Genomic DNA, 109,968 nt, shown 5'->3' with positions numbered 1-109,968 from the left:
GCGATGCCGAGCATCCGGAGCAGCCGGAGCGCGCCGTGGACCCGGTCGGCCGCCGGGACGCCGTGCATCTTCATGCCGAACTCGACGTTGCCGCGGACTGTCATGTTGTCGAACAGCGCGTACGACTGGAAGACGAGCCCGACGGTTCGGCGCTCGGGCGGGACGTGCGTGACGTCCTCGCCGTCGAACCTGACGACGCCGCCCGTCGGGGTTTCGAAGCCGGCGAGCAGCCGGAGCGTCGTCGTCTTCCCGCAGCCGGACGGGCCGACGACGCCGAGCGTCTCGCCGTCGCGGATAGTGAGCGAGACGTCGTCTACGGCGGTCGTGTCGGCGAAGCGTTTCGTGACGGAGTCGAGCGTGATTTCGGACATGGGATCAGGTTCGGGTGGTTCGGTCCCAGCCGCCGACGGCCTGCAGCAGCAGCGTGACGGCGCCGACGAGCAGGAAGAACACGGAGACGGCGGCGGCGGTCGTCAGGAACGAGCTGTTCGAGATGTGCGCTTTCAGAAACAGCGCGAGCGGCGGCGTGCCGCGCGAGAACACGATGTACGAGAAGTTGAACTCGGCGGCGGCGAGCGTCCAGCAGATGATGGAGCCGGAGACGATGCCGGTGCGGGCGTTCGGGACGATGACGGTGAGGAACGTCCGCGGCCACGACGCGCCGAGCGACCGGGCGCTCTCCTCCAGTTGCCGGAGCGGCATCGACTCGAAACTGGACTGGACGGCCATCACCATGTACGGCGCTTTCAGCAGCGAGTAGCCGACGACGAGCCCGAGCACGGACCCGGATATTTCGGGGTACGCGCGGAGGAACGCGACGCCGAGGATGATGCCGGGCGCGAGCGGCAGCACGGCGAAGGCGTTCACCCACTCGCGGCCCGCGAAGTCGTACCGCGAGACGGCGTACGCGACGGGGACGCCGACGACGAGGTTGATGAGGACGCCGCCGAGCGCCAGCCCGACCGAGAACAGCAGCGGGTTCTCCCACGGCGGCCACTGCGTCACGCCGAGCGAGCGCTCCGCGGCGCCGGTGACGCCGTCGCTCAGCCCGAGCACCGACGCCCAGTGCGTCGTCGTGACGAACCCGGACGGGAGCGCGCCGGTCCACGACCGGGCGAACGAACTCACGAACGTCGCCAGGACGGGCGCCGCGAGGAAGACGAGCGTCGCGACCAGCACGGCGACGACGAACGACCGGCCGAACCGCGCCGACAGCGACGCGGCGCCGAACCCCGACGGAGATCCCGGGTTCCGCGTCGTCGCGGCCGCGGTGCCGCCGGCGTCGGCGTCGGCGTCGGCGGAGGCTGCCGCGTCCCCCGCGTCGTCCGCGATTGCGGCGTCCGCGGCGTCGGTCGTCACATCCCCACCTCCGCGTCGGTGTACCGGAGGCCGAGGACGGTGAATCCGAGGACGAACGCGAACCAGACGGTCGCCATCGCGGAGGCGACGCGGATGTTGAAGCCGTTCGCGAGTTCGCGGTTGATCTGGAGCGTCCACACCGGCGGCTGAATCGCCGTCAGAATCAGGACGGTGCCGAAGATGGCGAACGCCGTCCGCAGCGACAGGATGCCGGCGCCGACGACGCCCGACCGGATCTGCGGGAACGTCACGTACCGGAACGTCCGCCACGGCGACGCGCCGAGCGCCCGCGCGGCCTCCTCGGCGTCGGTGTTCACTTCGGCGTACGTGCCGCGCAACAGCAGCAGCGCCCGCGGCACCATCGTGTACAGGTAGCCGAAGAACAGCCCGACCACGGACGTCGCGACGGCGAGCGACGTCGGCGGCCGCCCGGAGAGGAACGCGAGCAGGTTCGTGACGAGCCCGGCGTTCCCGGCGAGCACGATAATCATGAACGCGGCGACGATGCCGGGGAGGCTGTTCGGGAACGACAGCACCGTGAGGACCGCGCCCTTCGCCGGCAGGTCGTACTTCTCGAGCGCGTGCGCCACCGGCACCGCGACGGCGAGCGCGCCGAGCGTCGTCGCGACCGCGAACCACACCGTGTTCACCGCGACCGCGCGGTAGTAGCCGTCGGTGAACAGCGTCCGGTACGCCTCGACGGAGACGCCGGGGAACGACGGCTGAAGCCGCCGGGCGCTGGTGGCGACGACGTCGACGACGTTCACCGTGGTCGTGAACTGCTGGGTGGACAGGCTGATTTTCAGCATCTCCCACAGCGGGTAGAAGCCGGCCACGGCCGCCAGCGACGCGAACGGCAGACACAGCAGCACGAGCCGCCGACGCGCCCGGTCTCGCTCGGTGACCGGCACGACGACGCCGCGGAGCGCCGCGAGCGCCCGCGCCGCTCGGCCGGGGGAGGCGCGGCCCGTCGAGAGCCCGGTGTGCTCGCCGCCCGACTCCGTGTCGGTCGCCATCGCCTACAGGTTCGCCTCGCGGTTGATCTGCTGGATGATGCCCTCCTGCTTGTTCACGAGTTCGGCGTAGTCGACCTGGAACTCGGTGGCGGCGTAGACGTCCTGGGACGGGAACTGCTCGGGCATTTCGAGTTCCGGCGCACGGATGGGCCGGACGAACGCGTCGAGGAACTTCCGCTGGCCTTCGAGCGACAGGACGTAGTCCATGAACAGTTTGCAGGCGCCGGGGTTCGGTGCGCCCTTCAGCATCCCGAAGCCGTACGGCTGATTGAACGCGCCCTTGTTGCCGTTCTTCCCCTTGAGCAGCGCGACGCCGACGTTCTCCTTCGGGATGTCCGGGTTGTTGTACTTGAGGTTCAGCCCGGAGTAGTCGTACCGGATGAACGTCGAGTACTCGCCTTTCGTGAACTGCGCGAGGAAGTTGTCGGTGAACTCGGCGCCGCCGGACTTGAGCTGCTTGTAGTAGTCGATGACCGGCTGGAGGTCGTCGAGGCTGCCGCCGCGGGCGTTGTTCACCGACAGCGCGGAGGCGAGGCCGACGGCCGCGGTCGGCGTCTGCAGCGCGAGGTCTTTCGTGATGTCCGGGTTCAGGAGGTCCTCCCACGTCTCCGGGGCGTCGAGGCCGCGCTCCTCGTAGATGTCCTTCCGGTAGGTGACCGCCGTCGTCATGCGGCGCGTCGCCGTCATGTGGCCGTTGTCGGTTTTCAGTTTGGACGGCACCTTGTCCCAGTTCGCCGGCTTGTACGCCTGCGTCAGCCCGTCGTTCATCGCGAGGATGCCGTAGGTGTAGCCGCCGTTGTACGCCGAGTGCGTCGGGTTGTTGGCGTGCGCCCGGAGGTCTTTCAGCGCCTCGCCGGACGACCGGTCGTCGTCGTTGAGCGCGACGCCGTACTGCTGTTCGAACGCCTTCATGATGGCCGGCCAGTTCGACCAGCCCGACTGGACGGCGTAGACGTACAGCGTGTCGGGGAAGTTCGCGGCGTTCACCGTCGTCCGGTAGTCGCCGTAGCCGACCTGGTACGTCTCGCCGCCGCTGCCGCTGGTCCCGCCGCTGCCGCTGGTTTCGCTGCTTCCGCTGGTACCGTTGCTTCCGCCGGAAGCCGCGTTCTGGCTGTTGGAGGAGCCGTCGGTACAGCCGGCGAGTCCGCTCGCCAGCGCGAGCCCGGAGGAGGCGAGGACTGCGCGTCGCGTCCGCTTGTCGTCGTGCATGACGTCCGGTGGTCGACGAGACACCCGAATAAACGTCGCTAAGAGGGGTATGCGCCGCTATGTAGCGCCCGGGAGCGATGCCGAGCAGTCGGCAGTCGCCGGTCGGCAGTCAGCGGTCAGTGGTCAGTTCTCAGCCTGCGACGCCGCGCCGGCGGACCGCGCCGCCGACGACGGCGCCGACGGACGCGAGCAGGAGCGACCCGGCGACGTACAGCGCGACGTACGGCCACAGCGGCGCGTCGAGCGGTCGCGTCGTCCGCGTCAGGTCGAACAGCACCCACGCGACGAAGCCGACGGGCGGGCCGGCGGCCGCCGGAATCCAGGTCGAAACCGGGGCGCCGCCGGCGGTCGCGGCCGCGGCGTACACCGGCGGGAGCAGCGCGCCGACCCACAGCGTCGCCGCCGGAACCGGGGAGGCGACGCCGGCGTCGGAAGCCGCGAAGCCGGCGACGGTGCAGGCCGCCGCGACGACGCCGACCGCGACCGAACCGCGAACCGTTCCGGCGGAGCGGGACCAGTTGGGGGACACGGCCGCACAGACGGACGCGCGGTACATAACCGTCCGTGCCGCATCGCGGTCCGGGTGGTCGCCGTGACGGCGAGTATCACCCGAGAACCACGACATTAAACCGAGTCCCGACGGAATCTCCGTGTATGACTACCTACGAGCACCTGAAGGGGTTCCGTGACTTCTACGCGCCGGAGATGGCGGCGCGGCGGGAGGTCATCGACACCGTGGAGGGCGTCGCGGAGCGGTACGGCTTCCGCGAAATCGGGACGCCGCGGCTCGAGCGCGCCGCGATGTGGACGGACAAGAGCGGCGACGAAATCGTCGACGAACTGTACGCGTTCGAGGACCACGGCGGCCGGCACGTCACCTTGACGCCGGAGCTGACGCCGACGGTCGCGCGGATGTACGCCGCGAAGTCCCAGGAGCTCAGCAAGCCCGTGAAGTGGGTGTCGACGCGGCCGTTCTGGCGGTACGAGGCGGTCCAGCAGGGCCGGTTCCGCGAGTTCTACCAGACGAACGTCGACATCTTCGGGTCGTCGGACCCGTCGGCCGACGCCGAGGTGCTGGCGGTCGCCGCCGACGCGCTGACGGCGCTGGGGCTGGACGCCGACGACTTCGAGTTCCGGGTGAGCCACCGCGACATCCTCGGGAGCCTCCTGCGGTCGTTCGACGCCGACGTCGACGTCGAGGACGCCATCCGCGCCGTCGACAAGTCCGAGAAGGTGAGCGAGAACGAGTACCTCGACCTGCTGGCGGACGCCGGCCTCGGCTACGACGAGGCGCGTGAGTTCGACGACCTGCTCGGCGTCACCGACCCGGCGAACCTCGACGAACTCACCGAGTTCGCGGACTCCGCGGCGCTCGACGACGCCGTCGAGAACCTCCGCGCCGTCCTCGCGGCCGCCGACGACTTCGGCGTCGGCGAGCACTGCGACCTGTCGCTGCGCACCGCCCGCGGCCTCGACTACTACACCGGCACCGTCTTCGAGTGCTTCGACTCGAAGGGCCGCGTCTCCCGCTCCGTCTTCGGCGGCGGCCGCTACGACGACCTCATCGAGCAGTTCGGCGGGCAGCCGACGCCGGCCGTCGGGGTCGCGCCGGGCCACTCGACGCTCCACCTGCTGCTCGAGGAGGCCGGCGTCTACCCGGACGAGGAGCTGGCGACGGACTACTACGTCCTCCAGGTAGGCGACACCCGCGGCGTCGCCGCCCGCGTCGCCCGCGACCTGCGCGCGAAGGGCCACGTCGTCGAGACCGACGTCTCCGACCGGAGCTTCGGCGCGCAGATGGGGTACGCCGACTCCATCAACGCCGAGACGGTCGTCATCGTCGGCGAGCAGGACCTCGCGAACGACGAGGTGACGCTGAAGGACATGGCGTCGGGCGACCAGACCACGGCGCCGGTCGACGACTTCCCGGGGGACCGCGACCGGCCGACGTACGGCGACTACGCCTGAGCGTGCCCCGCGCCGCCCCGCGTCGCCCGACGCTGCCCCGCGCCGCCCCGCGCCGCCCGGACGGATGATGCGCGCCTACCGCGTCGCCTACGACGGCCGTCCGTACTTCGGGTTTCAGCGCCAGCCAGACGTCCCGACCGTCGAGGACACGCTGTTCGACGCGCTCGCCGACCTCGGCGTGCACGACCCGGACGACCCGAAGCCGGTGGGCTACGCCGCCGCGGGCCGCACCGACGCCAGCGTCTCGGCCGTCGCGCAGACCGTCGCGTTCGACGCGCCGAAGTGGCTGACGCCGCGCGCCGTCTGCTCTGAACTCCCCGGCGACGTCCGGGTGTGGGCGGCCGCCGACGTCCCCGACGACTTCCACGCCACCCACGACGCCGCGCGCCGCGTCTACCGCTACCACCTCCACGCGCCGGACGCGTCGCTCGACCGCGCCCGCGACGCCGCCGTGGCGCTCTCCGGCGAACACGACTTCCGCAACCTCACCACCGACGACACCGGCACCGTCCGCGACGTCTCCGTCGAGGTCTACCGCGACCGCAGCAGCGACAGCGACCGCAGCAGCGACCGCGGTGGCAACACCGACAGCGACAGCGGCGGCGACGACGAGTTTCTGGTTCTCCGTGTCGCCGCCGGCGGCTTCCCGCGGGAGTTCGTCCGCCGACTCGCCTCCGTCGTCCGCGGCGTCGCCGTCGGCGACACCGACCGCGGCCGCGTCGACGAGGTGCTCGGCGCGGAGCGGCTCGCCGGGCCGGCGGGGATCGCCGCCGCGCCGCCCGAACCGCTGGTGCTCGTCGGCGTCGACTACCCCGGCGTCGCGTTCGCGGCCGACCCGCCCGCAGTCGAAACTATCCGGGACGTGTTCGGCGAGCGCCGCGTCGACGGGCTCGTCCGCGCCCGCGTCGCCCGCGACGTCCTCGACGGCGTTTCGGCGCCGGAAACCGAGCGAGGCTGAACGGACCTCGGGAGTCGTGAGAGCAACGGAGGAGCCGCGCGAACCACGGACGAGTCACGGAGGAGCCGTGCGACGCCGACGGAGCCCGGCGGACGCCCCGGAATCCGCCTGGCTTACCGGCGCTGCGGCCGACAGTCCGGGCCGTGATTCGACGCGAGGTGTGCTGGGACGCCGCCGTCCGCGCCGCGTTCGGCGCGTTCACGGTCGTCGTCGCCGAGGCGGTCGGCGACTGGCTCGCCGGCGCGCCGCTGGTCGGTCCGCTGGTCGACCTCGCAGCCGTCGGCGCCGCGCTCGTCTACGGCGCCTTCCACGTCGCCCGCGGCGTCTGGCTCGTCGTCGAAGCCGCTGTCCGCGAGGTCGAAGAGGGCGAACCGGAGGACCCGTTGGTGTAGCGGTGGCGCGCCGCGTCGACGCCGGTCAGTCCCAGTCGTCGGGCCACAGCCCGGCTGCGCGCATCCCCGGTTCGAAGTCGGCGTCCCGGAACGCCTCCTCCAGGTCGTACGCGTCGAGCGCCGGCACCTCGGTGTCGTCACGGCCGAGTTCGCGGACGAGTAGCGCGGCGAGCGCGCCGTGTTCGCGGACGTTCCGGTCGTCGACCTTGTCGCGGGTGTCGGCGTGGGTGTGCCCCCAGCCCCGGCCGCGTTCGCCGCTGTCAGAGTGCAGTTGCAGCGCCGGGACGCCGCGCCGGACGAACGGCCACTGGTCCGAAAACGGGTGCGGCTCCTCGCGCACCGACACCGGGTGGCGGGTGCCGTCGGCGACGCGGCGCGCCACGTCCGCCGTCGCCTCGGAGGTGTGCGTCATCGCGACCAGGTCGCGGAACCGGCCGGCGCCGTCGATGTTGACGACGGCTTTCACGCCGTCGAGGTCGGTCTCCGCGGCGAGGTGTTCGGCGCCGAGCAGGCCGGTCTCCTCGCAGCCGACAGCGGCGAACCGGACCGCGGTGTCGAGGTCGACGGCGGCGAGAATCCGGGCCGCCGTGACGAGCGTCGCGATGCCGCAGCCGTTGTCGAGTGCGCCCTCCGCGATGTCGTGGGCGTCGTAGTGCGCCGTCACCAGCACCGCCTCGTCGGTGTCGGGGCCGGTCCGGCCGAGGACGTTCTGGCTCTCGCCGTCGACGGTCTCCGCGTCGACCGACAGCGCCAGTTCGCCGTCGCCGGCGTACTCGGTGAGCCACGCCCCGGTCTCCTTGCTCACCCCGACCGCCGGAATCGCGGCCTCCTCGCCGAACGTCAGCGACCCGGTCGGCGGCAGTTGCCCGGCGACGTGGTTGACGAACACGAACGCCTCCGCGCCCGCGTCGGCCGCGTAGCCGAACTTCTCCATCCGGTGGATGAACCGGCTCCCCTTCGGCGTCGTCGTCGACGCCACCGCGATTTTCCCGTCGACGTCCGCCTCGTCGATCTCGTCGGGGGTGCCGTAGCCGACGTCGACGAACTCGGCTTCCACCTCGCCGGGCGGGCAGTACGGCAGCGCGATGGCCTCGAACGACCGGCGCTCCGGCGTCACCAGTTCGAGGTCCGTGGCGCCGCGCCGCCACTCACGCATCCCGAACGGCTGGTCGCGCACCCGGTCGAGCCCGGCGTCGCGGAAGGCGTCGGCGACCAGCGCCGCTGCGCGCCGCTCCCCGTCGCTGCCGCCCATCCGGCCGCCGATGGCCGTCAACTCGGTGAGGAACTCCCACGGCCGGTCGTCGACCCACGTCCGGCCAACCGCCTCCGCCATGTCGGCGTCGTCCATGGACGGACTGAGCGCAGCCACGGCAAAAAGCCGTGGGACGAGCGGACGACGCAGCGAGGCCTGGCGGCGGCAGCGGTCGGCGAAACCGGGGCTAGATGGCGAGCATCGTGACGCCGGCGACGGCGAGCGCGGCGGCGGCGAGCCGGATTCCGAGGTGCTTCTCGCCGAGGACGACGCCGCCGAGGATGACCGCGACGACGGCCTGCGTGTTCACGATGGGCGAGGCGATGCTGGCCGGGACGGCGGCGAACGCGACCGCGGTGAGGTGCTCCGCGGCGGCGACGACGAGGCCGGCGGCCGCGAACGTCCGGTACTCCAGGGGTCCGTCCGGCCACGACCGGACGGCGAGCGGCAGCAGCACCAGCGGGACGCCGACGAGCGACGTGAGCACGAGCGCCTGCGGCGGCAGGCCGACGTCGGAGACGACGGCGCGCTTGGCGACGTCACCGACCGCGTACGCCATCGCCGACAGCAGCGCGAGCCGCGCCGGCGTCGACGTGGCGGCGCGGCGGAGCGGCGCGGCGAGGTCGCCGCCGCGGTAGTTCGCGACGTAGACGGCGGCGGTGACGACGACGACGCCGGCGACCGCGAGCGGCGGAATCGTCTCGTCGAGCAGCACCACCTCCAGCGGCAGCACGAACACCGGGACGACCTTGTTTATCGGGGCGACGTAGGAGACGTCGCCGCCGTCGAGCGCCTCGATGAACAGGACGTAGCCGGCGGCGACACCTCCGACGACGGCGGCGAGCGCGGCGGCGCCGCTCCAGCCGATTTGGGCGGGCGATGGGAGCGCGGCGACGTCGACGGTGGCCGCGGCGACCGGCGCGTACCACGCCAGCGCCGCGACGTCGACGAGGACGACGAGCACCGACGCCGGGTAGGCGGAGAAACTGTACTTCAGCGAGAAGAGGTAGCCGCCCCACAGCACCGCGGCGGCGACCGCGGCGGCGAGGCCGAAATCGAGCGGCAGAGTCACGTCCGCTGCTGCGTCGGGGGCGGTGGAAAACAACCCGGTTTCGGGTTCAGTCGCGGCGGCCGCGGACGTACGTCTGCTCGTGGTTCGGGAAGACGTCGTCGACGGCGCCGGGGCCGTACTCGTCGGCGAGCAGCGCCCTGAGTTCGCCCTCGTAGTCCGCCTTCGGCACCTGCTCGCTCGGCCCGACATCGACGTCGAAACTGGCGTCGACGAGGCGGTCGACGGCGTCGCGGCCGAAGCCGGCGAGCGGCGACAGGTAGTCGACGCCGTGGCGGTCCTCGAGCGACTGCGCGAACGCGCGGGACACCGTCGGGACGCGGTCGTCGCGGCGGGTGCCGTCGGCGACCGCGTCGACGTCGGTTCCGGCGACGGATTCGAGGGCGTGTTCGTGCACCTGCTGGATGCCGTTGCGGGGGTAGCCGTCCTCGTACATCGTCTCGACGGCGTCGGCGGCGACCGCCGGGTCGAGTTCGTGGACCGCGAACGGGAATCCGAGCGACTCGGCGGCGCGGCGGGCGTGCTCGTGGTCGTCGGTGACGCCGAACTGCGCAGTGACGAGCGTCACGTCGTAGAACCGTTCGAGGACGAGCGCGGCGAGCGAGGAGTCTTTCCCCCCGCTGTACAGCAGCGCGAGCTCCATTCAGCGCCGGCGGATGTCGAAGCTCTTCTGGTCGGGCTGCAGCTCGCGGAGCAGGGACTTCATCTGGTCCTCGTCGATGCGGTCGTTGATGCGGCCGCTGCGGGCGAGCGCGACGACCTGCTGTTTCACCTTCTTCGCGAACTCGGGCTTGCTCATCTCGACGGCGTTCAGCCGCTGGCGGGCGCCGTCGGTGAGGTGCTGTTTCAGCATCGCCTCCTGCTGCTGTTCGGCCTGCTGCTGGGCGGCCTGCTGAGCCTCCTCGTCGCCGCCCTGCTCCGCGCGGTCCTGCAGCTGCTCCATCTTCTTCTGCCGAAGCTCCTCCAGTCGCTCGTCGTCCGGGTTTTCGCTCATGGAGGGTCGTAACTGGTGGGGCGGCAAAACCGTTGCGGGGACGGCGAGGTGCGAGCGAAGCGAGCACCTCGACCAACCGCGGCGAGCTTGCGGGCGAGCCGCGGACCTGCTGTCCCCCGAGCGAAGCGAGCACCTCGACCACCCGCGGCGAGCTTGCGGGCGAGCCGCGGACCCGCTGTCCCCCGAGCGAAGCGAGCACCTCGACCACCCGCGGCGAGCTTGCGGGCGAGCCGCGGACCCGCTGTCACCGAACGTAGCGAGCACCTCGACCACCCGCGGGCTCGGTGCCGAGGGCTACGCGGGAGGAGCGGTGACTGAAACGGAATCAGCGGCTACCGGGTCGGAGAAATCGGGGTCCGGCGGCGGAGTTACGCGTAGCGTTCGAGTTCCGGGCGGTCGAGGTCTTCGAGGACGTCGCCGGCCGTGTCGTCGAGGAACGCGCGGCCGTCGGCGGTGATGCGGCGGCCCTCGCCCTTCGCGGTCTCGACGAGGCCTTCCTCTTCGAGCTGCTGGAGCGCGACGCGGATGATTTTCCGGGAGCCGCCGCGGTGGTCCGGCGGCGAGACGACGTAGCGGTTGGAGCCGTGTTTGGCGCCGCCGTAGCTGGTGGCGAGCCGCTCGATGCCGATGGGGCCGTTGTCGGCGACCTTCCGGAGCACGGACGCTGCGCGGACGTACCAGAAGTCCTCCTGCTGGGGCGGGAGTTCGCGGTCCGTTCCGGTCTTCGTGAACTGCACCCAGTCCGGTTCGTCGATTCGGTCCTCGAGCCGGGCGGCGACCTCCTCGATGAGGTCCTCCGCCGGGACGTCGTAGAGGGTGACCATACCGACGGATTCTACGCCGCGCTGTTTAAAGCCGTCGTATCACGGTCGTACGGCGGTACGGGACCGCCTCACGCACGTCGGCGGCGGAGCGGTTCGCGGTCAGCCGAGTCGGTCCGCGCCGACGACGCTGACGACGACGCCACCGATGGCGACCGGGACCCAGTAGACCGCGCCGCGGTAGATGACGACCGCGGCGAGCGCGGTGCTGGTCGTGATGCCGATGCCGGGGAGCGCGGCGAGCACCGCGACGAGGACGGCTTCGATGCCGCCCGCGCCGCCCGGGAGCGGCGTCACGCCGGCGATAGCGCCCATCGGGACGACGAACAGCAGGACGTGCATCGGGACGGTGACGCCGATGGCCTGGAAGGCGAGCCACAGCCCGACCATCTGGAACCCCCAGCCGACCGTGGAGGCGGCGAGCGACAGCGCGAGGCCCCTCCGGTTCGTGGCGACGCGTTCGATGGCGCCGAAGAAGTGGCCGATGCGGGACTCGATGGCCGCCTCGTCCGGCGCGGAGACGCCGGGGACGAAGTCGGCGATGCGGGAGACGGCCGGCGTGAACGTCGAGACGGCTTTGTGTTCGAGCCGGTAGCGGTACTGCCAGCCGAGGTAGACGAGCCCCGGGACGACGACCGCGAGCGCGACGACGACGCCGGTGGCGAACCGGAGCCGCTGGCCGAACGTCGTTTCGGTGGCGAAGTAGGCGGCGCCGATGAGCGCGAGCGTCACCGACGGCACGAAGTTCAGCGTGTCGACGGAGGCGATGGCGGCGAGGCCGCGTTCGTACTCCGTGTCGGCGGTGCGGGAGATGAGCAGCGCCGCGACCGGTTCGCCGCCGGCCTGCCCGAACGGCGTGATGTTGTTCGAGAACATCGCGCCGCAGAACACGAAGAACGACTTGACGACGGACAGCTTCACGCCGAGCACCGACAGCACGGTGCGGAGCGCGACCCCCCACGCGACGAGCCAGCACACCGTGACGGCGACGACGAGCAGCACCGTGTCGGTGTCGGCCCGCGCGAGCTCGGCGACGAGCGTGTCGACGCCACCACTGAGGTACAGCAGCGCGGCGAGGACAGCGAACGCGCCGAGGAACCCGACCGCGGTGGCGCGAAGCTGGTCCGTATCCATGCGTCCGGCCTGGGGTGGCCGAGGTATCAAGCCGTCGAAAGCGGTGGCCGCGGCCCGACGAGTCGGTGGCTCGACTGCCGTCGGTGCGCCGGACTCGGCCGTGGGTGGTCGAAGGGAAACGGGTTTCCCGGTGCCGGCGCGACTCGGAGGCGATGGACGAACGCGAGGCGCTGCGGCTGCTCGGCGGGTCGGTGCCGGCCGCCGGAGACGACTGCGCCGTCGTCGGCGACCGGGTGTTGACGACCGACATGCTCCACGAGTCGACGGACTTCCCGGCGGGCGTCACGCGCTACACGGCCGGGTGGCGGAGCGTCGCCGCGTCGCTGTCGGACGTCGCGGCGATGGGCGCCGACGCCGAAGCGGCCGTCGCCGTCTACGCCGCGCCGACGTTCGAGGAGTCGGAGCTGACGGCGTTCGTTCGCGGCGCGACGGACGTCTGCGCGGCGGTCGACGCCGAGTACGTCGGCGGGGACCTGGACGAGGCCGCGGAGTTCACCGCGGCGACGACGGCGCTCGGCGAAGCCGAGTCGCCGGTACGGCGCTCCGGCGCCGAACCGGGAGACGCCGTCTGCGTCACCGGGTCGTTCGGGCGGTCTGCGGCCGCGCTCCGCCGGTTCGCCGCCGGCGACGTCGACCGCGGCAACGACCTGTTTCGGTTCACGCCGCGCGTCGCGGCCGGCGTCGCGCTCCGTCAGTACGCGTCCGCGATGATGGATTCGAGCGACGGGCTGGCCCGGTCGCTCCACCAGCTCGCCGAGGCGAGCGACTGCGGGTTCGCCGTCGAGGAGGCCGCCGTTCCCGTCGACCCCGCGGTCGACGAGGCGCTCGAAGCGACCGGCGCAGGCACAGACGACGGCAACGACGGCGGCAACGACGGCGGCGCGGGAGACGCGACGGCGCGGCGGGAGGCGGCGCTGTTCTTCGGCGAGGACTTCGAACTCGTGTTCACGGTTCCGGCGGACGACGTCGACGCGGCGGTGGCGGCGTCGCCGACGCAGGTGACCCGGCTCGGAACCGTGACGGAGGCGGAGCGCGGCGTCCGAATGGACGGCGACCCGCTCCCCGACCGCGGATACGGCCACGGGTCGTAACAGCGGCGAATCCGGCTCAGACCACGACGACTTCGATGGGGACCAGCAGGAAGCAGAGCAGGCCGAGCGCGAACGTGAGGACGCCGAGCGCCTTCCGCTTCGGGCCGAGCGCCGAGTCGTCGATGGGGTTGGCGGGGCCGCGGTAGGCGATGAACGCTGAGAACAGCCCCCAGAACGCCCAGAGGCCGACGGAGTCGTTCAGCGACAGTCCGCGGCCGAAGTGGAGGTAGGCGGCGATGCCGAACAGCGCGAGCGGGACGAGCGAAGCCACCGTCTCCTGGCGTTCGCCGACCATCGCGCGGACGATGTGTCCGCCGTCGAGCTGGCCGACCGGGAGGAGGTTCAGCACGGTGAAGAACATCCCGACCCACGCGCCCATGATGACCGGGTGGACGGTGAGCCCGGGCTGTTCGTAGCTGGTCTGCCGGCCGAGCGCGTCCGCGATGAGGTCGAGCAGCGGCGGGTCGTGGAACTGGATGACCTGCGCGCCCTCCGAGAGGAGTTCCGCCGGCACCGGGAACGGGCCGAGCGACAGCCCGACGACGGTGACGACGACGGTGGCGGCGAGCCCGGCGAGGGGGCCGGCGACGCCGATGTCGAACAGCGCCTCGCGGTCCGGCATCTGGCCGCGCATCCGGATGATGGCGCCCATCGTCCCGAACGGGAGGACGAACGGGATGACGTACGGCAGCGACACGTCGACGCCGTGGTACCGGCCCACGACGTAGTGGCCGAGTTCGTGCGTCAGCAGGACGCCGAGCACGGCGGCCGTGAACGGCCACGCCTCCAGCGCCAGCAGCGGATTGTCGAGGATGGCGCCGAACGGGATGTAGTACCAGGAGGTCGCGCCGACGAGCAGCGTCGACAGCAGCGTCGCACACAGCAGCGCGACGTTCGTCCACGGGACGCCGTCGACGCCGGTGGAGTACGGGCGGGCGACGACGACGTCGAGGCCGCGGTCGGTGCGGGCGACCTGCACCTCGTACCCCTGTTCGCGGAACGCCGGCCAGACGCGACGGGTCAGCTCCTCCTCGTCGACGTCGCTGACGCCGTAGTACAGCACCCGGTCGCCGTCGGTTCTGACGTCGGAGACGTGGAAGACTGCGTCGAGCTGCGGCGGGCGGGGAACCTGCTGAGAGTCCGCGTCGCTCATCGGCGGTGTTTCTCGTCGCACCGGGATAAGTCCTGCTCGCGAGCCGACCCACCGCGGGCGCGACGCGGCCCGTGACTCCGGGGCGACAGCCATCCTCCGGCGCCGGCCATCCGAGGAGGTTTCAGTCGGCGCGCCGGCTGTCCGGGTATGGAGAAGGTGAATCTGGCGTCCGCGTTCGCGTCGTTCGACGAGCACTGGTCGCCGCGGCTCGCCGCCGAGCCGAACGGGCAGGCCGTGAAGCTCGCGAAGGCCGACGGCGAGTTCGTCTGGCACCACCACGAGGACGCGGACGAGCTGTTCCTGGTGGTTTCGGGCCGCCTCCGCATCGAGTTCCGCGACGACCCCCCGGTCGTGCTCGAGGAGGGCGAACTGATCGTGGTGCCGCGCGGCGTCGAACACCGGCCCGTCGCGGAGACGGAGACCGAGATGCTGCTGTTCGAGCCGAGCGACACCCGGAACACCGGGAACGTCGAGTCGGCGGAGACGCAGACCGACCTGGAACGGGTGGAGTAAGCGGCTGCGTTCGGAGCGGAGAAAACCGCGGAGAAAGCGGGGCGGAGCGGGGACCGCCGCGAGAAGCGGGGCGGGTCGCGTGAGCGTCGGTGTCGTCGTGCCGGGTGTGCCAGTCGTCGGGGCCGTGCTGCCCGTCGCGGAGCGGTCAGTCAGGCCGAGTTCGGTTCGACGCGCCACGTGGTCGCGCTCGTGTACGACCACTTCTCGATGGTGAGGTCCGTCGCGGAGTCTTTGAGCTTCACCATGAGGGCGCCGATCTCCTTCGGGGAGAGGTCGACCTCCTCGGCGATGAACTTGCTCTTGAAGTACAGCTCGCCGTCCTGCGCCTTCTCGCGCAGGAACGCGGTGAGCCGTTCTTCCTTGGAGGGGCTATCTGCGTCGGTGGAGGGGTTTGCGGTTGCGCTCATCCTGAGTCACCTCGATTGCTCCTATGCAGCCAGGGGATGTTATAAAGGAGAGTCCGTTGGCGGTAATTCGGCCCCGTTCACGGCGACACGACCGTGAAATGACGAAAACCAAACCGTTCACGACCGTTCGAGAACCCGCGAGACATTTTACAACCGATTCTGAGGCTCTTTCGTCGTTTCACGCTCAGGTGGACGCGAAGCTGCATCGAGAGATTATTTCTCCAGAGTACACGCGAATGAATTTCGTCAGACGGCCGGTTTCGGGGTCACGCGCGGTCGTGAACCCAGAACTCCTCGGACTCCGTGGTCTCCTTCTTGAAGATGGGGACTTCGTCCTTCAGGCGGTCGATGCCGTCCTCCACGGCGCGGAACGCCTCCCGGCGGTGTCCGGCGAGCACGACGACGAACACGATGTCTTCGCCGTCCTCGATGACGCCGACGCGGTGGTGGAGTCGGACGTCGAGGACGCCGTCGCGGTCCGCGAGTTCGCGTTCGATGCGGCCGAGCCTGTCGGCGGCGACGCCCTCGTACTTCTCGAACGCGAGGTGGGTCGTCCGGTCGTCGTCCGGGGCATCTTTCGCGCGGACGCGGCCGGTGAACGTCGCGATGGCGCCGGCGCGGTCCGCCTGCTCGCTGCGCTTGACGCGCGCCACCAGTTCCTCGAGCGTCACGTACGGTTCCACGTCGTCGATTTCGGCGGCGAGCGCGGCCGGGTCGAGGTCGGCCGCGTCGTCGACGCGGCGGACGACGTCGCCGGGGACCTCCGCGTCGCCGACGACGACCGTCGGCAGCCGAAGCCGGGAGAAGCCGCTGACGAGACAGTAGTCGTGTGCGGGCGCGAGGCGGTCGAGCGCGTCCGTGAACGAGCCGTCGACGCCCGAGGCGACCCAGTCGCCGTCCGGCGCGAGGTCGACCGCGGCGTCGACGCCGCCCGGAGCCGCCGCCTGCGGGCGTTCAGTGTCGGGGTCGTCTCCGACGGCGTCGGCCGTCTCGGTGCGGCGAACCGTCGCGACGCGCCCGTCAAGTCGCTCGGCGACCGCGTCGGCGACGCCGTCGGCGCCCGACCCGACGATGCTCAGCGTCTGCATGGGCGGAACGCGGTCGGCGAGCGGCTTAGACCTTCGGCACCGGAGCCGCGACGCCGGCCGCGATGAGGCGTTGACGCCGGCCGCGACGCAGACAGCGACGGGCCGACGCACCGAGAGGGCCGACGCGACCGCGTCGGTCCCGGTTCGGGAGCCTTAAGAGCGAATCGCGGCAAGCCGAACGTAATGAGAGTCGTCCTTTCGCTCGGCGGAAGCGTGCTCGCGCCCGAACTCGACCCGGAGCGGGTGTCGGGCCACGCCGCCGTCATCGAGCGACTGGTGGAGGAAGGGTGTGAACTCGGCGCCGTCGTCGGCGGTGGCGGCGTCGCCCGCGACTACATCGGTGCGGCGCGCGAACTCGGCGCCAACGAGGTCCAGCTCGACCAGATCGGGATCGACGTGACGCGCATCAACGCCCGGCTGCTCATCGCGGCGCTCGGCGCGACCGTCGACCCGACGCCGGCGCACGACTACGACGAGGCCGGCGACGCCATCCGCCGCGGCGACGTCTCCGTGATGGGCGGCGTGATGCCGGGGCAGACCACCGACGCCGTCGCCGCCGCGCTCGCGGAGTACATCGACGCCGACCTGCTGGTGTACGCGACCAGCGCGAACGGCATCTACGACGCGGACCCGAACGAGGACGAAGAGGCGGTCCAGTTCGGCGAACTGACGCCGGCCGAACTCGTCGAGGTCATCGCGCCGATGAGCCGCGACGCGGGCGCGTCCGCCCCGGTCGACCTGCTCGCCGCGAAGCTCATCGAGCGGTCCGGGATGCGGACCATCGTCCTCGACGGAACGAACCCCGAAGTGATCGAGGGAGCCGTGCTGCGCGGCGAACACACCGGAACCAACATCGTTCCGAGCGGCGGCGGCGAGCCGACGTACTGGGCGCAGCAATGAGCGCGGACTCCGACGCCGACGACGCTGGCGACGACGTTCGCGCCGGCGCCGACGCGGAGCCGGCCGAGGTCGACCCGCACGCGGTCGGCCGCGGAGGCGGGGGCGGCGACGGCGAGGGCGACTACCGCGCCTTCTGGGCCGACGCGGTCGCCGACGAAATCGAGGCGCGGGACCCCGACGAACCGGTCGTCATCAAGGGCGGCGTCTCGCCGTCCGGCATCGCGCACATCGGGAACTTCAACGAGATCATCCGCGGCTACTTCGTCGCGGCGGTGCTGCGCGAACGCGGCTGGACGGTTCGGCAGGTGTTCACCAGCGACGACAAGGACGCGCTGCGGAGGCTCCCGCGGAAGCTCGCGGACACCGACGGCGACGTCGTCGACCTCGGCGACGTGAACGCCGGCGCGCTCGGGAAGAACCTCGGGAAGCCGTACACCGACATCCCCGACCCGTTCGACGACGGCCACGAGTCGTACGCCGCGCACTTCGCGGCGCTGCTGGAGGCCGACGCCGAGGCGCTCGACATCCCCGTCGAGATGGTGTCGAACACCGACCTGTACGCCGACGGCGACTTCGACGACGTCGTCGAGCGCGTCCTGCGGAACGCGGACGCCGCCCGCGAGACGCTCGCGAAGTACCAGGACAAAGTCGACGAGGACTACGTGCCGTTCATGGCGCAGTGCAGCGAGTGCGGCGTGCTGACCCAGGACGTCCGCGGCGTCGACGTCGACGCCGGCACGGTCGACTACCGCTGCTCCGGCATCGACGCCGGCGGCCGCCACATCGAGGGCTGCGGCCACGAGGGCACCGCGACGTTCCGGGAGGGGAAGCTGCCGTGGCGGTTCGAGTGGCCCGGCCAGTGGGAGGTGCTCGACGTCGACTTCGAGCCGTTCGGGAAGGACCACGCCGAGGGGTCGTGGCCGAGCGGCGTCGACATCGCGCGGACCGTGCTCGGGAACGAGCCGCCGGTGCCGATGGTGTACGAGTGGTTCACGCTGAACGGCGAGCCGCTGTCCTCCTCGGAGGGCCACGTCGTCACCGTCCAGGAGGTGCTCGACCTCATCGAGCCGGAGGTGCTCCGGTACTTCTTCGCGCGGAACCCGAAGAAGGCGAAGGACTTCAACGTCGAGCGGCTCGACCTGCTGGTCGACGAGTTCGACCGGTTCGAGGAGGTGTACTTCGGCGAGACCGCCGACGAGGAGCTGAAGCCGCTCGCCGACCGGGCGTACCCGTTCGTCGTCGACGAGCCGCGGGGGGACCGCGTCAGGCTCCCGTACACGTTCGCGGCGGTGCTCGGCATGGTCGACGACCGGGACTTCCGCGTGAAGCTGGCGACCGACGAGGGCCACTTCGACGAGGACACGCCGGAGTGGGCCATCGAGGACGCGCTCGAACGCGTCGAGCGGGCGCGGCGCTGGGCGGAGCGCTGCGACAACGAGTACAACTACCGGCTGCAGACCGACCTGCCGGAGCACGACTTCGACGACGACGTCGAAGCCGCCCTCGACGACCTCGCCGCGTTCGTGGCGGACGGCCACACCGGCGAGGAGATTCAGGGCGAAATCTACGAGACGGCGCGGCGACACGACGTCGAAGTCAGCGACTTCTTCGAGGCTGGCTACCGGCTGTTCTTCGACGAGACGCAGGGGCCGCGGCTCGGCGAGTTCCTCGGCGAACTCGAACGGGAGTTCGTCGTGACGCGGCTCCGCCGGGACGGGTAGGCCGTCGGCGCCCGGGCCGGCGACGGCGACTCACCGAGCCCCGCTCCGCCGAGCCGCCGATTCTCCCGAAAGTGCGGCTACCGAAACCCTTACCCTCCGAACTCGGGAAGTGACTGCTAATGCGGAAGAGCGGCCCGCCGCGTGGCCTCATCGCGTACATCGTGCTCGAACTCCTCGAGGAGAAGCCGCGGTACGGCTACGAGATTCTCAAGGAGATTACGGACATCAGCGGCGGCCACTGGGAGCCGTCGTACGGCTCCGTCTACCCGATTCTGTACAAGTTCGAAGAGGAGGGGTGGGCCGAGCGAATCGAACGCGAGGACGAACCGGACCGGAAGTACTTCGCGCTCACCGACGCCGGCCACGACCACCTCGCGGAGAAGCGCGCCGAGGCGGGCGGGAAGGCCCGCGAGTTCGCCGACGTCATCCTCGGCTTCTACCACCTGTACGTCGCGTTCGCGACCGACGACCGGTTCCAGACCGACCCGTCCGACGAGGACTGGCAGTTCGACGACACCTACTCGGCGTGGATCGCAGAGCAGGTCATCCGGCACCACGAGCGCGACTTCGGCGAGTTCGAGCGCATCCCGGACACGCCCGAGGAGTTCTACGAGCGCCACGGCGCCCCCGAAGCCGCCGACGGCGACGACGAGGACGAGGCGGCGACCGACGACGACGCGGACAGCGGAGCGGACGCCGGCGACGTCGACGACCAGCCGTCCGAGGTCGAAGCGAACGGCTCCGCCACCGACGACTGAACCGCCGGCCGCGACGACGCAGATTTCTCACCCGCCGCAGCGCCACTTCTCCCGCGGCGACGCTCGACGACCGCCAGCGACGCGACCGAACGGCCGACTGCGACGACCGCTCGACGGCGCCCCGGTGAGCGGTTCGCGTTCTGGTCGCGTCGCTGCCGCGGTCGTCGTCGTTGTTGTTGCGGTCACAGTCATAGTCGGCGTCGCTGCCGTGGTCGTCGTCGCTGTCACTGTCGGAGGTCGCTCCTGAAGTCGGTGAGAACGGCCGAGGGGCGGCGAATCGGGTCGCGGGTCAGCCGGCGAGGAACTGCGGCGCGAACACGATGACGAGCAGCGCGGCGAGCATCACGAGGCCGACGGAGGTGGTGATGGCGCTGACGAGTCGGTGCCGGTCGTCGACGGGGAGCCGCGACACCAGTCCCTCGGCGGCCATCCGGAGGATGCGGCCGCCGTCGAGCGGGTAGCCGGGGATGCAGTTGAAGACGGCGAGCTGGATGTTGATCCAGGCCGTCCAGAACAGGACGTTCGCGAGGACGAACACGGTCGGTTCGCCGAGCGCGGCGAGCGGGCCGCTGACGTCGTAGAAGTTCGCGAACGGGCCGTAGAAGCCGGCGAAGTTGTACGGGAGGAGGCCGGTGGCGCCCGCGAGCGGGAGCAGCAGCGCGATGAACGCGAGCGTCAGCATCGAGTTCCCGAACACGGTGAGGCCGCTCGGGATGTCGCCGGAGCCGAGCAGCGAGAGGTAGAGGTCGGTCGGGTACGGCTGGATGCCGAAGGACTCGACGGTGAGCCCGGAGACGCCGGGGGCAACGCGGACGCCGAGCAGGACGTCGTTCTCGGCGGCGGTCCCCGTGTCCGGCTGGAGCGTCACGTCGTACTCGCGGAACTCGCCGTCGACGTACAGCCGGACGGAGACGGTGTCGCCGGGGCTGTACCGGTCGAGCGCGCCGGTGAGGTCGGTCGCGTCGACGACGCGGTCGCCGCCGATTCGAGTGACGACGCCGGAGGCGTTCGCGAGCGCGCCGCCGCTGGCTTCCGCGAGCGAGCCGCCCTGCTGAATCGTCGTGACGTACGCGCCGAGCGCGACGGTCCGGGGGCCTTCGCTGGTGGAGAGCCGCGCGAGTTCGTGTGACTCGGCGGCGTCGCGGAACGCGGACATGGTCCGGACCGACGTGCCGTTGACCGCGGAGATGCGAATCGGGTCCTCGGACGGGTCGACCGAGAGGTTTGCCGGGTTCCCCCGGACGGAGCCGACGACGACCACGGACCGGTGGACCGTCGTGGTGCGCTCGCCGTCGACCTCGACGGTGACGTTCGGCGGTGCGGCGGCGAGCGCGGCATCGAGTTCGGTGGTGTTCGACACCGGGGTGCCGCCGACTTCGGTGATGCGGTCGCCGCCGGAGATGCCGGCCTGCGCCGCGGGCGCACCGGGGTAGGCGCCGCCGACGGCGACGCCCGGCGCGGCGACGACGGAGCCGATGACGGGGCCGAACAGCAGCGCGAACGCGACGGCGGTGACGACGATGTTGTTGGTGACGCCGGCGGCGAACATCCGGGTGCGGGCGCCGCGGGAGGCGCCGCGCTGGCTCTCCTCGTCCGGTTCGACGAACGCGCCGACCGGGATGAGCGCGAACAGGACGACGCCGAGCGAGTCGATGTCGATGTTCTCGACGCGGCACAGCAGGCCGTGGCCGCCCTCGTGGACGACCAGCGCGACGAGCAGGCCGAGCAGAATCTCCGGGGCGACCGCCCACGGTAGGAAGTCGTTGACGCCGGGGATGATGAGGAAGTTCGACGGCTTGTTCGCCTGCGTCTGAACCGGATGCCGTAGCGTCGTCGCGGCGGCGTTCAGCAGGAACGCGAACATGCCGACCATCACGACGACGGCGATGCCGACGCCGACGTTGCTCCACGCGCGCCAGAACCGCTTCGGCCGGGAGAGCCGGTCGAGCAGCCGCCGGCCGTACGTCGTGTGAATCGTCGTCAGCGGGCCCTGAACGTTGACCGCGTTCGGCAGATACCCCTTCGACTGGAGGGCAGTCGCGGCCAGCGTGTACGCGAGCACCCCCGCGAGAATCCACAGGAGCGTATTCATTGCTCGGACGAAAACGGCGCGCGGGCAAAGACGTTCGGGTACGCGGATTCGCCGTCGTCGTCGAGGCGGGGCGGGGCGAGGCCGAGCGGCGCCCGGCGAGACGGCGAGTCGGCGGCGTCGCCCCGGAGCGAACAGCCGGAACCCCTCCATTTCAACTAGAAACCCGGTGCAGCGGTCGACGTCCGGAGCGCCGGCGTCCACTTTCACCGCCCGCTCGGCCGAGTCACCTGGAGTCGAAGCGGACGTGGAAACGGATGCCGAGCCCGACGAGGAAACGGACGACGAGCCGGGTAGCGAAGCGGTTGCCGAACGTGGAAGCAGATGACGAGTCGAGTGGAGAAGCGGCGGCGACGGTGCCAGTCGGAGGCGGCGCGGCTGAGTCCCGTCGGTCGCGGTCGGGTCAGTTCTCGGCTCCGCCGTCGCCACCGCCGTCTCCGTCGCCGGTCCGAATCTCGAAGCGCGCTCCACCGGCGTCGCTCCCGGCGACCGAGACGGTCCAGCCGTGCGCCCGGGCGATTTCGCGGACGATGGGGAGGCCGAAGCCGGTGCCGTCCTCCTCGGTCGTGTAGCCGCGTTCGAACACGTCGTCGCGGTCAGCCTCGGGGATGCCGGGGCCGTCGTCGGCGACGTAGAAGCCGGCGCCGTCCGCGAGGCGGCCGACCTCGACGTCGACGTCGCTGCCGCCGTGTTCGACGGCGTTCCGCATCAGGTTCTCCAGGAGTTCGCGGAGCCGGGTGTCGTCGGCGTCGACGGTGCCGAGCGCCGAGTCGACCGCGACGTCGCCGCCGCCGCTGACGGCGCCCCAGGTGTCGCGAGCGAGCGACGGCAGCGGGACGGGCGCCGTCTCGCCGACGGACCGGCCGGTGCGGGCGAGCGCGAGCAGGTCCTCGATGAGCGCCTCCATTCGGCCGTGCGCCTCCTCGATGTGGTCGAGGTGCGGGCTGTCCACGGAGTCCATCAGGAGTTCGAGTCTGCCCTGCGCGACGTTCAGCGGGTTCCGGAGGTCGTGGCTGACGACGGACGCGAACTCTTCGAGCCGGTCGTTCTGCCGTTCGAGCGCGGTTTCGCGGCGGCGGAGCACCGCTTCGCGCTCGGCGCGGCCGAGCGCGGCCTCGACGTTGTCGGCGAACACCTGCGCGAGCGCGACGTCCGCGTCGTCGAAGGCGCCGCGGTCGGGGGAGCCCGCGATGAACAGGCCGTGGTCGCCGAGCGGCACGACGAGTTCGCTCCGGACCGGCGTCTCCGAGCCCTCGACGTCCGCGTAGGCGGTCACGTCGTCGTAGACGGCGGCCTCGCCGGACTCGAAGGCGCGCCAGGCGAGCCCGTCCGGCCGGATGTCGGTGACGTCGCCGAACATGTCGCGCGCCTCGCTGGTGACGCTCACCGGGACGAGCCGGTCCCCGTCCGAGCCGAGCAGGTAGACGGCGTTCACGCGCAGCCGCAACACCTCGTGGGCCGTGTTGGTCGCGGCCGCCGCCACCGACGCGGTGTCGCGCGCCGTCATCAGTTCGCGGGCGGCCTTGTGGAGTTCGTCGAGCCGGCGTTCGCGCTCGAGCCGGTCGAGCGCGACCGCGGTGTTGTCGGCGAGCAAGCTCGCCAGTTCGAGCCGCGTCTCGTCGACCGCGCGGTCGCGGTCGGCGCCGGCGAGGATGACGCCGTGGGTCCCGATGGGGACGACGACGCCCTGCCAGTCGTGGTCGCCGTCGGCGTCGAGCGCCCACAGCGGCTCGCCGCCCTCGAACACCTCCCAGACGTCGCTGCCGCGGCGGAACGTCGGCGGGTCGCCGCCGTACGACTCGCGAGTCTGGTCGGTGACCGCGACCGGCGCGAGCGCGTCGCCGTCGCGGAGATTGACGCCGGTGAGCCGGAAGCCGAGGATGTCCTTCGCCGCGCTGACCACGACGCCGCAGACGGCCTCGGGGGTCTCGGCGGTCATCAGCTCCTCGGTCGCCGCGTACAGCGAGCGTGCCATGTCGAGGCCGCCGTCCGCGGCGTTCCCGGCGTTCATCGACGCTCGGTACCGAACCGGCCGTGATAAAACCAGGTACTCGGGCATCGTTCCTGATAGCGGGACCGCCGGACGCGACCCGGATTCCGTGCGGGATTCCGCGGCAGTTCCGCGGGCCGCGGCGGCCCGTGTCGGCTCAGGCGAGGAAGACGTGTCGCGGCCGGTCGGCGAGGACGTCGCGGCCCCACTCGACGGTGTCGGTGAACTCGTCGCTCCGGAAGAACGCCATGGCGTCCTCGCGGGAGCGCCACTGGCTCGCGATGAACATGTCGTTGTCGTCTTCGACGTTCACCATCAGGTCGGTCTCGAAGTGGCCGTCCATCTCGTCGAGCAGTTCGCCGACGCCGGCGAACGTGTCGACGAAGTCCTCGCGGTGCTCCGGCTTCACGGTGTAGAACATCCCCATCGTGCCGAAGCCGGACTCCTCGCCGGCGCGCTCGACGATGCCGGGGAGTTCCGAGAGGAACCCGGCGGCCGTCTCGGCGGCGCTCGCGGTCTCCCAGATGGAGACGACCGCCGACCGGACGTCCTCGGCGTCGGCGCCGGCGGCCGCGCCGCCCTCGTACACCGCGGTTTTGACGTGCGTCCCGTAGTGCTCGAAGTTCCCGCGCAGCCCCTCGACCTCCTCGAACAGCTCGTCGGTGTCGGCTTCGGAGTACAGCACCGTCGCGAACACGTCCTCGCCGTGCGGCTTCCCGGCGTAGATGTCGAGGTCTTCGAGCTCCGAACGGATGCTCTCCTCGTCGGTCGCCGCGTCGCCGTCTTCGTCTCCAGCGCCATCTCCGTGGTGACTGTCACCGTCGCCGTGGTGCCCGCCGTCGTCGCCGTGGTGATGTTCGCTGTCGTCGCCGCCGTGGTGGTGTCCGCCCTCTCCGTGGCTGTCGCCGTGGGCGTGGCTGCCGGCGGTCGCGTCGCCGTGGCCGTCGCCGCCGTGTTCGGCGGTCGGGACGGGGTCGCCGGCGAGGTACGCGCCGAGGTCGGTCGGCGGGAAGCGGCGGCCGACGTAGAAGTCGCCGAACTCGCCGTAGCGCGCGGACGCCTCGTCGAACCGCATCTCGTAGACGATGTCTTTGATGTCGGTCGGGTCGGCGCCGAACAGCGTGACGCCCCACTCGTGGTCGTCGAAGCCGACGGACGACGAGATGACCTGCTTGATTTTCCCGGCGTACTCGCGGCCGACGTCGCCGTGGCCCGACATCAGTTCGGCCCGCTCGTCGAAGTCGAGCATGTACCAGTTGTCCTCGCCCGACCGGCGCTTGCTCATCGGGTAGAACGAGACGTACTCGCCGTCCGGGATGTCCGGCTGCATCTTCCCTTCGATGTAGCGGCGCAGGCCCTCGTCGATGTCCGCGTCGTCGCCTTCGAAGTAGTCGTCGGAGACGTACCCGGACACTTCGGTGACGGAGACGTACGACGTCGGCTGCTCCGTGAACGACGCGAACGCCGTCGACTCGAACCGGCGCTCGGCGGTCGACAGCGCGTCGAGCGTCGGGCGGAAGTGCAACACGAGCAGGTCCGCCTTGTGGCCGAGCACGGAGAACACCGCGGAGGTGCCGTCGGCGGCGTCCTCGACGGCCTCGTGGCGCTCGAGGTAGGCGACGCCCTCGTCGAGGGCGCGTTCGCGTTCGCGCTCGGGGGCGTCCCGCCACGCGTCCCAGTCCACCGTTCGGAAGTCGTGGAGGACGAACCAGCCTTCGTCCGTCTGAGGGGCTTCCGGCATAGCCCACGGTTCGGCGTCCGGAGGCTTCCCTGTTTTCCTTCGCCGGCGCCGGTGCCGGCGTCGACTCCCGGCCGTCCTGCCGCTCCGGGCGGCCGAGTCGGGTCGGGCCGTCCGCGGTCAGTTCGCCTCGATGGCGTCGATGACGATTGCGGCGATGACGACGAGCCGCGGGTCGACGTCGCCGACGACGTCGATGTCGTAGCGGTCGCGCAGCGAGAGCTGCCCGGAGATGTCGGCGACGGTGGTGCCGTCCGGGGTTTCGACGTCGTAGGCGAACGGCAGCAGGCCGACGACGTTCCGGCGGACGAACGCCCGGACCCAGTTGTCCTCTTTCACGGTCGCGACGTGGTCGCCGTCGGGGCCGAGCAGCTGGTACTCGTGTTTGAACATCGACATCAGGCTGCGTTTCACGGAGCCGATTCGCTCCCCGGTCCGAGAGTCGACGGCGTCGTAGGCCGCGGCGGCGTCGAGGACGCTGTCCGCTTTCACCTGAAACACCTCCTCGCCCGAGTCGACGTCCGTGAACCGGAAGTCCTCCTTCAGCCGCAGCTTCTTCTGTTTCGACTGGAGGATGTCGGCCCCCTCCTCGCTCACGACGTACTTGTTGCCGATGGAGACCTTCTGGCGGACCTCGTAGTGGGAACCGTCGAACATACCGCTTCTGTCGCGCCATCCGGCAAGAACGTTCTGGCACAGCGAGGCGTCCGCGGGGCCCGCGGGCCGCGCCGAGTTTATCCGGCCGCGGAGCGTATTCCGCGGTATGATGGCCACAACGCACGCCCTCGCGGGCGTGCTCGTCGGGCTGGCCGCGCTGGCGGTCGCGCCCGGCGCCGGCCCCGTCGTCGTGCTCGCCGCCGCGCTCGGCGGCGTCGCCCCGGACGTCGACCTGCTCGGCGCACACCGCAAGACGCTGCACTTCCCGGGCTACAACGCCGTCGCGGCGCTGCTCGCCGTCGCCGTCGCCGCGCTCGCGCCGTCGACGACGACCGTCGCGCTCGCCGCGTTCCTCGCGGCCGCCGGCCTGCACGCCGTCTCGGACCTGTTCGGCGGCGACCTCGAACTCCGACCGTGGGAGCTCGCCGGCGACCGCGCCGTCTACGAGCACGTCCGCGGCCGGTGGCACCCGCCGCGCCGCTGGATCCGGTACGACGGCGCCCCCGAGGACGCCTTCCTGGCGCTCGCGCTGGCGCTTCCGGCGTACGCGGCGCTCGACGGCGTCGCCCAGCAGGCCGTCGTGGCGCTCGCCGCCGTCTCCGTCGTCTACGCCGCGCTCCGCCGGTCGCTCGTCGACCACGGCCGGTGGCTCGTCCGGCGGCTCCCGCCGCGGTTCCTCCGGCTCATCCCGGAGACGCTGATTGCGGACCTCCGCTGACCGCGGCCGTCTCGGATCCGAGACGGCCGCGAATCGGGGGCCGTCACCGTCGACCGGCCGGTGAACCCGGTGGCGCCCGGTGACATCGATGTCAGCGAGCGGCTAAGTGTCCGGAGTCCGTACGATGGGCCATGACGGCAGACGACTCCGACATTCCGGTCACCGCCGAGGCGCCCGACAGCGCGTTCTCGGTGACGGGCACCGACCACATCACCGTAATCGGCAGCAACGAGGAGGACACCGTGGAGTTCTACCGCGACGTCCTCGGGATGCCGCTGGTGCTTCGCCAGCCGAACCTGGACGCGCCGGACGTCACGCACCTGTTTTTCGACACCGGCGACGGCCGCATCCTGACGTTCTTCGTCGAGGAGAGTCGCGACTCCAGCCAGGCGCCCCAGCGGACGCCGCTCGGCGGCGTTCACCACCTCGCGTTCAGCATCGAGGCGTCCGAACTCCAGAACATCAAGGAGGCGCTCCAGGAGCGCAACCACGGCTTCAACGAGTTCGACCGCGGCGCGTTCCACTCGCTGTACACTCGCGACCACAACGGCCTCACCATCGAACTCGTCGTCGACAAGTACGCGATTCCGGACGACCGGCGCGGCGAGGTGCTCGCGCTCGCGCACGGCAAGCGCGTGGAGGCCGGGGACGACTACGTCGACGACCCGCACATGGAGGCCGCCATCGAGGAACTCGGCCTCGACGTCGAGCGCGCAGACATCCCGGACGCCGCCACCGGCACCGGCTACGACGACTGAGCGACGCCGCCAGCGGCGCAGACACCACGCCGACCCGCCACACCGAACCGCCGCGCCGGCTCGCCGCGCCGACCGACGCCGCACTTTTTGGCCGTCGCTCCCACGCGACACCCATGGTTTCGAGACGCAGCGTCGTCCGCACGGTGTTCGGTGCCGCCGGGTTCGCGGCCGCCGCGGGACGGACCGCCGCAGCGACGACTGACGAGTCCAACGCGGACGCGGCGGCAGCCGACACGGACGGCGAACCGTGGGCGCCGACCGACGACCCGACGCCGGCGACCGACACCTACGCGACGTTCCGCGACAGCGACTACGAGGTCCGCGTCGACTGGAGCGCCTACCGGTTCGCGTCGGTGTCGCTCGCCAGCGTCTCGCGGTTCGACGGCTTCGTCGAACCGACGCTCCGGGTGGAGACTGACTACGTCGAAATCAGCGGCGCCGACGTCCGCGTCGCCGGCCGCGACGCAGACGGCGACGTCGTCGACGAGACCGTAGACGGCGACGTCGACGTCGACGAACGCAGCACCGAGTTCGTCTCGGCGCTGCTCACGGACCCGGACGACCAGGTCAGGACGATTCGGGTCACGCTCCACTGAGTCGGACACGCAGCCGGCACCGGACCGTTTCTGACCCACCGAAGCCGGAGAGTACGCTCCGCGACCGCATCACCCGCCAGCCGCAGGCCTGACAGCAGGCCGTGTCGATCGAAGTCGTTTCGGAGTTCACCCGAAGCCGCAACTACACACCGACACAGTCAGAGAGAACACCAAACGGGCAGCGCGCGACGACCCGAGTAGGTGACAGCCTAGGCCGGGATGTGTACATCATATTCATAGTCTCACTTATCATATTGAAGTTATCGGCATGAGCAACACCAGAGCAAACGTCGAGTCCCTCCGCGAACGCATCCAAGACTCCAGCGACCTCAGCGACGACGACCGGGCTGCTCTCCTCAAGTTCAGCGACACACTGTACCTCCTGAAGTCCGAATACACCGAATACCGACACGAGAAACTCCTGCGCCACTGTACTCGTATGGCCGAAATCGTTGGCGATCTCGCAAAGTCTCTCGATAATAAGGGTGCCGCAGAGGACCTCGTCCGATGGATCAACATCACCTACGAGAACGAGAACACCAACCACGACTACCGGACGGCACTGCGTGTATTCGGCAACCGTGTGACCGACGAAGAGGGGATCCCAGACAGCCTCGAATGGATCCCGTCGGGGACCTCTAACAGTCACAATCCCGTCCCGAACCCGGCTGACATGCTTGAGTGGGAAGACGATGTCATCCCGATGATCGAAACTTGTCGGAACTCCCGAGACAAGGCACTCCTCGCTGTCGCGTTCGACTCCGGCGCACGGAGTGGAGAGCTCCAAGAGCTCACCGTCGGGGACGTCAACGACCACCGACACGGTATGCAGATCATGGTGGACGGAAAGACCGGGCAGCGGTCTGTCTCGCTCATACCCAGCGTCCCCTACCTCCAGCGGTGGATGAGCGACCACCCGGACTCGACCGATGGAGACGCTCCACTGTGGTCGAAACTCGACGATGCCGAGGAGATGTCCTACCGGTGCTACCTCAACATCTTCAAGCGGGCGGGAAGGAACGCGGGTATCTCGAAGCCGACCACGCCGACCAACTTTCGCAAGTCGAACGCCACCTATCTCGCCGAGAAGGGGATGAACGAGTCGTTCATCAACGACCGCCAGGGCCGGACGCGAGGGAGTAAGGCAACCGCCCACTACGTGGCGAAGTTCGGCGGTCGAGCCGAGGACGAATACGCCCGGTTGCAGGGACTCGAAGTCGACGAGGAAGAACCGGAACCGATTGGTCCGGTCAAGTGCCCTCGTTGCGGGAACGATACCCCGCGCCACGAGCCCGCTTGCGTTCACTGTCAGCAGGCGCTCAGTCACGGTGCAGTCGAATCCATCGAGAAGGAAGAGCGGGAGGTTCGAGACGTATTCTTCCGATTCGCCCGGGAGAACCCAGGTGTCTTGGAGGACTACCAAAACTCTCGGGACTTCACGGAACTGCTCGAAAGTAATCCGGAGCTCTTCGAGGACGCACACGCGTTCGTCGAAGCGCTCGCGGATCAGTAGCATCGCCTAGCGAGCGTTCAGCTTGAGCCGGTCCAGCTCGCTCTGGACGTCTTCCAGCCCTTCGGTGTCCCCTGCGTTCGCGAGGAGAGCCAGAGCGTACGCCCGCGCTTCCTCGTTACCGCAGGCGAGGATCCGGCTGAGCATATCGCTGTTCTTCGCCACGTAGTCCTGGATGCTGTCCGCGGCGCTCACTTCAGGTCCTCCAGCGCCTGCAGGGTTGCCAGGGACCGGCGAAGAGGTTCGGTTACTTCGAGGACCGTGTTGATGTAGGTCGGTGAGATCGGCTCGACGAACTCCCCTCCTTCGTTGGTGAGCTCGTCGTGGAGGTCTTCTATGACCACCATCGAGGATTCGATCTCGCGGGTAGCCGATTGATAGATTTCCGACTCGGACTTCGTGAGCCAGACCGGCGTCGGAGAGTTGTATACGTTGCTTGCCTTGTCGAAGGTGTTGTCTTCCATTTGGGTTCTTCGTGGTGCCCATTCCCGGCTGAGCACGTCGACGAGCAAGCGCGGCTAGCCAGCGAAGCCTTATTACGAACCCCTCCAACGTGTGGAGTAGGATCGTCGGCTTCGCCGATGTCCTGCTCGTCGTGCCGTCGTTCAGACCCGGGTATACGTTTGGACCCGTGCACCCAGGTCGGTCAGTTCTCCGGCACGACGTCACCACGTCGCTACCGGCTGGTTCTATCGTATTCGGGGGGATACCATAACTGTTTGTTTCCTGTTTGCTTACATGATTTTCTGGAGTAAAACCGCTAGACGGCGGCGGGTAATTGGTGGGCAAATGTTTATGTACTCTAATATTCTGTCCTCTCTAATCAGACAGATTTCATCGTAGGTCTCGGGTCGGATCATAGACCGATTCCTCGAGGTCGGGAGTTCGGACATTCCTGTCACTAGGTCGGTCCCGCTTCCCTCCTGAGTTGGTCGGTGAAGAGAAAACATCGTCAGGATCCTCGTCAAGGTAGTGGAGAATTGCTCGACGGACGATGTCTGAACGGACAGTGCTTTCTGTCGTTGCTGCCGCATCCACGCGTTCACCGAGGTCGCGCGGAAGGCGGCAGGAGACGTGTGTTGTCACCGTATATACGGAGGGATACGAGTGTATTGTAGATTAGTGAGAATTGGCGGTTGGTCGGGTCGATAGCCCTCCAATTATCCCGCGAGACCGCAATAATCAGAGGTACAGAGTATTTATCAGTGGACGCGATCATTCCTCAACCCCAAAGCTGGTGAAGTAGCCCGAGAACTACGGAATCGAATTCTGCAGATGGTGAATCTCTTTCAACAAAACATTAATAAGTATCAATTTACTTTTTGGTCCCAGTGAACACGCACCGCAACGAGGATCCGGATTCCCTGTGGTGGTTTGAGGAAGTTCCCTGCGGCCGCTCCCGGAAGCAGGGACTGATCCAAAAGAAGACGTTCAGTCGAGATCTGGAGACCTTCGTACGGGAGATCCTTCAAAATTCGACGGACGCGAGGGAAGATCCAGACGACCCGATCAAGGTCTCGTTTTGCCTTCACGAATTTGACGACCGCAGTGCGTTCGAAGAGGCCTTGCAGTGGGACGAACTGTACCGCCACGTAAAGGCTGGTGGGAAGGATCAGGACGGACACGGCCTCAAAGACTACGTAGAGTACTTGGAAGACGGAGGTACGTTCAGGATCCTGATCGTAGAAGAGGAGAACGGCAAAGGTATCCAAGGGAACGAGGAGGACCAGGACTCGGACTACGCAGCGCTGATTCGTGATCCGGGTGCGAGTAACAAGGGAGGAAGCACGGGCGGCCGTCACGGGCTGGGAAGCACGCTTCTCTGGGTTGCCTCCGGCTTTCAAACCGTCCTGTTCAATTCTACTCTGGCTGAGGAGATGGAAGGCCAGACCTCTCCCCGATTGGTCGGTCGGTGTTTCATTCCGACACACGAAATATCAGAAGGGGAGTGTTACGCGAACGACGGGTGGTTCGGTTCCCGGTCGGGAATGGAGCGTGAAGAGCTCCAACGACCGGAGTCTATCTGGGGTGAAGCGGCCAGCGACTTGGCGGACGATCTCAAGATGGGCCGGCCAAACAGTAACGGGACGACGATCATGATTCCCGGGTTCCGTGACCCGTCCGATCCAGCCATGGACGACCAGCCCTCACCGGAGGAGCTGTGCCACGAGTTCGAAAAATCGACAGCGGACTACTTCTGGCCGGCGATCCGGGCGGGTGACTTGGAAGTCGAAATCGACATGTGCGGGCACAGTTCCGCGCTCACGGAAGACACTATTGAGGATCACGAGAGGATCGCTCCGTTCGTCACCTGCTACGACCAGATGCGTGAGGCGCCGGACTCGTTCAAAGGGCCTGGAACGGTAGCGAAGACCGACGAAGAGTACAGTATCGTTAGCAAGAAAGAAGACGAGTGTGAGGACGACGAAGAGTATCCGACACCGTCTGACGGGTACGTGACTATCGCCGCCCGGAAGGCTAACCCGAGCGATACCGAGGGACCAGCCTCCGAGCAACTCGGTGAGATTGCCATGTTCAGAGGTCCGGGCATGGTCGTGAAGTATAAATCGGGCCACTATCTCGGCCACTCTGGAAATTATCACGCCCTCCTCGCGGCCGGGAAGGCGCGCACGCCCCCGGGAGAGTCCCACGACCCCGTTGACGAAGCCATCGACGATTTTCTAGCGATGGCCGAGCCGCCGATGCACGACCGCTGGTACGGCGAGAAGAACGACGAGCTGAAGGCGAAATACAAGTACGGCGCGAAGGGGCCAGCTGACGCCCTTTCGACCAAGATTCTCCGTAACGGCCTCTCGAAGATACTGTATAACCGATCACGCCGAGCGGGATCGCTGACGCGACCCGGTCGCGATATACTTCCGAAAACACGTTCGGACCTCGCAGACGACGGGCGCAAACGCCCCCCGACACCGACCACCCCTCCACTGCTCGACTGGGAGATCGACGACGACATTGTCGGAAACAAGTGGATGTTCACTGGCAGCATCGGTCCGAATACTGAGCGGAAACAGATAGCAGATAATCCCGTAGATCGCTGGGAGGCGACTTTCGAGATCGTTGCGCTCTTCGAAGACGACAAAGAGGCCGACACGGTCCTCATCGAAGACGTGGACGCCGAGATCGTGACTGGGAGTGGGTCAATCACGATGACCGTCCTAGACGACGGTGAGAAAGGACGCATAGAAGCCCAGGGCGACGTCAAGATGGTAGAGTACGAGTTCGAAGCTCAGCTCCCGGGCCGTCGGGCGCGATTGGGAGACGTTTCGAAGACTAGGTTCAAGCTGACGGATGGCTCGGTGGAGGTGAGTAGCTGAATATGTCCAGCACACTCCAGCTCAATCGGTCACTCAAGTACGAAACGTTCCCCCACCATTGTGAGCTGGGAGAGTTAGACTTCTGGATCGAAGAGTACGCGGTTGACGACGATGATGGTGTCAAGCCAGAAGACGATCGCCGGCTCGATCTCACCGATTACCAAGGTTGGTCGGAGATCAAGTTCACCCTCTGTGTAGACGTCCCGGATTCGCTCATCGGCAAAGTCCTTCCAGAGGTCGGGGAGAGTACCGCGGGCGATCCCCCAAAGAAGGGTCCCGCGAACGTCGTCGTGGCTGGTCACTGTGTGAGCACCTACACACGAGCAGGGACGGTTCTGAACGAAGGGGGAGAAATCGGTGCCGGAACGGTGGCCGACACGCTCACAATCTCCTCGGAAGACATTGCGGATAAACTCGTTCTCCGTCCCTACCTCCTCCGGTCGGAACCCCTCAAACCGGAAACTGAATCCTCACTCGGCTTGGGTTCGGGACACGACTACGCGACTGAACCCGGGGTCCTCCTCTCCGACGGCATCAAGTGCAGGATCGAGATTACAGAGGAAGACCCCGGGAGCGACGACGTTCTACAAGTTGAGCGGACATCCTTCGAGAGGGAGAACGAGGCCGAGGAGACGCCGTTCCCGCCAGCCGATCGGATGTATTACCTAGACCTGAGACGAGACCCGAACAACCCGGTCCTCTACTTCAACGAAGATCACGAGCAGGTGGTCGACATCGTATGGAACGGCGACGGCACTTACGACGACCTCACGGCCGAGTTAATCTGGGATCAAGTGATGACACCAGTGTGGACCAGAATGACTCAGGTCGCCGCCGCCGAGTACGATTCCGAATCAGAAGAGTGGACTCCAGAGTGGCAGCCAGCGGTTTTCGAGATGTTGAGCGAGTATCTGTACGAAGGAGAAGATAAGTCTCCACAGAAAGCCGCAGAGTCGCTGCAAAAAGAACTGGAAGAGAGCCCTGTGTCCGCAACAGAAAGAATCGATCAGGCGGTCCAAGGACTGCTAAAACCTGCCGAGCAGGTCAGTAACCACGCACAACGGGTGGGAGATCGATGAACGCTTGGGATCCTGACGCGGATTTGGAGGACGGACAAGAGCTGGTCCGACTCGCGGACGGGGCAGAGAGTCTCCTCAGTAAGTACGACGATTTCCTGAGGGGCAATCACGACAGTATCCCCTTATCGGAGTTGGAGCCCCACATCCAGTCGACCGAACTGACGGCCGATTTAGCGACGCTCGAAGAGGAATTGAGAGCCATCGAATCGGACACGACCCCGGAAACTGCGCAAGCAGACCCTGAATCTGCCGCCGTCGTACATCGTCACGTTGACCTGACTCGAGCGGAGGCGTCCGATTCGGGGATCTGGAGCGCGTTCTCGATGTTGTACTATCCCTGGTTCGTTGACCATCGATGGGCGTTCAACAGCGTTTCGGCGATGAAAGAGAAGTTTTGGACGCAGGCCAAAGCTCTCGACGGTAAAGCCAGCACCTTCGAGCGGGCGTGGTGGATAGCCGAACTGACGTGTGAGGAAAATGAAGACGGAAGCGTTGACTACGAACCCACACGACGTGCACTCAGCAAGCGACGGTTCTCGCTTCTGGTTTTCGATACACCGATGGCCCGGTACGAGCCAGCAGTGAGGGCTCTACTTGAAGTCTTGTACGACGAACCGGAGGACGACGGTGAAGATGGAGAGTTGGCCGGTCAAGAAATCATCGGAGAGACCGTCAAGCGGTTTAGGAAGTCTGGATCAATCTTCCCGTACGAGGGCCAGCGGAGGTCCGATTTGGAAGAGACGCTCCGAGATATCCGCAGTGAGGTAGAGAAGTCGACCGAAGCCAACGAGTCGTAGAAGACCGTCCAGGATTCCAAAGACGGAATTCTACACCGTGGAAATTGTCTTTTTGGCTTCCGTACGCTTGAACGAAGCCCGTATTCAGAACATACTCCGCCCCCCAAGAAAGACGTCGTAGGGATTGTTGGCCCACTCGGGGATGAACCCCCACTTGAGCATGTCGAACTCTTCAGGAGCGTCGTTCTGAACCGCGACGAGGTCCTCTCCCGGGCCAGTGTTGTACCATTCGGAGATTTCGACGCCAGAGCGAGGCTCAGCGTCAAACCGACGACTGAAAACGTCCGTCGGAACCGCGAGAGATGTGCGACCGCACATTCTCTGGCCTTCTCCCCTGCGGGCATTAACACTGGCTCCGGAACTTCACTCAATTGAATGTCGATCGGGAGGGAACTGGCTTCAACCGACGCCCTACCCCTTGAAAGTTGATTCTTCGATTATCTTTATACTCTACCGATGGTTGGTACTCCATATGTACTTCTGCGACGACTGTGGGAGCATCATTACCCCACAGACCGGGAGTGGTGAGTGTGGATCTTGCGGTGCAGAGTACAAGGTTGACGGAGCGGAGACCGAATCTTTCGACAAAGATCGCGGCCGTGCAGATGGGGGGGAAGCGACGAAGACAGAACTGGAGTCCCTTCCGACGACCAAGTCCGGAACGGTTCCGAAGTCCGAGGCCATGGACTGGCTGAAGAACCGGGACCGACCGTCGGGGGCGGAGATGCGGCGAGCGACGATAGAAAAGCCCAGCGACTTCGAGGGGAGCTCCTACCCCGCGGACATCTCCAACATCCGGGTCACGGGCAGCCCCCAGTTCATCGAGACCATCGCCGGACTGTTCTCGTGGATCATCGATATGGAAGACTACAGTCGCCGGGTTGAAATCAACCTGAAAGAGACCGAAGACCGGGAGACGGGTGAAGAGACGGGGAACTACGCCCTCTACTTGTCCGTCGCGGAACGTGGTTGATTCTACGAAGTCGTAGGTGTTTGACTTTCCGGCCGTCCACGATTGTTGTCTGAGACAATATATTTATGCAATAGGAAATCGCTACATTACCGCGAGTGACAGTGTCGAACTATCCCTCCAGCTCGGCGAAGAGTCGGTTCTGGCAGAGAGGGAGCCGCTCGAGAAGGTGGTGTAGGTGAGTTCTGAAGAACCTCCAGGTGGGGAAGATATCGGTTGGGGCTTCCCCTCACTATCGAAGCGTGGTGCCGGGCAAGGGGGCGACCTCACACAGTTCACGATGGAGGGGGACCTCGAGACGTTCGTTCGAGAGGTCCTCCAGAACGCCAACGACGCCGGCTTGGAAGACTCAGACGAACCGGTAGACGTCACGTTCGAGATCAAGGAGCTGGCCGACGACGATCTGAGACGCTTCAAACGAGCGTTTCGGTGGGACGACTGGTACGAGCAAGTCGCTGCTGCTGCCGAGAACAACCAGATCGGCCGTCGTATCCAACAGTTTGCCGACGGCGTCGAAGAAGAAGGCTCTCTCCGTCTCCTCACCGTAAGAGACGAGAATACTCAGGGTTTGACCGGACCGGACGCGGCAGAGCCGGGGCGTGGGAGTACGAACTTCTCCGCACTAGTCCGGGACAGTCTCGAGTCGAACAAGGACGAAGAGTCGGCCGGCGGGAAGTTCGGCTTGGGGAAAGCGGTTCTTCGGATCTTCTCGGGTACGTCGACGATCCTGTTCAATTCGGTGCTAAGCGAACCCGATCCGGTTCCGTACAATCCACGCGTCATCGGTCGGACTCGACTCCCACAGTATTGGAAGGATCAGACTAGGCACAACGGCCAAGGGTTCTTCGGCGACACCTCCCAGCAGGACGACGAACACGCTCCTGCGGCCTCCGTATGGAGTAGTGATGCCGAGGAGCTCGCGGGTGCACTTCAGATCGATCGAGAGGACTACGACAAGCCAGGAACAAGCATCTCTGTCGTTGGCTTCCGAGACCCGGTGAGGGAAGAGCCGAGGGGGGTCGATGAACTCGCGGCAGAGATCCGAGAGGAGGCCGTGAAGTGGTTCTGGCCTGCGATCGTCCGTGACGAGCTTCGTGTGAGCGTTAAGACGGAGGCAGAAACCTACGAGGGGACGGTAGACGCAGTCCCTTCCGTTCGTCCCTTCGTCAATAGTCTGACCTCCTCACCAGACGAACAGCTGGAGGAGGAGGGAGACGTAGTCTACGGATACGAAACTATCGACGTCCCGGACATGGTCGACGACGAGAACGTTTCTCCACCGACCATCGAGGGCGAAGCGGTTACCTCCATGCCGAGTGAGGGGGCCGTCGGTCTCGCAGTTCGACTCACAGAGGACGGTGACGGTGAATTCGACAATAGCGTCGCGCTGGTCCGCGGTTCGGGGATGGTCGTTCGCTACTGGGACCGCGATAAGCTAGTACACGGGAGCCGCGGTTTCCACGCAGTCGCCCTCGGTGGGAAGGCACGGGCGTGGTTGGAGTCGGACGAAACCACCACAGACGACCACCTGATGGAGCGCTTCCTGAAAGACGCAGAGCCGCCCACACACGACAGGTGGGAGCAGACGAGCGCTACTCGAGACGACTACAAGCAGGGAACGAAGAGAGCGATAGATGGACTGCACGACCAGATATCCGAGACGGTCGGTTCCGTCGTCGGACCGAACGTCGACAGGGGGACGCTGGGGCCAGAACTCCTGGCCAATCGATTCCCAATAACGAATCAGGGGCGAAAGACAGAGCCGGAGACGGACCCCCGAATAGAGGGGAAGACACACGTGACGTACAACAGCGAGGAGCGTAAGTGGAAATTCGAAGGTCAGGTCAGCCCCTTGAAGAGTGAGTACGAACTCACGGAAGTGACAATTTCACTTCGACGGATGGGTGAAGAGAGACAGACGAACGACTACATCTCCATCCACAACTTCTCGGAACTGTCCGAGGGGTGCACCATGACTACTGGTGAAGACGGCTACGAGAAGCGATTCAACGTCCCGGATGACGTTCGAACTTTCGAGTTCATCGGCTGGTCGGACCCCGACTACAGGAAAACGAAGATGCGGCTCAACGTGGACGCGAAAGTGGTCAAGAAAGAGGGAGGTGAAAGCTGATGGTGGACACGCAGAACGAACCGAAATCTGGACACCTCCACACAGAGGGATTCCCGCACAACTACCTCCAAGACAAGCTGAACTGTAAAGTCGGGTCTCTGGAAGTCACTAAGGGGCCAGAAGCTCCGGAAGACGCGTATCAAATCGTTAAATCCGACAGAAGGCTATCGGCCGTTGCTGTTCAAGAGTGGGAGGAAATGTCGATCGGTGGCTCCATCCACGTTCCGGAGGAGGTGTTCTCCGGTACACTACCCTTCGAAGAGAGGGATGAGCCGCCGGTGAGTCTGGTCATCGCCGTTCGGGCGTCACAGACGATGTTGAGGTTCGGAATATCCGAACGAGAATTGGACGTGGATGTAGACGGTGAGGGTGACTACGAGTTCAGTGTCGAACTGAAACGGGACTCCCTCCGAGGTGAAGTGAAGATCAAACCGTACCTGGTCAGGGGGGAACCACAGGACATCAACGAGGACTACGCCACCGATTACGGCGATCGCTTAGCGTCCGACGAAGCTTGGACGGTAGAGATCGACCGTGAGCAGGAAGACGGAGGCTTCCTTCACCCACGTATAGAACCGTTCGACCACTTCGATTCGTTCCCGAACGGCGAGAACCTCCACTACCTACACTTTGAGGACCCCTCCACACCCAAATTGTTCCTAAACGCGAATCACCAGCAGCTGATCGGAGTGCTTCAATCAGACGGAGCTGTGGGACACGACGCTCGATTCAGAGACGTGCTCTACGACTACATCGAACAGTCTGTCTGGCAAGAGCTTCTGCTTCGGACTGCGTCGGATGCCGATCCCGACGGTGGTGAGCTGAAATACCCGTGGCAGGAGGAAGTCGTAGAGCTATTCGAAGACGAGTTGTTCGACGTAGAGGATTACGAAGACGTAGTGCGTCGATTGGGAGAGCTCGCGTCGTCAGGTGAAGACGTTGACGTTCTCGCAAAGGAGATAGACGCAGCGATTCAAAAACGGGTAGACCACCCGACGCAAGCACTTAAGCTACTTCAAGAGGGGATCGAAATTGACTGAACTACTGAGACTCAAAGAGAGCGGAAAGGCGCTGGTCAGTGAGGAATTCCTCGAAGGCGAGGAAGATCTTAACGAGAGCGACCTGGAGCCGTACCTCAAGAAGACGGGGATCGAGGTGGACCTCTCAAGACTCGACGAGGCGATCAAGGAGATTCTGCAAAGCGGCGAGTTCGACGGCCGTAAGTCGGAGATTGGTGCTGAATTAGCCCCGGTCATCCACAGGAACATCGACATCACGCGTCGCAAAGCCGCTATCGACGGTATCTGGCACTACCTCACTTTGGTCCGGTACCCCGAGTTCGTCCGGTATCGATGGAGTAGCAAGATGAGGGAGAAATTCCTCGAAGGTGGGGAAGACATATACTCCAACGCGATCCACCGACTCTGGTGGATTGCAGAGATAAGCCGTGACGGTGACGATTACGGCCGAACCGAGTCTATGCTCGGACAACAAGAGCTTGCGAACGACATCGCCGACCGTTGGTTCGGCCGGCACAAGCCAGTTACTCACGCTTGTATCGACTTACTCGAGAAAGAGGAAGTGGAGCGATTCGAGCCCGCAAACACCGATATCATAAGCGACACTACGACCCAGCTGCGCGAGAACCTCACGGTAGTTTGTGCGGAGAGTCTAGACTACGAGCAGGCCTACTCCCTCGTCGAAGAGACGCGTGAGGGTGTCCTCGAAGAGCTGCGTTAGTTACCTTCGGAGTCGCCTTCACCGCCGATAGTGAAATCGGATAGCTGACTGTTGTCGGCTTCTCGGCGTCCGGTCTCCATCCGCTCGTCGTAGTCCGAGTAGTCTACTCGGTCCTGCGTAACCCCTTGCTCTTCCTCGTAAACAGCTAGCCACGCCCTAATCAGGTACTGGATGAAGGGCGCCGGTATCGTATTCTTGGCTATGTGTTGCTTAGCGTAGGGTCTCGGATCGTATCCCTTGGCCGACGCCCACCACTCTTTCGACCGTTCCGAGAAGAAGAACGACGAAGTTTCTGTCGTGTCGGAAGGTCCCTCGGTAGTAAGGAACGCTCTCTCACGCGGTGGCTGAGGGACGTGGAACGACGTCTCAAACGCCCGCTCGTACTCTATCGGGAGCCCGAACATCCGTCCGCTGAGGATCGTCGGGTCCCGAAGCGGTTCGGCTTTCGGTACGTTCTCGATAACGTAGTGGTCGCAGTAGTCCTGGGCGATGGACCGAGCACTCGGGATCATGTTCTCGTGCTCGTCGGGGTCTCCGGAGATGCTCGTCGTCGCCGCCCACTTCGTGCAGACAGGGTGGAAGACTCCGAGGTCAAACGTCACGTCGTCCTTGATTGGGAAGCCCCAGTCTTTCTCTTCGTCGCCCTCTGGCAGGAGGTGAGCGTCTGCAGTGATGGGCTCGCTCTCGTTCGTGTCCTGGGCGTCGATGCTCACTCGAACAACGTCACCGAAGTTCGAGAGCACTTCCGACTCCGTGCCCTTGTCCGCAAAACAATGCAGAATCGTCGGACGGTCGTCGCCGTAACTACTCATCGTTCACCTCGGAGGGAGCTAGTAGAGTCGCTCTCCACGTTAGAGGACGAGCGGGAGCGTTCAGACGTCCGGTAGCCGGCCATCTTACCCGGACTCGGTGCGGGGCAGGTATATTTCCCTCGCTAGGAATCGGGAGGCCGGGAAGTCAGTCTGCAGCCGAAGGTTCCGCTGACGTCTCGCTCCCGCCCTCGTAGTGCGAGAGGATGGACTCGCCGATCCGTCGACCGAGTAGTGGAGGCACGGCGTTCCCGATTATCCTGCCCAGGTGGGTGATAGACGCCTCGTCCCAGTCCTCAACGAACTCGTAGTCATGGGGGAACGTCTGAATCATCGCACCCTCGAGGAGCGAGAGCGCGCGGTCCTGATCAGTGTCGTAGTGGCCGAAGCGTCCGCTCCCGTAGTTGTAGAACTGCGTCGTGATCGTCGGCGCTGGCTCGTCAGGCGACATCCGTCCGTACGGCGCCCGGTAGCTCCGGCCACTCGCCTTCATGTGACAGTCAAGGAGGAGGTGCTCTTTCCCTTCCTCTTCCCAGACGGTCCAGTCCTCTCCGGCCCTCATGTTCCGAATCCGCTCTTCGTTCAGTTCAGAGAGGTCACGGGACTGGTGCAGCTTCCGTTCCGGATCGGCCTCCCCGTTGTCGAGGCTCGGTAGGTGGCCGATCGCGTCGCGAACGGTGGGGTACTCCGACTCGTCCTCGTTCTCCGGCTCACCGAGCTCGATAGTGCCGTCGCGAGAGGCGATCAGTACCCACCGCTTCCGCTTCTGAGGGATGCCATACTCGGGACAGTAGACGTTCTTGTCTTCGTCGCTGTTCACGGAGTACCCCATCCGTTCGAGCGTCTCTTCGAAGATCTCGTACGGTCGGTGGTTCCGAACTTCGAAGACGTTCTCCATCACGACGACGTCGGGACGGACGTACTCAACGACGTCGCGGAACTCACCGAGCATCCCGTACTTGTCGTGCTGGCTACTGTCGCCTCCGTGGTTCAGTGGCGAGAACGGCTGACAGGGCGCACAGCCGGCCAGTACCCGGATGTCGGCGTCTCGCTCGAACTGTGCAGCGATTCTCTCCGGGTTCTTCGCAAGGGGCCGGATGTCGGTCAGGCGGAAGTCCGCGTCGTTGTTCTCCTCGTACGGGTACTTGCACGCGGGATCGACGTCGATCCCGACAGAGACGTCGACGCCGGCGTCTTCGAGGCCTCGCGTGAGACCACCGGCTCCGCAGAAGAGGTCAACGGCGGATACTTTCATACACTATTCTCCTCAAGGTAGACGTTAAATCTTCTGTGCGATTTCCCCGCCATCTCTCGGAAAGACGGACCAGAGTGGAAATAGTCATCTCTTCGACTCGAACCGACGCGGTAAAACCACCCTCGATATATTGAACGTACAGGACATGATTCACCAACCTGAGCCACACCATCGAGAGGGGCGCCGCAATCCAGAAAGGCGGCGCGCTCCGGTGAAAGAAGGCCTAGAGATCCGGAGAGGTGGTTCATGAACACCGAGAACCTCGCACAAGAAGTAGGGTGGCACTTCTACGACGGCGGACAGAGCGCACCACGGTTCGGCGGGGACCCGACCAAACACGCGGTCGACCACAACACGGAGAGTTTCGTCCGGGAGGTCCTGCAAAACGCGAACGACCAGGCTCTGCCGAACGACATGCCGGTCGAGGTGACGTTCCGCTTGGTGGAGCTCTCGGGTGGCGAACTCCGCGAGTTCCTCGAAGCGATCGGTTGGGAGAGTGAGTTACGGGAGCGGATCGGTGCAGTAGCTGAATCGGACAGAGGCCGAGGCTTCAAACAATTCCAGGAGACGTTGGAAGACGAGGAGCCGTCACTACGGGTGCTCGTCGTCGAAGACAAGAACACGACGGGCCTCACCGGCAGCTGGAGTGAAGATTCGAACTACGCCGCCCTCGTTCGGGACGAACTCTACAGCCAGAAACAAGACGAGACGGCAGGGGGGTCGTACGGACTCGGGAAGTCAGTTCTCTGGACGTTCTCCGGAGCATCTACGGTCGTCTTCAACTCGTATCTGAGCGAGCCTTCCGACCGAGGAGACCGTCGACGACTCATCGCCCGGACCAAGCTTCCGACACACAGCCTGAGCGGCGACGACACGGAGTACCAGGGCGCAGGTTGGCTCTGCACCATCGACGACACAGAAGAAGATCCGAAGCCTCGTTCCTTGTGGGGAGCGACGGCCGAATCACTGGCCGAACGACTCGGTGTCGACCGACCGAGCACTCCGGGAACGAGTGCGATGGTCGTTGGGTTCCGGGACCCAGCACGAGATCACACGCCGAGCCTCGAGAGCCTCGGGCGGGAGCTCGTCGACGCCGCCGCGAAGTACTTCTGGCCCGCGATGTACCGAGACGACCTCGAAGTGAACGTCCAGGTCGGTTCTGAGACGACGGAGGTCGACGTAGACGACCACTCCGCGGTACAACCATTCGTCGACGCCTACGCGAACCGGTACAACGGTGAAACGCGGCTGGAGACGCCCGGCGACGTCGCCGGGCGCGACATCGAGGTAGACCTCCCGAAGAAGGACGACGGGACCGAGAGTGAGAGTGGTCCCGTCAGGCTCGCCGCACGTCTCGCCTCACCCATCGACGACCCGACGCTCCGTAACCACGTCGCCATGTTCAGAGGTGCGGGGATGGTCGTGAAGTACTACGACCAGAGTCGCGTGTCCTTCGGAGACCGGAACTTCTTCGGGGTCCTCGCAGCAGGCACCGCACGGTCTACTGGTGCGCCCCGGAAGTCGGACGATGAGATCGACCGTTTCCTCCGATTCGCCGAACCCCCCGAACACGACGAGTGGCGTTCGACAGAGAACCTGAAACAGCAATACATGCAGGGCTACCGGAAGGCGATCGTCAACCTCGAAGCGGACATCCGGGAAGAGCTTCGGAACCTCGTCTCGCGAAGCGGGCGAGGCGAGCGTGACCTCCCGGAGAACGTCCTGAAGAAGTTCCCCATCCACGGGCAGGGCCGCCGGAGCAGCTCTCCGGCGAACTCGCAGTCGTTCGAACTGGACGGGACAGCGTTCTTCGAACGGAACCGCTGGCGTTTCAGTGGAAGCGTCGAACCCGAGGCCGACGACCACTCCGGCTGGACGGCCGAAGTCTCGCTCACGGGAGTCGGTGAGGACGGGACGAAGTACCGACAGGTCCCGATAGACTCGGTCAACGTCGACGTGGAAGGCGTCGACGTCGTTGAGGAGGACGGAGCGATGGTTCTGCGAGCGTCACCGAGTGTCGGGAGAGTAGAGTTCCAGGGAGAGTCACGCTTGATCGGACACGTGGACTTCTTCGACGGGTCCGTCGGGGAGACACGTCTGGAAGTAGACGCCGAAGTTCGACTCGGAGGTGGTGACTGATGGCCGACTCCAAGAGCCAGAAGTTACGCCAGACGGCTCTTCCGTACCCGTATCGAGAGAACGGGCTCTCGCTCAAGCTGGAGGGGTGTCAGGTAGAGGGAGAGCAGCCAGTCGAGTTCGACGAGGAACGTGAGAGTTCGACCGTCGACCTCGCAGTCGACGAGAGCGACCCGTGGGAGCGGGCTACGCTTCGAGGGGAGGTGACTCTCCCAGAAGAAGTAGTGGAGTCGGTCTTTCCACCAGACGAACGGTCCTCTCCTCCGGGGAAACTCTACGTGGCTGTTCGCTGCCCGGACGCTATCTACCGTGATCGGGTGGACGTCGACACTAGTGGAACTGAGGGTTGTGTCGACCCAGGCGTCCACGACGTCGAAGTCTCACTCCGCAGTGATCGTCTCCGCGAGGAAGTCCGTCTGATTCCGTTTCTCGTCCGTTCTTCGGAGGGCGAGAGCGACGGCACGTTCGCGACGACGCCGAACGTCAGGCTAGCGAGCGGTGAGCCGTGGACGGTCGTCGTTGACGAGGAGGAAGAGAATGGGAACAGCCTCATCGACGGCGAGGAAGCCGAGTTCAGTGAGCACGACCACCTCCCCGGTGAGAAGCGACTGTACCACCTGGACTTCCGGAACGCCGACAGCCCGAAGCTCTGGATCAACAGCGACCACAGTCGAATCGTCGACATCCTCCACGCGAACGGCTCGGTCGGTGCGGAGGCCCGAATGCGGGACGTCGTACTCGACCAGATCCAGCAAGGGGTCTGGTCCCAGCTCGTAATGCGCGCGATATCCGACGTTGACGAAGAAGGTGAACCCCGCCACGACTGGGAACAGGCCGTCCTCAACATCTTCGCACGAGACCTGACCGACGAAGACGACGTAGCTCGGGCGTCAATCCAGCTCCGCGAGGAACTTGACGATCCGGAGGGCGTCGCTGTTCTGATGGAACGACTGGACGGGTCGATCCAGGACTACATCGACCCGCGGGACCAGCTGATCAACCTCGTCGAAGAAGGACTTCAACTATAATGAGCGAACAACGACTACGACGATTAACAGCCGATGGACGGCGACTGATCGAGGAAGGGTTCCTCAAAGGGGAGGAAGACGCGATCGCGGACGACGAGCTCGCAGAGTACCTCGAACTCGAGCCGTCCGGGGAACAGGTCCAGTTGAGTCAGCTGGACGAGGAACTGGAGTCGATAGTCGACTCGTACGCTCAGTTCGACACGTCGATCGATGCCGCCGCAGCACCCGTGGTTCGAGAGTCGCTGAACATGTCGCGGCGTGTCGCGGCAGATCCCGGAGTCTGGCACTTCCTCGCGACCGTTCGGTACCCGGACTTCGTCCGTCACCGGTGGGAGTTCACTAGCAAGAAGGCGATGACCGAGAAGTTCCTGGGCGCGGGGACGGACATCTACTCGAACGCCCTCCACCGCCTCTGGTGGATCGCCGAACTCACTCGCGACGGTGACGACTACACTCTGACCGAAGAGGTCCTCTCTAACCAGACGCTGGCGAACAAGATCTTCGACCGCTGGTTCGCCCGTTACGAACCGGCCGCGAAGGTCTGTTCGGAGAAGCTACTCGGGGAACCCTCCGACGTCGTCGACGAGGCGACTCGTCGGTTCAACCACGCACTCACGAATCTCCAACTAGAGGGGCTGGACGATGAGGACATCGAGCGTGTGATGGACCGCATCCTCGAGGACGTCAAGTGAGTCAGTTCACTCCCTACTCGTAGCGTAGTCACAGTACTCGAACGCAAAGCAGTCGTCGCAGCCGGGATCCCGTTTCGTACAGACCAGCGCTCCAACGTCGAGTAGCCCGAGGTTGTACATTCTGACGTCGTCCGGGTCCTCCGGGAGCATCTCGGTGCAGAATCGCTCCCTCTCCGAGCGGCTGTCGGGGTACTCGTCACCGAAGACGCGAGTGTACACCCGTTCGACGTTACGGTCCAAGATCGGTAACTTGGCGCAGTCGGCGAAACAGAGTGTCGCGTTCGCGACGTAAGGGCCGACCCGTTCGAGTTCTTGCAGTTGATCGGAAGTGTCCGGCAGTTCGTCTACGGACTCGGCGATCGAGTTCAACGCCTGTGCACGCATTCGCTGGAAGCCGAGTGGCTCTATCACGGACTCGATCTTTTCGACCTCTGCCTCCCTGATCGCGTTGAGAGACGGGTATCGATCAAGGAATTTCGGGTACACGCCGGCGACGTTGTCCGCGGGCGTCTGAGTCAGAAAGAACTCCGCGACAAAAACCTCGTACCGGGACCGCTCCCGCTCTCGCCACGGGTACTCCCGGGCGTTCTCGCTCGCCCACCGGAGCAGCGATCGTCGGAACTCTTCGGCAGTCTCGGGAAGCAGCATGGCGGTCGTAACGAGGTTGGGCGCTCCGTAGCATAAGTATTCAAGGCCCCGTCGATTCCAGTCGAAACCTGGGCAGTGCGCCGTGACTCTATCACGAGCGCTATTCGGACCAGTCTTCATGTGTAAGGGGCACAAGCTGTTGGCTATGGTGGAAGAATTCGATGACCCTGTCGCGATCGCCTGCCAGAATAACGCGGTTCCGGCTGCGTCTCAGAGGCAGTACATCGCCCGTGGACTCTGGGTGGTCAATTTCGACACTGGATACTCGTTCAAGAGTAGCGACGCTCCGTCTTCCGGCAGAAGGGAGGCCGGGGAAGTCTTCAATTGATTCGAAGAGGCCTCTCGCGCGGGAGGGATCGGCACATTACGGTCTGACGACTCTCGGCTGATTGCCGTCGGTCGGTTCGGAACGAACGGCATCTGTCTCCTTGACAACGTGGGAGACAGCACGAGCAAGAAGAAAGGACTCCAGTTCTCCGAGTTCACTGTCCTGGGCCCAGGAGACCCGAAGTACGAGGAAGCGAGGGACATCGGTGGAACTCTCGGAGGAACCGTCGCGAGCCTCAAAGGTCGGGGAGACAAGCGAGAACGTCTGGAAGATCTACTCGATCAGCTCGAAGACGCCGGTTACCTTCGTCAACCGGTTCGATAAGTGATGGCTACTCACCGTGGCACCTACGTATTCCGACTCTCGTGGGAGTTATTGACACTCCCGACACGGGTTGTGAAGTAGAAGAGTTACTCAGATACTTCGATCACTGCCACGGTTACCTCTTCGTCTGCGTACTCTGTCCCGAGAGTGATCCTGCCCCGGGAGTCGGTCTTCTTGGTCACGATAGCCCGCGGAATCACGACCCGAGTATCTTCCGCTTCCTTCATTCCCCGCCCCCGAGCTTCTCCATCAGCTCGATTGCAGTCTCGAGACAGTACTCTTCCCCGTTGCAGGGCTGGCTCTCCACGTCGCCGACCAGTCGCCACATCTGCGGGTTCTTCTCGTCGCCGTCTCCTTCGAAGGCCACCTCTTCAGCACCTACGACGGAGGGATCGTCGACAGAGTACCCGACACGGAGTTCCTTCTCCGAATGTACCCACTCATGGGCGAACAGATTCCCGCCGGTGTGGGCTAGGTCGCCACCCTCCCATCCAGCGGGTGCGATGTCCACTTCTTCACCGTGTTCGCTGACCTCGTTTGCGTCCATACGATCCAATCCACCCACAATAAGATAATCTCTCCCCATAATCACCCACGCGAATCTGGAGGGTAAGGCCATCATTGTAGAGACAGCTAGAACTCAGTAGATCCTGCTGGCCGGCTGAGGGAATCTAAACTAAACCGTTCCCACCGACCAGACCGTTACCCCACGTTTCAGCTGGAAGAGCGGAAACCGGAGCGGAGTATTTTGATTTAGTGCCCTTAGGCACACCTCTAACGGGAAATCAAACCTCCTGGGTTGATATCGAGACGGGCGACTCCTCCTGAGTGATAGATCGATCCCGCTCTATGAATCAAAGTCAGCTGCTGAGTGGCTAATTCCGGAAGAATACACCGCTAGATAGATGCTCGGACAGTGTTGCCACTCTCAAACCAATTCGCTATCCTGGGTTCAGGTACCGCCACACATCGGACACACCACCGTTGCTGAATTGGAGCTGAGCCATGCGGAACCGCTCAGTCGGGAGGCCAGCTTCCCGCCAGATGCGGAACCCTTCTTTGATAGCCCGACGTGTATCTCTCCCGGCCTCACCAACCCGAAGCTGCATCCGTGCCTCGCGCCGGCTCAGCGCGTCGTTGACGTCGATGCCGTGCCGAGCTGCCCAAGCAATGAAGACACCCATCGTTTCCTCCATCCCCTGTTCGGCAACTCGGATAGCCTTCGCTCCAGTCTCGGCAGCGCGCCTGATGGCCTCTTGTGCCTCTTGGACAGCGTCATGGACTAGCTCAGCGACGTAGCTCGACCGTAGACTTACCTTCGCATATTCGCGGACCACGAGGTCCTCAATCCCGCGCAGTGCTCTCCTGACACTCTCCACGTGGCGGCCGTGCTCGTCCGCGATATCCGCCGGTGAAACCACACCACCGTCAGTGACGAGCGTCTGTAGGCTCTCCCACTGTACGGGGCTGAGGCCATCAACGAGGTGTCTAATGACAACGCTCTCCTGAGTACTCCGTATGTGTGTTAGATCAAGCCCAATCGGCTCGGGGGTATCCAGAATTGTCTCTGCCGCGAAGTACGCATCCGGAACGAACGGGCCTGATCCTTCCAATGGTGCGATGTCGAGGCCAGCGTCTGCCAGAACAGACAGAACCGTCTGGTCAAGTTCACGCTCCAGTTGGTCCAATTCCTCTGGGGTCACGCCCAACTTCTCGTCCCATCGACTCACCTGATAGGATGCGCCGACCTTCGGATGTGCGAGGGGAGAGTCCTCTCCCTGACTGAGAGCCTCTCTCGCGAAGTAGTGCTTGATCTCTTTGGGGAGCGCGTGGCCTGGGAACGCTTCACGAATTCGACGAGGGCCGAGTGTAACGGTGTGATAGTATCCCGGCAGATTCCGGCCATGGTCGTCATCGTCATTCTGCACCACCTTCCGGTAGCCCTGCCGGTCTGATTCGAGCAGATGACCCATCGAGGCAATCGGACCTTCACGAGAGTGCACAGGCCCACTGGCGTCCTCGCGGACGCGTACGTATCGCTCTGCGTCTTGAACGTTGCTGTATTCGTGGGGTTCTTCGAAGTAGTCCGCTCGGATTCCGACCGCCAATGCGGCCGACTGAAGAATGTGTATATATCGGTGAAAGGCGACGTTAGACCCCTGAATTTTCACGTTAACAGCTTCGTGAATCCCCTGCGGAACCGAGTAGTCGGAAACCGTCCCGTCACTCTTCTCGACTTTCATTCCTTGCCATCGAGGCGTGATGTGGGCGTTGAAGCTCTGCTGTCCGACCGGGTCCTCTTCACTGTGGCGCTTGACCTTCAGCCGGAACTCGCGCATCTCGTCAAGGCGCCACTCCGTTCCGGTTGGGAGTCGAGAGCCGGGATGAACGACGTTGCTGTCCTGGTAGTACAGCGTAACCGTCCATCGCTCTCCGCGGTCGCAGAACTCGGAACGTTGGCTTCCGCCGCCGGTTTTCACTCGCGAGTCGGCGGCGAAGAACGGGGCTAGCCCGTTCGCGTCGAAAAGGTAGTTCGCGGCGAACTCGTGGGGAGCCGGCTCTATGTAGCCGGTCACGCCGACCACCTCGCACAACCCGCGTCCACCAATTGATTGGTGGTATACTCGGGTCTACGGAAGGTGTAACCGGGATGTGAAGGAAACGATTCAAGCCTAGGCCGGGATTTGAACCCGGGGTCTCGTCCTTACCAAGGACGCGCTTTACCGCTAAGCTACCCAGGCAGGCAACCATCGGTTCGCCGCTTGCGACTTTAGGGGTTTCGATTACGGATTCCGTGCGGCGTCACGAATCCGCGGAGGAGGCGATGCGTTCCTCGGCGAGTTTGGCGATTCGGTCGGATGCGGCGTCGGGGAGCGCGCCTTCGGCGGGCATCCGGTCGTCGTCGCCGGCGGCGAGGTCGGCGGCGTAGCTGAGGAGTTCGTCGGGTGCGGTGGCGCCGACGGCGGCGGTGCCGGCGACGACGGCGAGTTCGAACACGTCGGCTTCGAGGTTCCGGTCGCGGTCCGCCGGGTCGTCGTCGTCGCCGCGGCGGGTCTGGTCGGCGCCGAAGCGGCGGACGGTGTCGACGGCTTTCTCGGCGGCGTCGGTGCGGGCGAGCAGGTAGAAGCCGCGGGAGACGAACACGTCGGCGGCGAGCACGTCGAGGTCGGCGTCGATGTCGCCGGCGGCGTCGAGGTCGACGGCGTTCCACGGCTCGTCGTGTGCGAGCGTCCGGGTGAGCCGGAGGCCCTCGTAAATCAGTTGGACGCCCGCGGCGTGTTCTGCGACGCCGGCCAGGTCGGCGTCAGCGTCGAGCGCCCTGGCGCTGACGAGCGTGAGCGCCCCCGGCGTCATCTCCGCGTCCGCGATGCGCTCCGTCACGGCGGCGTTCAGGCGGTCCGGTTCGATGTCCGCCAGCGCCGTCGTCGCAGCGTCCCGGACCCGCACGGCGTCGTCCATCGGCACAGGGTTGCTCCGGCACACGCAAAGACCTTTGGAAACCGCGTGCAACCGCGGTGCATGCTCCGCTCTGCGACCGGCGACGACGGCGACTACCGGGTCGTGACGTTCGACCGACCGGCGGCTCGGAACGCGCTTCGACCCGCCGACCTGGACGCGCTCGAAGCCGCCGTCACCGAGGCGTCGGAGCCGGTGGTGTTGCTCCGCGGCGCCGGCGACGCGTTCTGCGCCGGCGCGGACCTCGACGTCGTCGAACGGCTGGATGACCCGGCGGCGTTCGCGGCGCACGGCCAGCGCGTCGCCGCCGCCATCGAGGCCGCGGACAGCGTCGTCGTCGCCGGCGTCGACGGGGCGGCCCGCGGCGGCGGCGTCGAGCTCGCGCTCGCCTGCGACGTCCGCGTCGCCACGCCGGACGCGACGTTCGCGGAGCCGGGCGTCCAGTTCGGTCTGTTCGGCGCGTGGGGCGGCACGGCTCGGCTCCCGCGCGTCCTCGGGGAGGGCGACGCGATGGACTTCGCGCTCTCCGGCCGCGTCGTCGACGCGGACGAGGCCCGCCGCACGGGGCTGGTGTCCCGCGTCGTCCCCGACCCGTCCGCCGTCGCCGCCGAACTCGCCGGCAACGACGACGACGCGCTCCGCGCCGTGAAACGGCTCGTCCGCGACCACCGCTCGACCGCCGAGAAAGAGCGCGCCGAACGCGACGAGTTCGCGTCGCTGCACGCAGAACACTTCGGCTGAGCAACGGAGACGTCGACGGAGACGGACGCGTCGACGGGATGCGAACCGCGGGGACGTCGACGGCGCAGGGAGCGAGCCAGTCAGTCGGCGCGGCTGGTCCGGACTGGTCCGAGTCGGTCCGGACCGGGCCGGCCCGGCCCGGGCTACAGCCGGACGTTTTCGGGGGCAGGCGGCATGGCGCGTTTGTGTTTGGAGGCCTCGTACAGCTCTTCGACGCGTTCGACCTCGGCTTCGCTGACGCCGAGGTGCCGGACGGTCGCGGCGGTGGACAGTTCGCCGTCGATGTGGAGCGCGAGGATGGCGTCGAGGGTGTCGTACGTCAGCCCCATCTCCTCCTCGTCGGTCTGCCCGGTCCACATCTCGGCGGACGGCGTCTTCATCACGAGGTCGCGCGGCACGCCGACGTGGTCGGCGAGCTGGCGGACCTGCTGTTTGTAGAGGTTCCCGATTGGGTTGCAGTCGACCGCCTGGTCGCCGTACTTCGTGAAGTAGCCGGTGAGCGCCTCGCTGCGGTTCCCGGTGCCGAGCACCAGCTTGTTCTCGGCGTTCGCCGCGAAGTAGCCGAGGACGGCGCGCACCCGGACGCGGACGTTGCTCTCGGCCATCTTCACGTCGGCCGCCGACGGCAGCGCGTCGTAGAACTGCTCGGCGATGGGCTCGATTTCGACGACGTCGTACTCGACGCCGAGGTCGTCGGCGACGCGCTCGGCGTCGCTCATGTTCTCGGCGGTGTTCTTCTCGCCGGGCATCACGAGCGCGTGCACCGCGTCGGCGCCGAGCGCCTCGACGGCGAGGTACGCGACGGTCGTCGAGTCGATGCCGCCGGACAGGCCGAGCACGGCGCCGTCGGCGTCCGCGTCGTCGACGGTCTCCTCGATGAAGTCGGTGATGTGGCCGTGGGTCTGCTCCAGTTCGAGCGTCGACAGCCGGAGGTCGAGCGGCGTGTCGGACTCGTCCAGCAGGACGGTGTCGCTCATCGTCGACGGCTACACCGCCGGGCGACAAATAGCCTCCCGCCGGCGCGGCGGGCTGGACGAACGTCCAGTTCGGACCCGGCGCCCGGGACCGATTAGTTGAAGTGCGGCGATAGGGTACGAACTGGTGGCTTCAGCGGGGACCGGCCCGCACGGAGCGTCAGCGCGCCGTTGGTCCAGTGGTAGGACAGTGGCTTCCCAAGCCACTAGCCCGGGTTCAATTCCCGGACGGCGCATGACTGTCTCGAACGCCAGTGAAAGACATCACCGCCGACGCTCGGTATGGGCCGACGGTCGGGAACGGCCGATTTATGCTGCGTCCGCGGAACCGCGACGTATGGGTTCACTGGCTCCGGACGCGGCGACGGTCCCGCTCCAGTTTTCGGACGCCGTCACCGGGTTCGCGTTCGTGCTGCTCCGAGTCCTGCTGGCGGCCGCGGTCGCCGTCGCGGTGTTCGGGGCGGCGCGGTGGCTGCTTCCGCGGCTCGCGCGGCGGCTCGCGGCCCGGAACGGCTGGTCCGCGAACGGCGAGGCCGTCGTCGTCGCCGCGTCGACCGGGGCGGCCGCGACCCTCGCCCTCCACCTCGCGCTGTCAGTCGCAGGGGTCGTCGGCTACGCGGGCACCGTGCTGGTGGTCGGCGGCGTCGCCACGGGCGTCGGCGTCGAACGCCGCCGGCTCCGCGTCGTCTCCCCGGTGACTGAGCTGCTCGCTGCGGCGGCGGCGCTGCTCGCAATCGGTATCGTCGTCACGTCCGTCGGCGGGCTCGTCCAGGCCGCCGGGGTGTTCGTCGCGGCCGGCGTGGCCGGCGCACTCGGCCGGGACGCGGTGGCCGTAGTGACGACCGCGTCCCGCGGCGGCGACGCGGACTGACTCCGCGGGCGCAGCAGGACGCCGCCGGGTGCCACAGGACGCCGGCGTCGCGAAGCGGCCTCGAAGCCGTCAGTTCTCGGGGGTCGCCGACGCGGCGTCGCAGCTGTCGGGGTTCTGTTCGTACCAGACGCCGAGCGTGCCGTCGGCGCCGACCCGGATTTCGACGCCGTAGCAGTTCGCGCCGCCGCCGTCGCTGACGTCGAACTGCTTCCAGGTGTCGGCGTCGTCCAGCCGGACGTACACCGAGAACGCGCCGCGGTCGGCCGCCCACGACTTCGTGACGGCCGCCGTCGTCGGCGTGTCCTCGCCGGACGGCAGGTCGTGGCTCGACCAGTGTACCGGGTCGCCGCCGCGCTGCACCAGGACGTGCACCGTGTGTGGCTCGCCGTGCCAGTTCGCCACTCGGACGTACGCCAGCCGCGACGCCGCCGCGTCGCCGCCGGCCTCCGCTCCCGAGGCGTCGAGACAGCCCGCGACGCCCGCCACGCCGGCGGCGCCGACGCCGGCCAAAAGCCGCCTCCGCGTCGTTTCCATACCCGTACGAGCGACGGTGACGCCGATAAACCCCGCGCCAGCGTCCGACGGCCGTCTGACTCCGGGCGCGCCGCTCGCCTCAGACGCCGTACTCGGAGACGCCGAGTATCGCGCCGCAGTTCGAGCACTCCCAGACGGTGGCGTCGCTGAACTGTGCGTCCGTGTCGCTCTCGACGACCTCGACGAGGTCCTCGCCGCAGGCGATGCAGTGACCCATGCCGACTGGTCCGCGCCGCGTGACAAAAACCGGTCGGGAGTCGAGGATTCCGGGCCGGCCGCTGCGGGGTTCCGTCGCTACGGCAGCCACGTCGCCGGGTCGGCGGCGATGCGGTCGCGGAGCGTCCGCGTCGCGTCGGCGTCGAACCGCAGCGGGCGGCGCCACCACGGCCCCTTCCCGGAGTCCGCCGAGAGGTCGGTGACGACGCGGTTCGCGTCGGCGCCGGCGTCCGGCGTCGACAGCGGGACGGCGCGGTCGTACAGCCCCGAGTCGGCCGGGTCGCCGCGCACCAGCACCGCGGCGTCGAACGGCTCTCGGCGGACGTGCGCGTTCGAGTCGAACCGGGCGCGGGTGTCGGCGTCGGCGGCGCGGTAGTCGTCGCCGGTGAGCGTCTCCGCCACCCGGAACTCGCCGACGAGGAAGGCGCCCCACGTCGGCGGCAGCCAGTCCGCCGAGCCGTCGGCGGCGGGGGTGGCGTCGGCCCCGGAGACAGCGTCGTCCCGACCGGTGACGGTGAGCGTCGCGTAGAACAGCAGCCAGTCGCCGGGGTCGAGCGCGGCGAGCGGCCGGGCTTTCACGCCGTGCGGGTCGCCGTACGTGGCGGCGTCGCGGCCGAGCACGCCCGGGAACTCCGGGTCGAGGTGGACCGGGTCGTCCGCGGCGTCGGCCGGGACGGCGTCCGCGAGTCCGAGGTCGCGGTACGTCGCCACCGGCTCCGCCGTCGGCTCGGTCTCCGGAATCGGGACGTAGCGGAACGACCCGTCCGGGTAGACGGGGCCGCGGCGCCCCGGGAGGTTCGTGTTCGCGGCGACGTTGATGGCGACTGCGCGGGCCACGGCGCGCCGTCACTCCTCCGGGTTCGGCGCGTCGACGTCGGCGTCCGGCGGCGTCAGGTCGCGTTCGAACTCGTCGAAGGCGACGAGGTCGTCCGGCAGGTCGTAGTCGATGCGGCGCTCGTCGGCGCGGTTCGTCAGGCGGTCCTCGATGGGGTCGGCGACGGACTCCCAGCCGGGCTTGACCTTGACGCTCCGGGCGGGCGACCCGACGACGATGTGGTGAGCCGGGACGTCGCCCTGCACGACGGACTTCGCGCCGACGACGCTGTTCTCGCCGATTTTCGTGCCGGCGCGGACCATCGTGTCGTAGGTGACGCGGGCGTCGTCCTCGATGATGGTGTGGAAGTTCTCGATTTCGGTCTGGTCGACGACGTCGTGGTCGTGGCTGAACACGTGCGCGTCGTCGGAGATGGAGACGCGGTCGCCGACGGTGAGCTTCCCGCGGTCGTCGAGGTGGACGTTGTCGTGGACGACGACGTTGTCGCCGAGTTCGATGTTGTGGCCGTACGTGAACGTGATGCCCTTGAACAGCCGGAGGCCGTCGCCGGCGTCGGCGAACAGGTGGTTCGCGAGCATCTGCCTGAACCGCAACGCGAACGCGATGTTGTCGGCCATCGGCGTCGCGTCGAACTGCCGCCACAGCCACTGCAGGTGTTTCGACCGCGTGAACCGCTCTTCGTCCTTCTCGGCGTAGTACTCGGATTCGAGCGTCGCGTTGCACGGGTCGTACCCCTGGAGCCGGACGCGCTCTGCGGGCGTCACGTCGCCGCCGCGCTGCCACCGCTCGTAGGCGTCGCGGTCACCGAACAGGTCGACGAGCGTGTCGCGGACGACCTCGCAGGTGTCCTCCTCGCCGGAGAGCCGTTCGTCCACCTGGTCGATGAAGGCCGTAACCCCTTCGTCAGCCTCGGGCGGGAGAGAGACGTGACGCTTGGTCATGTCGAGCGGTTTAGCGGCGGCGACCAAAGGGGTTCGGATGTGCACAGCAACCGCCGGACCGCGTCGGCAGCGCCGCTCGCGACCCGGCAGTCCGTCCGGTCCGCGACGCGCCGGCCGCAGTTCAGGGCGGTCGACGGCCGCAGTTCAGGGCGATCGACGGCCGCAGTTCAGGGCGATCGACGGCCGCAGTTCAGGGCGATCGACGGCCGCGTTCCCGGTTCCCGGGAGACGACCGTTCGGGCTAAGTTCCCGCAGTCCCGAGGCGGACGTATGCAGTATCGCGAACTCGGAGACTCCGGCGTGGAAGTGAGCGAAGTCGGGTTCGGCGCGTGGGTCGTCGGCACCGACTGGTGGGGCGACCGGTCGGACGCCGACGCCGTCGACATGGTGGAGTACGCCCTCGACCAAGGCGTCACGTACTTCGACACGGGCGACGTGTACGGCCACGGCCGCTCGGAGGAACTGATGGGGGAGGCGCTCGCGGAGCACCGCGACGAGGTCACCGTCAGCACGAAGATCGGCTACGACTTCTACAACAATCCGCAGGCGGGCCACGGCGAACTCCCGAAGGACCTGACGCCGTCGTACGTCCGCGAAGCGGTCGACAAGAGCCTCGACCGCCTCGACATGGACTACGTCGACGTGCTGTACCTCCACAACGCCAACGTCGACGAGGTCACCGACGAGGTGCTGGAGACGCTGTACGACCTCCGCGACGAGGGCCGGTTCGACGCGCTCGGCTGGGCGCTCGGCCCGTCCATCGGCTGGCTCGCCGAGGGCGACCGCGCCGTCGAACTCGACTTCGACGTCGTCCAGACGGTGTTCAACCTCCTCGAACAGACCCCGGGGAACCACTTCATCGACACCATCCGCGAGGAGGGCAGCGATACCAGCCTCGTCGCCCGCGTCCCGCACTCCTCGGGCCTCCTGAACAAGCAGGTGACGCCTGAGACGGAGCTCGGCGAGGGCGACCACCGCGCGCACCGCCCGGACCAGTGGTTCGAGACGGGCTGGGAGAAGGTGGAGAAGCTGTCGTTCCTCGAACGCGACGGCGCCCGGACGATGGGGCAGGCGACCATCCAGTGGCTGCTCGCGAACGACGACGTCGCGTCGGTGACGCCGACGTTCCGCACCCGCGACGACGTCGACGAGTGGGCGGCCGCGCCGGAGACGCCGCCGCTCAGCGATGAGGAGTTCGACCGCGTCGCCGACCTGTACGCCGACGACTTCGGCATCGACCGCGACGACGGCATGAACCCCGAGGACTTCCGGACCTCCGTCGGCGGCGACGACCTCGTCGACGCCGGCGTCGTCCCGGCGCCGTCCGGCGACGACTGAGCCTCGCCATGGCCGACCAGCAGCCGCCGGCGTCGCCGCGCGCCCGCGCTCGCCGCGTCCTGCTCCGCGTCGCCGCGGTCACGGCGGTCGCACACGCCCTGCTCGCCGCCGCGGTGTACCGCGACGCCGCCGACCGTGACGTCGCCGCCGGCCGGTGGAGCGGCCTCACGCTCCTCACCGGCGTCTTCGGCGCCGCCGCCTACCGCCGCCGGCGACGCTGACGGCGACGCAGAACGGCGACGACGACCGCGACCAGAGCGGCGACGACACAACCCCGACCACGACGCGACCGGACCACCGCGGTTCAGGGTGCAAGCTTTTGCCACGCCGTAGCATACCACGAGGCATGCGCGTCATCATCGTCGGGTTCGGACGAGTCGGGTCGCGGACGGCTCGCGTGCTGGCTGAGGAGGGACACGACGTCGTCGTCGTCGACAACGACCCGGAGAAGGCGGAGAAGGCACGGGGGCGCGGGCTCCGCGTCGTCGAGGGCGACGGAAGCTCCCCCGCGGTGCTCGAGGAGGCCGGTATCGCCGACGCCGACGCGGTCGGCGGGCTGACCGGCGACCCGAACGTGAACTTCGAGGTGTGCATGGAGGCGAAGGAGTTCGGCTGCCGCACCGTGATGCGCATCTCCGAGGACTTCCGCGCGGAGATATACGAGGAGTACGAGCGCGCCGTCGACGACGTCGTCTACCCCGAGCGGCTCGGCGCCGCCGGCGCGAAGACGGCGCTGCTCGGCGGGAACTTCAACGCAATCGGCGAACTCACCGAGCAGCTGCAGCTGATGGCGGTGACGGTGCCGGCGGACGCGCCCGTCGTCGGCGAGACCGTCCACGACATCGACGTCGACGGCGCGCGGGTGTACGCACACGGCGGGCCGCGCGAGGAACTCACGATTCCGCTCCCCGGAACGACCGTCGAGGCGGACGACCGGCTGGCACTCATCGTCGAAACCGACCGCGCCGACGCGGTCCGGTCGGCGCTGCTCGGCGAGTGAGTCGGCGTCGCGGCCGCGTCCACCGCGTCGACGACGCCGCTCGAAACCGCGAACGCCGCCGCTCGTGAGCGTGATGGACGCGGGCGGGGAGCCGCCGAGGCTCCCCGTCGTGGGGGAATCGCGTGTGGGGGAAACACCGAAATCGGGTGTCGGGTGTGCCGGACACGCACGGAAGGACGCGCGACCAGTACGAGTGGACGCCCGGTTCGCCCGCGGGGGAATGCGGGCGGCCTACAGCGTGTCCAGTCGCCACCTACGGAAGCGCTCCCTTAAATCATCGTCAGACGCACGCCGGTCGTCAGACGCGCGGCACCGGCGACGTCGCCGAATCCGGCCGTGTCGTCAGACGGGCGTCGGCGCCTCGCGTTGGTTTTAGCCGGGGGCCGGTGAAACCGACGTCAGACGCCGCTCGCCCGCGCCGACGCAGTTCCGTCCGCGCCGAATTCATCCCGCGCCGCGGCACCGGCCGGGCGAACACCTATGAGTCGGCCGGCCGACGCCTCGGACGTGAACGGAGTCGGAGTTCCACTGGTCACGCCGTTCGACGAGGATGGCGACGTCGACGAGACGGCGCTGCGCGAACTCGTGGCGTGGGTCGAGACGCGCGGCGTCGACTTCCTCGTGCCGTGCGGGTCGAACAGCGAGGTCGAACTGCTGACCGCCGACGAGCGCGCCCGCGTCGTCGAACTCGTGGCGGCCGAAACGGACCTGCCGGTGCTCGCCGGCACCGGGAGCCCGGGGCGCCGCGAGACGCTGCTGGCGACCGAGGACGCCGCGGACGCCGGCGCGGACGCGGCGCTCGTCGTGACGCCGTTCTACTACGACCACAGCCAGGCGGCGCTCGAAGAGTACTACCGCGAAGTCGCCGACGCCGCGCCGCTCCCGATATACCTCTACTCGGTGCCGGCGTACACCGGCGTCGCGCTCGAACCGGAAACCGTGGGGCGGCTCGCCAGCCACCCGAACGTCGCCGGGATGAAAGACTCCTCGGGCGACGTCGCGTCGTTCATCCAGACGAAGCGGGCGACCGCCGACGCCGACTTCGAACTCATGGTCGGCAGCGGCAGCGTGTTCGCGCAGGCGCTCGACGTCGGCGCGGCCGGCGGCGTTCTGGCGCTCGCGAACGTCGCCCCGGAGGCGGCGAGCGACGTGTACGAGACGCACGCGACCGACCCGGCGGCCGCCCGCGAGCGGAACGCCGGGCTCGTCGGGCTGAACGAGGCGGTGACGAGCGAGTTCGGCATCCCGGGGCTGAAGTGGGCGATGCGCGAACGCGGCGCGCCCGCGGGCCGCGTCCGGTCGCCGCATCAGCCGCCGGACGAAGAGGCGAAGGCGGCCATCGCGGCGCTGCTCGACGAGCTGTAACGGCCGATTTCGCGGGCTGACGCCGCTTTTTACTGCTCGTCGTCGCGCCGCGGCGTCGCCCGCGTCGCGGTCGCTTTGAACGACGCGACGACGGCGGCGTCCGGGGCCAGGCCGAGCCGGTCGGCGCTGTCTGCGGTGACGAGCGCCCGCAGCGGCTCCGCCGCGCCGACGTCGACGGCCACCTCGACGACGGACTCGCCGCGGTCGACCGACTCGACCGCGCCAGAGAACCGGTTCCTGGCGCTGGTCGCGTCCGGCGACGGCGTCTCGTCGGGCGCGTGCAGCGTCACGGCGTCGGCCCGGACGCTGACCTGGACGGCGTCGCCTGCGGCGAGGTCTGCTGCGGCGAGCGCGCGGAGCGGACCGGCGGCGGAGTCGACGGTCGCCAGTTCGCCGTCGCGGGCCGTCACGGCGCCGCCGACGGCGGTTTCGGCGGCGCCGGCTGTCCCGGCGAGCGCGGCGCGGAGTCGGTCGAACTGCGCGAGCACCGCCTCGCCGTTCCGCGCGAGTCGGCTGCCGCCGCCGCCGCTGCCGCCGCGTCGACGCTCCACGAGGTCACCGAAGACCGATTCGAGTTCTTCCAGGCGCGTGAGCGCCCGCGCTCGCGACCGGCCGAGTTCGTCCGAGGCGGCGCTGACGGAGCCGGTTCGGGCGACGGCGCGCAGCAGCGCCGCGTCCGAGCCGTCGAACGTCACGTCGTCGGCGCGGAGGCTCGCCGCGAAGTCCGCGGCGGTCGAATCGTCCGGCCCGGCCGAGTCCGCGGCGGCCCGTTCGCCGTCGGTCACGTCTCTGTCTCCGACCGGCCCCACCAAAACCGTTATGTGGCGACCGACGGTCGATGTATCTATGTCGGAACAACGGTCCTGCGGGGACGTCCGCTCCGACCGGCCGGCCGGGCGGCGGTCGTTCCTCGCGGCCGTCAGCGGCGCCGCGACGGCCGGCGTCGCCGGGTGCGTCGGCGCGGCGAGCGCCGGCCGGAACACGGTCACGGTGTTTCACGCCGGCAGCCTCTCGCCGCCGTTCGCCGCCGCCGAGCCGTCGTTCCAGTCAGAGACCGGGCTGACCGTCCACCGCGAAGCGAAAGGCTCGGTCGGGTCGACGCAGAAAATCACCGAGGAGGGCCGGCACGCGGACGTCCTCGGCGTCTCCGACTTCCGGCTCGTCCGCGACATGATTCTGCCGGCGTTCGCCGACTGGTACGGCGTGTTCGCGACGAACGCGATGGCGGTCGCGTACACCGACGACAGCGCGTACGCCGACGAGTTCGACGCCGGGAACTGGTGGGAAATCCTCTCGCGTGACGACGTCCGGGTCGGCCACTCGGACCCGGCCGTCGACCCGTGCGGCTACCGCTCGGTGATGGCGATGCGGCTCGGCGCCGTCGACTTCGACGGGGAGTCGCTGTACGGCGAACGGACGGCGAGGCGACTCGAAGACAACGCCGTGGTCGCAGCCAGCACGGAGACGGACCTCATCGGCCAGCTCGAAACCGGGTCGCTCGACTACGCCTGGGAGTACCGGTCCGCCGGCGCGACCCACGAGTCGCTGAACGTCACGACCCTCCAGCCGCGCGTGAACCTCGCCGAGCTGTCCGACCGCTACGCGGACCACTACGCGTCGGTGTCGGTCGACGCCGGCGGCGACACCTACACCGGCGCCCCCATCGCGTACGGCATCACGGTGCCGTCGGTCGCGGAGAACCCCGCCGGCGGCCGGAAGTGGGTGGACTACCTGACCGACGGCGCCGGCGAGCGGTTCCTCCGCGAATCCGGGTTCGAGCAGGTGTCGCCGATGGTGGTGCCGGAACGAACCGCTGACGCTGCGCCGCCGCAGGTGCTCGACGGCGCTGCGACGAGAACCCACCTCGGGCCGCTGTCGCTGTGAGGACGAAGACGCCCGCGGCCCGCTCGACGACCGACACATGAATCCGTCTCGCCTCGGTGCCGGCACGCTGACCGCGGCCGTCGTGACCGTGCAGGTCGCGGCGTTCGGCGTCGCCGCCGCGGCCGGCGTCCAGACGCTGTACGTCCCGTTCGCGCTGCTTTCGGCGGTCGCGCTCGGCGTCCGCGCCGACGAAGGGTGGTTCGGCGTGGCGAGCGCCGCGCTCGGCACCGTGTTGCTGCTCGCGCTCGGCGTCCCGCTGCTCGCGTTCGCGTTCCGGCTGAACCCCGACCTCGTCGCCGAGGCGGCGCGGTCGCCGGCGGTTCACCGGATGCTGCTGCTGACGATTTACGGGCCGCTCGTCGCGGCCGGCGGCGCGGTGCTGTTCGGGGTGCCGCTGTCGTACCTGCTGTCGAACGGCTTCCGCGGGCAGTCGGTCGTCGAGAGCCTCGTCGACCTGCCGCTGGTGGTGCCGCACTCGGTCGCCGGCCTGCTGGTCCTGTTCGGGTTCGGCGAGGGCGGCGTCTTCCCGTCGGTGACGGTGCTGACGACGCTCGCCGGGATGGTGCTCGCGCTGGGGTTCGTCTCGGCGCCGTACGCGGTGCACAGCGCCCGCGAGGCGTTCGACGCCGTCGACGACGACCTCCGCAGGGCGGCGCGGTCGCAGGGCGCTTCGCCGTTCGAGACGTTCCGGCGCGTCACGCTGCCGCTCGCCGGGCGCGGCGTCCTGGTCGGCGGCGTGCTGGCGTGGGCGCGCGGCGTCTCGGAGTTCGGCGCCGTCGCGGTCGTCGCCTACACCGTCTACGCGTACGTGCCGGGCGTCGGCAGCGTCGCCGCCCAGCACGCCCCGGTGTTCATCTTCAACACCTACCGGAGCGAGGGGCTGGCGGCGGCGGGCGGCGTCGCCGCGGTGCTGCTCGCCGTCTGCGCCGCGATGTTCCTGCTGGTCCGGTGGCTCACCGCCGGAGGCGACGCGGGTGGTGTCGTATGACCCGCGACGGCGACGACGACGGGCTGGACGCGTCGGTCCGTGCGACGTTCACGGCGCCCGGCGCGGAGCCGTTCACCGTCGAGATGGACGTCTCGGTCGGCGCGGGCGAGACGCTCGTGGTGCTCGGCCCGAGCGGAAGCGGGAAGACGCTGCTGCTCGAAACCGTCGCCGGCTTCCACGACCACGACGGCACGGTCAGGCTGGCCGGACGGGACCTCACCGGAACGCCTCCGGAGAACCGCGGGTTCGGCCTCGTCTTTCAGGAGTACGCGCTCTTCCCCCACATGACCGTCCGGGAGAACGTCGCGTTCGGCGCGCGCTACTACGACGACGTCCGCGACCCCGACGCGCTGCTGGGCGAACTCGGCGTCGCGGACCTCGCCGACAGGACGCCGGCGACGCTGTCGGGCGGCGAGAAGCAGCGGGTGGCGCTGGCGCGGGCGCTCGCCATCCGGCCGGACGCGGTGCTGCTCGACGAGCCGCTGTCGGCGCTCGACGTCCCGACGCGGCAGGCGCTCCGCGACGACCTCGCGGACGCCCTCTCGGACGTCACCGCGGTGTACGTCACGCACAACCGGACGACGGCGCGGGCGCTCGCCGACCGAATCGCGGTCGTCCACGACGGCGCCGTGCTGCAGCGCGGCGCGCCCGACGAGGTGTTCGACGCGCCCGCGTCGCCGTTCGTCGGCGAGTTCGTCGGCGCCAGCGTCGTCCCCGCCGCGGCGCTCCCCGACGCCCCGGAGTGGGCCGACACCGCGGCGGTTCGCCCCGAGTACGTCCGCGTCGACCCGGACGGGCAGGTCGCGGGCGAAGCGGTCCGGGTGACCCGCGCGGACGCCGCGCACCGCGTCCTCGTCGACGTGGATGCTGGGGGGCGTCTCGCGCTGTTCGCGCAGGAGCCGCCGGCGGTCGGCGACCGGATGCGGCTCTCGGTTCCGCCGGAGCGCGTCACGTACTTCGAGGAGTGACTCTCGACGAGGCGCTCGTCCGCGACAGGCCGACCCGGATGGTTCTTTGGCCGGGCGCGACGAGCCACGGGTATGGAGACGTGGGCGTCGCTGTTCGAGCGAGCGGAGCCGTTCGAAGTGACCGACGAGGCGGTTCGAGCGGCGCTTCGGGAGCACCGCGAGGGCGACGATGCCGAGTGAGGAGTCGTCGCCGGCGCGCGTCGTCGCGGACGCGGACGTGCTCGCGGCGGACCTGCTGGTCGGCGACGCGGCGCGGGAGGCGCTGGACGCGCTCCGCCGTCACTCGTGGACGACGCTGGTGGCGAGCGACGCGCTGCTCGACGACGCCGAGGCGGTCGTGGCGTCGCTGGCGGACGCGTCGCTGGCGGCGGACTGGCGGGGGCGAGCCGAGGCGTGGCGCGAACCGGTGTCGCATCCGGCTGACGACCATCCGGCGCTCGGGTCGGCGTACCGCGGCGGCGCGATGCACGTGCTGTCGTTCGACGACCGGCTCACCGGCGCCGGCGCCGCGGCGGGGCTGAACGCCCGGTTCCCGGTGAGCGTCCGGGAGCCGCGGGCGTTCGCGGCGCTGTTCGACCCGGCGAGTCTCTACGCGGAAATGGTCGGCGGGGAGTACCCCGGCCCGGACCGCGACCCGCGGGAGTAGGGCTGACAGGCGGCGATTCGGTCGCTCCCGGCGGGTCGCCGCTCGCCCGCTTCGCCCGGCCGGGAGCCGTCGTCAGGTCACGGCGGAGGTGCCCGCGGCATCCGATAAAAAGTCGAGGAGTGCGTGCGGAGAATCGGCGCGCGGCGGAGCGGTTTGCGGCGGAGCGGGGTGGAGTGCAAGGAGCGGAGTGGAGCCTGGCGGAGCCGTGTGGGAGGTCGCTATCGGCGGTCGGCGAACCACTCGGCGAACTTGGCGAGCGCGCGGCCGCGGTGGGAGACGGCGTTCTTCTCGGCGGCGCTCATCTCCGCGAGCGTCCGGCCGTCGTGTTCGAAAATCGGGTCGTAGCCGAACCCGCTGTCGCCGCGCGGCTCGACGATTCGGCCGCGGACGACGCCCTCGAACAGTTTGACGGGGAGTGCGTGCTCCTCTTCGTCGTCCGGGGTCGCGCCGGTGGCCGCGGCGGCGACGCGGTCGTCGCGGTCCACCGGGTCCGGGCTGGCGTCGAACGCGTCGCCGTCGCAGTAGGCGAGGACGCAGCGGAACTCCGCGCGCGGGTCGTCGCCGAGTTCGCGCCGGGCGAGGTCGCCGACCGCGTCGACGCCGAGCGTCTGCTCGACGAACGCGGAGTACGGCCCGGGGAAGCCGTCGAAGCCGTCGACGAACAGGCCGGCGTCGTCGACGACGACGGGCGCGTCGGCCTGCCGGTAGGCTTCGCGGGCGCCGTAGGCGGCGATGGGGGCGAGGCTGTCCGCCTGTATCTCCGTGTAGTCGAAGTCGAGCTGCTCGACGTCGGCGTCCCCGAGATACTCGCGCGCCTCCCGAATCTTCCCCTCGTTGGTCGTCACGTACCGGAGCATCAGTACCGGAGGTCCGGCCGGGTGCCTGTTAGCGGCATCGATGGCGAGCGGCTCCCGCCGCCGTCTCGGCTGCCGCCGACGAGGAGTCGGCGCGCGACCCCCGACGCCGGCTGGCAGGAACGACCGTGCCCGGGAGCCTTTTGCCGGGGCGGGCCGTGTATCCGTTCATGAGTGACGAGCGCCCGGCGGACCGCAGGGCTGCCGTCGGCGACCCGGTCGTGCGGGGCGACCCGGCGGTCACCGGGCCGCGGGCGGAGACCGCCGTCGGCTTCGACCCGGACGACCCCGAGAGTCTCGCCGAGGCCGGGGAGACGGTCCAGCAGTTCGCGACCGAGACCGTCGGCTCCGCCGACAACGTCCTGATGCTGCGGGGCGCGGCGGCGTGTGCGGCGCTCGTCCGCGGTCACGGCTCGTACAAGGCGGCCGCCGAGGAGGCCGGCGACGGCGTCTCCGTCTCGTTCATCCGGAAGTGGGCGCGCGTCCACGACCTCCCCGAGTCCGTCCGTCGGCACGTCGCCCGCGGCGACATCGCGCCGACGGCCGCGAAACACATCGCCCGCGTCGCCGGCGAGGACCGCTTCACGCTGGCGTTCGCCGCGCTCGACGCCGACCTCACGGTCCGCGACGTCCGGACCATCGCCTCCGAGGTCGGCAACGGGACGCCGGCCGAACAGGCGCTCCGGGACCACGGCGTCACGCCCGGGGAGCTGACGATGCGGCTCCCGATGGACGCCTATCGCCGCCTCCGCGACCGCGCGTCCGTCGAGAACCGGCCGCCCGGCGACGTCGTCGCGGAGGCGCTCGACGCCTACTTCTCGACCGACGAACGGTCCCCGGAGTCGTCGCCGCGGAACTCGTCGTAGCCGGCGGCGTCCGCGAGGAACCGTCGGGCCGTCGCGGCGTACACGCGCCGCGCTCGCTCCACGTCGCGCCACGGCACCGACTCGTCCGGGAAGTGCGCCTGGTCGATGGTGCCGGGGCCGAACAGCACCGCCGGGACGCCGGCGGCGACGTAGTGGCGCGAGTCGGCGCCGTAGGTCGCGCCGGCGACGCCGCGGTCCGGCACGTCGGCGTCGGCCATCGCTCCGCGGAGCGCCTCGACGACCGGTTCGCCGGCGTCGATTTCGGCGGGCTCGAACTGCACTGAGAACCGCTCGAACGTCGGCGGGTGGTCCGCGAGCCAGTCGTCCGCGGCGACGACCTCGGCGAGCCGTCGCTCGAACGCCGCCTCGACCTCGGCCACGGTTTCGCCGGGCGCGACGCCGAGCCGCCACTCCGACTCCAGCGTTCCGGGAACCGTCGACGCCCACGAGCCGGCGCGGACGGTGCCGCAGACCACCGGCCACGGAACCGGGAATGACTCGTACAGCGGGTGCGTGACGGCGGCCGCGCGCTCGGATTCGAGGTCGGCGAACGCCGCGCGGACCGCCTCGAACTTCGGGAGGACGTCGACGCCGCGCCACCGCGTCGCCGCGTGCGCGGAGCGGCCGCGGAGCCGGAGCCGCATCATCACGGAGCCCTCGGTGGCGGTGACCGGCGTCAAGTCGGTCGGTTCCGCGACGACGACGGCGTCTCGGTCGAACGGGTACGGGCTGTCGAGCGTCGACGCCGCGGCGCCGATGCCGCCGTCCTCCTCGCCGGCGACCGCTTCGACGACGACGCGGCCGTTCAAGTCCGCGTCGGCCGCACCGTCGTCCGCGGCGGCGCGAAGGTCCAGCGCGGCGTAGACGCAGGCCGCGAGCCCGGCTTTCATGTCGGCGGCGCCGCGGGCGGTCAGCGTCTCGTCGGCGCCGTCGCGGCGCCAGACGGGGTCGTACGGGTCGGTCTCCCAGAGCTCCGGGTCCGCCGGGACGACGTCGACGTGGCCGTTCAACACGAGCGTCGGGCCGGCGTCGGGGTCTCCGAACTCGGCGACGCCGGCGACGCTCGGCCGCCCCGCGGCGTCGATGTCGGCCGGGTCGTCCGGGAACGACGGGTGGTCGGCGAGCAGCGCCGGGTCGGCCTCCCACTCGTAGACGTCGAACCCGAAGTCGTCGAACCGGCCGGCGAGCCAGTCCGCCGCGGCGGCCTCGTCGCCGGCGGTCGACGCGAAGCCGCAGAGCCGCTCCGCGAACGTCCGGAGGTCGTACGGCGGCGTGGCAGTGTGCATGCAGCCGAGAACCGCCGGCTGATGGTAAGGATTTGGACGCGGACGCCGCGGCGCGCCGACTCGGCGACGGGGACGCGGCGGCGTGTCGGGGCGGCGGCGCAGGGGAACACCTTTCACTTCCTCCGACACAGTCGGAACCATGAGCCTCGACGTCGAACGCGTGCTGGTCCCGGTCGACGGGAGCGACGAGTCCCTGGAGGCTGTCGAGTACGCGGTCGCCATCGCGGACCGGTACGACGCGTCGGTCCACGCGCTGTACGTCCTCGGCGAGGAGGTCGTCCGCGCCATCGAGACCGGCGTCGTCGACGAGGAGGAGGTCGCCGCGGACACGGAGGCGTTCACCGACACCGTCCTCGAGATGGCGGAGGACGCCGGCGTCGGGTCGTCCACGTCCATCGCGTACGGCTTCTCGACGACGCAGAAGACCAGACATCCCGGCTCCGTCATCCTCGACACCGCCGAGGCCATCGAGGCGGACTTCGTGGTCGTGCCGCGCGAACCGCTCACCGGCGAGCCGGGCGAGGTGCTGGAGAAGGCCGCGGAGTACGTCCTGCTGTACGCCAGCCAGCCCGTCCTCTCCGTGTAGCCCGCCCGGGAACTGCGGTCCGGCGCGGGACCGGGACGGAGCGTGGCGACTCTGACGACCTGGCCGCGTCGTCACCGCGACCGAACCGTCACCGCGACGCGCCGAGCCGCGTCACTCGTCGTCCGCGGCCGCGGCGTCCGCGCCGTCGACGCTGCCGCCGTCGAGCAGGAGCGTCATCTCCAGTTCGAACGACTCGGTGTCGCTGGTCTCGAACCCGATTTTCTTGTACAGCGCGACCGCGGCGCGGTTCCACCGTTCGACGGTGAGCCACACCTTCTCGACGCCGTTGGCGGCGCCGTGGCCGAGCAGCGTCTCCAGGACGCGCGTCCCGATTCCGGCGCCCTGGTACTCCTGCAGCACGAAGATGGCGAGTTCGTAGGCGTCGCCGTCCGGGACGAGCGTGGCGTGGCCGGCGGCGTCGTCGCCGTGCCACGCGACGACGTTCCAGCCGCCGTCGCCGAGGATGGTGTCGAGCCAGTCCCGGATGGCCTCCTCGCGGCTCGGCGGGATGCCCTGCGCGCGGTCGCCCGGGTCGAACGACGTGTACATGTCGACGAGCGCCTCGAACTCGTCGTCGGTGCCGCGGTACGCGCGCACCTCGATGTCGCGGCCGTCGCGGTCCTCGAACCGGACCGGCGGCTCCGGGTACGGCCCGGCCGGCTCGTCGGGGTAGATGCGGTCGCTCATCGAACCAGTTTCACCGAGACCGGGGAGTTCAGCAGGACGAACTGTGCGATCTGTCCGAGGTTTATCTTCCCCATCGGGCTGCGCTCGCCGCCGCCGAGCACGACGAGGTCGAACCCTTCCGCCTCCGCGACGTCGACGAGGCGGCTCCCGGCGTCGCCTTCGATGCGCCGGACGTCGGCGTCGAAGTCGGCGTCGGCGAGGACGTCGCGGACCGTCGACTCCAGGTCTGCCTGGTCGGCGTCCGTCTGGGGGTTCTCCACGAGCGCGATGGTGAGGTCGTCGCCGGCGGCCCGCGACCGCTCGACGGTTCGTTCGAGCGCCGTCAGGGAGTCCTCGCTTCCGCCCACTCCCAGGAGCACCTTCATGCGCGCCCCGTCGGAAGCGCCGGACAAAAGGGTGCCGCCGTCCGCCCGCGACGCCGACCGCGACGCCGCCGTCCCGGACGACGCGCGTCAGACGCGCGGGAACGGGTTTTTGAGTGCTCGCCGGGTACGGGCCGCTATGACCGACAACGCCGGACAGGAGCGCGACCGAGTCGACCCCGCGGGCAACGACGTCGACGACGCGGACGCGGCCAGTGGCGACCCGGCCGACGCGACCGGCACCGACGCTGCTGATACCGACGCGACCGAAACCGACGCTGCCGATGCCACCGGTGCCGACGCCACGGACGCGGCCGCCGAGGCTAGAGACGACGCGGACGCGGACGCGGACGCAACGGCGGCCGCCGGAACTGACGCCGGGGACGCCGGCGGCGGGTCGGTTCCGGGGCCGGACGTCGGCGCTGACGTGCCGGAGGACGTCGCGAAGTACGACCGGTTCCAGAAGATGGAGCGCGCCGAGTACGACCGCGTCAACGAGTTCCTCCGCGAGCGCACGTACGTGACGGCGCGCGAGTGGGCCATCGCGCGGCTCTGTGCGGACTTCCGGACGGAGACCGGCGTGGAGATGACGAAGATCGGCGAGAACCTCCCGCGGCTCGTCCCGTTCATGACGGACACGTACACGCCGCAGGCGGTGAACCAGGCGCGCGCGTCGTTCGAGGAGAAGGTGCGGAAAGCGGGCGCCACGTTCCTCTACGGCGCCATGTGCGGCTTCTTCACCGCCGAGGACCTCGACGACACGATGTACGAGGTGACGGAGGTCGCGAAGTTCCTGCTGGAGGTCGAGGGCGTCGACCTCGCCGTCGAGGAGGAACTGGAGGCCGAAGACAAGATTTCGAGCGTGATGCGCGACGTCCGCGAGGCGTCCGCGGAGGTCCGCGGCGAGGAAGTGAAGTGCCCCGAGTGCGGGCACGTCCACGAGCCGGAGTGAGCCGCCGCGGCCGTCGGTGCGGCCGTCGACACCGTCGGTGCGGCCGTCGACGCATCGCGGCGTCCGGCCGGAGCCTCAGTCGATGAAGCCGACGCCGTCCTGGTCGACCTCGGTTTCCACGAAGTCCTTGCCGCGCTCCGTGATGATGTAGTGCGCCTCGACGTCGCCGAGTTGCCGGACGTAGCCGTGTCCGCTGAGCGCCGCGAGCGCCGACAGCACGTCCTGCCGCGACGGCGGGTCGTCCATCCGGTGTTCCAGGTTCGCGAGGACGCCGGCCGGCGAGACGGCGACGCCGGACTGGTAGAGCAGCCGAATCACCGGCTCGGTCGCGTCCGTCCGCCATTCGGAGTTGTTCGCCATACCGTGGCGCTGCCGCCGGCGACTGAAAACGTATCCGGCCGAGACGGCTCCGGCTTCGGCGTGGTTCTCGTACGACTACGGCGTGACTGCGGCCCGGGTGCTCGTGCGGCGGCGGGTCGGTTCCGGTACGGCTACGCGTGACTGCTGGTGCGACGAAACGCCTCGCCCTCCCCAGCCGACTCCGGCGCGGCCTCGCTACCGCTCGGCTGCGCCGTCGCCCCTCGCGCGCTGCCGGCCGCGACGCAGCGCGGCCGCCGCGCGCCACAGCCGGTCTGTGGCTCGGCGCGCGGCGTCGGCTTCTCGGCGCGCAGCGTGGGCTGGTCGTCCGGCTTCAGGTTGGGTGTCGTCAGGCGTCGTCGAAGCCGTCTTCCCAGCGGAACGTCCCGTTTCGCTGGACGACGTCGCCGTCGACGAGCAGCCGGGAGTCCTCGCTGACGTCCGTAATCATGTCGACGTGGACCGCGGAGTCGTTGCCGGATTCGCCGGCCGGGAGGCAGGCGTCGTAGGCGCGGCCGAGCGCGAGGTGGACGGTGTCGCCCATCTTCTCGTCGAACAGGATGTTGTCGGTGAAGCGGTCGATGCCGCGGTTCATCCCGACGCCGAGTTCGCCGAGGCGGCGCGCGCCGTCGTCCGTTTCGAGCACGTCCGCGACCGCGTCTTCGCCCTGCTCGGCGTCGAAGTCGACGACCGCGCCGTCCTCGAAGGTGAGCGAGACGTCGCGGACGCGCCGGTCGTGAATCGTCATCGGGACGTCGAAGAACACCTCGCCCTCGGCGGCGTACGGCGCCGTGAACACCTCGCCGGACGGGAGGTTGTGCGAGTCGTACGCGACCGACGCCGCGGAGTTCACGGCGGTCCGGTCGTCGATGCGCATCGTCAGGTCGGTCCGGCCGGACTCGATTCTGACCTCGCTGCCGTCGTCGAGCACCTGCTTCATGTTCGCCATCTCGTCGGCGAGCGCCTCCCAGTCGCGCAGCACGGCGTCGTAGACGAACTCCTGGTACGCCTCGTAGCTCATGCCGGCCTGCTGGGCGAGCGACCGCGTCGGGTGGACCGTCGACACCCAGTCGGTGTCCATGCGCGCCTCGCGGACCTCGCGGTTCGCGCGGTCGGCGGCGCGACGGCGGTCGCCGGGGACGTCGGCGCCGGCGGTCGTGTTCCTGCCGCCGCCGAGCCGGAGGTAGACGTCCGCGGCGTCGAACAGCGCCAGTTCCGGGTCGCTGGCGTCGAAGTCGCCGTCGTGGCTCCGCAGGTACGCCCGGTCGACTTCGTCGCTGCCGTACGTCGAAAGCAGCGTCGCGCCGCGCTCGCCGACCGCTTCCGCGACGGCGACCGCGAGGTCGTGTGCGCCCTCCGCGACGTCGAGTACGACGTGGTCGTCGGCGTCGACGCGGGCGCTCCAGTCGACAAGTACCTCCGCGTGCGCTCTGACTCGGTCGTCCATGCCGCTCGGTCGGCGGCCGCAGCGAGTAAACCCGGCGGTTGCGGACGAACCGTGGCGCGCCTGGGCCGGTCCGTTGGTTCGTCGGTCCGCCGGTCCGCCGGGCGGCCGGTTCGGGACGCGGGCGGCCGCGCGTCCAATCGCAACGCCTACCCCCCGGGTCTCCGACGCCACACGCATGGAACTCGGCGTTATCGGCCTCGGCCGAATGGGACGCATCGTCGTCGACAGGGTGCTGGACGCGGGCCACGACGTGGTCGCGTTCGACCTGGACGCGGAAGCCACCGCCGCGGCCGCGGACGCCGGCGCGACGCCGGCGGATTCGGTCGCGGACGTCTACGACCGGCTCGGCGAAGGGCGCCGCATCTGGCTGATGGTGCCCGCCGGCGACCCGGTGGACGCGACGATGGCGGACCTCGAACCGCTGTTGACCGACGACGACGTCGTGGTCGACGGCGGCAACAGCCACTTCGAGGACACCGTGCGGCGCGCGGAGGCGACGGACGCCGCGTACCTCGACTGCGGCACCTCCGGCGGCCCCGCCGGCGCCGAACTCGGCTTCTCGCTGATGGTCGGCGGGCCGGCGTGGGCGTACGACGAACTCGTCCCGGTGTTCGACGCCGTCGCGACCGGCCGCGCCGGCCACGACCGGATGGGACCGTCCGGCTCCGGCCACTACGTGAAGATGGTGCACAACGGCGTCGAGTACGCGCTGATGCAGGCGTACGGCGAGGGGTTCGAGCTGCTCCACCGCGGCCGGTACGACCTCGACCTCGAAGCCGTCGCGCGGACGTGGAACAACGGCGCCGTCATCCGGTCGTGGCTGCTCGAACTCTGCGAGGAGGCGTTCCGCGAGGAGGGCGACGACCTCGGCGACGTCGCCGACCGCATCGAGGGCGGGTCGACCGGGACGTGGACGGTGCAGGAGGCGCTCGAACAGGAGGTCGCGCTCCCCATCATCTACCAGGCGCTCGCCGAGCGGTTCGCCTCCCGGGACGAGCGGTTCTCGCGTCGGCTCGCCAGCCGGCTCCGGTACGGCTTCGGCCGGCACGACGTTCCGCGGCGCGACGAGTAATCGGACGGTTAGGAGCGCGCCGAGACCGGCCCGGCCTGGACGAGGCCGCCACGCCGCGGACGACGGGGCGGACCGGAGCCGGCGCGACGGCTGCGGCCGCCTGCACGCAGTTCTGCGACACATCACAACCCTATTCAACCCCCGTTCCGTAGCCGCGAACATGGTTAACCTCGTGGCACTCGGGTTCGGCGCGGGCCTCGTCCTGGTCTTCGTCGCCCTGCACGTCGCCCGCGGCACGGGCTGGGAGCCCACCGCGGACATCTCCGAGGAGGTGCTCGAACACCGCGCCTCCACGGTTCCGGAGACGGACTTCCCGGAGCCCGGTAACCGGGCGGTCGGCGGTGGCGGCGTCGCTGGCGCCGTCGCGGCCGGCGAGGAAGGCGAACTGGAGGGCGAAGCCGGCGGCGAGGAGGAGGCCGGCCCCGGCGACATCCCGGAGGACGAAGTCGAGTACTTCGACGTCGAGTTCGAAAAGGAGGGCGAGACCGTCGAAATCGCGAACAACGAGACGGTGCTGGAGGCGGGCGAGGACGCCGGCATGGACCTCCCGTACGCGTGTCGGCAGGGGCAGTGCGTCTCCTGTGCCGGGCAGATCACGTCCGGCGGGAACGCCGAGGAGTACGTCGAACACGACAACCAGCAGATGCTCGACGACGCCGAACTGGACGACGGCTACACGCTCACCTGCGTCGCCTACCCGCGCTCGGACTTCTCCATCGAGACGGGCGAAGCGCCGTAGTGGCGGAGCCGCGCCGTAGAAGCACCCGTCCGGCGGCGCCGCTTCGCGCGGCGACCGGTCGTCCGCTGCCGGTCCGCTCCGACATCTTTTCACGCTGACGCCGTTTCGAATAGTGTAGTGATGAGCGAGATAAACGGACGGTTACGCGAGGAAGTCGGGGACGACCTCCGGATCGTCGCCCGGTTCGACGGGGACGTGTGTTCGTTTCAGTACCTCCGGGAGGACCTCTCGACCCGGCTGGACGAAGACGACCTCGACCCTGTGCATCAGTGCGTCGTGTTCGACGTGCTCGAAAGGCCGTACTTCGAGCGCGTGTTCGCCACCGCCGGCGGTCACGAGGCGACGATTCGGCAGTTCGAACACGCCTACATCTTCGAGATTCCGACCGGACACCACCACGGCGTCCTCGTGAGCGTCGACCGCGGCGTCGACGAATCCCTCCCGGCGGTGTTCGACCTGTGCCGCGCCGCCATCCAGTGACGGGCGGCGTCTCCGGTCGGCGGTCGAACGGGCCGGCCGGGTCGTCAGCGCGGTGATTCGGCGGTTCGCCGGCCCGTGCTGACCGGTTCCGAACCGTTCAAACCCTCGCCCGCTGAACCGGACCTACGAACCGAAAGTGCCCGAGAAACTCGACACCGGCTCGCTCACCGAAGGGCCGCTCGCGAAGCCGATGTTCGCGCTCGCGTGGCCCATCGTCGCCACACAGCTCCTGCAGGTCGCGTACAACCTGACGGACACGCTGTGGCTCGGCCGCTACTCGACGGACGCCGTCGCCGCCATCAGCCTCGCGTTCCCGCTCATCTACCTGTTCATCTCGGTCGGCGGCGGCTTCACCGTCGCCGGGTCGACGCTGGTCGCGCAGTACACCGGCGCGGAGTCCGAGCGGAACGCCGGCACCGTCGCCGGCCAGACCCTGATGGTCATCACGGTCATCGCCGTCGTCGTCGGCGTCCTCGGGTTCCTGCTCACCGACCCGCTGCTGGCCGTGCTGCCGTCGTCGGCGGCGACCGCCGGGCAGGTGATTCCGCTCGCCGGCGACTACATGCGGGTGTTCTTCCTCGGACTCCCGTTCCTGTTCGGCTTCTTCGTGTTCTCGTCGCTGATGCGCGGCTACGGCAACACGCGGGCACCGATGCTCGTGATGGCCGTCTCTGTGTTCATCAACGTCGTCATCGACCCGCTTCTCATCTTCGGCGTCGGCCCGGTGCCGGAGTTCGGCGTCGCCGGCGCCGCCATCGCCACGGTGTCCTCGCGCGCCGTCGCGTCGCTCATCGGCGTGTACGTCATTCTCCGGACGGACGCCGGGCCGAACGTTCGGCTCCCGGACTTCCGGCCGCGCCCCAGGTTCATCAGGAAAATCGTCTCCGTCGGCGTCCCGTCCGCCGTCGAGCAGTCCGCCTCCGCGCTCGGACTCATCACGCTCACCGCCATCGTCGTGACGTTCCGGCCGGAGGTCGTCGCGGCGTACGGCCTCGGGAACCGACTCACGTCGCTCGTGTTCCTGCCGGCGCTCGGCCTCGGCCGCGCCACCAACACAATCGTCGGACAGAACCTCGGCGCCGACAAGGCCGACCGGGCGGAGCGCGCCGTCTGGACCGCCGCGAAAGTCGCGTCCGGCGTCATGCTCGTCGTCGCCGTCCTCGCGTTCGCGTTCGCCGACACCGTCGTCGGCGTCTTCATCTCCACCGGCACCGACGCCGGCACCGAAACCATCAGGCTCGGCGCCGAATACATCCGGGTCCGCGCCGCCGAGTTCGCGTTCATCGGGCTGCTCCAGGTCGTCCTCGGCGCGTACCGCGGCGCCGGCAACACCCGGACCGCGCTGGCGTTCTCGCTCGTCGCGCTGTGGCTCGGCCGCGTCCCCATCGTCTACGTCCTCGCCATCGACCAGGGGTACGGCCCGTTCGGCATCTGGGTCGGCATGGCCGCCGGCCAAATCATCGGCGCCGTCGCCGCCGCGCTCTGGTTCACCCGCGGCACCTGGAAACACGCCCTCGTCGACGAGGAACCCGAACCGCCGGACGTCGACGGCGGCTAGTCGGAGCCGCCACGTCAGCCACGACCGACCGCCGAACCTCGGTGCGGCCTTTCCGAAGCCTTAAATTCCGAACACCGGTATGGGACACCGAGGGCGGCTAGTTCAGCGGACAGAACGCTTGGTTCCGGACCAAGAGGTCGGGGGTTCAAATCCCTCGCCGCTCGCTGTCTTAACCTTCGTTTCAGGACAAAGCCTAACCAGCCGCAGCCACCCCTGAAACGAAGGTTTTCGGCTGAATCACCCTCTTCAAACGCCCACACGAAATCCGATACCAGTAGGTCCGCCTACGCGCCCCTCCGCAGCCCTGCGATTATCGAAACAAACCGGGGGTGGTCGACGTGACCGCGTTCGTCCCTGCCTCCGACCTGTACGACCCGGAGACCGGGAATCGAATCGCCCACCCGCTCACTGAAGCCACCGACGCGGACGTGCTGGCCGCCCTTACGGAGGTGGACCGATGAGCCGGGACGATACCCTCGCTTCCTTCGGCGGCGGCGTCCCGGCCGACAGCGACGACGACAGCGGGACCGACGACGCCGAAACCGAGACGGAGCCGACCGAGCACGACACGCCTGAGTGCGTCGACTGCGGCCGCTCGACGCCGACGACGACAGAGCGGGTTCCCTACAGCGTCGCCCTGTGTCCGTCGTGCTATCTCGACCGCGAGGGGATAGCATGAGCCGGGCCACCAGCGGCGTTCCCTCGCCGAAAGAGTCCGGTGAAACCGTCGAAGCCGCCGTAATCGACCGGTTCCCGGCACTCGAATACGTCGCCGATAGCCGAGCAGCGTGGCACGACGCCGAAACCGCAGGCGCGCTCACACCGTCGGACGCGCTCACGTTCGGCAGCGTCCCGGTCGTCGGCAGCGGCACCGCGGTCGAAATCAAGGCCGCGCAGGGCCGACAGAGCGGCGGTCAACGCGGCCGCTTCTACTTCCGGCAGCAACAGCACCGCGCCCTCGTCGACGCCGGCGGAGTCTATCTGTTCGTCGTCTACGCACCGACCTACGAGCATCCGCACCTCGCGCGGCTGCTCGTCCCTGCCTCCGTCGTCGACGAACTAATCCCGTCGTGGATCGAGGTCGACGGCCGACTCACCCACGCGAAACTCGCGTGGAGCCGCATTATCGACCCCAACGAGGTGGAACGATGAACGGGGAAGACCGTTCAATCGTCCACCTGTTCGCCGACACGGGCGTTGAGGACGAGGTGCTACATACATTCGGCGACGTTGTCCGCGTCGGTATCGACCCGTCGCCGAACCCGTTCAGCGCAGTCGTGCAGGCCGACGCTCGTGACCCGCCGCTTTCGAATCACTTCGACCTCGCAGTCGCTCACCCACCGTGCCAGCGGTGGAGCGTAGCCACACCAGGTGGCGGGACAGACCCCGAGGAACACCCAGATTATATCGACGATGCCCGGGATGCCTGCCAGCGCCTCGCCGACCACTACATCATCGAGAACGTCCGTGACGCCCCGTTACGCGACCCGGTGATTCTCTCGGGTGGGATGTTCGGCATGGGTATCCATTACCCGCGGGCGTTCGAAACCTCGTTCCCGGTTCCCCACCCGCAGCGTGCCGACCGCTGGCGGCCGGAACGCGGCCCGCTCGCCGAGCAGGGCAAGCACGGTAACGCCTGGGTTGGGACGAACGATGGGTGGCGGCTAGCGAAAGGCTACAGCCACGACTGGCCGGGACGCGAACTGAAGCGGCACGCGGTACCCGCGCCGTACTTGCGACGCCTCCTCTACTGGTGGTTGGCGGCGCTCGACGGGGATACCGCCCCCGCTCAGGCAACCCTCAACGAGGTGAGCCAGCCGTGAGTGGTAGATTCGGCCGCGTGAATCAGCAGATCGCGGTCACTCCCGTCTGGCACGAATTCGCCATGCAGGCGAACTTTGACGGCGGGTTAGACCCCTACTTCGCGGCGGCCCGCATCGTCGCCGACTCCGGTGGGTCACGGGTCACAGAGTTCACCGCCGACGGCGAACGGTGGACCGCGAAGCTCTACTACCAAGAGTCCGGCGTCGTCCACCCCGGCGACCGCACCCCGCAGGGGACGCCGTGGGAGTTCGACACCATCCGCGAATACCGCATCGCCGTCGACCGTCACGGCGACGAAGACCCGACCGGACAGCAGGGCTTCAACGCCCACATCCGGCCGCGCTGGCAGGGCATGAAGGTCGAACGCGACGACGGCACCCGCTTCGAGTTGGATATCCCCGACTCGATCACCGAAGGCGTCAACGTCCGGCTCGACGGCTCCAACGTCGACGCCCGCCGGTACCTCCCGCTGCTGCGGAAGGCGGCGCGGGCGCTCGACCTGAACCCGGACCACTTCGCCGACCCTCACGACTCCAGCAGCGTTCGCGACGCCGAGCGGTACGTCCGACTCGACAAAGACGCGAGCGGCCCCGTTCACGCCCGCGACGGCCCGATTGTGCAACTCGCTCACGTCCTCGAAAACGACCGCGAAGGCTATCGGAAACTCGTTCAGAACGACGAGACCGAACGCGGCGAGAACCAACCGGGGTTCTATCACACCGTCACGCTCGGCCCCGAACGCGTCACCGAGGTATTCCCGTCGCACTCGACGCCTAAAGAGGTGAAACACTACTTCGCGCTCGACGCGGCCGACCGCGACGACAACGACCCGCTCGCCCACCCGAAACTCGGAGCGTCCTATCAGGTGAGTCGGTGGGACGGCAAGATCGGGGTCAGCGACGACGCGCTCGCCCAGCTGGAAACCGAACTCGACGAGACCGTACACGCGGTGCTCGATGAAGCCGGCATGACCATGACCGCCGACGTGGACGGCGACGACCCCGGCAATAGCGACGGAACGTACGTCGTCGATCCGTACTTCCCCGCTGAAAACGGGGAGCACGCGGAGCCACCGGAGCTGAATCTCACGCAGATTCGGAACGAGCAAGAGCACATCGTCGTCCGCGAACTCACCGCGACCGGCGGCCTCAGCCCGGTCCAAGAGGAGATATTCGGCTCGCTCGTCACCGACGGCGGCACGGTCTCGCCGGCCGATATCGCGGAGGAGCACGGTCGGCACGTCGGCAGCGTCCGCCGCGCGCTCCGCGAAATTGACGAACTCGTCGACCGCAAGTACGGCGAGGTAGCCCTGAAGAGCAACTACATCGCCGAGATGGTTCACGAGGCCGTCCAGGAGGCTCGGGAAGCCGAGCGAACCATGGCCGACGCCGCCGGACAGGCGCTGCTCGCCGCCGAGCGCGGCCTCGATGAAGCAACCAGCGCGCTTCAGACGTGGCTCGCAGCGCACGACGTAGAGACCGACAGCCGCCGCGAGGCCGTCGAGAAAATCCGGCTCGGCGAAGTCGGTGACAAGCCGGCCTCGGGGACGTTCAACCGGTATCCGCGCGTCGTCTCCGAGCTCCGCGACGCCCTCAAGCGGTGGACCGACGCCGGCCGCGACGCGGCCGGCTTCCGGCAGGCCGTCGTGACCTGGACGTACGCGGAGAGCCGCGGGAAGCGTCAGCAGACCGTCGCCGACCTGCTCGGGTAGCAGTCCGCTCCCGCGGCGGGCCGATACGCGGCCCGTCGCGGGTAGTGACAACTCTGTTCTGAACCCCCTGAGAACCGCCGATATCGGCCCGAACGACGCCGAACCCCTGTTTCATGTGGAGTAGTTCACCGGCTTCGACCGCGGTGATCGAGCAGCTCCGCGCGACCGAACCCAACGGGGAGGGTTCGGTTCCGCGTTAGGCGTGTGGCTAAAGCCACAGGTCCAAGGGACCACCGCCCCGCCCCGCGACAGCGGCCGCGGTCCCCAAGCGAAGCGAAGGGGGCCGCGCGCCGCGCAAGCGGCGCGCTAGCCGTGGGGGGACCGAGGGTGTTCACAAAACAGGGCTCGTCGGGATCTACGCTGTCGCTTGTGTAACGGGTTCTGTTCCGTCAGCGGGTTCAGCGTCTCCGATGATGCAAACCATGAGTCCGCCGCTTGTGAACAGTAATTTGTTTTCGACGATCACTTCTGTTCCGTCCTTGCGGACTTTACGGGCTTTCCCAATCCATGGCTCTGCATCCATCGCCTCCGGGATCACTCCGTTCTCTACTTCCTGCACCACATTATCACGGTAGAGAATATTCCAGTGTTCTCCGATCAGCTCACAGGAATCATATCCCAACACCGACGCATACGCCTGGTTAACGTGAATGAGCGTCCCGGATTCGTCACAGATAGCAACCCCCTCGTTGACAGCGTCAATTGCTTCGTAGACCTGTTGAATCCGCTGCTCAGTCTCGTACTTCGAGACGTTGTTCTTGATTCGCTTGATCAAGAGTTCGTAGTGGTCCCTGCCACGGCCTTTCTGCACGTAGTCTGAGACCCCTGCCGTAATCGCCTCACTAGCGATTTCTTCGGACCCTTGGCCTGTGTATAGGATGAAGGGGAAGTCTTCAGCGCGGCTCCTAATTGCGTTCAGTAGGGAAATGCCGTTCATTTCAGGCATTCTGTAGTCGCTCACTATGCAGTCTACTTCTTCATCATCGAATTTCTGAATGGCTTCCTCAGCACCCGAAACAGAAACAACGCGAATATCGTCGTCACGCTCAAGATACGTCTTCACGAGGTCAAGGAACGGAGCCTCATCGTCAACGTGAAGAACGGAAATCGTACTTTCTGACATTGTACCACCCTTTCAGGTATACTGACATTCGTTCCTGTAGGCATAAGTGTGTTTGAGGTGAATTATCGCGGTATAGGCTATCTAGGAATTAAATTCGTGATATTAGATGGGTGGCTGACCTACTTCTGGAATGAGGCTAATCGCCGCCTTAGCCTGACTTGTCTTCTGACTCAACAGACATGAATTCTATAATGTGCTGTTGATTCTCTTTTTCATGCTTCTCCTGAAACTCCAGCATGGCGGACTCTTCTTGAAACACTCGTTTAAGGTTGCACTCTGTGCAGGTCACTAAATACGCCATTCAGATACGAAACTATACAGCACGCAATCGGATAAGCTTCAGTCGATTGGACGACCGTTTCACAACTCACCGGACTAAAAAACAGTAGACGGTGGCACCTTCACCTGTTCTCCCTTCTCGTGCTCACCGGCACCGTAGAACGACACCTGAAGCGACTGCGCCCGCACCGACCGCGTCCCCAGCACTCGAATCCCGCGGCCGACCGGCCGGTACTTCACGAACACGTAGCCGCCGCCCTCCCGGGCGAGCCGAGCGTGCTGCTCTTTCCACAGCCGGAATCGAGGCGCGTCCCGCGTCACCAGACAGGCTTTCACGTCCCACGGCCGGCCGTCGTCGTCCACAGCGTCGTGATACGCGTCGTGCTCGGCGTCGAGACCGTACCGCTCGCGAGCGTGCGCCTCGGCGAGCGCGCCGTACCGAGCCGCGTTCTGCGACCGATTCACGCCTGAACACCTGACTTTTGACCCATGACCCCGACACAGCCGCGATTCTGCTCGATTCTCGCAAAAATTCCGTTCGGCACCCCCCGGGCCACCAGCGCGCACCCCCCGGAGACGACCATACTATAATTAGGTATGCGCCACCCCCGGGGGAGGTAGTGGTGGCGACGGCCGAGTCCCGACGCAGTCACGCAGTCTCACCGTCCGGCTTCGCCACGATATCACGGAACTTCCCCGCCTTCCAGTCGCGAATCTGGTTGCCGACCCACGAATCCGACCAATCCACTAATTCGGCCGCCTCCTCGTATGACGCGCCCGAATCGTCGTCCCACGGCTTGCACGCCCGAATCACCGTCCGGCGTGCTTCCCGCTTTTTCACGTCGCTTTCGTCGACGCCGCCGCCGGTTTCGTCGTCGTCATCGACGCCGTGAATCACGAACTCCGAGCCTTCGTGTTCGTCGTACTGCTCGCGCGTGTCGCTGATTCCCTTGTACTCGGTTACCTCCTCGAACTCGTCGGAGTCAGCTTCGGAGTTCAGCAGCTTCGCGCGGCCCGGGTCGTCGCGTGAAGGCTTTTCGACGCCGAACGACGCCAAGTCGCGGAACGCCTTCGCCGTCTTCGTCCGCGTGTGATTCACCATCAGCACGCTCCCGCGTTTCGCATACGGGCCGTGCTCTTCCTCGCGCTTCCGGACGAACGTGAGCGCGTCGCTGAACGCTTCGGCTTGCTTCGAGGACGAGCCGAAGCCGCTCAGTTCCTGGGCGGTCTCGTCGATGACGGCGAGCACCGGGCCGTCGTGGTGCCCCATCGCTTCCAGCAGTTCCGTGTCGGACCTGACCACGTCGTCGAAGCCGTCCCACGACGTATTCCCGACCAACTTCCCGCCTGTGCGAGCCGCCCAGACACGGGCGATATCGAGCGTGAGCGCCGTCTTCCCGGCACCGGGCGGCCCGAGTACGAGGCCGATAGCGCCCTCGTTTTCGAGGCGACCAGCGGCGTCCGACAGGATTTCCCTGCCGTCGTCGCTGCGGTCGGTCAGGCCGACTGCGCCCTGAAGCACGGACGCGTTTCCGTGCTTGAAGGCGCGGTCCATCTGGTGAGTAGCCGCCGACGTGACGATCTCGGTGCCGAGCCGGGTGTCGAGGAAGGATTCGTCTTCGTCGCGCCAGAGCGCACACAGGTAGTTCAGCAGATCCAGCGTCTCTTTGTCGCCGATGAGTCCGGCGAACTCGTGGACGTATTCGGGGTCGTGGCCTTCCAGCTCGCCGGCGAGGAACGTCCGGCCTTGGGCGGCGGCGTAGACGCTGCTGCTGTCCTCGCTCATGGCTCACTCCCTCCGTCGTTCCGGAGCGGGTCGGTCGCGCCGTCGATTTCCGAAGCCGGGTCGAGGGCTTCTTCGTCGTCGAGCAGGTCGATTGAGACGAGTTCCTCGTCGGCGTCGTCGGTGCTGTCCTCGTCGTCGCGCATGTAGTCGGGGAGGGCGCGGTCGGGGACGCGGTCGGCGATCATCTCGTCGATTGGCTTGTCGTCCCACGTCGGCGACACCGTATCCTCAAGGGCTGCGTTCATCGCCTGTGCCCGCCGTTTATCGAGCGCGCGGAGCAGCGACGGCAGCGACTGACGCACCATCCGGCCGTATCGAGCCTCCTGCTCGTGCTCTTCGCGCAACTCCCGGATCTGCCGCATAATCTCGTCGCGGTCCGTCTGCGACGACAGTTCACTCGCCGGCTTCGTCCCCTTCCAGTTGGCGACCGCCGTCCACGTGTCGGGGTTGAATCGGCGGCACTCGTACACGTCGTGCGGGCTGGCGCTCCACGGGTAGAGTTCGCCGTCAACGACCTCCAGCTGCTGCCAGGCTTCATCGTTCAGTTCGTAGATTGCGCCGCCGGTCGCGTCGTGGGCCTCCTGGGCGACGAGGATGGTGCCGACGGGGTCGGGGAGGAGTTCGGCGAGCTTGGAGCCGACGATCCAGCCGACGACGGCGACCGCGATAGCGGCGAGGACGACGAGTTGCCACCACCCGGGGAGCGACGGGAGTTCCGGGTACCCCATCGAGACGAGTTCCATCTCGACGGCGGCGACGTAGCCGACGGCGACGACGATGAGCGTTCGGAGATTGTCTGATATCGCGTCGACGAGCGATTCGGTCAAGGTCATGCGATTCGGTCGGCCTCCGGTTCGTCGGATTCTTCGAGCTTTTCGCGGCCACGGCGGAACGAGTACCAGCCGGAACCGACGGCCGACGCGCCTGCGAGTAAGCCGGCGGTTCCGAAGTCAACGGCCGGCTTCCCGGTTTCAATCGCGTCTGACCGAATCAGGACCGTGCCGCGGGTACTGGCGACGGTGAGGGCTGCGGCGCCGTTGAATTCGACTGCGTCGAATTCGACCGTCGTCCGGCCCGTGATTTCGACGCCGCGGGTCGGGATCTCTGTGACCCCGCCGCCGCTGCCCTCAGACCACGCCCGCATGACCGCGCCGCTGTCCGTGATTTTGACGGCGCTCGGATACTCGGCGTCGAGCGTGAGCGTGAACACGCCGCTCTGGTACCGCCAATCGCGGAGCGTCACAATCGGCCCGATCTGTGCGACGACCTGCTCGCCGTCGTCGCTCGCGGTCTCCGTCGGCGGCGCGGTCGGCGTCGACTGTGCGGCTGCCGTCGACGCGGTCGCCGCGGTCGCGGCGGCGCCGCCGAGCACTTTCAGAGCGGTGCGTCTCGTCGTCGTCGGAGTGTCGTTTTCGGTCATAATGAGGAATAGAGGCGTTTCAGCCCCTCAGTTCGGCGAATAGATTTTCACGACGAGCACGCCGGCCGCCAGCACGATGACCGCCGCGACGCCGACCGACACGCCGAGCACCGCGGCGAGTTGCTTCAACAGCCCGCCGCCGCTGCCGCCGGTTCCACCGCCGCCGGCCTTCGGCTCACGTTCCTCCAACTCGGCGCGCAACTGCCGAATCTGCTGCATCTTATTCATCAATTCGGACGCATTGGAGGTTTTATACACGACTTTCGTCGCTTTCACCGTCTGCATTGACGTGCCATCCTCGGCCGTCATTGAGGTTATCGTGAACTCGCCGTTCATAGTGAGCCGCTCACCGTTGACCGTGACGAGCATCACGTTCCCCGTGATATTCGAGGTGTGGTACGTTCTGCCGACCGTCCACGAACCGTTTGGCGCCTGCTGCGCGAGCACAAGCCCGTGGTAGGTTAGGCCGTTGTATTCAACCGTCATTTGGCCTGTACCGTTGATTTTCGGCATATCAAGCCCCATCGTCGCCAGCGCCGCGGTCGACGTGTAAAGGGAGGTGTCATTCTGGATTGTATCGACGCCGTAGCGGAACATGGCGGTGTTCCGCGAGATAACGTCTGAGGCGTTGATTTTGCCAGTCTGGAACGCCTGCCAAGTTGAATTGACGAACGGCCCGACCTCGGCCTGGAGGTTGCTGTTCTGCTGCTCGATTCGCCGCCAGAGGTCGGCCCAGTCCGCGAAATACAGGTACCTGATACGGTCGGCGCTGCTCATGTGCCCCTGGACGTACACATACTGCACGTCTCCGTACTCTCCACCCGGTGCAAGGCCGGAGTTGATGGTTTTCGTGATAGTGGTAGCGCCCTCAATCGAACCGCAGGGATCTGTTTGGAGCGAGAATGACAGCGCCCGCACGTTCACCGTCGACGAATTAACCAAAGTGACCGTAGAGGAGCTGTTACCGGTGATACTGGTGCTTAGACACTGCTCGCTGTTCGTGGATTTCTGCCGGGCATCCACGAACCCGTTACTGACGTTGCTGCTGGTGTCAGCCTGCTTTTCGAGCGTCCACGTCGACACGACGGTCGTGTTCCACTGCTGAATCAGGTTGATTTGCTTCTTCGCGTAGTATTCAGCAATCGCCTTGCGAGCCTGAGTCTTCGCAATAGCCTTTGACGAGCCGTTTTTGTACGCTTCAGCGATTTCCATTTCGGCCCGCATCCACGCAGCGGATTCGGTATCATTCAGATAGTTCTGATACGTCGTTTTCGTCGTCTCAAGCCGTGACTTCGACGTTACTGCGGCCTGATAGATGGACAGCTGCGTCTCGTTCTTGTCGATTTGCTGCATCTGGTTGATAGCCTCGGCGCGGTGCGATTCGAGGCAGTCAATCGACGTGAGGCCAAGTTTGTTTGTCACGAGGCCCACGCTGCCGACTGAGAACGCCGCCAGTTGCTCGACGCCGCCGCATTGATGCATGGCCGCCGCCGGCTCGACCGCCGACGGGCCGACCGCGCCGGTCATGGCCGCCGAGACGAGCAGCAGCGCCGCGCCGACCCGAACGGCCGCGCCGCGCGCCGGTAGCCGAGGCGACGGCAGCGCGCGCTGTAGCGACCGGTCATGTCCGATTCGGACGCCGAGCGCGACGACAGCGAGCAGCGCGACCGCCAGCGTCGCCGTCACTTCGCCGCGGCGAGCGAGCACGCCGGCCGCGGCGGTTGATGCAACTGCCGAGTACGTGAGTGCCTGATAAATGGATTTCATGGGGTTAGTCCTCCGAAATCCAGAGGTAGCCGCCGATACCGACGACGGCGACCACCAGCAACACCGGCACCCCCTTCACGGAGCCGCCGGGGAGGCCGGTTCCCCCACCGCCGCCGGCTACCATCTGGATCTTGCCTGTCGAAACCGAGACGTTCTCCGGGGAAGCCGTCGAATTATCGAGCACGACAGAGATCCGGACAGCGTCGTACTCGGTCCCGTTCACTGACTGCTCGATCAGCTGCGACGACCCGGGCGCGACGGTCGCGGTTTTCGTGGCGAGAGTCGACGTGACCGAGCCGTTCTCCATCGCCTCGAACGTCACCGTCACATTCGCTGTGGTGTCCGCTTGCGAGGCGTTCACGTCGGCGTAGACGCTCTGAGTGTCGGCGTCGACGGCGACGGTCGGGTTGGCGACGTGGACGTGCGTGTCGCCGGTGCTGTGGGCTGCCGCGCCGCCGACTGCTGCGAACAGCGCGACAGCGAGCATGGCGAGCGTCGCGACGGACGAGGTGGTGAGCCGAGTCATTGGCTCAGTAGATCCATCCGACGGCGACCTGTGCGACGGTCATGAGCGCGATGTAGACGACGCCCCACAGGTCGGATGATTTGAAGAACGACGACACCGCGGGGAAGAACACCCAGCCGACGAGCACGGCGGCGGCGCCGAGCGTCGCGTAGACGTACGCCTCGGCCATGTCCGACTCACGAAGCTCGTCGAGGCCGTCCTTGCTGAACAGCTCGGTGTTGTCGTTCGTGATGACGATGCCGACGAGGGTGGCGACCGACACCACCCACGCGATGCTCGTCTGAATACCGGATACCGTGAAGGTGTCCGACATTCCGACGTTGAACGCTTCAACTGACGCGATTCCGACGAGGACAGCGGAGGCGAAGATACCGAGCACCAGCAGCCCGATATCCTCCGCGTCGAATTCTGTGTAAGCCATGCTGCATCCCGGAAACCCACGCGCAACAGGGGTAGCAGGCTGGTAAGTGGGGGAATAACTCTAGGCGGAGTCGGTGAGTGAATCGGGAGGTAGGCGGTGAAAGGGTGCGGGGTCTACAAGTGGAACGGCGCCGGCCTTCCGGATATGGGTCTCCGGTCACTTTCGGACGACAACGGCACCGCGAAGGTCTCGCTCGACAAATCGGACCTGGAACTTGACGGCGTGCTCGACGAGGACGGAGAAGTGCCGAGCGGGAAGCGCGTTCACTACCAGCGACTCGGTGAGGGCGTGTACGTCATCCGCGACGTGCAGGACGGCGAAGTCGCGGACCTGCCGGCGTCGCTGCGAAGCGAGTAACCCCGCGATGCGGGGGTCTCAGACGCGACACCACGGGGTCGCACTCAGAAGTAACGCCCAACCTCGATGTGCATACCTCGCCCCGTCCGCTCCCGCCGCCCCGTGCATACTCTCACGGGGTGCGGTCCCCGCGGTCGGCCCGAGCGCGTCCGCCCGTCGACACCCGTTGATAAGCACCGCCGCGTTCAGCAACCCGAGCACCGCGGGATTCAGCCCCCGGTGCATACCTGTGACCACATGACCGACCGAACCAGCCTCAAGCTCACCGACGAACGGAAACGAGAATTCGACCGCGCCGCCGAGATCGTCGCCGCCGGCCCCGACGACGACCCACCACGGTCGAAGGTGATCGACGCCGCGCTCCGGCACCTCATCGAGTCGAAAGAGAACATCGAGGACGCCCGGGGCGACGTGGACCCGACGACGATTCAGGAAGTGGCGAACACGTCCGTACTGGGGCTCCGGTATCGGACACGGGTCGAGAGTCGCTATCGGTAGCTCTGTTGAAACCCGATTAGTTCGATACTATCTGTGGTGAAACAGCCGAGAGGTAGGATTGCTAATCGACCGTCGATGGGTCAGGAAACGCCTGCTTCTGGAGTATTACCCCAAAATCACCGCGAATATATTCATTCCAACCGTAATGTACTTTGTCAGGGCTGCTGATGTCGTGGTAGCACCTATGTCTATTTATCGTTCACCGGCGGGTAGACAGGCGCTTGAAACGGTATACGCGGAGGCCGTCGACGAGTTGGATGTCACCGTTGACGAGGAGGAAATCGATACACGGCATGGCTCAACGCATATACTTATGGTAGGGCCAGAACACGGCCAGCCCGTTCTCGTCTTTCACGGTGGAAACGCTACGAATCCGATGACACTGGCGTGGTTTACTGGACTCGCCGATGACTACCGACTCATCTCGCCAGATATCATCGGCCAGCCGGGCCACAGCGCGGAAACACGTCTCGACCCACAAGGAGACGGCTATGGTGAGTGGGTTGTCGATCTCCTTGATGCGTTCGACCTGCATAGTGCGCCGATGATTGGGACATCCTACGGGAGTGGTATCATCCTGCGGACGGCAGCACTTGCTCCCGAGCGCATCGAGCGTGCGGCCCTCGTTGTACCCGCCGGGTTCGGAATAGGGCCACTCCTCCCGATGCTGAAGGTTGGGTTGCCCGCAATCCTGTATCGGTTCCTCGGGAGTGACTGGCTACTCGACCTTGTCTTGAGTGAGATGGTAACCCAAGCAGAGGCTGACCCCGTCGTCCGTGAGACGATTGCGGCGTCCCTCCGCCACGTGGAGCTCGAACGCGAGTTCCCCGAGGCTGACGCAGCCGAACTCGAAGCCTTCACTGCGCCCGTCGCCGTGTTTGCCGCCGAGAATGACCCATTCTTCCCGCCCGACGCGATTATTCCGCGTGCCAGAGACCGAGTCCCCGATCTCACCGAAACCGAAGTTCTCGCCGAGGAGAAGCACATCCTCTCTCCAACGGGACAAGGAAAAGTCACTGAGTCGATTCGCGGATTTTTCGAGACATAAGTTGAGCGCCTCAAAGGCGTCACCTCCCTCCTCTGTACTTACCGACCATCTCTAAATCAATCAAGGGTCAAGGAGTTCAACTGAGCCCTATGGGTAGACCGGTCATCAATTCTCGCCCCGGAGGGACTCACACCTAGCCGGAATTAATTAACCCAATTACTTATTAGAGCACGGCTGTTGGATTCGTGTATATGGCCTCCCGTCACCGTCGAGAGTCTGCCGCGGAGGAATTGGCAGAGCTCACCGACAAGCCGGAAGAGGAATTCGACGCGACGGAGTTCGAACTCCCCGAACTCGACGACCTCGAATCGGTCAGCGAGTCGTAACCCACGTTCTTACTTCGAACGCTCGTGATAGTCGGCGAGTAGGTCTTCATATCGCTCGTCGAAGAAGCGCTCACAGTACGCCGGGGCTCTGTTCACCGGTATCTCAGGGAACCCTTTCTGAACGTCCACCTTCAGATTGCCGTAGGCGTACAGATCGATGTGGAGTCGTTCCTCCGTGATGTCGTGACCCCAATCCATGTGCGGGTGATGATCGAATCGGGCGACGTGCTGCCAGTCGTCTTCAGCTCCGTACTCCGGTGCGTGGTTATACTCCAGCTGAACGATGAACCAGAGCACGTCTCCCTCTTTGACGCCTAGTTCAGTTCGGCGGCGAACCCGACCGTAATCGAGGTGAGCAGTATAGCTCCTGTCGGGGGTTGGCGACTCTAAGTCCCGACCGTCCATCGATTCTCTGGAGCCTGCGGCCTCACTTAGCAGTTGATACTTGGCGATACTCGGCGAAGGATTAGCCGAATCGAAGAATTTTCGGAGTCACAGCTATCTCGACTGTCCAGTTTCCGGTAGCGCGGCGCGGTCCGGCAAACCCGTGCGGTTCGAGGCCGTCCGGCTCCTCGACTACCGACGAAGACGAGTTTCGGACGGTTCCACGGGGAAAATTTATGCCGCGGGGTGAGAGTACTGTGTCGGCGGCACAGCGAATGGTCGCCGCTTGAGTTCCAACTTCGCCTGCCTACCCGGCAGGCGTTCCAGCCGTACGCGTCCGCTGGCAGTTGGTTTTTAGTACCCGCCAACAGTCCCCTAGTCCGCATGAGATTCAAGAAGCTCATCACGGACGACCGCGCGGTGTCGCCGGTCATCGGGGTCATCCTGATGGTGGCGATCACCGTCATCCTCGCGGCCGTCATCGGGACGTTCGTGCTCGGGCTCGGCCAGAACCTGCAGACGAGTCCGCCACAGGCATCGTTCGGCTTCGACTACAACGGAAATGCGTCCGCGGAATACAAAGTCATCGCCACTCACCAAGGCGGGGCGACGCTCAACTCGGATAACACCAAGTCGCTGAACCTGACGGCCGGGAACGGAAACACGACGGACTTCGGGCTTCCAGTCACCGCAGGCGACAGTGCAAACCTGACGAATATCCCGGAAAACACGGACGTCCGCGTGATCTGGACGTCCGCGACCGGTCAGACCTCGCAGACGCTCGCGAAGGGCCAGACGCCGTCCTAACGGACGCGCACCATTTTTGCAGCGCGGAGCGGAACGGGGCGGAGCAGCGGAACTGCTGAGTGCGCTCTCCGCTCACCGCCTCGTCGCTCCGCGGTTCTGAGCGCAATCTGAGTTGTCTCCGGCGGGGCGCGTCGACCACAGCCTCCGAAATCAGCCGTTGCCGCTCGGCCGCTGCTCGCGTGGAGTTCAACCTGGCTCGCATATCTGCGAAGATATTTCCGGTGACGGGCCGTCTGCGCCGGTAATGAGCGACCGGGACGACGGCGACGACGGCGAACTCGGGGTGCTGCGGAGTAAGCGGAACGCGACGCGGTACCAGATTCTCGTGGAGATCGCGGACCGCCAGCCGGCGGTGAGTCAGCGCGAAATCGCGGAGGCCATCGGCGTGACGACGCAGGCGGTCAGCGACTACCTCGGCGACCTGGTGCAGGAGGGGCAGGTGCGGAAGCACGGCCGCGGCCGGTACGAGGTGACGAAGGAGGGGGTCGACTGGCTCATCACGCAGACCGACGACCTCCGCGGGTTCGTCGAGTACGTCTCCGAGGAGGTCATCGAGCAGGTGGACGTCGACGCCGCCATCGCGACCGCGGAGATTTCGGCGGGCGAGCGCGTGACGCTGACGATGCGCGACGGCGTCCAGCACGCGACGCCCGGCGCGTCCGAGGAGACGGGGGAGGCGACCGCGCTCGCCGTCACCGACGCGGCGGCCGAGCAGGACGTCGCGGTCACCGAGTTCGAGGGGATGCTGGACTACGACCCGGGGACGGTGACGGCGCTGTCCGTCCCGCCGGTACAGGACGACGGGAGCGACGCGCTCGACGACGACGCCATCCGGTCGCGGCTCTCGTCGCACGACCTGGTCGCGACCGCGGGCACCGAGGCGCTGGTCGCGGCGCGGCGCGCCGGCGTCACCCCCGACATCCGGTTCGGGACGGCCGGCGCCGTGCCGGAAGCGGCGAGTCGGGGGCTGTCGGTGCTGCTGGTGGTGACGACGGACCTGCTGTCGCGGCACGCCGACCCGCTCCGCGAGCAGAACATCGGCTACGAGGTCGTCGAGTTCGGCGGCGGCGCGGAGTCGTAGCCGGCGCCGCGGGCCGGTCAGCGCGGGTCGAGTCGGCCGCTCGGCCCGAACACGTTCTCGGGGTCCCACTCGGTTTTGGCGTCGCGGAGCCACTCGTAGTTCTCGCCGAACACGGCGCGGGCGGCGGCGGCGCCGGCTTCGTCGCCGGCGAAGTTCGGGAGTTCGCCGTCGTCGCCGCCGGCGCGGTCGCGGACCAGTTCGACGCTGCGCTTCGCCCAGCGGCGCTGCTCGGCGTCGTCCGCCGGGTCTTCCCAGGCGGCCTCGAAGTTGAGGACGAAGTCGGCGTCGCGGCCCGGAATCGCGGTCTCGTCGGGGTCGAAGTCGGCGACGGCGCCGCCGAGCGGCCAGACCACGACGGTGTCGCGGTCGCCCGGCATCCGCCGCATCCGGTCGACGGTCAGTTCGACGAGGTCGTCCGTGAGGTCGTCGACGGCGATGGACTTCCAGTAGTAGCGGTCGCCCTGCGGGGAGTCGCCGCCGAGGAGCCGCTGGAGTTCGAGATACGGGAGGCGCTCGGCGCGGTCAGCGAGCAGCGCGTCGTCGTCGAGTTCCCGGTACGGCCGGAGTTCGGCCTCGCCGCGCTCGGGGTCGCCGGCGTACGCGCCGAGAAAGCAGAGCGCGAGGTCCCCCGCGGCGTCGTCGGGGAACGAAGCGTCAGCCGTAGCGGAGGCCGCGTCGTCGGAAGCGGCGGCACCGTCAGCAACCGAGTCGCCGCCGCGGTCGCCGCTGCGGCCTCCGTCTCCGTCGGCGGATTCGGGGACGACGGCGACGTACGGGGAGACGTTGGTCTCGCGGTCCGCGTCGCGGGTGAGTTCGCGGTACCGGCGGAGCAGCGCGGCGGCGTGGTCGGCGTCGCCGAAGCGGTACCACGTGTCGCACATCGCGACGTCGTGGTCCAGTTCCACGAGGTCGAACTCCAGTTCGACGGCGGCGCCGAAGTTGCCGCCGCCGCCGCGGAGCGCCCGGAACAGGTCGGGGTTCCGGTCGGCGGACGCCGTGACGATCTCGCCGGCTGCGGTGACGACGTCGACGCGGGTGAGCCGGTCGCACGCAAGTCCGTAGCCGCGGGTGAGGTAGCCGGTGCCGCCGCCGAGCGTCAAGCCGGTGACGCCGGTGTCGGGGGCGACGCCGAGCGGGGTGGCGAGTCCGTGCGCCTGGGTCGCCTCGTCGACGTCGCGGAGCGTCGCGCCAGGTTCGACGACCGCGGTTCCGGCGTCCGGGTCGACGGTCACGGCGTCCATCCGCGAGCAGTCGAGGACGACGCCGCCGTCGCAGGTGGAGGCGCCGGCGACCGAGTGGCCGCCGGAGCGCAGCGCGACGCCGAGCCCGGTTTCGCGGGCGGTTTCGACGATTCGGGCGACGTCGGCCGCGTCGGCGGCGTACACGACCGCGGCCGGGTACCGTTCGACCAGTCCGTTCCACACGAGCCGCGCGTCGTCGTAGGCGTCGTCGCCCGGCCGGACGAGGGCCGCGTCGACCTCGGGCCGCCAGTCGGCTGCGTCGTTCGCGTCGTCCGAGTCGTCCGCGCCGTCGTTGCCTCCGAGGCCGTCCGCGTCGGTGGTGCCGCCGGCGGCGGGCGACTCGCCGTCTCCGTCGAGCGCCGCCGCTAGCGCGTCGAACGCGTCGGCGTGCTCCCGGGCGATTTCGGCGGCGTCGGCCGCGGTGAATCCGGCGTCCGCCTCCGCGGTTGAGTCGCTCATATCACCCGGTGTTCGGCACGCGGTGGAAAAGGTGTCGTCACGCGCCGCGGTGACGGCCGCGATTCGGCGACGGTCGGTCTCTGCCGAAGGCGGACGGGAGTGACGGCTACGCGGGCGACGAACGGAACCCATTTCGGCGCGGACGGTCCACCGGGAGCCATGCAGCGCCGCCGCCTCGCCGCGTACGCCCGACTCGGGGTCGCCTACCCGGCGGCCACGGTCGTCGCGGTCGCCGCCGCGTCGTGGGCCGCCGGGGTCGACGTCGGCGTCGCCGTCCTCGGGCTGTCGACGCTCAGCGCCGCCGTGCTGACCGGCGTCTTCCTCGCCGACACCCGCACGCTCCGGTCGGACGAGGCGAACCGCGGCCCCGACCAGCACCGCGGATTCCTCGGCGGCAACAGCGAACCCGGCGCCTCCGCGGTGCCGCGCGGCATCCGCGCCCGCCTCGCGACGTACGCCGCCGGACTGTTCGTCCAGACTGCGACGCTCGTCGTCGTGCTCGGCCGGAACGGCTTCTGAGTCGCGGTGCCAGCGAGACCGCAGGACAGCAGCAGCAACAGCGAGTGTGAATCGGGGAGTCGTGACTGCCGAGTTCTGCGTCGGCGCGAAAAAGTCCGGTGACGTGGTCCGGAAGCCGTGGTCGTCGCAGCGGTGCGGGAGGGGGTCGGTCGGCCGGCGGGCCGATGTGTGACCGGCGCCGCGCCGGTCAGGGTGCGAGGTCGGTCCCCGCGTTTACATCGCGCCGCCCATGCCGCCCATACCGCCCATGCCGCCCATGCCGCCGCCGCCCGGCGGCATCTCCTCGTCGCCGCCGTCGTCGGTGCCGCCGCCCTTGAGGTCGCCGGCAGCGATGACGTCGTCGATGCGGAGGATCATGACGGCCGCCTCGGTGGCGGACTCGATGGCCTGCGTCTTCACGCGGAGCGGCTCCACGACGCCCTCGCTCTCCATGTCGATGACGTCGCCGGTGTAGGCGTCGAGGCCCGCACCGAACGCGCCGCCGTCGTGCTTCGAGCGCAGGTCGACGAGCGAGTCGATCGGGTCGAGACCGGCGTTCTCGGCGAGCGTGCGCGGAATGACTTCCAGCGCGTCGGCGAACGCCTCCACGGCGAGCTGCTCGCGGCCGCCGACGGAGTCGGCGAAGTCGCGGAGTTCGAGCGCGAGCTCGGTTTCGGGGGCGCCGCCGCCCGGCAGCACCTGCCCGTCTTCGAGCGTCGTGCGGACGACGCCGAGCGCGTCGTCGATGGCGCGTTCGACCTCGTCGACGACGTGCTCGGTCCCGCCGCGGAGCACGAGCGTGACGGACTTCGCGTCGTCGACGTCCTCGACGAAGATGCGCTCGTCGCCGCCGATGTCCTTCTGGGCGACGGAGCCGGCGAAGCCGAGGTCGTCCTCGGTGATGTCGTCGAGGCTGGCGACGACGCGGGCGCCCGTCGACCGGGCGAGGCTCGTCAGGTCGGAGTCCTTCGCGCGGCGGACGGCGAGGATGCCCTCCTGTGCGAGGTAGTGCTGGGCCATGTCGTCGATGCCGTCGCCGACGAAGACGACGTCAGCGCCGACGGCCTTGAGCTGGTCGACCATCTCGCGGAGCTGCTTCTCCTCCTGGTCGAGGAACTGCTGGAGCTGGTCGGGGTCCGTGACGTTGACCTCAGCGTCGATCTCGGTCTCCTTCACTTCGAGGGCGCCGTCGTACAGCGCGATGTCGGCGTCCTCGACGGCGTACGGCATGTTGTCGTCGACGCGCTCCTTGTCGACGATGACGCCCTCGATGAGCTCCGAGTTACCGATGGAGCCGCCGACGACCGTCTCGATGGAGACGTTGTCGGTGTCGATGACGCCGTCGTCGTCGCGGACGGCGAGCACGGCGTCGACGACGAGCTGCGAGAGCGCCTCGCGGGCGGACTCGGCGCCCTTGCCGGTCATCGCCGTCGCGGCGATCTTCTCGAGCGTCTCGCGGTCCTCCGCGGTGACGTCGATGGACTTCTCTTCGAGGACCTCGCTGGCCTTCTCGGCGGCCTGTCGGTACCCCTGCGCGATGGTCGTCGCGTGGACGTCCGAGTCGAGGAGTTCCTCGGCCTGGTCGAGCAGTTCACCGGCGATGACGACAGCCGTCGTGGTGCCGTCGCCGACCTCGTCCTCCTGGGTCTCGGACACCTCGACGATCATGTTGGCCGCCGGGTGGTCGATGTCCATCTCCTTCAGGATGGTCACGCCGTCGTTCGTGACGACGACGCCGCCCGAGGAGTCGACGAGCATCTTGTCCATCCCTTTCGGACCGAGCGTGGTCCGAACGGACTCTGCGACGGCCTTGCCGGCCGTGATGTTCATCGACTGCGCGTCCTTTCCGGACGTGCGCTGGCTGTCCTCCGAGAGTACGATCATGGGCTGATTGCCCATCCGCTGACGCTGAGACATGACGGGCGTTGATTGTTTTCGATTCTATAAAAGTGTTACGCTGCGTGCTGCCAACGGGTCGCACGACGCGGTACACCACTGTGTGAATGAGTAACACGAAGAGGTTTATATACTATCGGGAGTCCGTGGCACGGAATCACGCTCCGGGCGAGAAACAGACGCAGAGAGGTCGGTCTTACCGGGTTTCGTCGGCGCTCGGCGGCGCGAGGTCGGGGGAGCCGTGGATTTCGTTGTGTTTGCGTTCGAGGAACGAGTAGACGGCGCCGTGGGGTGCGCCGTCGAGAATCATGCCGGCGGCGCGGCGGACGGCTTCGACTTCCTCGGGCTGGCCGATGACGCCGAGGGTCGTGCCCTTGATGACGACGTCGGCGCCGCTGAGCTGCTCCATGAGTTCGCGGGTGCGGCCGTTCTCGCCGATGAGGCGGCCCTTCTGCCGCTGGAGATCGTTCTTGTTGCGGGTCTGTTCGTCGATGTCGACGAGGTCGAACCGGCGGAGGTCGTGGTCGAGCAGCGACAGCGCCGCCTCCGGCGTGAAGCCGCGGCCGATGGCGCGGACGACGTCGGGCGCGACCATCCCGGTGACGGGGTCGCCGACGGTGTCGATGCCGACCGACCCGGTCTCGGAGTCGATGTCGAGGCGCACCTCGGCGCGCTCCTCGATTTCGCGCATCGTCTCACCCCCTTCGCCGATGAGGACACCGATGCGGTCCTGCGGGACCTTCACGTGTTGCATGTAGTGAAGTTCCCGCTGGACGGTTTTAAGGGTTCCCTCGCCGTGGTGCCGCGGCACCGGCTCACACGGCGCCTGCGCGGCGCTGCGGACCGAACTACTCGTCGGAATCCGTGGTTGCGTCGGCGTCGCCGGAGGCGGTGTCGGCGTTCGCGTCCGCGCTCGGATTCGGGTTCGCGTCCGGGTCCGGTTCGGCCGACGGCGCCGGGTCGGCGTCCGTGACGTACTCGCGGAGGTCGTCGCCGGAGACCTCGATTCCCTGCCGGGAGAAGAACGCGGCGACGTTCTCGCAGTCGCGCTTCAGGAACTCCTCGGCGTTCGGGTGGTGGACGGTGACGGCCTGCCCGAGGTCGATCACGAACAGTTCGCCCTCGTGGATGATCATGTTGTACTCCGAGAGGTCGCCGTGGACCAGTCCGGCCGAGTAGAGGCGGCGGACGTACTCGCGGACGACTTCGTAGGCGGTCTCGGGGTTCTCGACGTTCACCTCCGAGAGCCGGCGCGCGCGGTCTTCGGCGTGCCCGACGAGGTCCATCACGAGGACGTTCCGCTGGACGGCGATGGGTTCGGGGACCCGGACGCCGGCGCGTTTCGCCCGGAGCAGGTTCGCGTACTCCTTGCGGACCCACGCCAGCACGACCTTCTTCTTGTCGCTGCCGATGCCCTCGAACCGCGGGTCGCCCTGCAGGTACTCGCGCATGTGCCGGAAGTTCGAGGTGTTGATGCGGTACACCTTCACGGCGATTTCGCGGTCGTCGCGGCCGAGCGCCTCGTAGACGTTCGCCTCCTTCCCGGTCGAAATCGGGCCGCCGAACGCCGAGATGTAGCCGTCCTGCACCAGTTTGTACAGCGCGGCGAGCGTGGCGTCGTCGAACACCGACGCCTCGACTTTGAACTGCTCGGTGTTCTTCAGCCGCTTCCGGAACTGGTTGAACTCCCGGTCCTGCCGCCGCGCGATCCGGTCGGCTTCGTCGTCGGAGACGTCGAGCGACTCCCACTCGTCGCCGACGCCGTCCGCCTCCTCGGGGGCAACCAGCCCGAACTCTCCTGTCATCTCCCGAAACGTACGTCGCCCGCACTGAAAAGCCCCGTCGGTCGGAAACTCGGCGGCACCCCGGTTCGAGCCGTAGCACTCGGAGCCGTTCCGGAGTCGACGAGTGCGAGAACCGGCGCCGAATCCGTCTACGCGAAGCCGAACTGCCGCATCAGGTTCGTCGCGAGGCCCTTCACGACGAGGCCGGTGCCGACCAGAATCATGGCGAGACCGACCGCGACGACCGGCTGGCTGTAGGCGACGACGGCGAGGCCGGCGACGAGCGTGAGCGCGCCGACGACGCCGGCGGCGCCGAGTCTCTGGAACATACCGGGTCGTCCGGCGCGGCGCGGAAAACACGCTCGGTTCCCCGCGGCCACGCCCGACTCGGCGGCTGCTCGGGTCCGACTCGGAACCGGCTCGGGGGCCGCTCGGGGCGTCGTTCGGCCGCTCCCGGCGGATTTAAAGACCCCACAGGATAATCCGCGGGTATGAGCGACGACGACTCCGGGGGCAGAACGGACCTCAGAATGCCCGACGACGACGAGGTGTTCGCCGAAGTGACGAACATGCTCGGCGCGAACCGCGTCGAAGTCCGCTGCGCGGACGGCACGGAGCGCACCGCGCGCATCCCGGGACGGATGCAGAAACGCGTCTGGATTCGCGAAGGAGACATCGTGCTCGTGGAGCCGTGGGACTGGCAGGACGAGAAGGCCGACGTGACGTTCCGCTACGAGAAGAGCGAAGCCGACCAGCTCCGCGAGGAAGGCCACATCCAGTAGTTCTCGGCCGCTGCGAAACCGGTTTCCCGGCTCAGTCGTCCGCGTTCCGGAGGACTTCGCGGCCGGGCGCGACGAGTTCGTCGAGGTAGTCGGCGAGCGCGCCCTTCGCGTCCGCCGGGTGGAGTTCGCCGGATTCGAGGTCCGACGCGAGCGCCTCGTACGACTCGTATTCGAGGTCGCCGCCGTACTGCTCGGGTCGCTCCACGACGACGCGCTCGAACCGCGGGAACACGTGGTACTGGAAGATTTCGAGCACCGGGTTCTCCCGCTCGTTCCCGTCGTCGTCCGGGTCGGGGTCGCGCGTCGGCGGGCAGAACGCCGACGTCACCTTCTCCTCGATGTCCTCGGCGGAGTCCTCCATCGAGATTGTGACGCCCCCCGACGACGACATCTTCCCGACGCCGGTCGTCAGGTCGGCGAGGATGGGCGTGTGGAGACACGGCCGCGCCTCGTAGTCGTGGTCGCTCTCCCCCGACTCGATGGCCGGAATCTGCTCGCGGTGCAGCATGTGGACCTTCCGCTGGTCGAGGCCGCCGACCGCGAGGTCCAGGTCCAGGTAGACGATGTCGAGCGCCTGCATCAGCGGGTAGACGACGTGACTCACCTTCGCCGTGTCCCCGCCCTGCAGCTCCGCCATGGCGCGCTGCGCCCGGTTCAGCGTCGTCGACACCTCCAGTTGGTGCGTGTCGAGCACGTAGTCGTCGTCGAGCTGGAACGACGACCCGTAGACGAACTCCGTGCTGTCCTCGTCGAGCCCGTACGCCACAAACTGCTGTTTCATCCGCTCTGCCGTCTCGCGAATCTCCGCGAACGTCCCCTTGTCGTTCAGGTACGCGTGGACGTCCGCGAGCAGCACCACGACCTCGAAGCCGGCGTCCTGCAGGTCGATGAGCTTGTTCGCCGTCAGCATGTGCCCGATGTGGAGCACGCCGGACGGCTCGTAGCCGACGTACACCCGCTTCCCGTCTGGGTCGGCGGCGAGCGCCTCGACTTCCTCCTCCGTGACGACCTCGGACGTGTTCCGGGTGATCAGCTCGTGGGCGTCCAGCTCGGTCATGTACGTCCAGATTCGCGTCCGCCGATTACGTCTTTCGGATGTGTGCCGCCGCCTCCCACGTCCGCGCCGCGTCTCAGTCGTGATAGCCGCGCCGTAACGGCTTTTACGCCCCTTCGCCGACCCGGCTCCATGGGAGTGAACCGGCTGTCGAAGGCCGCAACCGGAAGTCTGCTGCTCGTCGCGCTCGCCGCGGCAGCGCTGGCTGCACTGCAAGTCGTCTGAGCCCGCGCGGCGAGTCCGCGTCGCCTCCGACGCCGCCGGCGTGTCACAGCACCGGTGGCTCAACGCCACGGTGACCGAACACGGCGTCCCGTCGCCGCCGCGGAACGCCTCCGTGTACGTGGTCGCCGGCGGCGAACACGACGCCGACGGCGACGGCCCCGACGCGGCGCGGGAGCGCCGACTCGGCACCCACCCGTTCGCGACTGACAGCGACGGAGACGGCCTCCTCGACCGCCGTGAGGCGTCGTCGCTGCCGACGGACCCGGCGCGGGCCGACACCGACGGCGACGGCAGTTCGGACGCGGCCGACGACTTCCCGGCGAACGCGAACCGCTCCATCGAGAGCGGCGTCTCGACGCTGCTTTCCGGCATCTGGGCGGTCGGCGCGCTGCTCGGCGCCGTCACGCTCGGCGCCGCGGCGTCGCGGCTCTCCCGGCGGCTCACCGGAGTCGGCCCCACACTGCTCGCCGACCGGTCCGTTCCGCGCTTCGCCGCCGCGACGCTCGGCGTGTTCCTGCTCTCCGCGCTCGTCATCGCCGCCGAAACCGTCTCGGACAGATCCGCGACGCTCGCCGAGACCGCGTTCAAACTCGGACTGGCGACGTCGTGGACGGCCGCCGGCGCGCTCGGCGCGACCGCCGGCGCGTCCCTGCTCGCTCGGCTCGGACGTCGACTCACCGGAGTCGGCCCCGCGGTTCTCGCCGACCGGTCCGTCCGCCGACTCCTGCTGCTCGCGTTCGTGCTCGCCGCGGGTCCGACGGCGCTCGGCCTGGCGGCCGCCACGGCCGGATACCTCTGATTCGAATCGGCCCGGCAGCGTAACGTCCGCCGGACCTCCAATGTGACAGCGGCCGAGACGCCGTCTACCGGTCCGTTGGTGACCTGAGACAGTCAGGTTATTATACGTCGGTTGACTTCACGACGACTAGGAGAGCGCTACAATGATCGAAGAAATCCGAGACGAGGGCACGCTCTACGCACTCGTAATCTACTCTGATTATTCACCCGACGGTGTCGAGTTTTTCACGCCTGGTGAGTTCTCTCAGCAGCTCGGAGTCATGAAGCGGCCCAGCGGACACGAAATCGAGCCGCACTACCACAAGGACGTCGTTCGGGAGGTCGAGCGCACCCAGGAGGTGCTCGTCATCCGGGAGGGGAAAGTCCGCGTCGACATCTACGATGACGACGAGCGCGAGATAGAGAGCCTGACGCTCGAAGACGGCGACGTCATCCTCCTCGCGGCCGGCGGCCACGGCTTCGAGATGCTCGAAGAGACGGAGATGGTCGAAGTGAAACAGGGGCCGTACGCGGGCGAGGACGACAAGGTTCACATCACGAGGAGCGAATCTGGCGACACATGATTCCGGTTAACGTCCCGGACATCGGCGACGAGGCAGCCGAACTCCTCGCTGACTGCGCGGAGACCGGCTGGGTTTCGTCCGCGGGCGAGTACGTGACGGAGTTCGAAGACACCTTCGCGGAGTTCGTCGGCGTCGACCACGCGGTCAGTTGCTGTAACGGAACCGCCGCACTCGAGATGGCGGTCACCGCCCTCGACATCGACGACGGCGACGAGGTCATCATGCCGTCGCACACCATCATTTCGTGTGCGATTGCGGTCGTCGAGAACGGCGGCGTCCCGGTGCTCGTCGACGTCGAACCGGACTCCTGGCAGATGGACGTCGACCAGGTGGAGGCGGCCATCACCGACCGGACGGCGGCGATTATGCCGGTCCACATCTTCGGCCACCCGACCGACATGGAGCCGCTCGTCGAACTCGCCGTCGAGCACGACCTCGCCATCGTTGAGGACGCCGCCGAGTCCCACGGCGCCCAGTACAAGGGGGAGCGGGTCGGGTCGATCGGCGACCTCGGAGTGTTCAGTTTCTACGCGAACAAGATTGTCACGACCGGCGAAGGCGGGATGGTCGTCACCGACGACGACGCGCTCGCGGAGCGGCTCCACGGCGCCCGCAACCTCTTTTTCAGGCCCGACCAGCGGTTCGTCCACGACGAACTCGGCTTCAACTACCGGATGACGAACATGCAGGCAGCGGTCGGCGTCGCGCAGATGAACCGGGTCGACGAGTTCATCGACCGGAAGCGGTGGCAGCGGCGCGAATATATGGACCGGCTCGCCGACGTGGACGGAATCACGCCGCAGACGGTGCAGCCGTGGGCAGACCACGTCAACTGGGTGTTCGGCGTCACCCTCGACGACGACGTCCCGTTCGACGCCTTCGAGTGGGCCGAGCGGCTCGAAGCCGCCGGCGTCGAGACCCGGCCGTTCTTCTGGCCGCTGCACGAACAGCCGGTGTTCGACGAGATGGGGCTGTTCGGAGGCGAGTCGTACCCGGTCGCCGAGCGAATCGCGCGCCGCGGCCTCTACCTGCCGAGCGGAATGGCGCTCACCGAAGAACAGATCGACGACGTCGCGGACGCGGTCATCGAGACGTTACCATGAGCGACGACCGAACCGACTTCACCGAACTGTACGCCAGCGCGTACGACGAGATGTACCGCGAGAAGGACTACGAAGGTGAGGTCAGCTACCTCGAGGCGCTCTGGTCCGACCTCGACGCCGCCCCGGCGTCCGTCCTCGAACTCGGCTGTGGCACTTGCGGACACGGACTCGTGCTCGCCGAGCGCGGATACGACGTCCTCGGCGTGGACCGGTCCGCGGAGATGGTCGAGCGCGCACGGGAGAAAGTCGCGCAGGCGAATCAGGCCGACTCGCTCAGCGTCCAGCATGGGGACCTCGCGTCGTTCGACGCCGACGAGCCGTTCGACGCCGCGATCGCGATGTTCGCCGTGATGGGATACGTCGCCGAGACCGACGCGCTCCGCGAGGCGCTCGAAACCGTCCGGCGGAACCTCTCGCCGGGCGGAACGTTCATCTTCGACACCTGGTACGGCCCCGCCGTCCTCGACGAGGGGCCGGAGACGCGGCTCCGAGAAATCGAGACCGACACCGGGGTGCTCTACCGGTACGCGACGCCCACCCTCGATACGGCCCGGCAGGTCGTCACGGTCGAATACGACCTCGTTCACGTCGACGAGGACGACCACGCGACGGTCGACGAGGAGGCGCACGAGATGCGGTTCTTCTTCCAGCAGGAGATGGAGCTGCTCACCGAAATGACGGGGTTCGACCTCGTCGGCGTTCACCCCTTCCGGGACCGGGAGGCTGACCTCGGAACGGGCACGTGGAACGTGACGTGGGTGCTCGAAAAGAACGCATGAGCGCGGACGCAGCGGACGTCCGGCTCGGCGTCGTCGTCACCGCCGATTCGAGTTACGGCGGCGCGTACCAGTACACGCGGACGGTCATTCAGGCGCTCGAGTCGTCTCCGTACACTCCTCGGTACTTCTACTTCGACGAGAACTGGGAGGATTCAGCATTGTACGGGGAGCGGTGGGAACGGCTCTCCGTCCCGGAGCAGGCTCTCAGGTACGGGGCGAGCAAGCTGTTCGAGCGGACCGGGGTCGACCCGGCCGTGCTCGGCTCCGCCCGGAAGGCGCTGTCGCCGACGCTGCTCCGGTACGACCCGGACCTCACGCTGTACCCGACGCCGTCTCCGATGGCGTTCGAGGTTGGCTTCGACTACCTGATGGCGATTCACGACCTGCAGCACCGCATCAATCCGCAGTTCCCTGAGGTGTCCGCGGGAGGCGAGTACCGTCACCGAGAGTATCTCTTCGGACGGGGGAGCGAGCACGCCGCCGGTATCCTCGCGGACTCCGAAACCGGAAAGCAGGACGTCGTCCGGTTCTACGACGTCGACGAGTCGGCCGTCCACGTACTCCCGTTCGTGCCACCGGACTACCTCGACGACGCCGGCAACGAAGTCGACGACGACCTCGCGGAGCAGCTTCCTGACGAGTACCTGTTTTACCCCGCCCAGTACTGGGAGCACAAGAACCACGTTCGGCTCCTCGAAGCCGTCGCGACGCTCCGGGACGAGCGCGGTATCGAGACGCCGCTCGTGCTGGTCGGCGGCGAGAAGAACGCCTACGAGGACGTCCAGTCCGCCATCGACCAGAACGACCTCGGCGACCTCGTTCACCAGCTCGGCTACGTCGAAAACGAGGCGATGTACACGCTGTACACGCAGGCTACGGCGCTTGTCATGCCGACGTTCTTCGGTCCGACGAACATCCCCGTCCTCGAGGCGTTCAAACTCGGCTGCCCCGTCATCACGTCGGACGTCCACGGAATCCCGGAGCAGGTCGGAGACGCGGGGCTCCTCGTCGACCCCGAGTCCGCGACCGACATCGCGGACGCCGTCGAGCGGCTCTGGACCGACGAGTCGCTCCAGCAGCGACTCGCCGAGCGCGGCCGTGAGCGAGCAGAGACGTACACCCGTGACGACTTCCGAGACCGGCTCGTCGACGCTATCAGCGCCTCGCTGAACTGAACCAGGCCGCCCGACCAGCCGGCGCAATACGCTGCGGGCCGGTGTCAAGTCGGTGCGCCCGGAGGCCGGCTCCGACTGGCCTCCTCGGCCGCAGCCGGAAGCGACGAACAAAAGCGCCTCCGCCCGCTACGTCCGCCGATGAACGTCCGGTTCCTCGGCGGCGCCCGCGAGGTCGGCCGCAGCGCCCTCCTCGTGAACGACTCGCTCCTCCTCGATTTCGGTATGCTCACGGCGGAGCCGCCGCAGTTCCCGGTCGACACGCCGGACCCGGAGGCGGTCGTCGTGTCGCACGGCCACCTCGACCACGTCGGCACGGTTCCGTCGCTGCTGTCCGGCGACGACCGGCCGCCGATTCACTGGACGCCGCCGACCGCCGAGCTGGCGCTGACGCTCGCGCGCGACACGCTGAAGCTGCACGGCGGCTCGTACAACGCCCCGTTCACCGAGAACGACGTGAAGCGCGTCACCGAAGTGTCTCACACGCACGGCTACCGGGAGCCGTTCGAGGCGGCCGGCCACGAGGTGACGTTCTACGACGCGGGCCACATCCCGGGGAGCGCGCACGTCCTCGTCGACGACGGCGACACCCGCTTGCTCTACACCGGCGACTTCCACACCGACGACCAGCGGCTCGTCTCGGGGACGACCGCCCGGCCCGACGCGGACGTCGTCGTCTGCGAGAGCACGTACAGCGACGTCGACCACGACCCGCGGGCCGACATCGAATCGCGGTTCGCAGAGAGCGTCAAGACGACGCTCTGGGAGGGCGGCACCGTCGTCGTCCCGGCGTTCGCCATCGGGCGGACGCAGGAACTACTGCTGGTTTGTGCGGCGCACGACATCCCCTGCTACGTCGACGGCATGGGGAAGGAGGTGACGGAGATGCTTCGCCGGCACCCCGAGTTCGTCCGCGACGCCGACGCGCTCCGCCGCGCGAAGTCGCACGCACGGTTCGTCACTGGCCGCGACGGCCAGCGCAAGCGAATCACCGAGCAGAAGGCGGCCATCGTCACGACCAGCGGGATGCTCTCGGGCGGCCCGGCGATGACGTACATCCCCGAGATCCGGCAGCGGCCGACGAACAAGATCACGATGACCGGCTACCAGGTCGAAGGGACGCCGGGGCGACGCCTGCTCGAGACCGGGAGCGCCGAAATCGACGGCCGCGTCATGCCGGTGAGTGCACAGGTGGAGCAGTACGACTTCTCGGCGCACGCCGACCGCGACGGGCTCCTGTCGTTCCTCGACGCCTACCGGGACGCGACTGTCCTCGTGAACCACGGCGACCGCTGTGCCGACTTCGTCTCGGAGCTGCGCGCCGACGGGTTCGACGCGTCGGCGCCGCGGCTCGGCGAGGAGTTCGCGTCCGGCTGAGACGACGGACGGCGGCGGTCAGGCGTCGAACGGGCTGTCCGCGCCGTCGGGTTCGTCGCCGGGGAGCGTGACGACGTTGCCGCGGCCGACGTTGATTTTCGTGACCTTGTCGTCGTCGGCCATCCGGGAGAGCACGCGGCTCACCTTCGATTTCGACCAGCCGGTCTCGTCGACGAGCGTCGACTGCCGGATGCGGCCGCCGTTCCGACGGAGCACCGCGAGCACCGCGTCCTCGTTCGTGAGCGTGTCGAGCGGCGGCTCGGTCGGCTCCTGTCGAGCGGCCGCAGCGCCTCCCCCGGATTCGCCGGGTTCGCCCGGCGCTCCGTCTGCGTCGCCGGCGACGAAGGCGTCGTTGTCGACGCCCGATTCACCGGGAGTCGCAGGGCCGTCGGCGCCAGCGTCGGCAGCGTCAACGTCCGCGGCGTCGGCGGCGGTAGCGTCGGCCGGCGTCGACCCGGTGAGTGCGGCGGAGACGACGTGAACCCTGTCGCTGAGCCGAGTCGCGGCCGCCGAGAGCCGGGCGGTCACGGGCGAGTCGCACACGCGGCTGCGGACGCGCTCGGGGACGTACGGGAGCCAGCGGCGGCGGGACGCCCAGGCGACGCCGCCGAGCAGGGCGCCGACCACCGGGAGGAGAAGCGGCCACGTCGGGAGGCCCGTGTCGGTGTCGACGGTCGCCGCGTCGCCGCGGCCGTCCCCGTCCGTGTCCGCCGCCGTCGGGTCGGTGCCGAAGCGGTTCACTTCGTCGCCGTCGCCGAGGCCGTCACCGTCCGTGTCGACCCGGTTCGGGTTCGTTCCGTGCCCGTTCACTTCGTCGCCGTCGCCGAGGCCGTCCCCGTCCGTGTCTGCCTTCGTCGGGTCGGTGTTGGTTTCGTACGCCTCGGCGCCGTCGGCGAGGCCGTCGTCGTCCGTGTCGGCCTTCGTCGGGTTCGTGCCGAAGGTGTACACTTCGAGCGCGTCGGCGAGGCCGTCGCCGTCCGTGTCCGCCGCCGTCGGGTTCGTCTCGTGGTCGTTCACCTCCGCGGCGTCGCCGAGGCCGTCACCGTCCGTGTCCGCCGCCGTCGGGTCGGTTTCGTGGGTGTTGCGTTCGAGGGCGTCGGCGAGGCCGTCCCCGTCCGTGTCGGCGCGGTTCGGACTGGTGCCGAAGCGGTTCACTTCGTCGCCGTCGCCGAGGCCGTCCCCGTCCGTGTCGGCCTTCGTCGGGTTCGTCTCGTGCCGGTCGACTTCGTCGCCGTCGCCGAGGCCGTCCCCGTCCGTATCGACCGTCAGCGGGTCCGAGCCGAACGTGTCGAGTTCGAGGCCGTCGAGCAGGCCGTCGCCGTCGGTGTCCGCCTCGGAGAAGTTCGTGCCGACGGTCACTTCGCGGGCGTTCGTCGCGCCGTCGGCGTCCGCGTCGGCCTCCTTTTCGATGACGGCGACCTGGTGGACGGTGCGCGCCGCGACGTCGCGGCTCAGCGTGTCGGCGGTGACGACGACGCTGACGGACTGCGCGCCGCGGAAGCCGTCGGGCCACTGCTCGAAGGTGAACGTGAGTTGGTCGGTGCTGTTGCCCGACAGCACGACCGACCGGCACGCCAGGTCCGCGGTGGAGCCGTTGTCGGCGGGCGTCGACTGGACGCACACCTCGTAGTGCCCCTCCCCTTGCCCCGCCATCGTTTCGAGGGTCACGTCGAGGGTCGTCCGGTCGCCGGCCCAGATGTACGACGTGTTGCCGCGCGTGAACACGACGTCGCCCTCGCCGAACGAGGACGACGCGATGCGGACCTGCTGGTGGTCGGTGGCGGCGACGCCGGTGCTGACTGCTGCTGTCGCGACGCCGGCGGCGACGGGCGCGGCGAGCAGGACGACCGCAAGCAGGAGCGCGGATGCGGCGGGGACGGAGTCGCTTTGTTTGGGAATCACGCGGGCCTCTGTGGTCGTTCAGGCCGTTTCCGCTCGCGGACTTAACCCTTTCGCGCTCTGTTTCGTCCTCTGAGAACCGACGAAACAGTCTGAAACAGTCAGCGAACAATCGGTGGAGACACGCCTACGTACAGCGGTTTTGAGTGAAACGGTCGGGTTTCCGATGAGAAGTGTTCGGCGAGAAGTGGTGGGTGGAGGGCGCGTGCCGCCGGCCGGAACCCCCTACAGTTCGGCCGGCGAGCGGTCGCGAGGACCGGGCCACGTCAGGGGAGTCGTCCCCCCTGAAAGTCGCGTCAGCGACGGCGTGTCACAGTGGCGCCGTCCGCGTCCACGCGCACGACGGCGTCCATCAGCGACGCGAACGTGTCGACGGTGCACTCGTCGTGTGCGCCTGCGACGAGTCCGTAGACGGCGACCGCGTCTTCGGACGCGAGTCGGTTCACGACGGCGTTGCAGAAGCGGTAGCAACGCTGCCGGTCGACGTACTGGAGCAGCGTCGTGAGCGACGGGACCTGACAGTCGATCTGTCCGTCCTCGTCGGCCACGGACGCGAGGAGCTTGTCGATGGCGACCCCGAGTTCCGTGAGGTTCGCTGGCGAGGACACCGGCTCCACAGTCAGCCGGTCCTCGTCCACCTCGACGGTTCCCCCCTGTGGGGTCGCGTCTGCGACGAGCACGGTGCGGCCGTCGGTCGGCCACTCAGCCAGTTGTTCGACGTCGACCTGCGTGAACGCGACGAGCAGCAGCGGACCGTCACCGGCGACGCGGCCGCGTTCCCCTGGCGCGGCGGTCGAGCCGTGCGGTTCATCCAGAACCAACACGTTCGATGCGTCGGCGAGCTGTGACGGCCACGCGCCGCCCTCGGTTACCGTCGTGTGCAACGTCCCTGACATGGCGTCTGCAGCGACGGCGACAGCCGACTAAAACCCGGATAGCCGTCCCGTCTCGTTTCGTCTCACCACCCCCACCATTTCATTCCGTTCCACTCTGTCTAGAAAACATATTTCGGCGCCTCGGGTCCGCCGCCCCGAAACGGACTGAAACACTCCGACGAAATCAGCGAAACAGTCCGTCGCCGTGTTGCGGTTTCGTGGGTCTCCCGCGGCTACAGCCAGCCTTCGCGCTGGAAGTAGGCGACGAGAATCACGGCGACCACTGCCATCCCCAGGAGCGTCGCCGGGTACGCGTACGGCCAGGTCAGCTCCGGCATCACCTCGAAGTTCATGCCGAAGACGCCGGCGATGAACGTCAGCGGCAGCACGATGGTCGCGACGACGGTGAGCCGACGCATCACCTCGTTCGTCGACTGCGACAGCGTGTTCAGGTAGATGTCGCGGGCGCCGCTCGTCAGGTCGCGGTACGTCTCGGTCAGCTCGACGAGCTGCACCAGGTGGTCGTAGGTGTCGCGGTAGTACTTCTCCGTCTCCGGCGTGACGTGCGCGTCGTCGCGGTACAGGACGCCCATCGCGTCCCGGGTCGGCCACACGACGCGCCGCACCGACAGCAGGTCCCGGCGGAGGTCGTTGATGACGCCGAGCGTCTCCGTGTCGGGCGACTCCACGACCCGCTCTTCCACCGTCTCGATGTCGCCTTCCAGTTCGTCGAGCAGGTCGAAGTAGTCGTCGACGACGCGGTCGACGACGAGGTACCCGGTGAAGTCCGGGCCGGACGAGAGCGCGCGCCGCTCGTCGCCCGCGACCCGGTTCCACACGGAGTCCACCGACCCGACGGACTCCACGGTCATCGTGACGAGCCAGTCGTCACCGACGAACACGCCGACCGGCTGCGTCCGCATCTCCTCGAGGAACGTCGTCTCGCCGACACGGAACCGGGCGGCCTTCACCAGCAGGAACGTGTAGTCGTCGAGCACCTCGGCTTTCGGCCGCACGTCGTTCACGACGTCCTCCACGTGCAGCGGGTGGATTCCGAACTCCCGGCCGACCGACTCCAGTTCCGCGCGGTCGTCCGACTCCGCCCACGTCCACGTCGTCCCGGGCGCCGAGATGGCGTCACTCGGCTCGTCGAACGACGACGCCCCCGCCGCGGTGTACGACAGCGACCGGTTCACTGCTCACCTCCGTCGGCGGCGGCCGGCCGGTGATACGTGACCGCCGCGAGCGTCACACCCGCCATCAGGCCGACCAGGCTCGCCTCGCGGCCCGGATACGGCGCGACGACGCCGGCGGCGTAGCCGACGAGCGACGCCGCGGTGAGCGCCGCCGACGCGGCAAACGCACGGTTCATGGCTCACCGTCCCGGCGCAGCGAACTAAACCTTACCCGCGGCCGCACGGCAGAACAGTCCCGCAGTCGAGGCGTCTCAATCGTCGTCGACGATGACCTCGACCGGCTCGTCCTCGGCGTCGGACTCCTCGGCGCCGGACCCGCCGGCGCGTTCCTGGTACAGCAGCGCACCGGCGACCGCGAGCACCACCCACGACCGCCAGCTCGCGAGGTTCAGCGTGTAGCCGATGCCGAACGGCTTCTTCATGACCATCCCCTCCCCCGGCTGCCAGTACGACGACAGCAGCCGGCCGATACTCGGCCGCTCGAAGTTGTACGGGATACCGAACAGCTCCCCGGACTCCGGTTTATCAACCATACGTGACAGGTACGTCCGCACCCGATAAATGGTTTCGGCCTCCCCGCCGACACGACGCCGCGGCCGCCCGTAGTTTCTTCAGCGATGCCGCGGCCAGACGCGCCGTGACGTAGCAGCGACCGCGCGACGTCCAGCGGCTGTGCGGCCACCGTCGCGTGCGCGTCCGGCCGCCTGTCCGCCTACTGGCTCGCCGACTCCGACTCGGTCGCGGCCTGGTAGCGACCGCGCCCCTCCACGGTTCTGAGGCGGTCGAGAACCGCGCCGTCCCCCTCCTCGCGGTAGCCGGCCTCGACCGCTTCGATGAGCGGCTCCGGCGTTTCGGCTGTTCCGACGAGCGACTGCTCGAACACGTGGAGGTCCATCGCGCGGTCCTCGACGTGCTCCGTCGCGTAGCCCAGCCCGAAGTCGATGAGGTACGGCCGGTCGACGTCGCCGCGGTCGGCGTTGTCGCCGCCGTTTCCGGTAGCGTCGCCGCCGCGTCCGACCCTGACGTTCCGTGTCGTCGGGTCGCCGTGTACCGCGCCGGCGGCGTGGAGTCGCGCGAGGTGTCGTCCGACGGTCCGGCACCGCTCCGCCGTGAGCACCGCCGCGAGGTCCGCGTCGCCGACGTGCTGCATCGTCAGCGTCGCCTCCGGCACGTCCACGTCGCGGACGAGCGGCGTCGGCACGCCCGCCTGCCGCGCCTCCGACAGCAGCCGCGCCTCCCGGACCGTCCGGCGCCGCCGCAGCGACGCGTCCAGCTCGGGGTGCCGGTAGCCCTTCGGCACCCGACGCTTGACGACGTCGTCGCCGCGGAGTTCGACGACCGCCTCCGCGCCGCGGAGGTCGCTCGCGCCGCCCGCGCTGGCGCGGCTCACGGACTCGTCCGTGCCGCGCCACGTCACGTCCACCTGGTCCGGCCGGAAGTCGGGGTCCACCGCCGAGTCCGCGACCGGGACCGTGTCGCCGGCGGCGGCCATCTTCGCGCCGAGCACCGCGATCATCCCGGCGTTGTCACGGAGGAACCGCGGCTCCGGCGCGTAGAAGTCCGCGCCGCGCGCCGCGCACATCTCCGAGAGCATCTCCCGCAGCCGGTCGTTCTGCCCGACGCCGCCGCCCAGCACCAGTTCGTCGGTGCCGGTGAGCGACAGCGCCCGCTCGGAGACTTCCGTCAGCATCGCGAACGTGTGCTCCTGCAGCGAGAAGCAGACGTCCTCTACGGGGACGCCGTCGTCGTACGCCTGCTTCGCCGCGGACATGATG

The 109,968-nt window shown here is 67.6% G+C and carries 119 protein-coding genes and 3 tRNA genes (2 of these 122 cut by a window edge); 61 read left to right on the top strand and 61 right to left on the bottom strand.

The genetic code is table 11. From position 1 onward, the window contains the following. The 5 genes from ACQUST_RS01660 to ACQUST_RS01640 form a co-directional block, all read right to left on the bottom strand. Positions 1–371 carry the 5' portion of an ABC transporter ATP-binding protein gene (locus ACQUST_RS01660; RefSeq protein WP_435124192.1) on the bottom strand. Its footprint begins 865 nt before the window's first position, so 371 of the gene's 1,236 nt are visible here — the first part of the coding sequence; its start codon is at positions 369–371; its stop codon lies off the left edge, out of view. Positions 372–375: 4 nt separating this feature from the next. Continuing rightward, positions 376–1,215, bottom strand: coding sequence for an ABC transporter permease (locus tag ACQUST_RS01655; RefSeq protein ID WP_435126074.1), 840 nt, complete (start codon positions 1,213–1,215; stop codon positions 376–378). 140 nt (positions 1,216–1,355) lie between these two features. After that, complete coding sequence (locus tag ACQUST_RS01650) at positions 1,356–2,375, bottom strand: ABC transporter permease (RefSeq protein ID WP_435124190.1); 1,020 nt, start codon at positions 2,373–2,375, stop codon at positions 1,356–1,358. 3 nt (positions 2,376–2,378) lie between these two features. Beyond that, the gene (locus tag ACQUST_RS01645; protein WP_435124189.1) at positions 2,379–3,584 is read right to left on the bottom strand and encodes an extracellular solute-binding protein; all 1,206 of its coding nucleotides are present in this window, start codon (positions 3,582–3,584) and stop codon (positions 2,379–2,381) included. A gap of 130 nt (positions 3,585–3,714) precedes the next feature. After that, positions 3,715–4,113 carry a hypothetical protein gene (locus ACQUST_RS01640; RefSeq protein WP_435124187.1) on the bottom strand — a complete coding sequence of 133 codons (399 nt, stop codon included), beginning with the start codon at positions 4,111–4,113 and terminating at the stop codon, positions 3,715–3,717. Positions 4,114–4,238: 125 nt separating this feature from the next. Between ACQUST_RS01640 and hisS the strand changes: the two genes are divergently transcribed. The 3 genes from hisS to ACQUST_RS01625 all read left to right on the top strand — a co-directional run bounded on the left by hisS (position 4,239) and on the right by ACQUST_RS01625 (position 6,902). After that, complete coding sequence (gene hisS / locus ACQUST_RS01635; protein WP_435124185.1) at positions 4,239–5,552, top strand: histidine--tRNA ligase; 1,314 nt, start codon at positions 4,239–4,241, stop codon at positions 5,550–5,552. 67 nt (positions 5,553–5,619) lie between these two features. After that, a complete protein-coding gene (locus ACQUST_RS01630) occupies positions 5,620–6,510 on the top strand; it encodes a tRNA pseudouridine(38-40) synthase TruA (protein WP_435126072.1) in 891 nt (296 codons plus the stop codon). A gap of 143 nt (positions 6,511–6,653) precedes the next feature. Beyond that, positions 6,654–6,902, top strand: coding sequence for a hypothetical protein (locus ACQUST_RS01625; protein WP_435124184.1), 249 nt, complete (start codon positions 6,654–6,656; stop codon positions 6,900–6,902). A gap of 25 nt (positions 6,903–6,927) precedes the next feature. On the opposite strand, the gene ACQUST_RS01620 is transcribed toward ACQUST_RS01625, so the two are convergent. The 6 genes from ACQUST_RS01620 to ACQUST_RS01595 all read right to left on the bottom strand — a co-directional run bounded on the left by ACQUST_RS01620 (position 6,928) and on the right by ACQUST_RS01595 (position 12,172). Further along, on the bottom strand, positions 6,928–8,250 hold the full coding sequence (locus ACQUST_RS01620) for a M28 family peptidase (protein ID WP_435124183.1): 1,323 nt from the start codon (positions 8,248–8,250) through the stop codon (positions 6,928–6,930). Positions 8,251–8,341: 91 nt separating this feature from the next. Further along, on the bottom strand, positions 8,342–9,226 hold the full coding sequence (locus tag ACQUST_RS01615) for an EamA family transporter (RefSeq protein WP_435124181.1): 885 nt from the start codon (positions 9,224–9,226) through the stop codon (positions 8,342–8,344). A 46-nt stretch (positions 9,227–9,272) separates the two neighbouring features. Then, entirely contained in the window at positions 9,273–9,866 is a 594-nt protein-coding gene (locus ACQUST_RS01610) for a DUF7411 family protein (RefSeq protein ID WP_435124179.1), read from the bottom strand. Continuing rightward, entirely contained in the window at positions 9,867–10,217 is a 351-nt protein-coding gene (locus ACQUST_RS01605) for a DNA-binding protein (RefSeq protein WP_435124177.1), read from the bottom strand. It lies immediately after the preceding gene. 368 nt (positions 10,218–10,585) lie between these two features. Continuing rightward, positions 10,586–11,041 (bottom strand): 30S ribosomal protein S19e, encoded by a 456-nt coding sequence (locus ACQUST_RS01600; RefSeq protein WP_435124175.1) that lies wholly within the window; start codon positions 11,039–11,041, stop codon positions 10,586–10,588. A 99-nt stretch (positions 11,042–11,140) separates the two neighbouring features. After that, complete coding sequence (locus ACQUST_RS01595; RefSeq protein WP_435124173.1) at positions 11,141–12,172, bottom strand: lysylphosphatidylglycerol synthase transmembrane domain-containing protein; 1,032 nt, start codon at positions 12,170–12,172, stop codon at positions 11,141–11,143. A 152-nt stretch (positions 12,173–12,324) separates the two neighbouring features. Here ACQUST_RS01595 and thiL point away from each other — a divergent pair, with 152 nt between their 5' ends. Continuing rightward, positions 12,325–13,263, top strand: a complete 939-nt coding sequence (gene thiL / locus ACQUST_RS01590) for a thiamine-phosphate kinase (protein WP_435124172.1) — start codon at positions 12,325–12,327, stop codon at positions 13,261–13,263. Positions 13,264–13,279: 16 nt separating this feature from the next. On the opposite strand, the gene ACQUST_RS01585 is transcribed toward thiL, so the two are convergent. After that, positions 13,280–14,416, bottom strand: a complete 1,137-nt coding sequence (locus ACQUST_RS01585) for a site-2 protease family protein (protein ID WP_435124171.1) — start codon at positions 14,414–14,416, stop codon at positions 13,280–13,282. A gap of 147 nt (positions 14,417–14,563) precedes the next feature. On the opposite strand from ACQUST_RS01585, the gene ACQUST_RS01580 reads away from it, so the two are divergent. Beyond that, the gene (locus ACQUST_RS01580; RefSeq protein WP_435124170.1) at positions 14,564–14,929 is read left to right on the top strand and encodes a cupin domain-containing protein; all 366 of its coding nucleotides are present in this window, start codon (positions 14,564–14,566) and stop codon (positions 14,927–14,929) included. Between the two features lie 149 nt (positions 14,930–15,078). Here the strand turns inward: ACQUST_RS01580 and ACQUST_RS01575 are convergent, their stop codons facing one another. Together ACQUST_RS01575 and ACQUST_RS01570 are read right to left on the bottom strand one after the other, a co-directional pair. Continuing rightward, positions 15,079–15,336: a DUF7123 family protein gene (locus ACQUST_RS01575; protein WP_435124168.1), complete on the bottom strand. Its 258-nt coding sequence runs from the start codon at positions 15,334–15,336 to the stop codon at positions 15,079–15,081. A gap of 266 nt (positions 15,337–15,602) precedes the next feature. Further along, the gene (locus ACQUST_RS01570) at positions 15,603–16,424 is read right to left on the bottom strand and encodes a molybdopterin synthase (protein ID WP_435124167.1); all 822 of its coding nucleotides are present in this window, start codon (positions 16,422–16,424) and stop codon (positions 15,603–15,605) included. A 183-nt stretch (positions 16,425–16,607) separates the two neighbouring features. Between ACQUST_RS01570 and pyrH the strand changes: the two genes are divergently transcribed. The 3 genes from pyrH (at position 16,608) to ACQUST_RS01555 (ending at position 19,803) form a co-directional block, all read left to right on the top strand. Then, positions 16,608–17,324, top strand: coding sequence for a UMP kinase (gene pyrH / locus ACQUST_RS01565; protein ID WP_435124165.1), 717 nt, complete (start codon positions 16,608–16,610; stop codon positions 17,322–17,324). Next, the gene (lysS, locus tag ACQUST_RS01560; protein ID WP_435124163.1) at positions 17,321–19,045 is read left to right on the top strand and encodes a lysine--tRNA ligase; all 1,725 of its coding nucleotides are present in this window, start codon (positions 17,321–17,323) and stop codon (positions 19,043–19,045) included. Before pyrH ends, lysS begins: the two co-directional genes overlap by 4 nt. Positions 19,046–19,164: 119 nt before the next feature. After that, positions 19,165–19,803, top strand: a complete 639-nt coding sequence (locus ACQUST_RS01555; RefSeq protein ID WP_435124162.1) for a PadR family transcriptional regulator — start codon at positions 19,165–19,167, stop codon at positions 19,801–19,803. Between the two features lie 289 nt (positions 19,804–20,092). On the opposite strand, the gene ACQUST_RS01550 is transcribed toward ACQUST_RS01555, so the two are convergent. From ACQUST_RS01550 to ACQUST_RS01535, 4 genes are all read right to left on the bottom strand, one after another. After that, entirely contained in the window at positions 20,093–21,895 is a 1,803-nt protein-coding gene (locus tag ACQUST_RS01550; RefSeq protein ID WP_435124160.1) for a site-2 protease family protein, read from the bottom strand. A gap of 400 nt (positions 21,896–22,295) precedes the next feature. Next, entirely contained in the window at positions 22,296–23,903 is a 1,608-nt protein-coding gene (locus ACQUST_RS01545; RefSeq protein ID WP_435124158.1) for an ATP-binding protein, read from the bottom strand. A gap of 136 nt (positions 23,904–24,039) precedes the next feature. Further along, positions 24,040–25,623, bottom strand: a complete 1,584-nt coding sequence (locus ACQUST_RS01540; protein ID WP_435124156.1) for a heme-binding protein — start codon at positions 25,621–25,623, stop codon at positions 24,040–24,042. 117 nt (positions 25,624–25,740) lie between these two features. Beyond that, positions 25,741–26,277, bottom strand: a complete 537-nt coding sequence (locus ACQUST_RS01535) for a hypothetical protein (protein ID WP_435124154.1) — start codon at positions 26,275–26,277, stop codon at positions 25,741–25,743. A 106-nt stretch (positions 26,278–26,383) separates the two neighbouring features. Here ACQUST_RS01535 and ACQUST_RS01530 point away from each other — a divergent pair, with 106 nt between their 5' ends. From ACQUST_RS01530 to ACQUST_RS01515, 4 genes are all read left to right on the top strand, one after another. Beyond that, positions 26,384–26,995 (top strand): metal-dependent hydrolase, encoded by a 612-nt coding sequence (locus tag ACQUST_RS01530; RefSeq protein ID WP_435124153.1) that lies wholly within the window; start codon positions 26,384–26,386, stop codon positions 26,993–26,995. A gap of 131 nt (positions 26,996–27,126) precedes the next feature. After that, positions 27,127–27,753, top strand: coding sequence for a VOC family protein (locus ACQUST_RS01525; RefSeq protein WP_435124152.1), 627 nt, complete (start codon positions 27,127–27,129; stop codon positions 27,751–27,753). A gap of 113 nt (positions 27,754–27,866) precedes the next feature. Then, positions 27,867–28,349, top strand: a complete 483-nt coding sequence (locus ACQUST_RS01520) for a hypothetical protein (protein ID WP_435124150.1) — start codon at positions 27,867–27,869, stop codon at positions 28,347–28,349. Positions 28,350–28,617: 268 nt separating this feature from the next. Next, a complete protein-coding gene (locus ACQUST_RS01515) occupies positions 28,618–29,862 on the top strand; it encodes a tyrosine-type recombinase/integrase (protein WP_435124148.1) in 1,245 nt (414 codons plus the stop codon). 6 nt (positions 29,863–29,868) lie between these two features. Here ACQUST_RS01515 and ACQUST_RS01510 read toward each other — a convergent pair whose 3' ends face one another. Beyond that, a complete protein-coding gene (locus tag ACQUST_RS01510) occupies positions 29,869–30,054 on the bottom strand; it encodes a hypothetical protein (protein ID WP_435124147.1) in 186 nt (61 codons plus the stop codon). Then, positions 30,051–30,323 (bottom strand): hypothetical protein, encoded by a 273-nt coding sequence (locus ACQUST_RS01505; protein WP_435124145.1) that lies wholly within the window; start codon positions 30,321–30,323, stop codon positions 30,051–30,053. The genes ACQUST_RS01510 and ACQUST_RS01505 overlap by 4 nt, the downstream gene beginning before the upstream one ends. A gap of 867 nt (positions 30,324–31,190) precedes the next feature. On the opposite strand from ACQUST_RS01505, the gene ACQUST_RS01500 reads away from it, so the two are divergent. From ACQUST_RS01500 to ACQUST_RS01490, 3 genes are read left to right on the top strand one after another with little or no spacing between them, the layout of a single operon-like run. Then, the gene (locus ACQUST_RS01500) at positions 31,191–33,194 is read left to right on the top strand and encodes a hypothetical protein (protein ID WP_435124143.1); all 2,004 of its coding nucleotides are present in this window, start codon (positions 31,191–31,193) and stop codon (positions 33,192–33,194) included. Between the two features lie 2 nt (positions 33,195–33,196). Beyond that, positions 33,197–34,273 (top strand): hypothetical protein, encoded by a 1,077-nt coding sequence (locus ACQUST_RS01495; protein ID WP_435124141.1) that lies wholly within the window; start codon positions 33,197–33,199, stop codon positions 34,271–34,273. Further along, positions 34,270–35,070 (top strand): DUF6339 family protein, encoded by an 801-nt coding sequence (locus ACQUST_RS01490; RefSeq protein ID WP_435124140.1) that lies wholly within the window; start codon positions 34,270–34,272, stop codon positions 35,068–35,070. Before ACQUST_RS01495 ends, ACQUST_RS01490 begins: the two co-directional genes overlap by 4 nt. An 84-nt stretch (positions 35,071–35,154) precedes the next feature. Here ACQUST_RS01490 and ACQUST_RS01485 read toward each other — a convergent pair whose 3' ends face one another. Further along, entirely contained in the window at positions 35,155–35,388 is a 234-nt protein-coding gene (locus ACQUST_RS01485) for an SOS response-associated peptidase family protein (protein WP_435124138.1), read from the bottom strand. A 154-nt stretch (positions 35,389–35,542) separates the two neighbouring features. Here ACQUST_RS01485 and ACQUST_RS01480 point away from each other — a divergent pair, with 154 nt between their 5' ends. From ACQUST_RS01480 to ACQUST_RS01465, 4 genes are all read left to right on the top strand, one after another. Further along, positions 35,543–36,043, top strand: coding sequence for a hypothetical protein (locus tag ACQUST_RS01480; protein WP_435124136.1), 501 nt, complete (start codon positions 35,543–35,545; stop codon positions 36,041–36,043). Between the two features lie 175 nt (positions 36,044–36,218). Beyond that, positions 36,219–38,171 (top strand): hypothetical protein, encoded by a 1,953-nt coding sequence (locus tag ACQUST_RS01475; RefSeq protein WP_435124134.1) that lies wholly within the window; start codon positions 36,219–36,221, stop codon positions 38,169–38,171. Beyond that, entirely contained in the window at positions 38,171–39,211 is a 1,041-nt protein-coding gene (locus tag ACQUST_RS01470) for a hypothetical protein (RefSeq protein WP_435124132.1), read from the top strand. Before ACQUST_RS01475 ends, ACQUST_RS01470 begins: the two co-directional genes overlap by 1 nt. Then, positions 39,204–39,911 carry a DUF6339 family protein gene (locus tag ACQUST_RS01465; RefSeq protein ID WP_435124131.1) on the top strand — a complete coding sequence of 236 codons (708 nt, stop codon included), beginning with the start codon at positions 39,204–39,206 and terminating at the stop codon, positions 39,909–39,911. Before ACQUST_RS01470 ends, ACQUST_RS01465 begins: the two co-directional genes overlap by 8 nt. On the opposite strand, the gene ACQUST_RS01460 is transcribed toward ACQUST_RS01465, so the two are convergent. Continuing rightward, positions 39,908–40,723, bottom strand: coding sequence for a hypothetical protein (locus tag ACQUST_RS01460; RefSeq protein ID WP_435124129.1), 816 nt, complete (start codon positions 40,721–40,723; stop codon positions 39,908–39,910). The genes ACQUST_RS01465 and ACQUST_RS01460 overlap by 4 nt on opposite strands. Before the next feature lie 145 nt (positions 40,724–40,868). Further along, a complete protein-coding gene (locus ACQUST_RS01455; RefSeq protein WP_435124127.1) occupies positions 40,869–41,975 on the bottom strand; it encodes a DNA cytosine methyltransferase in 1,107 nt (368 codons plus the stop codon). 246 nt (positions 41,976–42,221) lie between these two features. Between ACQUST_RS01455 and ACQUST_RS01450 the strand changes: the two genes are divergently transcribed. Genes ACQUST_RS01450 through ACQUST_RS01440 form a run of 3 tightly spaced genes read left to right on the top strand, consistent with a single transcriptional unit; the run spans position 42,222 to position 45,831 of the window. Beyond that, positions 42,222–44,114: a hypothetical protein gene (locus tag ACQUST_RS01450; protein ID WP_435124125.1), complete on the top strand. Its 1,893-nt coding sequence runs from the start codon at positions 42,222–42,224 to the stop codon at positions 44,112–44,114. Next, positions 44,114–45,139, top strand: coding sequence for a hypothetical protein (locus ACQUST_RS01445; protein ID WP_435124124.1), 1,026 nt, complete (start codon positions 44,114–44,116; stop codon positions 45,137–45,139). The genes ACQUST_RS01450 and ACQUST_RS01445 overlap by 1 nt, the downstream gene beginning before the upstream one ends. Beyond that, the gene (locus tag ACQUST_RS01440; RefSeq protein ID WP_435124123.1) at positions 45,139–45,831 is read left to right on the top strand and encodes a DUF6339 family protein; all 693 of its coding nucleotides are present in this window, start codon (positions 45,139–45,141) and stop codon (positions 45,829–45,831) included. Before ACQUST_RS01445 ends, ACQUST_RS01440 begins: the two co-directional genes overlap by 1 nt. A 6-nt stretch (positions 45,832–45,837) precedes the next feature. Here the strand turns inward: ACQUST_RS01440 and ACQUST_RS01435 are convergent, their stop codons facing one another. Continuing rightward, positions 45,838–46,479, bottom strand: a complete 642-nt coding sequence (locus ACQUST_RS01435) for a hypothetical protein (RefSeq protein ID WP_435124121.1) — start codon at positions 46,477–46,479, stop codon at positions 45,838–45,840. A 145-nt stretch (positions 46,480–46,624) separates the two neighbouring features. Here ACQUST_RS01435 and ACQUST_RS01430 point away from each other — a divergent pair, with 145 nt between their 5' ends. Next, entirely contained in the window at positions 46,625–46,807 is a 183-nt protein-coding gene (locus ACQUST_RS01430; protein WP_435124120.1) for a hypothetical protein, read from the top strand. A gap of 547 nt (positions 46,808–47,354) precedes the next feature. Here the strand turns inward: ACQUST_RS01430 and ACQUST_RS01425 are convergent. From ACQUST_RS01425 to ACQUST_RS01410, 4 genes are all read right to left on the bottom strand, one after another. Beyond that, positions 47,355–47,678, bottom strand: coding sequence for a hypothetical protein (locus tag ACQUST_RS01425; RefSeq protein WP_435124118.1), 324 nt, complete (start codon positions 47,676–47,678; stop codon positions 47,355–47,357). A gap of 394 nt (positions 47,679–48,072) precedes the next feature. Next, the gene (locus ACQUST_RS01420; RefSeq protein ID WP_435124116.1) at positions 48,073–49,707 is read right to left on the bottom strand and encodes a MarR family transcriptional regulator; all 1,635 of its coding nucleotides are present in this window, start codon (positions 49,705–49,707) and stop codon (positions 48,073–48,075) included. Positions 49,708–49,800: 93 nt separating this feature from the next. Then, a tRNA-Thr gene (locus tag ACQUST_RS01415) sits at positions 49,801–49,872 on the bottom strand. A 61-nt stretch (positions 49,873–49,933) separates the two neighbouring features. Continuing rightward, the gene (locus ACQUST_RS01410) at positions 49,934–50,590 is read right to left on the bottom strand and encodes a DUF7114 family protein (protein WP_435124114.1); all 657 of its coding nucleotides are present in this window, start codon (positions 50,588–50,590) and stop codon (positions 49,934–49,936) included. Positions 50,591–50,650: 60 nt separating this feature from the next. Between ACQUST_RS01410 and ACQUST_RS01405 the strand changes: the two genes are divergently transcribed. Beyond that, entirely contained in the window at positions 50,651–51,328 is a 678-nt protein-coding gene (locus ACQUST_RS01405) for an enoyl-CoA hydratase/isomerase family protein (protein WP_435124113.1), read from the top strand. A 143-nt stretch (positions 51,329–51,471) separates the two neighbouring features. Here the strand turns inward: ACQUST_RS01405 and ACQUST_RS01400 are convergent, their stop codons facing one another. Then, complete coding sequence (locus tag ACQUST_RS01400; protein ID WP_435124112.1) at positions 51,472–52,305, bottom strand: NAD+ synthase; 834 nt, start codon at positions 52,303–52,305, stop codon at positions 51,472–51,474. 162 nt (positions 52,306–52,467) lie between these two features. On the opposite strand from ACQUST_RS01400, the gene ACQUST_RS01395 reads away from it, so the two are divergent. Further along, positions 52,468–52,538, top strand: a tRNA-Gly gene (locus tag ACQUST_RS01395). A gap of 101 nt (positions 52,539–52,639) precedes the next feature. Next, entirely contained in the window at positions 52,640–53,173 is a 534-nt protein-coding gene (locus ACQUST_RS01390) for a hypothetical protein (RefSeq protein ID WP_435124111.1), read from the top strand. Positions 53,174–53,242: 69 nt separating this feature from the next. Here the strand turns inward: ACQUST_RS01390 and ACQUST_RS01385 are convergent, their stop codons facing one another. The 4 genes from ACQUST_RS01385 to ACQUST_RS01370 form a co-directional block, all read right to left on the bottom strand. Then, a complete protein-coding gene (locus ACQUST_RS01385) occupies positions 53,243–53,707 on the bottom strand; it encodes a hypothetical protein (RefSeq protein WP_435124109.1) in 465 nt (154 codons plus the stop codon). 79 nt (positions 53,708–53,786) lie between these two features. Next, a complete protein-coding gene (locus tag ACQUST_RS01380) occupies positions 53,787–53,924 on the bottom strand; it encodes a hypothetical protein (RefSeq protein ID WP_435124108.1) in 138 nt (45 codons plus the stop codon). 77 nt (positions 53,925–54,001) lie between these two features. After that, on the bottom strand, positions 54,002–54,760 hold the full coding sequence (locus ACQUST_RS01375) for a hypothetical protein (RefSeq protein WP_435124106.1): 759 nt from the start codon (positions 54,758–54,760) through the stop codon (positions 54,002–54,004). A 9-nt stretch (positions 54,761–54,769) separates the two neighbouring features. Then, complete coding sequence (locus ACQUST_RS01370; protein ID WP_435124105.1) at positions 54,770–55,699, bottom strand: acyltransferase; 930 nt, start codon at positions 55,697–55,699, stop codon at positions 54,770–54,772. 270 nt (positions 55,700–55,969) lie between these two features. Between ACQUST_RS01370 and ACQUST_RS01365 the strand changes: the two genes are divergently transcribed. From ACQUST_RS01365 to ACQUST_RS01350, 4 genes are all read left to right on the top strand, one after another. Next, a complete protein-coding gene (locus tag ACQUST_RS01365; RefSeq protein ID WP_435124103.1) occupies positions 55,970–57,037 on the top strand; it encodes an aldo/keto reductase in 1,068 nt (355 codons plus the stop codon). An 8-nt stretch (positions 57,038–57,045) separates the two neighbouring features. Next, entirely contained in the window at positions 57,046–57,258 is a 213-nt protein-coding gene (locus ACQUST_RS01360) for a hypothetical protein (RefSeq protein WP_435124102.1), read from the top strand. 125 nt (positions 57,259–57,383) lie between these two features. Further along, positions 57,384–58,037 (top strand): potassium channel family protein, encoded by a 654-nt coding sequence (locus ACQUST_RS01355; protein WP_435124101.1) that lies wholly within the window; start codon positions 57,384–57,386, stop codon positions 58,035–58,037. 507 nt (positions 58,038–58,544) lie between these two features. After that, entirely contained in the window at positions 58,545–59,402 is an 858-nt protein-coding gene (locus tag ACQUST_RS01350) for a dihydrodipicolinate synthase family protein (RefSeq protein WP_435124100.1), read from the top strand. Positions 59,403–59,431: 29 nt separating this feature from the next. Here ACQUST_RS01350 and ACQUST_RS01345 read toward each other — a convergent pair whose 3' ends face one another. Then, positions 59,432–60,187, bottom strand: coding sequence for a TOBE domain-containing protein (locus ACQUST_RS01345; RefSeq protein ID WP_435124098.1), 756 nt, complete (start codon positions 60,185–60,187; stop codon positions 59,432–59,434). Between the two features lie 61 nt (positions 60,188–60,248). Between ACQUST_RS01345 and ACQUST_RS01340 the strand changes: the two genes are divergently transcribed. The 4 genes from ACQUST_RS01340 to ACQUST_RS01325 all read left to right on the top strand — a co-directional run bounded on the left by ACQUST_RS01340 (position 60,249) and on the right by ACQUST_RS01325 (position 63,888). Then, on the top strand, positions 60,249–61,286 hold the full coding sequence (locus ACQUST_RS01340) for an extracellular solute-binding protein (RefSeq protein ID WP_435124097.1): 1,038 nt from the start codon (positions 60,249–60,251) through the stop codon (positions 61,284–61,286). A gap of 37 nt (positions 61,287–61,323) precedes the next feature. Beyond that, positions 61,324–62,274, top strand: a complete 951-nt coding sequence (locus ACQUST_RS01335) for an ABC transporter permease (protein WP_435124095.1) — start codon at positions 61,324–61,326, stop codon at positions 62,272–62,274. Further along, positions 62,271–63,242 (top strand): ABC transporter ATP-binding protein, encoded by a 972-nt coding sequence (locus tag ACQUST_RS01330; RefSeq protein ID WP_435124094.1) that lies wholly within the window; start codon positions 62,271–62,273, stop codon positions 63,240–63,242. The genes ACQUST_RS01335 and ACQUST_RS01330 overlap by 4 nt, the downstream gene beginning before the upstream one ends. A gap of 169 nt (positions 63,243–63,411) precedes the next feature. Continuing rightward, a complete protein-coding gene (locus tag ACQUST_RS01325; protein WP_435124092.1) occupies positions 63,412–63,888 on the top strand; it encodes a DUF7384 family protein in 477 nt (158 codons plus the stop codon). A gap of 218 nt (positions 63,889–64,106) precedes the next feature. Here the strand turns inward: ACQUST_RS01325 and ACQUST_RS01320 are convergent, their stop codons facing one another. Continuing rightward, a complete protein-coding gene (locus tag ACQUST_RS01320) occupies positions 64,107–64,745 on the bottom strand; it encodes a non-canonical purine NTP pyrophosphatase (RefSeq protein ID WP_435124090.1) in 639 nt (212 codons plus the stop codon). Positions 64,746–64,912: 167 nt separating this feature from the next. On the opposite strand from ACQUST_RS01320, the gene ACQUST_RS01315 reads away from it, so the two are divergent. After that, entirely contained in the window at positions 64,913–65,608 is a 696-nt protein-coding gene (locus ACQUST_RS01315) for a DUF7119 family protein (RefSeq protein WP_435124088.1), read from the top strand. On the opposite strand, the gene ACQUST_RS01310 is transcribed toward ACQUST_RS01315, so the two are convergent. Beyond that, the gene (locus tag ACQUST_RS01310; RefSeq protein WP_435124086.1) at positions 65,554–66,894 is read right to left on the bottom strand and encodes a M20/M25/M40 family metallo-hydrolase; all 1,341 of its coding nucleotides are present in this window, start codon (positions 66,892–66,894) and stop codon (positions 65,554–65,556) included. The two genes, ACQUST_RS01315 and ACQUST_RS01310, sit on opposite strands and share 55 nt — an antisense overlap. 139 nt (positions 66,895–67,033) lie before the next feature. On the opposite strand from ACQUST_RS01310, the gene ACQUST_RS01305 reads away from it, so the two are divergent. Beyond that, positions 67,034–67,480 (top strand): universal stress protein, encoded by a 447-nt coding sequence (locus ACQUST_RS01305; protein ID WP_435124083.1) that lies wholly within the window; start codon positions 67,034–67,036, stop codon positions 67,478–67,480. Positions 67,481–67,591: 111 nt separating this feature from the next. Here the strand turns inward: ACQUST_RS01305 and ACQUST_RS01300 are convergent, their stop codons facing one another. Beyond that, positions 67,592–68,167 carry a GNAT family N-acetyltransferase gene (locus ACQUST_RS01300; RefSeq protein WP_435124081.1) on the bottom strand — a complete coding sequence of 192 codons (576 nt, stop codon included), beginning with the start codon at positions 68,165–68,167 and terminating at the stop codon, positions 67,592–67,594. Next, a complete protein-coding gene (locus tag ACQUST_RS01295) occupies positions 68,164–68,532 on the bottom strand; it encodes a universal stress protein (RefSeq protein WP_435124079.1) in 369 nt (122 codons plus the stop codon). The genes ACQUST_RS01300 and ACQUST_RS01295 overlap by 4 nt, the downstream gene beginning before the upstream one ends. Before the next feature lie 136 nt (positions 68,533–68,668). Between ACQUST_RS01295 and ACQUST_RS01290 the strand changes: the two genes are divergently transcribed. Next, positions 68,669–69,481: a DUF5806 family protein gene (locus tag ACQUST_RS01290; RefSeq protein WP_435124077.1), complete on the top strand. Its 813-nt coding sequence runs from the start codon at positions 68,669–68,671 to the stop codon at positions 69,479–69,481. Positions 69,482–69,556: 75 nt separating this feature from the next. On the opposite strand, the gene ACQUST_RS01285 is transcribed toward ACQUST_RS01290, so the two are convergent. Continuing rightward, positions 69,557–69,841 (bottom strand): hypothetical protein, encoded by a 285-nt coding sequence (locus tag ACQUST_RS01285; protein WP_435124075.1) that lies wholly within the window; start codon positions 69,839–69,841, stop codon positions 69,557–69,559. Between the two features lie 346 nt (positions 69,842–70,187). Continuing rightward, entirely contained in the window at positions 70,188–71,285 is a 1,098-nt protein-coding gene (locus ACQUST_RS01280) for an aminopeptidase (protein WP_435124073.1), read from the bottom strand. A 175-nt stretch (positions 71,286–71,460) separates the two neighbouring features. Here ACQUST_RS01280 and gnd point away from each other — a divergent pair, with 175 nt between their 5' ends. The 10 genes from gnd to ACQUST_RS01230 all read left to right on the top strand — a co-directional run bounded on the left by gnd (position 71,461) and on the right by ACQUST_RS01230 (position 78,669). Then, a complete protein-coding gene (gene gnd, locus ACQUST_RS01275; RefSeq protein WP_435124071.1) occupies positions 71,461–72,357 on the top strand; it encodes a phosphogluconate dehydrogenase (NAD(+)-dependent, decarboxylating) in 897 nt (298 codons plus the stop codon). Positions 72,358–72,517: 160 nt separating this feature from the next. Then, entirely contained in the window at positions 72,518–73,096 is a 579-nt protein-coding gene (locus ACQUST_RS01270; RefSeq protein ID WP_435124069.1) for a 2Fe-2S iron-sulfur cluster-binding protein, read from the top strand. 120 nt (positions 73,097–73,216) lie between these two features. After that, positions 73,217–73,576, top strand: coding sequence for a DUF7522 family protein (locus ACQUST_RS01265; RefSeq protein WP_435124067.1), 360 nt, complete (start codon positions 73,217–73,219; stop codon positions 73,574–73,576). A 190-nt stretch (positions 73,577–73,766) separates the two neighbouring features. Then, the gene (locus ACQUST_RS01260; protein ID WP_435126071.1) at positions 73,767–75,134 is read left to right on the top strand and encodes an MATE family efflux transporter; all 1,368 of its coding nucleotides are present in this window, start codon (positions 73,767–73,769) and stop codon (positions 75,132–75,134) included. A gap of 91 nt (positions 75,135–75,225) precedes the next feature. Beyond that, positions 75,226–75,298, top strand: a tRNA-Arg gene (locus ACQUST_RS01255). Between the two features lie 174 nt (positions 75,299–75,472). Then, complete coding sequence (locus ACQUST_RS01250) at positions 75,473–75,595, top strand: hypothetical protein (protein WP_435124065.1); 123 nt, start codon at positions 75,473–75,475, stop codon at positions 75,593–75,595. Further along, positions 75,592–75,813 carry a hypothetical protein gene (locus ACQUST_RS01245; RefSeq protein WP_435124063.1) on the top strand — a complete coding sequence of 74 codons (222 nt, stop codon included), beginning with the start codon at positions 75,592–75,594 and terminating at the stop codon, positions 75,811–75,813. Before ACQUST_RS01250 ends, ACQUST_RS01245 begins: the two co-directional genes overlap by 4 nt. After that, positions 75,810–76,286 (top strand): hypothetical protein, encoded by a 477-nt coding sequence (locus ACQUST_RS01240; protein ID WP_435124061.1) that lies wholly within the window; start codon positions 75,810–75,812, stop codon positions 76,284–76,286. The genes ACQUST_RS01245 and ACQUST_RS01240 overlap by 4 nt, the downstream gene beginning before the upstream one ends. Next, positions 76,283–76,957, top strand: coding sequence for a hypothetical protein (locus tag ACQUST_RS01235; RefSeq protein ID WP_435124059.1), 675 nt, complete (start codon positions 76,283–76,285; stop codon positions 76,955–76,957). Before ACQUST_RS01240 ends, ACQUST_RS01235 begins: the two co-directional genes overlap by 4 nt. Continuing rightward, positions 76,954–78,669, top strand: coding sequence for a MarR family transcriptional regulator (locus tag ACQUST_RS01230; protein ID WP_435124057.1), 1,716 nt, complete (start codon positions 76,954–76,956; stop codon positions 78,667–78,669). The genes ACQUST_RS01235 and ACQUST_RS01230 overlap by 4 nt, the downstream gene beginning before the upstream one ends. Before the next feature lie 355 nt (positions 78,670–79,024). Here the strand turns inward: ACQUST_RS01230 and ACQUST_RS01225 are convergent, their stop codons facing one another. The 8 genes from ACQUST_RS01225 to ACQUST_RS01190 form a co-directional block, all read right to left on the bottom strand. Beyond that, on the bottom strand, positions 79,025–79,792 hold the full coding sequence (locus tag ACQUST_RS01225) for a response regulator (RefSeq protein ID WP_435124055.1): 768 nt from the start codon (positions 79,790–79,792) through the stop codon (positions 79,025–79,027). A gap of 375 nt (positions 79,793–80,167) precedes the next feature. Then, complete coding sequence (locus ACQUST_RS01220; protein WP_435124053.1) at positions 80,168–80,536, bottom strand: hypothetical protein; 369 nt, start codon at positions 80,534–80,536, stop codon at positions 80,168–80,170. Between the two features lie 184 nt (positions 80,537–80,720). Beyond that, on the bottom strand, positions 80,721–81,857 hold the full coding sequence (locus tag ACQUST_RS01215) for a hypothetical protein (RefSeq protein WP_435124051.1): 1,137 nt from the start codon (positions 81,855–81,857) through the stop codon (positions 80,721–80,723). After that, entirely contained in the window at positions 81,854–82,690 is an 837-nt protein-coding gene (locus tag ACQUST_RS01210; RefSeq protein WP_435124049.1) for a hypothetical protein, read from the bottom strand. The genes ACQUST_RS01215 and ACQUST_RS01210 overlap by 4 nt, the downstream gene beginning before the upstream one ends. Continuing rightward, positions 82,687–83,277: a hypothetical protein gene (locus ACQUST_RS01205; RefSeq protein ID WP_435124047.1), complete on the bottom strand. Its 591-nt coding sequence runs from the start codon at positions 83,275–83,277 to the stop codon at positions 82,687–82,689. The genes ACQUST_RS01210 and ACQUST_RS01205 overlap by 4 nt, the downstream gene beginning before the upstream one ends. Positions 83,278–83,304: 27 nt before the next feature. Continuing rightward, a complete protein-coding gene (locus ACQUST_RS01200) occupies positions 83,305–85,044 on the bottom strand; it encodes a hypothetical protein (RefSeq protein ID WP_435124045.1) in 1,740 nt (579 codons plus the stop codon). 4 nt (positions 85,045–85,048) lie between these two features. Next, entirely contained in the window at positions 85,049–85,570 is a 522-nt protein-coding gene (locus tag ACQUST_RS01195; RefSeq protein WP_435124043.1) for a hypothetical protein, read from the bottom strand. A 4-nt stretch (positions 85,571–85,574) separates the two neighbouring features. Continuing rightward, positions 85,575–85,991, bottom strand: a complete 417-nt coding sequence (locus ACQUST_RS01190; RefSeq protein ID WP_435124042.1) for a hypothetical protein — start codon at positions 85,989–85,991, stop codon at positions 85,575–85,577. A gap of 144 nt (positions 85,992–86,135) precedes the next feature. Here ACQUST_RS01190 and ACQUST_RS01185 point away from each other — a divergent pair, with 144 nt between their 5' ends. From ACQUST_RS01185 to ACQUST_RS01170, 4 genes are all read left to right on the top strand, one after another. Then, positions 86,136–86,348 (top strand): hypothetical protein, encoded by a 213-nt coding sequence (locus ACQUST_RS01185; protein WP_435124040.1) that lies wholly within the window; start codon positions 86,136–86,138, stop codon positions 86,346–86,348. A 237-nt stretch (positions 86,349–86,585) separates the two neighbouring features. After that, a complete protein-coding gene (locus ACQUST_RS01180; protein WP_435124038.1) occupies positions 86,586–86,846 on the top strand; it encodes a DUF7386 family protein in 261 nt (86 codons plus the stop codon). A gap of 145 nt (positions 86,847–86,991) precedes the next feature. After that, positions 86,992–87,894, top strand: a complete 903-nt coding sequence (locus tag ACQUST_RS01175) for an alpha/beta fold hydrolase (RefSeq protein WP_435124036.1) — start codon at positions 86,992–86,994, stop codon at positions 87,892–87,894. Positions 87,895–88,085: 191 nt separating this feature from the next. Then, a complete protein-coding gene (locus ACQUST_RS01170) occupies positions 88,086–88,220 on the top strand; it encodes a hypothetical protein (protein ID WP_435124034.1) in 135 nt (44 codons plus the stop codon). Between the two features lie 9 nt (positions 88,221–88,229). On the opposite strand, the gene ACQUST_RS01165 is transcribed toward ACQUST_RS01170, so the two are convergent. Then, on the bottom strand, positions 88,230–88,625 hold the full coding sequence (locus tag ACQUST_RS01165; protein ID WP_435124032.1) for a DUF7718 family protein: 396 nt from the start codon (positions 88,623–88,625) through the stop codon (positions 88,230–88,232). Between the two features lie 363 nt (positions 88,626–88,988). On the opposite strand from ACQUST_RS01165, the gene ACQUST_RS01160 reads away from it, so the two are divergent. Then, the gene (locus tag ACQUST_RS01160) at positions 88,989–89,411 is read left to right on the top strand and encodes a type IV pilin (RefSeq protein WP_435124031.1); all 423 of its coding nucleotides are present in this window, start codon (positions 88,989–88,991) and stop codon (positions 89,409–89,411) included. 244 nt (positions 89,412–89,655) lie between these two features. Continuing rightward, positions 89,656–90,492 (top strand): MarR family transcriptional regulator, encoded by an 837-nt coding sequence (locus ACQUST_RS01155; protein WP_435124029.1) that lies wholly within the window; start codon positions 89,656–89,658, stop codon positions 90,490–90,492. A gap of 17 nt (positions 90,493–90,509) precedes the next feature. Here ACQUST_RS01155 and ACQUST_RS01150 read toward each other — a convergent pair whose 3' ends face one another. After that, positions 90,510–92,192 carry an FAD-binding oxidoreductase gene (locus tag ACQUST_RS01150; RefSeq protein WP_435124028.1) on the bottom strand — a complete coding sequence of 561 codons (1,683 nt, stop codon included), beginning with the start codon at positions 92,190–92,192 and terminating at the stop codon, positions 90,510–90,512. A gap of 159 nt (positions 92,193–92,351) precedes the next feature. Here ACQUST_RS01150 and ACQUST_RS01145 point away from each other — a divergent pair, with 159 nt between their 5' ends. Further along, on the top strand, positions 92,352–92,711 hold the full coding sequence (locus tag ACQUST_RS01145; RefSeq protein ID WP_435124026.1) for a hypothetical protein: 360 nt from the start codon (positions 92,352–92,354) through the stop codon (positions 92,709–92,711). A gap of 213 nt (positions 92,712–92,924) precedes the next feature. Here ACQUST_RS01145 and thsA read toward each other — a convergent pair whose 3' ends face one another. From thsA to ACQUST_RS01125, 4 genes are all read right to left on the bottom strand, one after another. Continuing rightward, entirely contained in the window at positions 92,925–94,574 is a 1,650-nt protein-coding gene (gene thsA / locus ACQUST_RS01140; RefSeq protein WP_435126069.1) for a thermosome subunit alpha, read from the bottom strand. A gap of 208 nt (positions 94,575–94,782) precedes the next feature. Next, positions 94,783–95,340: a KH domain-containing protein gene (locus ACQUST_RS01135; protein ID WP_435124025.1), complete on the bottom strand. Its 558-nt coding sequence runs from the start codon at positions 95,338–95,340 to the stop codon at positions 94,783–94,785. Between the two features lie 94 nt (positions 95,341–95,434). Continuing rightward, complete coding sequence (gene rio1, locus ACQUST_RS01130; protein WP_435124023.1) at positions 95,435–96,391, bottom strand: serine/threonine-protein kinase Rio1; 957 nt, start codon at positions 96,389–96,391, stop codon at positions 95,435–95,437. A gap of 128 nt (positions 96,392–96,519) precedes the next feature. Beyond that, on the bottom strand, positions 96,520–96,699 hold the full coding sequence (locus tag ACQUST_RS01125; protein ID WP_435124022.1) for a DUF7470 family protein: 180 nt from the start codon (positions 96,697–96,699) through the stop codon (positions 96,520–96,522). 162 nt (positions 96,700–96,861) lie between these two features. Between ACQUST_RS01125 and eif1A the strand changes: the two genes are divergently transcribed. Continuing rightward, positions 96,862–97,152: a translation initiation factor eIF-1A gene (eif1A, locus tag ACQUST_RS01120; protein WP_435124020.1), complete on the top strand. Its 291-nt coding sequence runs from the start codon at positions 96,862–96,864 to the stop codon at positions 97,150–97,152. Between the two features lie 31 nt (positions 97,153–97,183). On the opposite strand, the gene ACQUST_RS01115 is transcribed toward eif1A, so the two are convergent. Continuing rightward, positions 97,184–98,200: a tyrosine--tRNA ligase gene (locus tag ACQUST_RS01115; RefSeq protein WP_435126067.1), complete on the bottom strand. Its 1,017-nt coding sequence runs from the start codon at positions 98,198–98,200 to the stop codon at positions 97,184–97,186. Positions 98,201–98,471: 271 nt separating this feature from the next. On the opposite strand from ACQUST_RS01115, the gene ACQUST_RS01110 reads away from it, so the two are divergent. The 6 genes from ACQUST_RS01110 (at position 98,472) to ACQUST_RS01085 (ending at position 104,223) form a co-directional block, all read left to right on the top strand. Continuing rightward, on the top strand, positions 98,472–99,230 hold the full coding sequence (locus ACQUST_RS01110) for a hypothetical protein (protein WP_435124018.1): 759 nt from the start codon (positions 98,472–98,474) through the stop codon (positions 99,228–99,230). 142 nt (positions 99,231–99,372) lie between these two features. After that, positions 99,373–99,792: a hypothetical protein gene (locus ACQUST_RS01105; protein ID WP_435124016.1), complete on the top strand. Its 420-nt coding sequence runs from the start codon at positions 99,373–99,375 to the stop codon at positions 99,790–99,792. Continuing rightward, positions 99,789–100,895 carry a DegT/DnrJ/EryC1/StrS family aminotransferase gene (locus tag ACQUST_RS01100; protein WP_435124014.1) on the top strand — a complete coding sequence of 369 codons (1,107 nt, stop codon included), beginning with the start codon at positions 99,789–99,791 and terminating at the stop codon, positions 100,893–100,895. Before ACQUST_RS01105 ends, ACQUST_RS01100 begins: the two co-directional genes overlap by 4 nt. Then, entirely contained in the window at positions 100,892–101,674 is a 783-nt protein-coding gene (locus ACQUST_RS01095; RefSeq protein WP_435124012.1) for a class I SAM-dependent DNA methyltransferase, read from the top strand. Before ACQUST_RS01100 ends, ACQUST_RS01095 begins: the two co-directional genes overlap by 4 nt. Then, the gene (locus ACQUST_RS01090; RefSeq protein ID WP_435124011.1) at positions 101,671–102,849 is read left to right on the top strand and encodes a glycosyltransferase family 4 protein; all 1,179 of its coding nucleotides are present in this window, start codon (positions 101,671–101,673) and stop codon (positions 102,847–102,849) included. Before ACQUST_RS01095 ends, ACQUST_RS01090 begins: the two co-directional genes overlap by 4 nt. 138 nt (positions 102,850–102,987) lie before the next feature. Then, complete coding sequence (locus ACQUST_RS01085; protein ID WP_435124009.1) at positions 102,988–104,223, top strand: MBL fold metallo-hydrolase; 1,236 nt, start codon at positions 102,988–102,990, stop codon at positions 104,221–104,223. A gap of 18 nt (positions 104,224–104,241) precedes the next feature. Here the strand turns inward: ACQUST_RS01085 and ACQUST_RS01080 are convergent, their stop codons facing one another. From ACQUST_RS01080 to ACQUST_RS01055, 6 genes are all read right to left on the bottom strand, one after another. Then, positions 104,242–106,125 carry a DUF7343 domain-containing protein gene (locus ACQUST_RS01080; RefSeq protein ID WP_435124007.1) on the bottom strand — a complete coding sequence of 628 codons (1,884 nt, stop codon included), beginning with the start codon at positions 106,123–106,125 and terminating at the stop codon, positions 104,242–104,244. A gap of 293 nt (positions 106,126–106,418) precedes the next feature. Further along, positions 106,419–107,018: a DUF7504 family protein gene (locus tag ACQUST_RS01075; protein ID WP_435124006.1), complete on the bottom strand. Its 600-nt coding sequence runs from the start codon at positions 107,016–107,018 to the stop codon at positions 106,419–106,421. Between the two features lie 212 nt (positions 107,019–107,230). Beyond that, on the bottom strand, positions 107,231–108,193 hold the full coding sequence (gene corA, locus ACQUST_RS01070; RefSeq protein WP_435124004.1) for a magnesium/cobalt transporter CorA: 963 nt from the start codon (positions 108,191–108,193) through the stop codon (positions 107,231–107,233). Continuing rightward, positions 108,190–108,369 carry a hypothetical protein gene (locus ACQUST_RS01065; RefSeq protein ID WP_435124002.1) on the bottom strand — a complete coding sequence of 60 codons (180 nt, stop codon included), beginning with the start codon at positions 108,367–108,369 and terminating at the stop codon, positions 108,190–108,192. Before ACQUST_RS01065 ends, corA begins: the two co-directional genes overlap by 4 nt. A gap of 75 nt (positions 108,370–108,444) precedes the next feature. Then, positions 108,445–108,726, bottom strand: coding sequence for a DUF5808 domain-containing protein (locus ACQUST_RS01060; RefSeq protein WP_435124001.1), 282 nt, complete (start codon positions 108,724–108,726; stop codon positions 108,445–108,447). Positions 108,727–108,905: 179 nt separating this feature from the next. Continuing rightward, a protein-coding gene (locus ACQUST_RS01055; protein WP_435124000.1) for a bifunctional N(6)-L-threonylcarbamoyladenine synthase/serine/threonine protein kinase crosses the window boundary here: on the bottom strand, positions 108,906–109,968 show its 3' portion. 611 nt of this gene lie beyond the right edge of the window; 1,063 of the gene's 1,674 nt are visible here — the last part of the coding sequence; its start codon lies beyond the right edge, outside the window; the stop codon is at positions 108,906–108,908.

Origin of the sequence: Halobaculum sp. D14, from assembly GCF_051195135.1 — an archaeon.
Classification (GTDB): Archaea; Halobacteriota; Halobacteria; order Halobacteriales; family Haloferacaceae; genus JBNTKA01.
This window is presented reverse-complemented; position numbering and strand designations above follow the sequence as displayed.

Bases quoted from the DNA above. Each gene is read 5' to 3' on its own strand.
- ACQUST_RS01580 (WP_435124170.1), top strand. From the start codon at position 14,564: ATGGAGAAGGTGAATCTGGCGTCCGCGTTCGCGTCGTTCGACGAGCAC.
- ACQUST_RS01370 (WP_435124105.1), bottom strand. From the start codon at position 55,699: ATGACCAAGCGTCACGTCTCTCTCCCGCCCGAGGCTGACGAAGGGGTT.
- ACQUST_RS01270 (WP_435124069.1), top strand. From the start codon at position 72,518: ATGGTTAACCTCGTGGCACTCGGGTTCGGCGCGGGCCTCGTCCTGGTC.
- ACQUST_RS01190 (WP_435124042.1), bottom strand. From the start codon at position 85,991: ATGGCTTACACAGAATTCGACGCGGAGGATATCGGGCTGCTGGTGCTC.
- ACQUST_RS01540 (WP_435124156.1), bottom strand. From the start codon at position 25,623: ATGCCGGAAGCCCCTCAGACGGACGAAGGCTGGTTCGTCCTCCACGAC.
- ACQUST_RS01365 (WP_435124103.1), top strand. From the start codon at position 55,970: ATGCAGTATCGCGAACTCGGAGACTCCGGCGTGGAAGTGAGCGAAGTC.
- ACQUST_RS01570 (WP_435124167.1), bottom strand. From the start codon at position 16,424: ATGCAGACGCTGAGCATCGTCGGGTCGGGCGCCGACGGCGTCGCCGAC.
- ACQUST_RS01535 (WP_435124154.1), bottom strand. From the start codon at position 26,277: ATGTTCGACGGTTCCCACTACGAGGTCCGCCAGAAGGTCTCCATCGGC.
- ACQUST_RS01095 (WP_435124012.1), top strand. From the start codon at position 100,892: ATGAGCGACGACCGAACCGACTTCACCGAACTGTACGCCAGCGCGTAC.
- ACQUST_RS01410 (WP_435124114.1), bottom strand. From the start codon at position 50,590: ATGGACGACGCCGTGCGGGTCCGGGACGCTGCGACGACGGCGCTGGCG.
- ACQUST_RS01235 (WP_435124059.1), top strand. From the start codon at position 76,283: ATGAACGGGGAAGACCGTTCAATCGTCCACCTGTTCGCCGACACGGGC.
- ACQUST_RS01575 (WP_435124168.1), bottom strand. From the start codon at position 15,336: ATGAGCGCAACCGCAAACCCCTCCACCGACGCAGATAGCCCCTCCAAG.
- pyrH (WP_435124165.1), top strand. From the start codon at position 16,608: ATGAGAGTCGTCCTTTCGCTCGGCGGAAGCGTGCTCGCGCCCGAACTC.
- ACQUST_RS01125 (WP_435124022.1), bottom strand. From the start codon at position 96,699: ATGTTCCAGAGACTCGGCGCCGCCGGCGTCGTCGGCGCGCTCACGCTC.
- ACQUST_RS01265 (WP_435124067.1), top strand. From the start codon at position 73,217: ATGAGCGAGATAAACGGACGGTTACGCGAGGAAGTCGGGGACGACCTC.
- ACQUST_RS01360 (WP_435124102.1), top strand. From the start codon at position 57,046: ATGGCCGACCAGCAGCCGCCGGCGTCGCCGCGCGCCCGCGCTCGCCGC.
- ACQUST_RS01165 (WP_435124032.1), bottom strand. From the start codon at position 88,625: ATGGACGGTCGGGACTTAGAGTCGCCAACCCCCGACAGGAGCTATACT.
- ACQUST_RS01380 (WP_435124108.1), bottom strand. From the start codon at position 53,924: ATGGGTCACTGCATCGCCTGCGGCGAGGACCTCGTCGAGGTCGTCGAG.
- ACQUST_RS01290 (WP_435124077.1), top strand. From the start codon at position 68,669: ATGACCGACAACGCCGGACAGGAGCGCGACCGAGTCGACCCCGCGGGC.
- ACQUST_RS01180 (WP_435124038.1), top strand. From the start codon at position 86,586: ATGACCGACCGAACCAGCCTCAAGCTCACCGACGAACGGAAACGAGAA.
- ACQUST_RS01545 (WP_435124158.1), bottom strand. From the start codon at position 23,903: ATGAACGCCGGGAACGCCGCGGACGGCGGCCTCGACATGGCACGCTCG.
- ACQUST_RS01555 (WP_435124162.1), top strand. From the start codon at position 19,165: ATGCGGAAGAGCGGCCCGCCGCGTGGCCTCATCGCGTACATCGTGCTC.
- ACQUST_RS01240 (WP_435124061.1), top strand. From the start codon at position 75,810: ATGAGCCGGGCCACCAGCGGCGTTCCCTCGCCGAAAGAGTCCGGTGAA.
- ACQUST_RS01455 (WP_435124127.1), bottom strand. From the start codon at position 41,975: ATGAAAGTATCCGCCGTTGACCTCTTCTGCGGAGCCGGTGGTCTCACG.
- ACQUST_RS01305 (WP_435124083.1), top strand. From the start codon at position 67,034: ATGAGCCTCGACGTCGAACGCGTGCTGGTCCCGGTCGACGGGAGCGAC.
- ACQUST_RS01155 (WP_435124029.1), top strand. From the start codon at position 89,656: ATGAGCGACCGGGACGACGGCGACGACGGCGAACTCGGGGTGCTGCGG.
- ACQUST_RS01505 (WP_435124145.1), bottom strand. From the start codon at position 30,323: ATGGAAGACAACACCTTCGACAAGGCAAGCAACGTATACAACTCTCCG.
- ACQUST_RS01320 (WP_435124090.1), bottom strand. From the start codon at position 64,745: ATGCTCCGGTACGTGACGACCAACGAGGGGAAGATTCGGGAGGCGCGC.
- ACQUST_RS01630 (WP_435126072.1), top strand. From the start codon at position 5,620: ATGCGCGCCTACCGCGTCGCCTACGACGGCCGTCCGTACTTCGGGTTT.
- ACQUST_RS01470 (WP_435124132.1), top strand. From the start codon at position 38,171: ATGGTGGACACGCAGAACGAACCGAAATCTGGACACCTCCACACAGAG.
- ACQUST_RS01390 (WP_435124111.1), top strand. From the start codon at position 52,640: ATGGGTTCACTGGCTCCGGACGCGGCGACGGTCCCGCTCCAGTTTTCG.
- ACQUST_RS01435 (WP_435124121.1), bottom strand. From the start codon at position 46,479: ATGCTGCTTCCCGAGACTGCCGAAGAGTTCCGACGATCGCTGCTCCGG.
- ACQUST_RS01285 (WP_435124075.1), bottom strand. From the start codon at position 69,841: ATGGCGAACAACTCCGAATGGCGGACGGACGCGACCGAGCCGGTGATT.
- ACQUST_RS01490 (WP_435124140.1), top strand. From the start codon at position 34,270: ATGAACGCTTGGGATCCTGACGCGGATTTGGAGGACGGACAAGAGCTG.
- ACQUST_RS01060 (WP_435124001.1), bottom strand. From the start codon at position 108,726: ATGGTTGATAAACCGGAGTCCGGGGAGCTGTTCGGTATCCCGTACAAC.
- ACQUST_RS01200 (WP_435124045.1), bottom strand. From the start codon at position 85,044: ATGAAATCCATTTATCAGGCACTCACGTACTCGGCAGTTGCATCAACC.
- ACQUST_RS01355 (WP_435124101.1), top strand. From the start codon at position 57,384: ATGCGCGTCATCATCGTCGGGTTCGGACGAGTCGGGTCGCGGACGGCT.
- gnd (WP_435124071.1), top strand. From the start codon at position 71,461: ATGGAACTCGGCGTTATCGGCCTCGGCCGAATGGGACGCATCGTCGTC.
- ACQUST_RS01610 (WP_435124179.1), bottom strand. From the start codon at position 9,866: ATGGAGCTCGCGCTGCTGTACAGCGGGGGGAAAGACTCCTCGCTCGCC.
- ACQUST_RS01100 (WP_435124014.1), top strand. From the start codon at position 99,789: ATGATTCCGGTTAACGTCCCGGACATCGGCGACGAGGCAGCCGAACTC.
- ACQUST_RS01460 (WP_435124129.1), bottom strand. From the start codon at position 40,723: ATGAGTAGTTACGGCGACGACCGTCCGACGATTCTGCATTGTTTTGCG.
- ACQUST_RS01145 (WP_435124026.1), top strand. From the start codon at position 92,352: ATGCAGCGCCGCCGCCTCGCCGCGTACGCCCGACTCGGGGTCGCCTAC.
- ACQUST_RS01585 (WP_435124171.1), bottom strand. From the start codon at position 14,416: ATGAGCGACGCGGACTCTCAGCAGGTTCCCCGCCCGCCGCAGCTCGAC.
- ACQUST_RS01480 (WP_435124136.1), top strand. From the start codon at position 35,543: ATGTACTTCTGCGACGACTGTGGGAGCATCATTACCCCACAGACCGGG.
- ACQUST_RS01090 (WP_435124011.1), top strand. From the start codon at position 101,671: ATGAGCGCGGACGCAGCGGACGTCCGGCTCGGCGTCGTCGTCACCGCC.
- ACQUST_RS01260 (WP_435126071.1), top strand. From the start codon at position 73,767: ATGTTCGCGCTCGCGTGGCCCATCGTCGCCACACAGCTCCTGCAGGTC.
- thsA (WP_435126069.1), bottom strand. From the start codon at position 94,574: ATGATCGTACTCTCGGAGGACAGCCAGCGCACGTCCGGAAAGGACGCG.
- ACQUST_RS01295 (WP_435124079.1), bottom strand. From the start codon at position 68,532: ATGAAGGTGCTCCTGGGAGTGGGCGGAAGCGAGGACTCCCTGACGGCG.
- lysS (WP_435124163.1), top strand. From the start codon at position 17,321: ATGAGCGCGGACTCCGACGCCGACGACGCTGGCGACGACGTTCGCGCC.
- ACQUST_RS01425 (WP_435124118.1), bottom strand. From the start codon at position 47,678: ATGGACGCAAACGAGGTCAGCGAACACGGTGAAGAAGTGGACATCGCA.
- ACQUST_RS01445 (WP_435124124.1), top strand. From the start codon at position 44,114: ATGGCCGACTCCAAGAGCCAGAAGTTACGCCAGACGGCTCTTCCGTAC.
- ACQUST_RS01325 (WP_435124092.1), top strand. From the start codon at position 63,412: ATGCCGAGTGAGGAGTCGTCGCCGGCGCGCGTCGTCGCGGACGCGGAC.
- ACQUST_RS01405 (WP_435124113.1), top strand. From the start codon at position 50,651: ATGCTCCGCTCTGCGACCGGCGACGACGGCGACTACCGGGTCGTGACG.
- ACQUST_RS01160 (WP_435124031.1), top strand. From the start codon at position 88,989: ATGAGATTCAAGAAGCTCATCACGGACGACCGCGCGGTGTCGCCGGTC.
- ACQUST_RS01315 (WP_435124088.1), top strand. From the start codon at position 64,913: ATGAGTGACGAGCGCCCGGCGGACCGCAGGGCTGCCGTCGGCGACCCG.
- ACQUST_RS01385 (WP_435124109.1), bottom strand. From the start codon at position 53,707: ATGGAAACGACGCGGAGGCGGCTTTTGGCCGGCGTCGGCGCCGCCGGC.
- ACQUST_RS01595 (WP_435124173.1), bottom strand. From the start codon at position 12,172: ATGGATACGGACCAGCTTCGCGCCACCGCGGTCGGGTTCCTCGGCGCG.
- ACQUST_RS01300 (WP_435124081.1), bottom strand. From the start codon at position 68,167: ATGAGCGACCGCATCTACCCCGACGAGCCGGCCGGGCCGTACCCGGAG.
- ACQUST_RS01550 (WP_435124160.1), bottom strand. From the start codon at position 21,895: ATGAATACGCTCCTGTGGATTCTCGCGGGGGTGCTCGCGTACACGCTG.
- ACQUST_RS01195 (WP_435124043.1), bottom strand. From the start codon at position 85,570: ATGACTCGGCTCACCACCTCGTCCGTCGCGACGCTCGCCATGCTCGCT.
- ACQUST_RS01150 (WP_435124028.1), bottom strand. From the start codon at position 92,192: ATGAGCGACTCAACCGCGGAGGCGGACGCCGGATTCACCGCGGCCGAC.
- ACQUST_RS01185 (WP_435124040.1), top strand. From the start codon at position 86,136: ATGGGTCTCCGGTCACTTTCGGACGACAACGGCACCGCGAAGGTCTCG.
- ACQUST_RS01485 (WP_435124138.1), bottom strand. From the start codon at position 35,388: ATGTGCGGTCGCACATCTCTCGCGGTTCCGACGGACGTTTTCAGTCGT.
- ACQUST_RS01280 (WP_435124073.1), bottom strand. From the start codon at position 71,285: ATGGACGACCGAGTCAGAGCGCACGCGGAGGTACTTGTCGACTGGAGC.
- rio1 (WP_435124023.1), bottom strand. From the start codon at position 96,391: ATGACAGGAGAGTTCGGGCTGGTTGCCCCCGAGGAGGCGGACGGCGTC.
- ACQUST_RS01650 (WP_435124190.1), bottom strand. From the start codon at position 2,375: ATGGCGACCGACACGGAGTCGGGCGGCGAGCACACCGGGCTCTCGACG.
- ACQUST_RS01400 (WP_435124112.1), bottom strand. From the start codon at position 52,305: ATGAGCGACACCGTCCTGCTGGACGAGTCCGACACGCCGCTCGACCTC.
- ACQUST_RS01135 (WP_435124025.1), bottom strand. From the start codon at position 95,340: ATGCAACACGTGAAGGTCCCGCAGGACCGCATCGGTGTCCTCATCGGC.
- ACQUST_RS01335 (WP_435124095.1), top strand. From the start codon at position 61,324: ATGAATCCGTCTCGCCTCGGTGCCGGCACGCTGACCGCGGCCGTCGTG.
- ACQUST_RS01600 (WP_435124175.1), bottom strand. From the start codon at position 11,041: ATGGTCACCCTCTACGACGTCCCGGCGGAGGACCTCATCGAGGAGGTC.
- ACQUST_RS01310 (WP_435124086.1), bottom strand. From the start codon at position 66,894: ATGCACACTGCCACGCCGCCGTACGACCTCCGGACGTTCGCGGAGCGG.
- ACQUST_RS01515 (WP_435124148.1), top strand. From the start codon at position 28,618: ATGAGCAACACCAGAGCAAACGTCGAGTCCCTCCGCGAACGCATCCAA.
- ACQUST_RS01170 (WP_435124034.1), top strand. From the start codon at position 88,086: ATGGCCTCCCGTCACCGTCGAGAGTCTGCCGCGGAGGAATTGGCAGAG.
- ACQUST_RS01440 (WP_435124123.1), top strand. From the start codon at position 45,139: ATGAGCGAACAACGACTACGACGATTAACAGCCGATGGACGGCGACTG.
- ACQUST_RS01605 (WP_435124177.1), bottom strand. From the start codon at position 10,217: ATGAGCGAAAACCCGGACGACGAGCGACTGGAGGAGCTTCGGCAGAAG.
- ACQUST_RS01210 (WP_435124049.1), bottom strand. From the start codon at position 82,690: ATGACCTTGACCGAATCGCTCGTCGACGCGATATCAGACAATCTCCGA.
- ACQUST_RS01105 (WP_435124016.1), top strand. From the start codon at position 99,373: ATGATCGAAGAAATCCGAGACGAGGGCACGCTCTACGCACTCGTAATC.
- ACQUST_RS01530 (WP_435124153.1), top strand. From the start codon at position 26,384: ATGATGGCCACAACGCACGCCCTCGCGGGCGTGCTCGTCGGGCTGGCC.
- ACQUST_RS01245 (WP_435124063.1), top strand. From the start codon at position 75,592: ATGAGCCGGGACGATACCCTCGCTTCCTTCGGCGGCGGCGTCCCGGCC.
- hisS (WP_435124185.1), top strand. From the start codon at position 4,239: ATGACTACCTACGAGCACCTGAAGGGGTTCCGTGACTTCTACGCGCCG.
- ACQUST_RS01330 (WP_435124094.1), top strand. From the start codon at position 62,271: ATGACCCGCGACGGCGACGACGACGGGCTGGACGCGTCGGTCCGTGCG.
- ACQUST_RS01645 (WP_435124189.1), bottom strand. From the start codon at position 3,584: ATGCACGACGACAAGCGGACGCGACGCGCAGTCCTCGCCTCCTCCGGG.
- eif1A (WP_435124020.1), top strand. From the start codon at position 96,862: ATGAGCGACGACGACTCCGGGGGCAGAACGGACCTCAGAATGCCCGAC.
- ACQUST_RS01075 (WP_435124006.1), bottom strand. From the start codon at position 107,018: ATGTCAGGGACGTTGCACACGACGGTAACCGAGGGCGGCGCGTGGCCG.
- ACQUST_RS01340 (WP_435124097.1), top strand. From the start codon at position 60,249: ATGTCGGAACAACGGTCCTGCGGGGACGTCCGCTCCGACCGGCCGGCC.
- ACQUST_RS01525 (WP_435124152.1), top strand. From the start codon at position 27,127: ATGACGGCAGACGACTCCGACATTCCGGTCACCGCCGAGGCGCCCGAC.
- ACQUST_RS01215 (WP_435124051.1), bottom strand. From the start codon at position 81,857: ATGAGCGAGGACAGCAGCAGCGTCTACGCCGCCGCCCAAGGCCGGACG.
- ACQUST_RS01430 (WP_435124120.1), top strand. From the start codon at position 46,625: ATGGTGGAAGAATTCGATGACCCTGTCGCGATCGCCTGCCAGAATAAC.
- ACQUST_RS01175 (WP_435124036.1), top strand. From the start codon at position 86,992: ATGTACTTTGTCAGGGCTGCTGATGTCGTGGTAGCACCTATGTCTATT.
- ACQUST_RS01520 (WP_435124150.1), top strand. From the start codon at position 27,867: ATGGTTTCGAGACGCAGCGTCGTCCGCACGGTGTTCGGTGCCGCCGGG.
- ACQUST_RS01495 (WP_435124141.1), top strand. From the start codon at position 33,197: ATGTCCAGCACACTCCAGCTCAATCGGTCACTCAAGTACGAAACGTTC.
- ACQUST_RS01205 (WP_435124047.1), bottom strand. From the start codon at position 83,277: ATGACCGAAAACGACACTCCGACGACGACGAGACGCACCGCTCTGAAA.
- ACQUST_RS01085 (WP_435124009.1), top strand. From the start codon at position 102,988: ATGAACGTCCGGTTCCTCGGCGGCGCCCGCGAGGTCGGCCGCAGCGCC.
- ACQUST_RS01225 (WP_435124055.1), bottom strand. From the start codon at position 79,792: ATGTCAGAAAGTACGATTTCCGTTCTTCACGTTGACGATGAGGCTCCG.
- ACQUST_RS01065 (WP_435124002.1), bottom strand. From the start codon at position 108,369: ATGAACCGTGCGTTTGCCGCGTCGGCGGCGCTCACCGCGGCGTCGCTC.
- ACQUST_RS01620 (WP_435124183.1), bottom strand. From the start codon at position 8,250: ATGGACGACGCCGACATGGCGGAGGCGGTTGGCCGGACGTGGGTCGAC.
- thiL (WP_435124172.1), top strand. From the start codon at position 12,325: ATGGACGAACGCGAGGCGCTGCGGCTGCTCGGCGGGTCGGTGCCGGCC.
- ACQUST_RS01450 (WP_435124125.1), top strand. From the start codon at position 42,222: ATGAACACCGAGAACCTCGCACAAGAAGTAGGGTGGCACTTCTACGAC.